The sequence below is a fragment of the Enterococcus sp. AMC2644 genome, assembly GCF_058216475.1.
In genome coordinates, this window is the sequence record NZ_CM177095.1 from 692,059 (window position 1) to 787,500 (window position 95,442).

General features: G+C 34.7%; 94 protein-coding genes, 3 tRNA genes, 1 pseudogene and 2 other annotated features (1 of these 100 only partly in view). Of the genes and pseudogenes, 44 read left to right on the forward strand and 54 right to left on the reverse strand.

The features are described 5' to 3' along the window. From AC4BC5_RS03385 to AC4BC5_RS03420, 8 genes are all read right to left on the reverse strand, one after another. Positions 1-926, reverse strand: the 5' portion of a protein-coding gene (locus AC4BC5_RS03385; RefSeq protein WP_490496765.1) for a WxLIP family cell surface protein. Its footprint begins 184 nt before the window's first position; 926 of the gene's 1,110 nt are visible here — the first part of the coding sequence; it begins with the start codon at positions 924-926; its stop codon lies beyond the left edge, outside the window. Continuing rightward, positions 913-1,599 (reverse strand): WxL domain-containing protein, encoded by a 687-nt coding sequence (locus AC4BC5_RS03390; protein ID WP_490496766.1) that lies wholly within the window; start codon positions 1,597-1,599, stop codon positions 913-915. Before AC4BC5_RS03390 ends, AC4BC5_RS03385 begins: the two co-directional genes overlap by 14 nt. A gap of 438 nt (positions 1,600-2,037) precedes the next feature. Next, entirely contained in the window at positions 2,038-2,235 is a 198-nt protein-coding gene (locus AC4BC5_RS03395) for a hypothetical protein (protein ID WP_490496767.1), read from the reverse strand. Between the two features lie 432 nt (positions 2,236-2,667). After that, positions 2,668-3,156: a hypothetical protein gene (locus tag AC4BC5_RS03400; RefSeq protein WP_490496768.1), complete on the reverse strand. Its 489-nt coding sequence runs from the start codon at positions 3,154-3,156 to the stop codon at positions 2,668-2,670. A gap of 94 nt (positions 3,157-3,250) precedes the next feature. Continuing rightward, positions 3,251-3,571: a hypothetical protein gene (locus tag AC4BC5_RS03405; protein ID WP_490496769.1), complete on the reverse strand. Its 321-nt coding sequence runs from the start codon at positions 3,569-3,571 to the stop codon at positions 3,251-3,253. Further along, positions 3,568-3,774, reverse strand: coding sequence for a pectate lyase-like adhesive domain-containing protein (locus AC4BC5_RS03410; RefSeq protein ID WP_490497494.1), 207 nt, complete (start codon positions 3,772-3,774; stop codon positions 3,568-3,570). Before AC4BC5_RS03410 ends, AC4BC5_RS03405 begins: the two co-directional genes overlap by 4 nt. Before the next feature lie 340 nt (positions 3,775-4,114). Further along, a complete protein-coding gene (locus tag AC4BC5_RS03415; protein ID WP_490496770.1) occupies positions 4,115-4,240 on the reverse strand; it encodes a hypothetical protein in 126 nt (41 codons plus the stop codon). Between the two features lie 6 nt (positions 4,241-4,246). After that, complete coding sequence (locus AC4BC5_RS03420; protein ID WP_490496771.1) at positions 4,247-4,705, reverse strand: WxL domain-containing protein; 459 nt, start codon at positions 4,703-4,705, stop codon at positions 4,247-4,249. Positions 4,706-6,136: 1,431 nt separating this feature from the next. On the opposite strand from AC4BC5_RS03420, the gene AC4BC5_RS03425 reads away from it, so the two are divergent. Next, positions 6,137-6,448 (forward strand): DNA-binding protein, encoded by a 312-nt coding sequence (locus tag AC4BC5_RS03425; RefSeq protein ID WP_490496772.1) that lies wholly within the window; start codon positions 6,137-6,139, stop codon positions 6,446-6,448. Between the two features lie 616 nt (positions 6,449-7,064). Here the strand turns inward: AC4BC5_RS03425 and AC4BC5_RS03430 are convergent. Next, positions 7,065-7,137: transfer RNA gene (locus tag AC4BC5_RS03430), tRNA-Lys, on the reverse strand. A gap of 639 nt (positions 7,138-7,776) precedes the next feature. On the opposite strand from AC4BC5_RS03430, the gene AC4BC5_RS03435 reads away from it, so the two are divergent. Further along, positions 7,777-8,412: a DUF6198 family protein gene (locus AC4BC5_RS03435; RefSeq protein ID WP_490496773.1), complete on the forward strand. Its 636-nt coding sequence runs from the start codon at positions 7,777-7,779 to the stop codon at positions 8,410-8,412. Between the two features lie 29 nt (positions 8,413-8,441). Here the strand turns inward: AC4BC5_RS03435 and AC4BC5_RS03440 are convergent, their stop codons facing one another. Then, positions 8,442-10,103: a peptide ABC transporter substrate-binding protein gene (locus AC4BC5_RS03440; protein ID WP_490496774.1), complete on the reverse strand. Its 1,662-nt coding sequence runs from the start codon at positions 10,101-10,103 to the stop codon at positions 8,442-8,444. Positions 10,104-10,322: 219 nt separating this feature from the next. Beyond that, positions 10,323-10,549, forward strand: a binding site (T-box leader). Between the two features lie 79 nt (positions 10,550-10,628). Between AC4BC5_RS03440 and AC4BC5_RS03445 the strand changes: the two genes are divergently transcribed. From AC4BC5_RS03445 to AC4BC5_RS03465, 5 genes are all read left to right on the forward strand, one after another. Further along, a complete protein-coding gene (locus AC4BC5_RS03445) occupies positions 10,629-11,762 on the forward strand; it encodes a 5-methyltetrahydropteroyltriglutamate--homocysteine S-methyltransferase (protein ID WP_490496775.1) in 1,134 nt (377 codons plus the stop codon). 308 nt (positions 11,763-12,070) lie between these two features. Beyond that, positions 12,071-12,295: a glutaredoxin-like protein NrdH gene (gene nrdH, locus AC4BC5_RS03450; RefSeq protein ID WP_207941390.1), complete on the forward strand. Its 225-nt coding sequence runs from the start codon at positions 12,071-12,073 to the stop codon at positions 12,293-12,295. 110 nt (positions 12,296-12,405) lie between these two features. Further along, positions 12,406-14,565: a class 1b ribonucleoside-diphosphate reductase subunit alpha gene (gene nrdE, locus AC4BC5_RS03455; RefSeq protein ID WP_490496776.1), complete on the forward strand. Its 2,160-nt coding sequence runs from the start codon at positions 12,406-12,408 to the stop codon at positions 14,563-14,565. Positions 14,566-14,585: 20 nt separating this feature from the next. Next, on the forward strand, positions 14,586-15,551 hold the full coding sequence (gene nrdF / locus AC4BC5_RS03460) for a class 1b ribonucleoside-diphosphate reductase subunit beta (protein WP_490496777.1): 966 nt from the start codon (positions 14,586-14,588) through the stop codon (positions 15,549-15,551). A gap of 221 nt (positions 15,552-15,772) precedes the next feature. Beyond that, positions 15,773-15,898 carry a hypothetical protein gene (locus tag AC4BC5_RS03465; protein ID WP_490496778.1) on the forward strand — a complete coding sequence of 42 codons (126 nt, stop codon included), beginning with the start codon at positions 15,773-15,775 and terminating at the stop codon, positions 15,896-15,898. Positions 15,899-15,938: 40 nt separating this feature from the next. On the opposite strand, the gene AC4BC5_RS03470 is transcribed toward AC4BC5_RS03465, so the two are convergent. After that, positions 15,939-16,832, reverse strand: coding sequence for a LysR family transcriptional regulator (locus tag AC4BC5_RS03470; RefSeq protein WP_490496779.1), 894 nt, complete (start codon positions 16,830-16,832; stop codon positions 15,939-15,941). Between the two features lie 124 nt (positions 16,833-16,956). On the opposite strand from AC4BC5_RS03470, the gene AC4BC5_RS03475 reads away from it, so the two are divergent. Next, complete coding sequence (locus AC4BC5_RS03475; protein WP_490496781.1) at positions 16,957-18,126, forward strand: MFS transporter; 1,170 nt, start codon at positions 16,957-16,959, stop codon at positions 18,124-18,126. A gap of 32 nt (positions 18,127-18,158) precedes the next feature. On the opposite strand, the gene AC4BC5_RS03480 is transcribed toward AC4BC5_RS03475, so the two are convergent. Then, the gene (locus tag AC4BC5_RS03480) at positions 18,159-18,815 is read right to left on the reverse strand and encodes an NUDIX hydrolase (RefSeq protein WP_490496783.1); all 657 of its coding nucleotides are present in this window, start codon (positions 18,813-18,815) and stop codon (positions 18,159-18,161) included. 161 nt (positions 18,816-18,976) lie between these two features. Between AC4BC5_RS03480 and AC4BC5_RS03485 the strand changes: the two are divergent. Beyond that, positions 18,977-19,384, forward strand: a pseudogene (locus AC4BC5_RS03485) (EamA family transporter); the annotation flags it as partial. Next, positions 19,379-19,834 (forward strand): EamA family transporter, encoded by a 456-nt coding sequence (locus tag AC4BC5_RS03490; protein WP_490497495.1) that lies wholly within the window; start codon positions 19,379-19,381, stop codon positions 19,832-19,834. The pseudogene AC4BC5_RS03485 and the gene AC4BC5_RS03490, both read left to right, overlap by 6 nt. A 291-nt stretch (positions 19,835-20,125) precedes the next feature. On the opposite strand, the gene AC4BC5_RS03495 is transcribed toward AC4BC5_RS03490, so the two are convergent. Then, on the reverse strand, positions 20,126-21,472 hold the full coding sequence (locus AC4BC5_RS03495; protein WP_490496785.1) for a hypothetical protein: 1,347 nt from the start codon (positions 21,470-21,472) through the stop codon (positions 20,126-20,128). Positions 21,473-22,394: 922 nt separating this feature from the next. On the opposite strand from AC4BC5_RS03495, the gene AC4BC5_RS03500 reads away from it, so the two are divergent. The 8 genes from AC4BC5_RS03500 (at position 22,395) to AC4BC5_RS03535 (ending at position 28,237) form a co-directional block, all read left to right on the forward strand. Then, on the forward strand, positions 22,395-22,529 hold the full coding sequence (locus AC4BC5_RS03500; protein ID WP_490496787.1) for a hypothetical protein: 135 nt from the start codon (positions 22,395-22,397) through the stop codon (positions 22,527-22,529). Positions 22,530-23,064: 535 nt separating this feature from the next. Beyond that, positions 23,065-23,325, forward strand: a complete 261-nt coding sequence (locus tag AC4BC5_RS03505) for an AbrB/MazE/SpoVT family DNA-binding domain-containing protein (protein ID WP_490496788.1) — start codon at positions 23,065-23,067, stop codon at positions 23,323-23,325. Positions 23,326-23,348: 23 nt separating this feature from the next. Further along, positions 23,349-23,666 carry a type II toxin-antitoxin system PemK/MazF family toxin gene (locus AC4BC5_RS03510; protein WP_490497496.1) on the forward strand — a complete coding sequence of 106 codons (318 nt, stop codon included), beginning with the start codon at positions 23,349-23,351 and terminating at the stop codon, positions 23,664-23,666. A gap of 837 nt (positions 23,667-24,503) precedes the next feature. Beyond that, entirely contained in the window at positions 24,504-25,049 is a 546-nt protein-coding gene (locus AC4BC5_RS03515; RefSeq protein ID WP_490496789.1) for an RICIN domain-containing protein, read from the forward strand. Between the two features lie 77 nt (positions 25,050-25,126). Next, positions 25,127-25,774 (forward strand): DUF998 domain-containing protein, encoded by a 648-nt coding sequence (locus tag AC4BC5_RS03520; protein ID WP_490496790.1) that lies wholly within the window; start codon positions 25,127-25,129, stop codon positions 25,772-25,774. A 152-nt stretch (positions 25,775-25,926) separates the two neighbouring features. Beyond that, positions 25,927-26,406 carry a TetR/AcrR family transcriptional regulator gene (locus AC4BC5_RS03525; protein ID WP_490496792.1) on the forward strand — a complete coding sequence of 160 codons (480 nt, stop codon included), beginning with the start codon at positions 25,927-25,929 and terminating at the stop codon, positions 26,404-26,406. A 54-nt stretch (positions 26,407-26,460) separates the two neighbouring features. Beyond that, positions 26,461-27,333, forward strand: coding sequence for an SDR family NAD(P)-dependent oxidoreductase (locus AC4BC5_RS03530; RefSeq protein ID WP_490496793.1), 873 nt, complete (start codon positions 26,461-26,463; stop codon positions 27,331-27,333). A 52-nt stretch (positions 27,334-27,385) separates the two neighbouring features. After that, positions 27,386-28,237 (forward strand): SDR family NAD(P)-dependent oxidoreductase, encoded by an 852-nt coding sequence (locus tag AC4BC5_RS03535; protein WP_490496795.1) that lies wholly within the window; start codon positions 27,386-27,388, stop codon positions 28,235-28,237. A gap of 184 nt (positions 28,238-28,421) precedes the next feature. On the opposite strand, the gene tnpA (AC4BC5_RS03540) is transcribed toward AC4BC5_RS03535, so the two are convergent. Next, a complete protein-coding gene (gene tnpA, locus AC4BC5_RS03540) occupies positions 28,422-28,883 on the reverse strand; it encodes an IS200/IS605 family transposase (protein ID WP_490496797.1) in 462 nt (153 codons plus the stop codon). Between the two features lie 152 nt (positions 28,884-29,035). On the opposite strand from tnpA (AC4BC5_RS03540), the gene AC4BC5_RS03545 reads away from it, so the two are divergent. The 13 genes from AC4BC5_RS03545 to AC4BC5_RS03605 all read left to right on the forward strand — a co-directional run bounded on the left by AC4BC5_RS03545 (position 29,036) and on the right by AC4BC5_RS03605 (position 42,074). After that, positions 29,036-30,055, forward strand: coding sequence for a bifunctional lytic transglycosylase/C40 family peptidase (locus AC4BC5_RS03545; protein WP_490496798.1), 1,020 nt, complete (start codon positions 29,036-29,038; stop codon positions 30,053-30,055). Between the two features lie 16 nt (positions 30,056-30,071). Next, entirely contained in the window at positions 30,072-30,992 is a 921-nt protein-coding gene (locus AC4BC5_RS03550) for a conjugal transfer protein (protein ID WP_490496799.1), read from the forward strand. Positions 30,993-31,142: 150 nt separating this feature from the next. After that, positions 31,143-31,991 carry a MurR/RpiR family transcriptional regulator gene (locus tag AC4BC5_RS03555; protein ID WP_490496801.1) on the forward strand — a complete coding sequence of 283 codons (849 nt, stop codon included), beginning with the start codon at positions 31,143-31,145 and terminating at the stop codon, positions 31,989-31,991. A gap of 218 nt (positions 31,992-32,209) precedes the next feature. Beyond that, a complete protein-coding gene (locus AC4BC5_RS03560) occupies positions 32,210-34,069 on the forward strand; it encodes a beta-glucoside-specific PTS transporter subunit IIABC (protein ID WP_490496802.1) in 1,860 nt (619 codons plus the stop codon). A gap of 14 nt (positions 34,070-34,083) precedes the next feature. After that, entirely contained in the window at positions 34,084-35,508 is a 1,425-nt protein-coding gene (locus tag AC4BC5_RS03565) for a glycoside hydrolase family 1 protein (RefSeq protein WP_490496804.1), read from the forward strand. A gap of 48 nt (positions 35,509-35,556) precedes the next feature. Next, complete coding sequence (locus tag AC4BC5_RS03570) at positions 35,557-36,423, forward strand: arginase family protein (RefSeq protein ID WP_490496805.1); 867 nt, start codon at positions 35,557-35,559, stop codon at positions 36,421-36,423. A gap of 29 nt (positions 36,424-36,452) precedes the next feature. Beyond that, on the forward strand, positions 36,453-37,118 hold the full coding sequence (locus tag AC4BC5_RS03575) for a cyclase family protein (protein WP_490496806.1): 666 nt from the start codon (positions 36,453-36,455) through the stop codon (positions 37,116-37,118). Positions 37,119-37,206: 88 nt separating this feature from the next. Then, positions 37,207-37,806, forward strand: coding sequence for a YczE/YyaS/YitT family protein (locus AC4BC5_RS03580; protein ID WP_490496807.1), 600 nt, complete (start codon positions 37,207-37,209; stop codon positions 37,804-37,806). A gap of 125 nt (positions 37,807-37,931) precedes the next feature. After that, complete coding sequence (locus AC4BC5_RS03585; RefSeq protein ID WP_490496808.1) at positions 37,932-38,768, forward strand: MurR/RpiR family transcriptional regulator; 837 nt, start codon at positions 37,932-37,934, stop codon at positions 38,766-38,768. Positions 38,769-39,007: 239 nt separating this feature from the next. After that, positions 39,008-39,145, forward strand: a complete 138-nt coding sequence (locus AC4BC5_RS03590; RefSeq protein ID WP_490496809.1) for a PTS sugar transporter subunit IIB — start codon at positions 39,008-39,010, stop codon at positions 39,143-39,145. Between the two features lie 125 nt (positions 39,146-39,270). After that, positions 39,271-40,890 carry a glucose PTS transporter subunit IIA gene (locus AC4BC5_RS03595; RefSeq protein ID WP_490496811.1) on the forward strand — a complete coding sequence of 540 codons (1,620 nt, stop codon included), beginning with the start codon at positions 39,271-39,273 and terminating at the stop codon, positions 40,888-40,890. 11 nt (positions 40,891-40,901) lie between these two features. After that, positions 40,902-41,705, forward strand: coding sequence for a tyrosine-protein phosphatase (locus AC4BC5_RS03600; RefSeq protein WP_490496812.1), 804 nt, complete (start codon positions 40,902-40,904; stop codon positions 41,703-41,705). Between the two features lie 138 nt (positions 41,706-41,843). After that, positions 41,844-42,074: a helix-turn-helix domain-containing protein gene (locus AC4BC5_RS03605; RefSeq protein ID WP_490496814.1), complete on the forward strand. Its 231-nt coding sequence runs from the start codon at positions 41,844-41,846 to the stop codon at positions 42,072-42,074. Between the two features lie 402 nt (positions 42,075-42,476). Here the strand turns inward: AC4BC5_RS03605 and AC4BC5_RS03610 are convergent, their stop codons facing one another. Next, the gene (locus AC4BC5_RS03610) at positions 42,477-42,692 is read right to left on the reverse strand and encodes a helix-turn-helix domain-containing protein (RefSeq protein ID WP_490496816.1); all 216 of its coding nucleotides are present in this window, start codon (positions 42,690-42,692) and stop codon (positions 42,477-42,479) included. A gap of 162 nt (positions 42,693-42,854) precedes the next feature. Between AC4BC5_RS03610 and AC4BC5_RS03615 the strand changes: the two genes are divergently transcribed. From AC4BC5_RS03615 to AC4BC5_RS03625, 3 genes are all read left to right on the forward strand, one after another. Then, positions 42,855-43,121 (forward strand): DNA-binding protein, encoded by a 267-nt coding sequence (locus tag AC4BC5_RS03615; RefSeq protein WP_490496817.1) that lies wholly within the window; start codon positions 42,855-42,857, stop codon positions 43,119-43,121. Between the two features lie 108 nt (positions 43,122-43,229). Beyond that, positions 43,230-44,003, forward strand: a complete 774-nt coding sequence (locus AC4BC5_RS03620) for a tyrosine-type recombinase/integrase (protein ID WP_490496818.1) — start codon at positions 43,230-43,232, stop codon at positions 44,001-44,003. Continuing rightward, entirely contained in the window at positions 43,984-44,463 is a 480-nt protein-coding gene (locus tag AC4BC5_RS03625) for a tyrosine-type recombinase/integrase (RefSeq protein WP_490496819.1), read from the forward strand. The genes AC4BC5_RS03620 and AC4BC5_RS03625 overlap by 20 nt, the downstream gene beginning before the upstream one ends. A gap of 16 nt (positions 44,464-44,479) precedes the next feature. Here the strand turns inward: AC4BC5_RS03625 and AC4BC5_RS03630 are convergent, their stop codons facing one another. The 3 genes from AC4BC5_RS03630 to murA all read right to left on the reverse strand — a co-directional run bounded on the left by AC4BC5_RS03630 (position 44,480) and on the right by murA (position 47,395). Beyond that, positions 44,480-44,743 carry a type B 50S ribosomal protein L31 gene (locus tag AC4BC5_RS03630; protein ID WP_490496821.1) on the reverse strand — a complete coding sequence of 88 codons (264 nt, stop codon included), beginning with the start codon at positions 44,741-44,743 and terminating at the stop codon, positions 44,480-44,482. 94 nt (positions 44,744-44,837) lie between these two features. Beyond that, positions 44,838-46,133, reverse strand: coding sequence for a transcription termination factor Rho (rho, locus tag AC4BC5_RS03635; protein ID WP_490496822.1), 1,296 nt, complete (start codon positions 46,131-46,133; stop codon positions 44,838-44,840). A gap of 2 nt (positions 46,134-46,135) precedes the next feature. After that, positions 46,136-47,395, reverse strand: a complete 1,260-nt coding sequence (gene murA, locus AC4BC5_RS03640) for a UDP-N-acetylglucosamine 1-carboxyvinyltransferase (RefSeq protein WP_490496823.1) — start codon at positions 47,393-47,395, stop codon at positions 46,136-46,138. A 168-nt stretch (positions 47,396-47,563) separates the two neighbouring features. On the opposite strand from murA, the gene AC4BC5_RS03645 reads away from it, so the two are divergent. Beyond that, positions 47,564-47,941, forward strand: coding sequence for a hypothetical protein (locus tag AC4BC5_RS03645; RefSeq protein WP_490496824.1), 378 nt, complete (start codon positions 47,564-47,566; stop codon positions 47,939-47,941). Between the two features lie 69 nt (positions 47,942-48,010). On the opposite strand, the gene AC4BC5_RS03650 is transcribed toward AC4BC5_RS03645, so the two are convergent. The 8 genes from AC4BC5_RS03650 to AC4BC5_RS03685 form a co-directional block, all read right to left on the reverse strand. After that, positions 48,011-48,880: a class II fructose-bisphosphate aldolase gene (locus AC4BC5_RS03650; RefSeq protein ID WP_490496825.1), complete on the reverse strand. Its 870-nt coding sequence runs from the start codon at positions 48,878-48,880 to the stop codon at positions 48,011-48,013. 239 nt (positions 48,881-49,119) lie between these two features. Further along, a complete protein-coding gene (gene pyrG / locus AC4BC5_RS03655) occupies positions 49,120-50,721 on the reverse strand; it encodes a CTP synthase (RefSeq protein WP_490496826.1) in 1,602 nt (533 codons plus the stop codon). Between the two features lie 239 nt (positions 50,722-50,960). Next, entirely contained in the window at positions 50,961-52,301 is a 1,341-nt protein-coding gene (gene glnA, locus AC4BC5_RS03660; RefSeq protein ID WP_490496827.1) for a type I glutamate--ammonia ligase, read from the reverse strand. A 51-nt stretch (positions 52,302-52,352) separates the two neighbouring features. Then, entirely contained in the window at positions 52,353-52,730 is a 378-nt protein-coding gene (locus tag AC4BC5_RS03665) for a MerR family transcriptional regulator (protein ID WP_207941417.1), read from the reverse strand. 189 nt (positions 52,731-52,919) lie between these two features. Then, a complete protein-coding gene (hflX, locus tag AC4BC5_RS03670; RefSeq protein WP_490496828.1) occupies positions 52,920-54,152 on the reverse strand; it encodes a GTPase HflX in 1,233 nt (410 codons plus the stop codon). Next, on the reverse strand, positions 54,149-55,072 hold the full coding sequence (miaA, locus tag AC4BC5_RS03675; RefSeq protein ID WP_490496829.1) for a tRNA (adenosine(37)-N6)-dimethylallyltransferase MiaA: 924 nt from the start codon (positions 55,070-55,072) through the stop codon (positions 54,149-54,151). The genes hflX and miaA overlap by 4 nt, the downstream gene beginning before the upstream one ends. Next, positions 55,069-55,803 (reverse strand): glycerophosphodiester phosphodiesterase, encoded by a 735-nt coding sequence (locus AC4BC5_RS03680; protein ID WP_490496830.1) that lies wholly within the window; start codon positions 55,801-55,803, stop codon positions 55,069-55,071. Before AC4BC5_RS03680 ends, miaA begins: the two co-directional genes overlap by 4 nt. Before the next feature lie 95 nt (positions 55,804-55,898). Further along, entirely contained in the window at positions 55,899-56,417 is a 519-nt protein-coding gene (locus AC4BC5_RS03685) for a hypothetical protein (RefSeq protein ID WP_490496831.1), read from the reverse strand. A gap of 181 nt (positions 56,418-56,598) precedes the next feature. On the opposite strand from AC4BC5_RS03685, the gene clpP reads away from it, so the two are divergent. Further along, entirely contained in the window at positions 56,599-57,180 is a 582-nt protein-coding gene (clpP, locus tag AC4BC5_RS03690; protein ID WP_490496832.1) for an ATP-dependent Clp endopeptidase proteolytic subunit ClpP, read from the forward strand. Between the two features lie 39 nt (positions 57,181-57,219). Here clpP and AC4BC5_RS03695 read toward each other — a convergent pair whose 3' ends face one another. The 3 genes from AC4BC5_RS03695 to AC4BC5_RS03705 all read right to left on the reverse strand — a co-directional run bounded on the left by AC4BC5_RS03695 (position 57,220) and on the right by AC4BC5_RS03705 (position 62,260). Then, the gene (locus AC4BC5_RS03695; RefSeq protein ID WP_490496833.1) at positions 57,220-58,644 is read right to left on the reverse strand and encodes a glycoside hydrolase family 73 protein; all 1,425 of its coding nucleotides are present in this window, start codon (positions 58,642-58,644) and stop codon (positions 57,220-57,222) included. Between the two features lie 128 nt (positions 58,645-58,772). Continuing rightward, positions 58,773-60,530: an ABC transporter ATP-binding protein gene (locus tag AC4BC5_RS03700; protein ID WP_490496834.1), complete on the reverse strand. Its 1,758-nt coding sequence runs from the start codon at positions 60,528-60,530 to the stop codon at positions 58,773-58,775. Beyond that, complete coding sequence (locus AC4BC5_RS03705) at positions 60,527-62,260, reverse strand: ABC transporter ATP-binding protein (RefSeq protein WP_490496835.1); 1,734 nt, start codon at positions 62,258-62,260, stop codon at positions 60,527-60,529. Before AC4BC5_RS03705 ends, AC4BC5_RS03700 begins: the two co-directional genes overlap by 4 nt. A gap of 455 nt (positions 62,261-62,715) precedes the next feature. Here AC4BC5_RS03705 and AC4BC5_RS03710 point away from each other — a divergent pair, with 455 nt between their 5' ends. From AC4BC5_RS03710 to AC4BC5_RS03725, 4 genes are all read left to right on the forward strand, one after another. Next, a complete protein-coding gene (locus AC4BC5_RS03710) occupies positions 62,716-62,928 on the forward strand; it encodes a DNA-directed RNA polymerase subunit epsilon (RefSeq protein WP_490496836.1) in 213 nt (70 codons plus the stop codon). 1 nt (position 62,929) lies between these two features. Next, positions 62,930-64,609: a ribonuclease J1 gene (gene rnjA / locus AC4BC5_RS03715; RefSeq protein WP_490496837.1), complete on the forward strand. Its 1,680-nt coding sequence runs from the start codon at positions 62,930-62,932 to the stop codon at positions 64,607-64,609. A gap of 52 nt (positions 64,610-64,661) precedes the next feature. Further along, positions 64,662-65,348, forward strand: a complete 687-nt coding sequence (gene radC / locus AC4BC5_RS03720) for a RadC family protein (RefSeq protein WP_490496838.1) — start codon at positions 64,662-64,664, stop codon at positions 65,346-65,348. Between the two features lie 155 nt (positions 65,349-65,503). Then, the gene (locus AC4BC5_RS03725) at positions 65,504-65,704 is read left to right on the forward strand and encodes a cold-shock protein (protein WP_490496839.1); all 201 of its coding nucleotides are present in this window, start codon (positions 65,504-65,506) and stop codon (positions 65,702-65,704) included. A gap of 43 nt (positions 65,705-65,747) precedes the next feature. Here AC4BC5_RS03725 and AC4BC5_RS03730 read toward each other — a convergent pair whose 3' ends face one another. The 11 genes from AC4BC5_RS03730 to AC4BC5_RS03780 all read right to left on the reverse strand — a co-directional run bounded on the left by AC4BC5_RS03730 (position 65,748) and on the right by AC4BC5_RS03780 (position 78,746). Beyond that, on the reverse strand, positions 65,748-66,410 hold the full coding sequence (locus tag AC4BC5_RS03730; protein ID WP_490496840.1) for an HAD family hydrolase: 663 nt from the start codon (positions 66,408-66,410) through the stop codon (positions 65,748-65,750). Continuing rightward, complete coding sequence (locus AC4BC5_RS03735; protein WP_490496841.1) at positions 66,403-67,722, reverse strand: bifunctional folylpolyglutamate synthase/dihydrofolate synthase; 1,320 nt, start codon at positions 67,720-67,722, stop codon at positions 66,403-66,405. Before AC4BC5_RS03735 ends, AC4BC5_RS03730 begins: the two co-directional genes overlap by 8 nt. Before the next feature lie 38 nt (positions 67,723-67,760). After that, positions 67,761-68,228 (reverse strand): GNAT family N-acetyltransferase, encoded by a 468-nt coding sequence (locus AC4BC5_RS03740; RefSeq protein ID WP_490496842.1) that lies wholly within the window; start codon positions 68,226-68,228, stop codon positions 67,761-67,763. 53 nt (positions 68,229-68,281) lie between these two features. After that, positions 68,282-70,921 (reverse strand): valine--tRNA ligase, encoded by a 2,640-nt coding sequence (locus AC4BC5_RS03745; RefSeq protein ID WP_490496843.1) that lies wholly within the window; start codon positions 70,919-70,921, stop codon positions 68,282-68,284. Between the two features lie 11 nt (positions 70,922-70,932). Continuing rightward, complete coding sequence (locus AC4BC5_RS03750; RefSeq protein WP_490496844.1) at positions 70,933-72,123, reverse strand: aminotransferase-like domain-containing protein; 1,191 nt, start codon at positions 72,121-72,123, stop codon at positions 70,933-70,935. Positions 72,124-72,199: 76 nt separating this feature from the next. Continuing rightward, positions 72,200-72,414, reverse strand: a binding site (T-box leader). Between the two features lie 32 nt (positions 72,415-72,446). Further along, complete coding sequence (gene tpx / locus AC4BC5_RS03755; protein WP_490496845.1) at positions 72,447-72,938, reverse strand: thiol peroxidase; 492 nt, start codon at positions 72,936-72,938, stop codon at positions 72,447-72,449. A gap of 69 nt (positions 72,939-73,007) precedes the next feature. Further along, entirely contained in the window at positions 73,008-73,670 is a 663-nt protein-coding gene (locus tag AC4BC5_RS03760; RefSeq protein ID WP_490496846.1) for a redox-sensing transcriptional repressor Rex, read from the reverse strand. A 222-nt stretch (positions 73,671-73,892) separates the two neighbouring features. Next, positions 73,893-74,366, reverse strand: a complete 474-nt coding sequence (tnpA, locus tag AC4BC5_RS03765) for an IS200/IS605 family transposase (protein ID WP_490495366.1) — start codon at positions 74,364-74,366, stop codon at positions 73,893-73,895. A 176-nt stretch (positions 74,367-74,542) separates the two neighbouring features. Then, positions 74,543-75,748: a tRNA uracil 4-sulfurtransferase ThiI gene (thiI, locus tag AC4BC5_RS03770; protein WP_490496847.1), complete on the reverse strand. Its 1,206-nt coding sequence runs from the start codon at positions 75,746-75,748 to the stop codon at positions 74,543-74,545. A gap of 11 nt (positions 75,749-75,759) precedes the next feature. Then, positions 75,760-76,902 (reverse strand): cysteine desulfurase family protein, encoded by a 1,143-nt coding sequence (locus tag AC4BC5_RS03775; protein ID WP_490496848.1) that lies wholly within the window; start codon positions 76,900-76,902, stop codon positions 75,760-75,762. Between the two features lie 122 nt (positions 76,903-77,024). Further along, positions 77,025-78,746 carry a septation ring formation regulator EzrA gene (locus tag AC4BC5_RS03780; protein ID WP_490496849.1) on the reverse strand — a complete coding sequence of 574 codons (1,722 nt, stop codon included), beginning with the start codon at positions 78,744-78,746 and terminating at the stop codon, positions 77,025-77,027. Between the two features lie 249 nt (positions 78,747-78,995). On the opposite strand from AC4BC5_RS03780, the gene AC4BC5_RS03785 reads away from it, so the two are divergent. Further along, positions 78,996-80,345, forward strand: coding sequence for an aspartate kinase (locus AC4BC5_RS03785; protein ID WP_490496850.1), 1,350 nt, complete (start codon positions 78,996-78,998; stop codon positions 80,343-80,345). A gap of 16 nt (positions 80,346-80,361) precedes the next feature. Here the strand turns inward: AC4BC5_RS03785 and AC4BC5_RS03790 are convergent, their stop codons facing one another. The 3 genes from AC4BC5_RS03790 to AC4BC5_RS03800 are packed head-to-tail and all read right to left on the reverse strand — an operon-like array spanning position 80,362 to position 82,579. Continuing rightward, complete coding sequence (locus AC4BC5_RS03790) at positions 80,362-80,880, reverse strand: pyrophosphohydrolase domain-containing protein (protein WP_490496851.1); 519 nt, start codon at positions 80,878-80,880, stop codon at positions 80,362-80,364. Between the two features lie 8 nt (positions 80,881-80,888). Next, positions 80,889-81,725 (reverse strand): HAD-IIB family hydrolase, encoded by an 837-nt coding sequence (locus tag AC4BC5_RS03795; protein WP_490496852.1) that lies wholly within the window; start codon positions 81,723-81,725, stop codon positions 80,889-80,891. Between the two features lie 23 nt (positions 81,726-81,748). Further along, positions 81,749-82,579, reverse strand: coding sequence for a DUF72 domain-containing protein (locus AC4BC5_RS03800; protein ID WP_490496853.1), 831 nt, complete (start codon positions 82,577-82,579; stop codon positions 81,749-81,751). A 145-nt stretch (positions 82,580-82,724) separates the two neighbouring features. On the opposite strand from AC4BC5_RS03800, the gene AC4BC5_RS03805 reads away from it, so the two are divergent. Beyond that, positions 82,725-83,693 (forward strand): asparaginase, encoded by a 969-nt coding sequence (locus AC4BC5_RS03805; protein WP_490496854.1) that lies wholly within the window; start codon positions 82,725-82,727, stop codon positions 83,691-83,693. Between the two features lie 44 nt (positions 83,694-83,737). On the opposite strand, the gene AC4BC5_RS03810 is transcribed toward AC4BC5_RS03805, so the two are convergent. From AC4BC5_RS03810 to AC4BC5_RS03825, 4 genes are all read right to left on the reverse strand, one after another. Further along, complete coding sequence (locus AC4BC5_RS03810; RefSeq protein WP_490496855.1) at positions 83,738-84,475, reverse strand: acyl-ACP thioesterase domain-containing protein; 738 nt, start codon at positions 84,473-84,475, stop codon at positions 83,738-83,740. A gap of 63 nt (positions 84,476-84,538) precedes the next feature. After that, entirely contained in the window at positions 84,539-85,930 is a 1,392-nt protein-coding gene (locus AC4BC5_RS03815; protein WP_490496856.1) for an L-cystine transporter, read from the reverse strand. Positions 85,931-86,327: 397 nt separating this feature from the next. Further along, entirely contained in the window at positions 86,328-87,656 is a 1,329-nt protein-coding gene (locus AC4BC5_RS03820) for a C1 family peptidase (RefSeq protein ID WP_490496857.1), read from the reverse strand. A 67-nt stretch (positions 87,657-87,723) separates the two neighbouring features. Then, on the reverse strand, positions 87,724-88,725 hold the full coding sequence (locus tag AC4BC5_RS03825) for an acyltransferase family protein (protein WP_490496858.1): 1,002 nt from the start codon (positions 88,723-88,725) through the stop codon (positions 87,724-87,726). A gap of 166 nt (positions 88,726-88,891) precedes the next feature. On the opposite strand from AC4BC5_RS03825, the gene AC4BC5_RS03830 reads away from it, so the two are divergent. Together AC4BC5_RS03830 and AC4BC5_RS03835 are read left to right on the forward strand one after the other, a co-directional pair. Next, positions 88,892-89,281, forward strand: a complete 390-nt coding sequence (locus tag AC4BC5_RS03830; protein WP_490496859.1) for a GntR family transcriptional regulator — start codon at positions 88,892-88,894, stop codon at positions 89,279-89,281. Beyond that, the gene (locus AC4BC5_RS03835) at positions 89,278-90,651 is read left to right on the forward strand and encodes a PH domain-containing protein (RefSeq protein ID WP_490496860.1); all 1,374 of its coding nucleotides are present in this window, start codon (positions 89,278-89,280) and stop codon (positions 90,649-90,651) included. The genes AC4BC5_RS03830 and AC4BC5_RS03835 overlap by 4 nt, the downstream gene beginning before the upstream one ends. A 38-nt stretch (positions 90,652-90,689) precedes the next feature. Here AC4BC5_RS03835 and AC4BC5_RS03840 read toward each other — a convergent pair. The 7 genes from AC4BC5_RS03840 to AC4BC5_RS03870 form a co-directional block, all read right to left on the reverse strand. Continuing rightward, positions 90,690-90,763: transfer RNA gene (locus AC4BC5_RS03840), tRNA-Asn, on the reverse strand. Positions 90,764-91,019: 256 nt separating this feature from the next. Next, positions 91,020-91,655, reverse strand: a complete 636-nt coding sequence (locus AC4BC5_RS03845) for a C39 family peptidase (protein WP_490496861.1) — start codon at positions 91,653-91,655, stop codon at positions 91,020-91,022. A 204-nt stretch (positions 91,656-91,859) separates the two neighbouring features. Next, on the reverse strand, positions 91,860-93,212 hold the full coding sequence (locus tag AC4BC5_RS03850) for a hypothetical protein (RefSeq protein ID WP_490496862.1): 1,353 nt from the start codon (positions 93,210-93,212) through the stop codon (positions 91,860-91,862). After that, positions 93,209-93,754, reverse strand: a complete 546-nt coding sequence (locus AC4BC5_RS03855) for a sigma-70 family RNA polymerase sigma factor (protein ID WP_490496863.1) — start codon at positions 93,752-93,754, stop codon at positions 93,209-93,211. The genes AC4BC5_RS03850 and AC4BC5_RS03855 overlap by 4 nt, the downstream gene beginning before the upstream one ends. A gap of 85 nt (positions 93,755-93,839) precedes the next feature. After that, complete coding sequence (locus tag AC4BC5_RS03860; protein WP_490496864.1) at positions 93,840-94,541, reverse strand: Crp/Fnr family transcriptional regulator; 702 nt, start codon at positions 94,539-94,541, stop codon at positions 93,840-93,842. Between the two features lie 92 nt (positions 94,542-94,633). Then, positions 94,634-95,080 (reverse strand): Ohr family peroxiredoxin, encoded by a 447-nt coding sequence (locus tag AC4BC5_RS03865; protein WP_490496865.1) that lies wholly within the window; start codon positions 95,078-95,080, stop codon positions 94,634-94,636. 137 nt (positions 95,081-95,217) lie between these two features. Then, positions 95,218-95,290, reverse strand: a tRNA-Thr gene (locus tag AC4BC5_RS03870). Between the last annotated feature and the right edge of the window lie 152 nt (positions 95,291-95,442).

Consider the following 95,442-nt stretch of genomic DNA (forward strand, 5'->3'; position numbering starts at 1 on the left):
TGATAGTTTACTACCTCTCCATCCAGTTCTTGTTGAAATTCCCCATTTTCCGCTTTATTTCCCAAAACCGTTATTGAAAGATGATACTCTCCAGGTGCTAATTTTTCTCCATTCAAGGAAATGGGAAATTGAAATCTTGTATTAGGAGCAATTTGTAAATGGTTTTTATTTTCTGAATACAGTACTTGAGAGCTATTATGTTTGACAATGCTCGCTTGTACAGAAACTTGATTAATATAAGTTTTTTGATCATTTTGCAATTCTGCTAAAATAACATTTCTAGAATTAATCTGCCCTGCTTCGACTTTCTCTAAATTTAGATTTGGAATAACTTCATTTAAGTTTTGTCGCATCAATAAAGCCACAGCATAAGAAAACTCATTGACGATGGATAGGTCAGCTTCTTGCACTTCAGTCGTTGCTTGTGAATTTTCTTTTTCTTTAAAAGTAATTCCTCCTGCAAGTACGCCATCAAATGTCTCTGTTGGCATTTTTACTTTAAACCGAACTTTCTTTTCGCTGTTTGCCTCTAACTGAACCGTCTCAGGATATTCTACAAGGTCGGCTATATCAAAGGCCAAACTAGTATCTTTTTCCATTTGATTTGCTCCGTATTCGACCACAAGATTGGAATTGGTTGTTGCACTGTTTACAGATACTTCCACTGAAATTTTATGATCTGTATCATTTCTTAATAGCACATCGACAGCTTCTTCTTCATTAGGAGCTAAAAGTAAATCAAAATACGTTTTTTCTTTATCAATTTGTTTTTCTGAAGCAATTGGCGTAACTGAAAAACTGAACTGGCTGGCGGACACTTGCACTGTATTGACTAATAATAAGGTGGTTATCATTCCTACGATGACGACTAAGCGATTCAATGTTTTCAATAAAAAATCTCCTCTCCCAATCTTAGTCAGGAACATCTGTTAGTACCCATTCCAGTGTAGTTGTATATTTTTCAGCATATTTTGTGGTTGCACCAGGAATTGACAGTTCGATACTTTCCGCACCGGTTGTCGCATCTGTACCCCAACGCCATAAATAAGTGCCGGATCCGTTGCCAGAAGTGGCTGCCATTACACTGGATTCTTGTGAATTATCCGAGATTAAGGTAAAACTACTATTGCCGACTGGAATACCAGAATCGGAGACACTAATCACACTCCCATTATTAAAAGAAAGTTGGGCTCCTGATAATTCTTTCCCACTATCTGTTTGAAATTGCCCCGATTGTTTCACTTTCAATGACCAACCTGATTCTGTTCCACGATTATCTGTTACTTGGATAAAGTTTGGTCCTTCTGTCGGTGTTCCAGCATTTTCATCGCCATTCAAAACAGTATATTTTTGCGGTTTGGCATAATAAACTTCATCTTGTGACGTAATTTTTTGCTTGCCAAAATTTAAATTAGAGGCAAAATCAATGGATAATGGCCCTTTTGTCTCTTGATTTGGAGCACTTGGATTATTCGGTTTTTCAGGCAAAATAGGTTTAGTCGGATCGGTAGGATCTATCGGTTGGGTAAGTTCTGTTCCAGGTTTAAACTTAATGACCCCCTTTGTATCATAACCAGAATCATCATCTGCAAAAGCCACATTAGCTGTTGTTAAACTACTTGAAAGTACTAATATCGTGAGCCATTTTTTTTATTTTTCATCATACGTTCCTCCGTTTTATTCTTATGGATTTGGAATATTTTCTAAAGTCCACGACAACTTTGAATCAACACCATTAAAAAATAGATACGCGGTATTATTGGGTTTTCCCATTCCTCTAAGGGTTCTTTGAGAGGTCGGAATAGTTTCAAGCTTGTCTTTGATCTTCACTGACTATGGCACCACATCAATAACAGCTTGGCTTTCAGGAAATTTATTAGCATTTCTTTGACGTATCCAATTTTCTTCAGAATCTTGTCCTCTATGAACAGCCTTTATTCTTAACCGATACCCTTTTTTAAGAAATTCTCCATCTAGTGTAGGAATTTTGGTTATTCCTGCTCTCGAATCAGAATCATGAATAACTAAATCCGAATTTTAAGTCACACCTTCCACCGTCGACACTACTTTGTCGTCATCATCAATAATTTCAACGATGGCTTTTACTTCATTGAGATAAGCATCTCGAATTTCGCCAATATATTCAGAAACACTTGCATGGACATAAATATATTTGTCAGCGTTGGTTGGTAGAATGATTTCATCAATTTCCGCGAGCAGATTATTTTCGGTCATTCTGGTCCAATCTCGTAATCCATTTGCAGAAAGTTCCTGCCATCTGAGAGTTTGTGATCTTATCCAAGTTAGCATAATTAATTCCGAACATGCTAAAGTCAAAAAATATTCATTGGTTGGCTAGATTCCCGATTATATCTATTCCCTTTTTCCATAAAGAGAGACCCAAGTCTAAACTAGTGAATGTTGAGTCATGATTAGCAGTAAAAATATTCACTCACCTAGAACGTAGATTAGCAAAATCAAAATAATTCAAATAATCACTTTGAAAAACCAGTTTCCACGCTCTAAAAATGCCTTCATTAAATGCGTTCGTTCTGCCTCTAGCAACAAAATAAATCCCTTTAGAAGTATTGACACTTGCTTGATAAGTCAATCCATCTATTGCGGAACCGAAATCAGCTTGTAAATAGATACTGCTATTTTCACCTGTTAAATTAAATTCTTGCCACTCCCACTTGGAAAATAAATAGCTTGATTGCCGATATCTTTCGTATTTCGTGGTATGTAAACTCCATGATTAATCACTGAAAAGTGGGTATCTTCTGTGACATTAATTTTATTATTGTCACCATACATTCGAATTGCGGGTCCAGGAGGGGGTGAATCTTTTAAAATTTGTAATTCGGAATTATCGTCAACATTAAAAGTCATATTGCCTCTTAGCCAAAATCGCAATGTCGATTGATTTTGGGCAGTTAAGCTTGTCTGTGACAACTGTAACTCTGAATGATCTTTGAGATTAAAAACACCCTCCAAACTTGAAAAAACAATAGCAGATGACCGATCTGTTGAAACATCTAACCTAGATTTTTCTTCAACATTAATCGTCACATCCCCCACTTGAGAAACTGCCACAACCAACAAACTTGAACGTTCTTCATCACCCATCGGTGCGTTTCCTGCGATTGTTAAGCTCAATTGATCCTTCACGGTAAAATCAATGTACTGATTTGCTTCCTATAAAATACCATAGGCAATCTTTCTTTAAACTTTTAGTGGTGACTATCGACTGTTATTCGATCCGAACACTTCCATTTTGACCATTCGAATGATTATTCAGATAAACTTTATTAGAATTACTTTCCACCTTAGATTGATTCGTGACAATAAGATTTTCAATTTGGACGAGGACTTGATTATCTACTTCACGACTATAAGTCATGTTCGCTTGATCAAAAATAAGTGTCCCACCCACCATTTGAGCAATTCCGACTGTATTTCCAACTAAAGAATGAATTTCTTCTTGTAAAATAATCCCATTTTGGCTATCAACAGGACTTGTAAATAACTTACCTACAGAATTTCCTAAAAATTTTATATTACGAATCGTCACTTTTCATCATTTATGATATTCATCGTATAGGTTTGACTATTTAATTGGTGCTCAGAAAAAACAATATCAATCTCTCGATTGATTATGGAACTACTCGTTGCAACCAAATCTGAAATAACTACAATACTATTCACGTGCTCGTTTTTAAGAGCTGCAACGAATTCATTCCAATTGGCAACTTCGTAGTCCTTTCGCGAAAATATTTATATTTCAAAATTTTCTGTTAGAGAACTACTCTCAGTAGTATCTTCCTTTAAAAATTCCGAATCTATCGTTATTGACTTCTCTTCATCAAAACATGAATGAAATCAATCCTATTTAAATTGAGAATAATTGGTGAAACCATGACAACTAAAACACTACTCATCAATTTCTTAGTTATTTTTTCATGAGTTCCACCTCGTATAGCTAGTTTTTCTTTACTCACCATTCAATTAGACGCATCCGCAAGTATCCACGTTAAGGTCGTAGAGTACGTCTGAGATAACTTGACAGAACTACCATGTACATCAAGGGCTACAAATTTGAACCAAATTGATAAATCTATGTTCCTAATGCCTCTCCTTTTTCAGCATAAATAACTCGAGCTAAGACACTATTCATACCAAAATGATTTGCTGGTATAGATGGTTGAAAATCAGAATTAACAGTAGAAATAAGTTCTCCCAAAGAAAACTATAATTCCACCCAATTTAATTCATCTCCATCATTCGTTCTAAATTGATCATTTTGTTTGAGAAAGAGATTCCATCCGCTCAAAGTTCCTCTTCTATCAGATATTTGTAGATAGATGGGTCCTTCGACTGTAGTATCAGACACATTTTCCTCTGAACCGACAGCATATAGTTGATCAGGTGAGGCAAAATAAGCTCGATCCACTTTTGTAATCTTTTGATTCCCAAAATTTGTCTTGGAAATATAATCAATTGATAATGGTTGAGACGTTCCTAATTGATTTGAATCCACTGCCTGTAAAATATTTTTAGGATTGTTCGAATCCAAAGGAGGTACTAGATCAGTTGGAGTTGGAAATTCAATTGAACCTTGTGAATTGAGAGTGCTCGCATAAATTGTTGGAATTCCGCTATTTATAATTAAAAAAAGAGCAATCCATCCAATTTTCTTTCTCCTCATTCCACCAACCTACTCGACAAAAATTTACAATTAGACTTATTATTATAATATAAAACAGTAACGGTCCATTTTATTCTTTTTTTGTTCAGTTATAAAAAAAAAAAAATTTTTTTAACTGCCATATTTCAAAAACCACATGCCTACGATCTTTCACTCCAATCTAGTGCGTTTGTACTCAACATTAGGTGTATATCTTTCCAGATATTACATGTAAGTAAGATATTTCCCACTTGGTGACACAAGTTAAACATATCTATATCATAAAAATTAGGAATATCTATAGTATTTATTTTCGGATGGTTGTTGATGATAAATTTCCTTAATTTATCATTGTCAGGTGCATCTCCAGCTATGAGCATCATCAAAGATTTTCCATGCAAATTTTTAAATCTAATCATTTTTTTATGACTTAAATGATGAGCTTTTGATATGAAATAACTAAAATTACCTACCTTAAAAAAGTTCCAATAGTTTAACTTTCTAATTGAATCAGAGACTCCAAAAATGAAATCAATATTCACTCCTAAATTTTTAATTGTATCAAGAATAGTTGCATGGGTATATACGAATGGATTTATTCCAAATCAGCATAAAAAAAACTAACCGGAGTTAAAAATAAATTTCCACTCTAATGATGTTATTCGATTCATCAACACTATTTTCGCTCTATCTATTGCTTTTTCAGAAAAAATCATTAAGTCTTTGGTATCTCTATAAAAAGTAAAACTTCAATCTGATGATTATACATAACCACATTCCTCCTATTAACTTTTAGTTCACAGTTCATTAATTTTTTGCAAATACTTTTTATGTCCGTTTTTTATTATAACGATTATAAAGAAATGAAAATTATAGCTTTTTGATTTATCTGAATATAAAGTAAAATAAGAAAAACCTCAAGTGATTTGTTAAATTTTATGACTATACAACTATAGTATTCTCCGTTTCCTCCCTCATAAGTCCACTTAATTGCTAGTCTTAATTATTTTCAGTCAAACTCACTTTTCTTTTTACGATAAGATTTCTCTTATACATTCTACTGACCCTACTTATAATCAAACAACCACTATATTTATTCATTTCTAATATGAATCAAAACTTCTGTCGACTAAAAAAAGCCCTTATTTCAGCAGTTTTTTTGAATTATAGAAAATAGACACAACGAAAGATGGCTTTGGCCATTTTTTGTTGAATGGCCTTTAATCAAAGGTACATTTGATATAACAAATCTATTGTTCTGGAACTTTATACCATTATTAAAAAACAAATTTACTACAAAGTGTAAGACACATTATCAATGTGTGTTTTTTCACATTATATTCTAGTTTTCAAAAAGTTACAAAAGTTAACAAAATTTGTAGCTTTTATTTTCTTTCAATTATTTTTATCAATTTCCGTCATTTTCTCCTTTCCGAAAGAGGGTGCACAACTATGAAACTCTCTGAATTTCATTTAACAACAGAGAAACAATTTGATTCCTTTTGTAAGAGAGTCATAAAAGATGAATACATTGACTATATGCGACATTTATCTCGTCTGTCAAAAAAAGAAGTTTCATTTTCTGAACTGGGTAAATACACCATTAACCAGTTTTCCATTGAAGATAGTTATTCTATCGATTTTAAGTTTTTTGCCTTACATGGCATCTCTGTTAGCGTGAAAGATGGGTTATTTGGTGAAGCCCTACAAAGATTACCTAAAAAGAAAAATCATTCTCCTTTATCACTTTATGGGGCTGACTGATTTAGAAATTTCTAAGCTATTAAACTTCAGTCGTTCCACTGTTAATAGAGATAGCTTCTCTGGATGTTATGATGAAAAAATATATAGAAGAGCATAAAAATGAAAGCAAATTATCCTAGAATCCATTTTGAAACAATCGTATATGCGACAGAAGGAGATATTAATACCTTTAATCAAGTGAAAGACCATTTCTGACCTTTGACTCCCTTCGTCAAATGATTGATGATGCTAGAAATTCACATACAATTTTAGATGAAGCCTATTAGGTAGACTAGAAACACGATTACTAACGAAAATATTATCTTTTGAAAAATAAAAATATCCTTAGAGAAGTGTCTATCGTTCTCTCACGCTTCTCGAAGGTATTTATTGATCTATGAAAGTTAATTATGTCCTAATTAGATACGTCCAATTTATAACGATCCATGTACACAATACGTCATGATTTCTTTTTGAAGGAGCGATTTTATTTGATCAACAAATTTCAACGTAGGGAATTTTACTATTATCTTTTGAAGATTATCTTTAAACTGAATAATAAAAAAAGAAGCCGCGAGAATCGTTTTCGAAATGCTTTCGCACCAACAATTCTCCGACTTCGTGGGTTTGGCACCCATGGGGGCATAGGGGCTCGAACCCTAGACCCGCAGATTAAGAGTCTGCTGCTCTACCAACTGAGCTATACCCCCGTAAAATGAATGTTGCTTGCTTAAAAGTAAGTAGCACTCATTTAATACTTTATTATCTTACACCTGCTTATTTTAAAATGCAATGTTTTTTTCATTATTTATTTTAGAGAAATAACTTTTATTGAATAAGTTGTTCCCGATAGATACCCCTTCCTTCTCGATTTACTTGATAACAGCCGTGCTTGTTCAATATACTCTAGCTTTCTTAGCCGTTGCATAGCATACAACGTACAATAAGTAGCGATAGCTCACGACGAGATATTCAGTAATTTCAGCTTGTATTTCTTCACAACAATATTTTTAGTATGTTCTTCTGTTTGGATTAGCGTTAATTTGTCAATAAAACTGCTAGAAATTAAACAATCATCAGTTGGCCATTCCTCTGACTTTTCAAAGCTTTTGCTTTATCTTTTAAAATAGAAAAAAGATTGAATTCTGTTTTTTTAGATGAATTCATTTGAGTTAAATTGAAAACTAGAGACGCGTGCTTTAATTATTTCTAGAAAACAGTGGGGATATTTAAATCTGATTGATTCTTATAAAAAATTTCTCAGTTTTTTTCTCCTAAACATGAGATTTCTCCTATACTTCTTCTTCAGTTTAGATATAATAACTACAACACGATAAAGGAGGAATCCGATGAAGTTTAAAACGATTTTTCAGTCTCTTATCTTCTATTTTATTAGTGCTTTAGGTATCAGTATGACCATCAAAGCAATGATTGGCGTGAGCAGTTTTAATTCACTCAATACGGCGTTATCTGGTGTCTTGTCATTAAAAATTGGCACGATCACCTCAATCATCAACATTGGTTTTCTATTGATTTGCTGGGGAATGGATACACAAAAAGATAAAAAACAATATCTTCTCATGCTCTTTTCTTTAATTACTTTTGGAGAAGTGATTAATTTTATCCTGTATTATTTGTTTTCAGATATCATATTAATCTCTTATGGATGGCGTTTGTTTTTCTTTGTTATAGGAACAATTATTGGTGGAATTGGTACAGGACAAGTCTTGCGGCTAGATTTACTAAAGTTTCCAATTGAAAATTTTTGTTTACTTATCTCTGAACGGACAACAAATAGCTTTGCTTTTTATCGCTATAGTATTGATGTGATTTGTGTACTGCTTTCGTTACTACTCTCCTACTTATTTTACTTGCCCTTGTTTGTTCGCGAAGGCACGATTATTAGTTTATTTTTACTTTCTGGTGCTATTGGTTGGTCGCGTAATCTTTCACTAGCCCCGCAAAAAAATCGCCCCCAAGACTAATTATCTAGTCTTGGTGAGCGATTCATTTTTTATTCTTCAATATAAGCCCATTTGTAGTCATGAGAAGCGCCTGCACCGTGAGAAACCACGTTTTTCACTTTTTCAGCGCGTAAGTGTGCTTCTGCTCGTTGATATACTGGAATAGTTCCCATATCTTCAATTATGATGTTTTCTGCATCTAATAATGCTTGCCAACGTTCTGCTGGTTTAGTAGCGTAGGTTGTTGCAGCATCTTTAACTGCTTTATCATAATCTGCATTACTCCAACGACCACGGTTATATGCATTTCCTGTTACAAACAAATCAGTGAAGCTACTTGGATCTGCGTAGTCAGCTCCCCAACCACCAAACACAACTTCAAAATCACCTGCATTTGAGCGGTCTAAGCGAACACTAAATGGCACATTTGTCATAGTAACATCAACACCATCTAACGTATCATTCCAAACACCTTGAACATATTCAGCTGCTTTTTTTATAGAATCGGTATCATCTGATAGTAGTTCAAAACTTAATGAATCAATTCCTAATTCTTGTTTTGCTTTCTCCCAATATTCTTTAGCTTTCTCAGCATCATATTCTGTATTATTCGTTGTTTCCTCAACGAAATCTTTTCCTGTATCTGGATTGAATGACATATTCTGTGGAATCAAGCCTGTTGAAAAGTCCGAACCATCTCCTAAGACTTGTTTAACTAATGCTTCACGATCAATTGCATAAGACAAAGCTTTTCGTAAATTGACGTTGTTAAATGGAGAATCCTTTTCTCTTTGATTCATTTCAATATAACTTGTACGAGATTCTTTTATTGTAACAAATTCTGAACTACTTGCATTTTGTTGCGCTAATTCCCCTGTCAAGATGACATCATCTAATTGTCCATCTTGGAACAAATTCAAACCAGTTGAAGACTCTTTTACTACTGAGACGTTAACCGTTTCTAATTTAACATTTTCTGCATCCCAATATTCTGGATTTTTTTCATATGACCATTCTGTATCTACTCCCGGCCCATCAAAATCACCTAAAGTAAATGGTCCATTGTAAACGGCTGTATCTGTCTTCTTCGCGTACTCAGCTCCGAATTCTTTTACTGTTGCTTCATGTTGTGGGAAAAATGAAGGAAATGCCAAAAGATAATCAAAGTAAGGTGTCGCTACAGCTAATTTGATTTCTAATTCATAATCGCCGACTGCTTTAATTCCCAAATCGGTTACTGGTTTTTTCCCATTAATAATATCAGTCGCATTTTCTACTACTTCATAAAGATAGGCATATTGCGAACCTGTTTCAGGATCTACTGTACGTTGCCAACCATAAACAAAATCTGCCGCTGTCACTGAATCACCGTTTGACCATTTGGCATCTTCTCTTAATTTTAATTTATAAGTTAAACCATCTTCACTCAATTCCGCTAATTCGACAGCAGCTGCTGGTTGTGGTTTATTTTCGCTATCTAAACGGTATAACCCTTCATACACATTGTTTAATGCGGTAAAACTAATCGTATCCGTTGCAATCGATAAATCAGCAGTAGGCATTTCTTGCGCAACAGCTAAATTAAAAACTTGCTCGGTTTCCCCTGCCCCTGTTTTTCCACTATCGTCTGTTTTAGAAGTTCCACCTGTTGTACAAGCTCCTAATAAAATAGTACTTACTAGTAATGTTCCTAATAATTTTTTCTTCTTCATAAATCGTCCCCCTAATCTTTTTTTAACTTAATGTTAATTCTATTAGAATTTACTGAAAATTACAATGTTTTTTTAACATAAAATGCTATTTTTTAATAATTAAATTAAAAAAAACACTATTATATCAACAGTTATCTATTATTTTTAAAATTTTATTTTTTAAAAATAATGAGTTTGACAATTAAATTTTACTCATGTAAGATGAATTTCAATAGAAAATATTCTCCAGTGATAAGGAAAGTAAGCTTTGCGTAATTTTAGAGAAACTCTGGTTTGGTGAAAAGAGTTAATTATTATAAGTTGAAAATGGCCTTTGAGGATTATTTGACGATAGGTAGTCAAATGCGGATGTCCTTCGTTAACAGGACCTTCTGATTTTTTTCAGATTTGAGATAGGAAATTTTTCCTAATTAAAGGTGGTACCGCGTGAATTGTGCGCCCTTTTACTAGTTAAGCTAGTAGAAGGCTTTTTTTATTTTCTCACAAAAGAATTTTTCTAATAATTTATGAAATGAGGGAACATTCATGAGTACATTTATTCCATTTACCGTTGACCATGTTGGAAGTTTTTTAAGACCGAGTCGCCTGAAAGACGCACGTGCCAAACTAGCTGCAGGCACAATCTCAAAAACAGACTTACGTAAGATTGAAGATGAAGAAATTATTCGCTTAGTCGAAGCTCAAAAAAAATTGGGAATTAAAGGGATAACAGACGGAGAATTTCGTCGTGGTTTTTGGCACATTGATTTTTTAGAACATTTAAATGGCATAGAAGGTTATGTTCCAGAAAATGGTTATAATCAGCAGTTTAAAGGAAAAAATGCGCCAGCTTATAATATTCGTGTTGTTAATAAAATTTCCTTCAATACAAAGCATCCGTTTCTAGAGGATTTTATTTTTCTAAAAAATACAGTTGGTGATACAAAGGATGGTACAATTGCCAAAGCAACGATTCCAAGCCCAACAATGATTTTGCGTCAAGAATTACTTGCTAATGACGGCTCATCAAAAATTAAAGAAATTTACTCTAATTTAGAAGACTTCTATTACGACTTAGGTCAAACTTATCAACAAGCTATTCAAGCCTTTTATAATGAAGGCTGTCGTTACCTACAATTTGACGATACTAATTGGGCATTTCTAGCTGATGCAGCAAAACGTGAAGCTTTACTTGAAAAAGAAATTGATCCTTCTGAAATTGCAAAAATTTGTACAACTATCATTAATCATGCACTAGAAAACAAACCCGATGATTTTTTCATTACAACACATATTTGTCGTGGGAATCATGCCTCTTCTTGGTTATTTTCGGGTGGCTATGAACCAATTGCTAAAGAATTATTTGCAACAAATTATGACGGCTTCTTTTTAGAATATGATTCTGACCGTGCTGGAGATTTTGAACCATTACGCTATTGGAAAAATCCAAATAGTAAAGTTGTTTTGGGATTAGTCACCTCTAAATTTCCTGAACTTGAAGATCCTGAAGAAATTAAAGCTCGAATTCAAGAAGCTACTCATTTTGTTCCCTTAGAAAATCTAGCAATTAGTCCTCAATGTGGATTCGCATCCACAGAAGAAGGCAATAAATTATCTGAAGAGGAACAGTGGGCAAAAATTGATTTATTGCAAAAAATTGCTGCAGATATTTGGGCATAATTAAAATCAAAGAAAGATTGAAAATAATCAATCTTTCTTTTTTCATTTCACTTGTGAATTTAAAAACTTTACAGAATTTCTTTTTACTTTTTGACGTTTTTCAGCTACAATATATAAAGTGTGTTTCGCTTTAAACCCCACTATTCATCGCACTCGATTATGAAAAGACTTTTAAAAAACCACAACAAATAGTGTTTCCCTTATTCACAAACACTATATATAGTATTTTTTCATTTGACTTTCTCCGACAGTTCATTATACTATTCATATAAGACAAATGACCTGTGATACATAAGGAGGAACTATATATGAACATCAAATTATTTTCAAAAAACAACTGCATGCAATGTAAAATGGCTAAACGCTTTTTGGCAGATAACAATATTAGCTTTGAAGAAATCAATATCGACAATGAACCCAATGCTATTGATTGGTTAAAAGAGCAAGGTTTCCAAAGTGTTCCTGTTATTACATCTGATGCAACAACCGTTGTCGGCTTCCGCCCAGATCAACTACGCCAATTAGCAAGCTAATTTTCGTTCCAAAGAAAATCAGATTTACCTTGGATTTGTCCGTCACCTGTGACTAGCAAGTCCATTTTTTTATGAAGTATTAAAATATAGAGATAAGGTTGTGTGTACGAATGAGTTTAAAAACGTTAAAAGACGTCACTTACTTCAAGTTAAACAATGAAATCAATCGTCCAGTGAATGGACAGATTCCATTACACAAAGATCAAGAAGCTCTCGTAGCTTTCTTTAAAGAAAATGTCGAACCAAATACTAAAAAATTCGCTTCAGTCACAGATAAAATTGATTATCTAATTGCTAATGATTATTTGGAAGAAGCGTTTATCAATAAGTATACGCCTGATTTCATTGAAAAATTATACGCCTTTTTAGATGATCAAGAATTTCATTTCAAATCGTTTATGGCTGCCTATAAATTCTACTCACAATATGCTTTAAAAACTAATGATGGTACTGAATACCTTGAAAGTTATGAAGATCGTGTAGCATTTAATGCTTTATATTTTGCAGATGGCAATGAAGAATTAGCTTTATCTTTAGCAGATGAAATGATTCATCAACGTTATCAACCTGCTACCCCTTCTTTCTTAAATGCTGGAAGAAAACGCCGTGGTGAACTTGTTTCTTGTTTCTTAATCCAATTAACAGACGATATGAACTCTATTGGTCGTGGAATTAATTCTGCGTTGCAATTATCTCGTATCGGTGGTGGTGTAGGTATTACTTTGTCTAACTTACGTGAAGCAAGTGCTCCTATTAAAGGTTATGAAGGTGCAGCAAGTGGTGTTATGCCTGTTATGAAATTATTTGAAGATAGTTTTAGTTATTCCAATCAATTGGGTCAACGCCAAGGTGCTGGTGTTGTTTATTTGAACGTTTTTCATCCAGATATTATCAGCTTTTTATCTGCAAAAAAAGAAAATGCTGATGAAAAAATCCGTGTAAAAACATTATCATTAGGCGTGCTTGTTCCAGATAAATTTTATGAACTAACACGTAAAAATGAAGAGATGTACTTATTCAGTCCATATAGTGTTGAAAAAGAATATGGTGTTCCCTTCTCTTACGTTGATATTACAGAAGAATATGATAATTTAGTCGCTAACCCACGTATCCGTAAAACAAAAATTCGTGCACGTGATTTAGAAAATGAAATTTCTAAATTACAACAAGAATCTGGTTACCCATATATCATCAATGTAGATACTGCAAATCGTGCAAATCCTGTATATGGTAAAATTATCATGAGTAATTTATGTTCTGAGATTTTACAAGTCCAAGAACCTTCTGTCTTAAATGGCAGACAAGAATATGAAGTATTAGGAACAGATATCAGCTGTAACTTAGGTTCAACAAACATTGTAAACTTAATGGAGAGTCCAGACTTTGGTAAATCAGTTCGGACAATGACGCGTGCATTAACATACGTAACGGATGCTTCTGACATTGATGTTGTTCCTTCTATTCAAAACGGGAATCATTTGAATCATACAATCGGTTTAGGTGCAATGGGATTACACACATATTTTGCTAAAAATCAAATGGAATATGGTTCTCCAGAATCTATTGAATTTACAGATATTTACTTCATGTTGTTAAATTACTGGACATTAATGGAAAGTAACGCAATTGCTAAAGAACGTGGTGAAGTTTTCCATAACTTTGAAAAATCAGACTATGCAAATGGTCATTATTTTGAAAGCTACATTCAAGCTGATTATCAACCAAAATCAGAAAAAATTGCTGCGCTATTTGAAGGAATTAAAATCCCGACAGGTGCGGATTGGCAAGCATTAGCTGATGCAGTTAAAAAAGATGGCTTATATCATCAAAATCGCTTAGCCGTAGCACCAAATGGCTCTATTTCTTACATTAACGATACAAGTGCAAGCCTACATCCAATTACTCGTTTAATTGAAGAGCGTCAAGAAAAGAAAATTGGGAAGATTTATTATCCTGCTGCTCACTTATCAAATGATACTATTAGTTATTATAAATCAGCTTATGACATGGATATGCGAAAAGTTATTGATATCTATGCGACTGCTCAAAGACACATTGATCAAGGCATGAGTTTAACTTTATTTATGCGTTCTGAAATTCCTGAAGGGTTGTATGAATGGAAAGATACAAGTAAACAAACAACTCGTGATTTAAATATTCTACGTCACTACGCTTTCCACAAAGGAATTAAATCTATCTATTATATTCGTACATTTACTGACGATGCAGAAGAAATTGGCAGCAATCAATGTGAAAGTTGTGTAATCTAGTTCAAAGAGGAGGCCTTTTCATGGCAAACACTTATTATAAAGCAATCAACTGGAATGAAATCGAAGACGTTATCGATAAATCCACTTGGGAAAAATTAACCGAGCAATTCTGGTTAGACACTCGTATTCCTCTCTCTAATGATTTAGATGATTGGCGTAGTCTTTCTGAACAAGAAAAAGAAATGGTTGGACATGTTTTTGGTGGTTTAACTTTATTAGATACTATTCAATCAGAAAGTGGTATGGATCAATTAAAAAAAGATGTTCGTACGACTCATGAGGAAGCTGTTTTAAATAATATTCAATTCATGGAATCTGTCCATGCCAAAAGTTACTCATCTATTTTTAGTACATTAAATACGAAAAAAGAAATTGAAGAAATTTTTGAATGGACAAATACGAACGAATTTCTACAAAAAAAAGCTGAAAAGATCAATGAAATCTACAAAAATGGAACTGCTCTTGAGAAAAAAGTTGCTAGCGTTTATCTAGAAACTTTCCTATTCTATTCTGGTTTCTATACACCACTTTATTATCTAGGAAATAATAAACTTCCAAATGTAGCTGAAATTATTAAATTGATTATCCGTGATGAGTCTGTACATGGAACATATATTGGCTACAAATTCCAATTAGGATTCAACCAATTACCTGAAGACGAGCAACAAACGTTAAAAGATTGGATGTATGAATTACTCTTTGAATTATATGAAAATGAAGAAAGATACACTGATCAATTATATGCTGAAATCGGTTGGGCTGAGGAAGTAAAAACGTTCTTACGTTACAATGCTAATAAAGCTCTGATGAATCTAGGGCAAGATCCACTCTTCCCTGATACTGCAAATGACGTAAATCCAATTGTCATGAACGGTATTTCTACAGGTACAAGTAATCATGATTTCTTCTCACAAGTTGGGAATGGTTATCTACTTGGATCTGTTGAAGCTATGCACGATGACGATTATTTAATCGGAATGGATTAAGTCAAACTGTCAAAAGCTAATCGTATGTTTTACAAACCTAAGTGAGAATAAAAAGTCCTGGTTTTCAACTAATTGAAAACCAGGACTTTTTTTAGTCTCCCTCATCGGACTTTAATATTTGCTATCTAACAATTTTGTTCGTTTGTTTTCACTTCTTTCGATGGTTCTTTTTTTCTCCTCACGATAAACTATTGCTAGAATGAATAAAGGAGTGTCGCTTGATGAAAAAAATGACAAAACTCTTCATTGCTGGTTCACTATTCTTAGGTGTCGCTTATTTTGTTTATAATAATGTGCTACATCCAATCAATGAAGAAACCGTACAACAAATTCGCTTGTATAGATAATTACACAATTTTTATTAAGAATCTGAACGAGGCCAATTTTTTATAATTGGTTCTTTTTTTGTTCAAAAAAATGAGTTGCAAATTTTTTAAAGCCTTGTGTAATCGGTGTTTGATAGCGATTTTTCAACCAAGACAACCAAATTGTTCGCTGACAAGTTGGTGAATCAATCTGCAGTAGCGGTAATGATGTTTGATGTTTGTTTTCCGTCCAAGAATGTGGAACAAAGGTTACACCGAAACCCGCATGTACTAACTGAATAATGAAATCAAAGCTTTCAATTTCAAATGCCACATCTGGATTAAAACCTGCTTCGCGACAAAATAGTTTAGTCATTTCTCCAAAAGCATAATCACTTGTCACACTAATAAACGGTTCTTCTGCTACTTCATTTAGATGAACACTTTTCCGATCTGCTAGCGGATGATTCGGCGGAACCGCTAAATAAATTTCTTCAGTTAACAGCGGTTGGCACGCAATTTCAGGATGACGAATTGGAGTATAAAAAATTCCTAAATCAACTTCCCCATCTAATAATTTAGCTTCTAGCTCTTGTTGCTGTGTAATGTGTGCAATTTTGAATCTTCTTGTTGGATGCTGTAAGAAAAACTCTTGAAATAGTTCTTGCAAAAACCTTGAAGAAGATGCGCCAATCGTAACACTGTTTTCTTTGGTTTCAATTAAATGGTTTAGTTGATATTTGCTATACTCTAACTCACGAAAAATACGTTCCACAGAAACTAGAAAAATGGTTCCGTATTCGTTTAATTTAATCCGTTTTCCAATTCGATCAAATAACTTTACTCCTAGGGATTCTTCTAAATGAGCAATTGATTTACTTAATGAAGGTTGTGCAATATGTAGCGCTTCAGCTGCTGCAGTCATATTTTCTAAATGAGCAACTACTTTAAAATAGTGTAACTGTCTTAATTCCATCGTCTCTCCTTATAGCTAAAAAGAATAAATATATAATTTATTATATATTTTAACTAATAAATAGTCGATGCTATAATGAAAAAGCTTTAGAAAATTTATGAAAAATAGTTTAGGAGGTATTTCTTTGGGGAAATCAAAATTATGGACAAAAGATTTTATATTAGTCGCACTTATTAATTTCATTACATATTTAGTTTATTACTTATTAATGATTATTATTGCTGAGTTTTCAATGGCATCATTAGGTGCTTCACCTAGTCAAGCAGGCAGTGCTGTCGGAATTTTCATCTTAGGAGCATTAGTTTCTCGAATCATTACAGGCAGTATTATTGAACGCATTGGTTACCAACAGATGCTATTTATTGGTCTAGGAATTTATTTAGTTTCTTCTTTCTTTTATTACCCTATTAACAATTTATTTCTGTTAATGATTGTCCGGTTTATTCACGGAATTGGATTTGGTACGACTTCAGTTGTTACAAATACCGTTGCCGCACAGATTATTCCAATAGAACGTCGAGGTGAAGGGATTGGCTACTACTCATTAAGTACCACTTTAGCTTCTGCTACAGGCCCTATGTTAGGTATGTTTTTAGTGCGTCAACTATCTTTTAATACAATTATTACACTATCCATTATTTTATTAATATTTGGAATATTTGGTGGATTCATCTTACGCATGCCTAAAACAAAAAAAGCGATGCCTACACATTCACAACAAAAAATTTCAATTCATCATTTCTTAGAAAAAAAAGCTGTACCAATTTCTTTGATTGGTATGCTATTAGGAATTGGTTACTCAAGTATTGTTAGCTTCTTAACTTCTTATACTGCTGAAATTAATTTAGTTGCTGCTGGAAGTTTCTTTTTTATTGCTTATTCCATCGCAATTTTATTTTCTCGACCAATTGCTGGGCGTTGGATAGATACCAAAGGAGAAAATTTTGTCATGTATCCTGCTTTTGCTGCTTTTGCTATTGGCTTGTTTTTAATGGGTACTGCTACAAATAGCTTGATGTTATTACTAGCTGCCATCTTTATTGGTGCTGGTTTTGGTACTTTCTTATCCAGTGGTCAAACAATTGCAATTAAAGTTGCTCCTGAACACCGAATTGGTTTAGCTACTTCGACTTTCTTGGCTATTGTTGACTTTGGCGTTGGCATAGGCCCTTCTATATTAGGAGCATTAGTGCCCCTTATTGCTTATCAGGGTGTTTATATTAGTATGGCCGTTTTATCTTTGATTGCTGGTGCTTTTTATCTAATATTCAATAAAAAAATCTTAAATAGTTAATAAAAACGACTTTCTTTGGCAGGAAAGTCGTTTTATTGTTTGATTTCATGCACAAAATTAGCGATAATTTTCGCAGTGAGTCCCCAAATCAATTCTTCTGTTTGATAAAAAAGTAGTTGATGCTGCCCTGCTCCCCAAGGTTCTTGATAACGTTGGGGCAATCCTAATTCTTCCACTGGTAACAGAATTTCTTTCTCTCCTGTTGTTGAATCAATAATATAAGGATGAACCAATACTTGACATTGGTATTCTGTTGGTTCATTTTCTAGAAAAAAAGATACCGGAACGGTAAATATTTTTTCTACCTCATCAGCTGAAATGATTAATTCCTCTAAAGAAGTATGCAATAATCCAACATACGTATGAACTAACATTCCTGTAGGCATAATTAGCGTGTCCAGATTTCCAAAGATTTCAATTTCTTCTGGTGGACAGCCCAATTCCTCACATGTTTCCCTAATTGCTGTTAATTGAGGTGACTCATCAGTTGGATCAATTTTCCCTCCAGGAAAGCAGATTTCCCCACCTTGTCGAATGGATGCAGCCCTTTTTTCAAACACAAGATGGTAGTCACCATTAATTTTGACTAACGGTACTAATACCGATGATTGAAAATAATCGATTAAATGACTTTGCTTCGTTCGAAATGTTAATTGTCTTTTCAAGCGTTCTTCAGTTAATTTTTCCATGCTACTTCCCTCACTTCATTTGCTCTTTAACTATACCCCGAATGTTTCTGTGAAAAAAGCAAAAAGCATGCTAAAATGAATTCAAGTCAGAGAAAGTAGCGACTCATTGTACGATTACGCCACAATGAGTCTTTTTTTATTTAGAATGGAGGAATTGGTTAATGTGGATTTTGTATGCTTTTTTATCTGCTTTTTTTGCTGGAATCATGTCGATTTTAGCTAAAATTGGCATTGAGGAGGTCGATTCCAATGTAGCAACTGCACTTCGAACCTGTGTAGTTGCCGTACTTTCGTGGGGAATTGTTTTTATCGCTCATTCTCAAAATCTAATTACTACCATCGATCATAGAAGTATGCTGTTTTTAATTTTATCAGGAATAGCGACCGGCGCTTCGTGGCTTTGTTACTTTAAGGCATTACAAATCGGTGATGTCAATAAAGTGGTACCCATTGACAAAAGTAGTGTACTATTAACGATGCTTTTATCAATGGTTTTCTTAGGTGAATCTTTCTCATTACTTAAACTATTGGCAATGATTCTGATTGGCTTAGGAACATATTTCATGATTGAACGCAAAGTTACCATCAAAAAAGACACAGATAGTCGCTGGTTTTTATATGCTAGTTTATCTGCTTTTTTCGCTAGCTTAACGGCTATTTTAAGTAAAATTGGCATTGAGAATGTTGAGTCCAATCTTGGAACAGCTATTCGAACAATTGTCATTTTAGTTATTTCGTGGCTACTTGTTGCTTATCAGAAAAAACAAACTACCATTAAAAATATTTCAAAGCGTAGTTGGTTATTTTTAATTCTGTCTGGACTTGCTACCGGATTATCTTGGCTGTGTTATTACAAAGCGTTACAAATGGGGTCTGCTAGTATCGTAGCACCTATTGATAAATTAAGTATTGTCATTACTGTCCTTTTTAGTGCAACGGTCTTGCATGAAGTAATGCAGAAAAAAGCGTTGTTGGGATTAATAATTTTAACTGTAGGCACCTTGTTACTCCTAATATAAACAAGGTTTTCAATTTCTGTTGGTGATACTTGTCTGCGCTCCTATAACTACTACTAATGACTACGCCTGTCAAAGAATAGTTATCATTTAGTTTTTTGAGTAATAGGTTTATTTTAAAAGAGGTAAAAACACGTGGATTATTAATCCACGTGAGGAAGAGAGTTATTCATGAGGAAATTCTGTAACTGAAACAAGAATCATTCAATGGGTGATGAGTAAATTTTTTAGTTACACATTGATGAGAAGGAAAATTAGCCTATCATTTTAGGTAAGCGTATTTGAAATAGCCATTTATTTCTTTGTTCTATTATGCCATTTTTCAATTACATACATAATAGATACCAAACATACAAAGAAAATAATTTGGCTATACTTGAGTTCCATCAACATAGTATATTTCTCATGCGATACATAATGAACATTCAATAAATTGATTACATACTCTCCTGAAAGGTGTGTAATCAAAAAAATACTAGCGATTAACAAAATTTGTTGGGTTATATTTCCTTTATTTTGTATAACATATTTAGAGACAATTCTTTGTTTTTCTTGAATTATATCGAAGGAATAATAAACTTGATTCAACCAAATGCCTGATAAGGATCGCATAAAACTAAGTCCAAATATGGATAAACTTGTCAAGAAGTCAGGTATAAATAATAAAAAAGACAAGATTATCCCAACTAATAGGTATGAATAAACTTTTTCTGTAGGAATCGCTTTTAAAATTTTTTTAGCATAGATATTTGCAAGTATTATAGCCATTACATAAGGAACATAGAGCTGAATAATTATACTTTGATAGCCATGAGTCCCACTTAAAAAAATCAAACAAAATAAGACTAAAAAATTGGTAAGCATTCCGATTAAAAAAGACAGTGTATGAATTTTTTTAGGTAGTTTTGGACCATTAAACGATTTAAAAATGATGAAAAAACAAAACAAGATAGAAAATAGAATTGTTCCTATAATCAGCATTTGAGCATTAAACAGTAACCGTCCTGCTTGCATGACTATTAATAATAAAAAATACAGGAGAAACAGGTAAGCATCTTGCGTAACTTTAAAAGTTCTGGTGTTCTCTTGTTTATTTTGTTGACAGTTAAAGAATCTAAGTGTTGTGCAATAAGAAATGATATAAAGAACAAAATAAATTATCATAGTAATTAAAACATGTACGTTCCCTTTAATAGATAAAGAATAACTAACGACCATCAATAATAGAATAGTCACTATGTATGTCTGTGCAGTTATTGGCTTCAATCCTTTTTCTCGATTAAGATAAGTAACATGTACATTCAAAGGTCTTATCCAAGATGCCGTTAATCCTAATAGAATTCCTGATACAGCATATAATGGGAAATAAAAAAAGCCCAAAATGCCAAATAGGCTACCTGCTATCCCAAAAAGAAAAGATATATTCAATAACATATGATTATTTAAGTTGCTTCTTACCCCTTTTAATAAAAGCACTCCTGTCATTTTTAAAGTATAATATAAGATTGCTGGTATAAAGCTGCACCATTTTGTTGAATTAGCCAAACTTAAAAATAAGATATACGGAATAAATGTTGCTGTATTGCTAATATAAAAAGAGATTCCACTTACAAAATTATTAATATTTTTCTTGTTAATCATATTTTCTATCCTTCCAATACTTAATGTCTAGTAATCTAATAGCGAATATACCTCTTAGAGAAAAAGATCTTCAAAAATCAGTTAAAACCAACGTAGCTTTTGTCTGTTTACTATTCAATGTTACTAATTGCATAATTGCTTGTTATATTTCATCCACTATTAGCTTTGCTATATATTCTCGTAGTGTCTTCTTTTCAATAAATAACAGATATCTCCAACTGTTATAATGCTCATGGTACAAGAATACTATAGTTAAACAGTCATCGCTAGTTTCAAAAATAAGACCTTCCCCATCTAGAAATTTAGATCGTACTTTTTCGTCTACTTGATTATCTCATCCTTATTTTTTTATATAATCTTTAAAAATTTCTCCACATTTCTATATATAATAACAAAAAAGTGAAATGAAGTCTTTTTCTTATACTTCAAAAAATAACAATTATTAAAAATAGATACGTAGCAATGAGCTATCGAAAAAATTAAACTAAAGCCGACCATAATACGCTATCCCAACTAGCTACTCACTGGACAAAACGTATCCCTCACTTTGAATACGAAATTATTTCTCAGATAGCTTGTCAAAATATAAAAGATTTCATCTCAAAAATGATGCTAGTCACTTCAAAGTTAAATGACTATTTCTGTGTTTTGATTAAATACTACATATAATAACTAGAAACATCTATACTTATTTGACTAATCGGAAGCGTGGAGAAATGATGGAGAAATTTGCTGGTTTCCTGGGTGCATAAAATGTAGATTTTTAAATATGGTAATCAAATAAAAAAGTCTCTCTCATAAATGATACCTTTATCGACTCAAACACAGATGAAGTTTTTCACATTATAAAAGTTAAAAAAAGTTTAGTAAAAATTATTGAACAAAATTAGGCTAATTAAACGAGGTGTTAAACCATGTCATAATGAAACTTAATGCAACCAATCTACATCTAATCAGAATAAATATCGATGAAGATGTTGAAATTAAAGTTGAACATGTTGTCATCGACATTTCTCAAGAGTTAATCAACATTATCAGCCCATCATTGATGATTTAAAAAAAGAAATTCTAACTTTTTTAGCAACCATACTAGCTTCTTTTGCTTTAAAAATAGATTTTAATCAACTACTACTTTTTATTGGTGTTTCATGGTGCTATTCTCTCATATTATTAATTACCAACGTTTTAAAAGGTGTTCGTTTCCATTCAAAATCGATAGAGCAAGAATTTCTAATTTAAAAGAAAATTTAGGTGAAGTTTATAATCGTGAAAAAAAATCTATTGATAAAACAATCGCACAGCGTATAGATAGGTTATTAGATAAGTTAAAGACATTTGAAACACTAAATAAGATTATTATAGCTTGCAACTAAAAATTTAATATTACGGTCTCTTTAACAACCTCTGCACTACAATCAGGATTGGAACAAGTCACCTCTCCTCTTGAACGAGTAAAAATTGAAACGCTGTATAGACTATCAGAAGGTGTTGATGGTTATTGCTTATAATGAACAGTCTATTTAATATAAAACCGCACTCAGATAATTATGTATATATGCTATACTAAACCCAGATTAAAGGGGGCGTTTTCAATGGAAATGATACCAATTAAAAAATGGGGAAACGGTAATGGGATTCGAGTACCTAAAAATATCATGGACTTTTTAGGCGTGCAAACCGAAGATAAAGTAAAAATTACCCAAGAAGAAGTTGAAGGAAAAAGACGACTAATTATTGAATCCATAAATGTAGAACCTGAGTTAACGATTGAACAATTATTTGCAGATTACAACAAAGAAAGAGTTCATGTAGAACTTCAAGATTTAGGTGAACCAGTAGGAAACGAAAAATGATGAGTATTTCCAGATAAGGCGATATTCTTTTATTAGGCACCGCTCCTCGATTAGGACATGAAGAAACAGGAAAAAGATCTTATATTATTCTAAGTCATGATATTGTGGCAGATTATAGCAATATAGTAATCGTCGCACCTATTTCAAGTCCGCAAAGAAACTATCCTCTATATGTTCCGATTGATGCTTCTTATGGCATGAAAACGTCCAGAAAAGTGTTATTAGACCAATTAACAACTATCGATTATGAAGCAAGACCTTGTAAGTTTTTGGAAAGAGCACATAGCGATTTAGTTGAGGAACTATTGATAAAAGTAAAAGCTGTCTTTCAAAAAGTATAAAATTAATAGCTATTTCAAAAGCGAGTTATCAATGCTTGCTTTTTTTGTATCTCAAAATCGAATCAAAATTGAGAGAGGTGATTTTTTCAGAATTGATCTATCCTTCTATTCAAAATAAAGAACAACCATATGTTGTAAAAGTAGCTGTAAAATATTTGTATAGTGCAAAATTGTCTTTCAATATCAGCTTATGCTAGAAAAAAAGATAATTGGAAGATTATGGCGATACTCCTCTAATGTTAGTGCTAGTATAGATTACTTAGAACCTGGGTTTACTTAATACTCAGGTTCTACCTAGTTAGAAATCTTATGATTACGGATGAAGTCATCTTTCTTGAGATAAAAAAGTCACTTTGCGTAGTCTAAAGATTGAATAGTATTTAATGTCAAAATATTATTAACTATTAGAAAGTGAGAATAGTAATAAAATCCCATTTTCAATACTTAGATTGTGTACAAACCTATAGAATCTCTTTTTATTTGTTTATAATTATGATACAATAATACCTTATTTTCAATTCTCCTTAATGTTACTATGGCTGGATCTTTTCAGCTAATTAGTAGGGAGTGAAATTAAAGAAAATCAGGCAGACTAGTAGGAACAAATAACAAAGTATTATCTCCGTTGACAATAACTGACTAATTAGTTATTATTTGTTTGTAAAAAATTATTGTATTTTGAACACTTACTATCGAACGTCTACTAAATATCTTCTGTACTCCTATCTTTGTAGCGGTAATTTTTTAAGTAACTCTTTTATTTGTGTCATTTTAGTAGGTGCCAATAGTAGTGGAATAAATACATGATTAAACAAAAAAAGAAAGGGAAGATGATTGATGAAAGGAACAACTAAAATTTTGTTAGCTGATTTGGGAATTGTGGTAGTATTAACGGCTGTTTTTAGCGGAAGATTGATTAAAAACTATCATAGAAAAAAAGGTACAGCTAATGCTTATATGATTCAAAATTTTGGGACAGGAAATGTTATTCGCCCATTTAATGCAAAAATAGAAGATGGGAATCGTGTGATTCAATATCCTCCTAAAAATTGGGAATGTACAACTTGGCAATTTATTGAATTGGAAGAGAACGAATTCATTTTGAAAAATTTATATACACAAAAATCGTTTCAGCCTCTTTCTGATCCACAAGAAGGTGTAGCTCTTTTTCAAGCGCCAATGAATGCGGTGCAACCACAACGATGGGAATTTTTGAAAGTTGAAGAAGAAACAGCTGATGAAAAATATTTTATACGTTTGAAAGGAACACAGTTGTATATTACTCCTTCATCAAACGAAATAAATGCCTCTTTAGTTCTAAAAGAGAAAACAAATAATGAAAATCAAAAATGGATTCTAGTCGCACAAACACCCATTGTTTAGTGATAGATAATAACTAGATGGAAATAAAAGATGGCTTCATTAATTAAATGATTGTCTATCATTAAAGAGGAAAGTTTATGAATCAAATTAATAAAAAAAATGTGAAAATAGGTGCTATTCTGCTTATCCTTGCTCCAATATTTTTTCTGCTTTTTGAGGCAATTGCAGCTTCTGCATGGAAGGAACCCACGTATAGCTATTCCTATAATTTTATCAGCGATTTAGGTATTCCGGTTGTGACAAAATTCGAAGGACGAACCGTTAGTTCACCATTATTTAGTTGGATGAATTTAGGATTTATTGTATATGCGGATTTATTTGTAGCAGGATTTTGTTCGCTTTCTCATGCTCTTTCAGAGAAACGGCTAGCACTCACTACTACACTCACTATTTTATATGGTGTTGGTTGTACATTGATTGCACTATTTCCCGGTTATGAATGGGAATGGGGATTTATGCATGGCGTTGGTGCAATACCCATATTTTTCGGCGGTAGTGCTGCATTGATGTTGTATGGAACAGTATTTGATAGACTAATTCAAAAAAAATGGTATAAAACCGTTAGTATTCTATTAGGTATTATCGCTCTAACCGGAGCATTAACCTGTATCTTGCTTGTTGTTGATTTTCGGGGCCTTTTGGAAAGAATTGCGCTGTATCCAATGTTGATATGGTCCATATTATGCGGTAGTTTAGTCTTAGATAATTTAAAAAAAATTTCATAAAATGCATAACAAAATTAGTTCAAACACATATTTGATTTGACAATAACTGACTGATTAGTTATTGTTGAATTATGAGAAAAATAGATGTAAACAAGCAAATAGCAATTAAACAATCGGTGTTAGATTTAAGCCAAAATATTGGACTTTTTAACATGACGACTGCCAAAATTGCTAAAAATGCTGGCGTAAGTCCAGCAACAATTTATTTGTATTATCAAGATAAAACAGATTTGTTGAGTCGTTTATATGAGGAGGTTAAAACAAATTTACATGACGGATTAGAAAAAGTAATCAACAAAGAAGATTCTCTTGATGAACAAATTCAACAAATGATTTTTTTTACAGTGGAACAATATCGAACGTATCCTAAAGAAGCATATTTTATGAAAACACTTTGGAATAATCCAGAATTGTTAGATGAAAAAGCATTAGAATTTGGAAATACACTGGAAGATGCCTTGTCTGATTTATTAACACGAATCCAAAATTCAGACGAATATATGGATGTTTCTCGAGATGTATTAGATGTATTTTTATCGGTACCGACCCTTGTTTTAGAAGTAGATACGAAAATGTCGCATGAAAAATTACAGACAATCAGTGAAATGATAATAAAGGCTATTAAAAAATAGCCTTTATTCTTTAAATGGAATTAAACTGACTAATCAGTTATTAAAGAGGAGAAAATGATGAAAAACAAAATTATTTTAATCACAGGTGCAACAGATGGGATTGGGAAAATTACGGCTTTAGAGTTAGCAAAACAAGGACATCATGTGATTATTCATGGACGAAATGAAGCAAAAGCGAAAAAGACAGTCGAAGAAATCAAATCACAATCGAACAACCAACAAGTGGAGTACTTATTGGCAGATTTGTTCTCACTGCAAGCAGTGAAAGACATGGCAGATCAGTTTAAAGAAAAATATGATCACTTAGATGTGTTGATTAATAACGCAGGAGCTGTACTAGATGATACTCACGCAGAAACAGTTGATCGGATTGAAAGAACCATGTCTTTAAATGTGCTTGCGCCATTTTTATTAAACCAACTATTACTATCTAGTTTACAAAAGAGTTCTGATGGGCGAATAATTGATATGTCTTCAGGAACTCATAAACAAGCTAAACCAGATATGAATGATTTAAATTTAAAAAATGAACCTTCTGGGCAAAAACGTTACGGCATTACCAAATTATTTGTTATTTGGAATTCACAACATTTGGCAGCTGAATTACAGAGACAGGGCGTGAACAATGTAACAGTCAATTGTTCACATCCAGGAGCAGTAGGAACGAATTTTGGACAGGATAGTGATAATGGCATCATTAATAATCTAATTTATAAGCTAGCGTTATACGTGATGCCTGCCCCTGAAAAAGGTGCTGTGACCAATATCTATTTAGCTTCATCAAACGAAGTGAAAGGAATCACTGGGAAATTTTACAATAACAAAAAAGAATTAGAAGAACCGGTGATGAAACAGCATACACCTAAAAAAGAACAGCAACTTTGGGATTACTGTATGGAAGTTTGTGCCCAATTCTTGAAAGATTAACTATCTAATTAGAAACTATTTGTCTATCTGAAATATCTAAAGGAGGCGCAATATGGAAAATAAAATTATTTTAGTTACCGGTGCATCAAGTGGAATTGGTAAGGAAACTGCTCTTACCTTAGCAAAACAGGGACATACCGTAATAATTCATGGCAGGGATAAAACCAAGACAACAGCTGTGTTTAAGGAAATTCAAAAAGAAACGGGCAATAAAAATCTTGATATGATGATAGCTGACTTATCTTTAATGTCTGAAGTGGCAAACTTTGCTGACCAAGTAAAAGTAAAATATCGCCGTCTTGATGTATTGATTAACAATGCAGGTGGACAGTTTGGCTTTAAGCGGGAAGTTACGGCAGAGGGACGGGAGAAAACCATGGCAATTAACCTATTTGCACCCTTTTTGTTTACTCACCTTTTGCTTCCTATTCTGAAAAACAGTCCCTCTCCTCGTGTGGTTACTGTCGCATCGGAATCTTATAGGCAAGGTGGCAAGCCTCTTTTGCATGACATCGAGCTTGCAGATAATTACTCTTTTACAAAAGTCTATGGCTTATCTAAGTTGTATGTCTTTTGGGTCATGCGCTATTTTGCAAAAGAATATCCCAATATTGCGTTTAATACCGTAGAACCAGGCTCTGTAGATACCGATTTGGGGAGAATTTCTTCGAAAAGTGGTGTGGGTAAGCTTATATATAATTTATGGAAACCTATGATGCAGTCAGTCCAAAAAGGAGCGGCCACCAGCATTTATATGGCTACTTCAAGTGAAGTTGATGGTGTTACCGGAAAGTTTTATGGAAACTGTAAAGAGAAAAACATTAAATCCAAATGGCTATCCACAGAAGGTGAAAGAACGGTTTGGAACTACTGCATGAAAATCTGTAAGCCGTATATGGAGTGAACATGAAAAATAAATAATGAAAATCCCCTTACATCATTACTCAACTGAGTGGCTACATTTAAAAGTAAATATCCACCCGTGAAAACGGGTGGCTTTTTATCACCTCTAGAAGAGGTCGTCATTCGCTGCCCCTTAAAAGGAGCTTTTTTAAAGACTGCCAACCGCTCATCGTTCGCCTCTTTATTTATTTCTTACTTTTAAATGGATCCACGTACTCTCTTTTACTTATACTATCTCTTATGCGATCCTCTGCTTCTTGTTCTCGAATATATTTTTCAATCGTCTTTTGATTTAATCCCACCGTGCTTACATAGTAGCCTTTGGACCAAAATGACTTATTGCCATATTTATATTTCAGATTTGCATGTTGCTCATGGATTAACGTTGCGCTTCTTCCTTTTAGATAACCCATAAAACTTGAAACACTCATTTTCGGTGGAATTCTCACTAGCATGTGAATATGATCCGGCATAGCATGGGCTTCAATAATTTCCACGTCTTTCATTTCACATAGTCTTCGTAAAATCCTTCCTATATCTTTTCTTAATTGTCCATAAATTACTTTCCGTCGATACTTCGGTGTAAAAACTATAGGATACTTACAATTCCATCTTGTATGTGATAAACTTTTATCATCAGTAGACATAAAAAAACTCCTTTCGATTTGATAAGCGGTTGGTAGCCACTTATTAGTATATCGAAAGGAGTTTTTTATCGCTAAAGCTACTTCGTCCACGCCTATAAGCGCGCGGTTTTTTTGTTTCACACGTCCAATGAAAAGAAAGTAGGTCAATCGTTATGAAATGGAAACTAAAACTACTGGTTGCTTTGACACTCTTTCTATCCTTTTTTGGCTTATTATCCTTTGTGGCAATTTTTGTGGCAGATGAACCACAAGATAATTCTTCTGGATCAATTGCTATTCAAGAAAGTGGCTTGTCTGTTTCGTCAGAGGTTTTGAAGTATCGCTCCTTAGTAGAAAAATACGCAAAACAAGAGGATATTGAGGACTATATCAATATTCTCTTAGCGATTATTCAAGTTGAAAGTGGTGGCACTCTAAAAGATGTCATGCAATCCTCTGAATCAAAAGGCTTGCCACCAAATACGATTACTGATCCAGAAGAATCAATAAAACAAGGTGTTTCTTATTTTGCAGGATTGGTTCGTTCTGCGGAATCGTTAGATGTTGACCAACAAAGCGTGATTCAAGCGTACAATTACGGTGGTGGATTTTTAAATTATGTCGCAAAGAATGGGAAAACTTATTCCTTTGAATTAGCGGAAAGATTTTCGAGTGAACAAGCCAACGGTCAACGAGTCCACTATAGAAATGAACTTTCTATTCTTAAAAATGGTGGCTGGCGGTATAACTACGGCAATATGTTTTATGTGCTTTTAGTTAGCCAATATTTAGAGACAGTTTCACAAAAATTCGATAATCAAACCGTTCAGACAATTATGGACGAAGCCTTGAAATATCAAGGCTATCCCTATGTCTTTGGCGGGTCCAATCCAAATACGTCCTTTGACTGTAGCGGCATTACCCAATGGACTTTTCAAAAGGCAGGCATCACCTTACCTCGTACTGCCCAAGCACAATATGAAGTAATGGATCATTTGCCTTTGTCGCAAGCGGAACCAGGGGATTTAATTTTCTTTCAATCGACCTATACGACTGCCGATTATGTGACACATGTCGGCATTTATGTAGGAGATATGAGAATGTACCATGCGGGCAATCCGATTGGTTACACCGACTTAAATGAAAACTATTGGCAGCAACATTTAATTGGTGCTGGACGAATTAAACAATAAGAAATGAGGATGATTTATGAAAATTCATATTGAACGCAAACCTAAAAAAGAACAAACAACCAAACAAAAGAAAGTGAAAACCATCCACTTGGGCACTCACAAAAAAAGTGTTCTTTTCTTGTGGCTCTTATTGATTGGTAGCTTTAGTTTTGGGCTTTATAAAAATTTTACTGCCATTGATACCCACACGATTCATGAGACAACAATCATTGAACCTGTGTTGATTGATACCCATGCGATTGAGAGTTTTACCCTTAATTTTATTCAAGAATATTATTCTTGGGAAAATAATAAAGCAGCCATTGAACAACGACCCGAACAAATTAATCGTTATCTGACCTCGGAATTACAAGAATTAAATGTAGATACGATTCGAACCGATATTCCAACGAGTTCTTCAGTAAGTGATAGCAAAATTTGGCAGATACAAGCTATCGATGAACAGAACTTTGAAGTGATTTACTCGGTTACTCAACGGATCACAGAAAGCAAAGAAAATAAGTACAGTGTATCATCGTACCGTATCACCGTTCATCAAGATGAAACAGATGATTTAGTTATTACCACCAATCCAACGATTTGGATCATTCCTCAAACATCTGATTTTCAACCAGAATTTTTTGAAAATGACAACAGCATTGAAGAAGGACTTCAACAAGAAATAATCGCCTTTTTGGAAACCTTCTTTAAGTTATATCCAACTGCCAGCAGTAGTGAATTAACTTATTATATGGTCGGAAATACCTTGCCAATGATTAACAAAGAGTTGATTTTTTCAGAATTAATCTACCCTTCTATTCAAAAACAAGAAGGACACTATCTTGTAAGAGTTGCAGTAAGATATTTGGATAGTGAAACCAAAAGTGAAATAGTCTCTCAATATCATTTAGTGTTAGAGAAAGCAGATAATTGGAAGATTGTTGCTATAATATATTAATCGTTAAAAAGATATAGTTGAATCGAACAATTACAGGAGTGTCTTTGATATTTTCAAAATGGTAGAGATATAAAAATACCGTAATTTATCACTTGTTTTAAACAATATATTGAATTAATATAAATAATAATCAGAAAGAGGTGAAATTCGTTGATTATCGAAAAGCTTAAAAAGCAAGAAAACTTTACTATTGTTGAAAAACAAATTGCGACTTATGTACTAGATCATTTAGCGGATATTCCTAATCTTTCTGCTAGAGAGCTAGGTCAATATTCATTTACTAGTAGAGCAAGTATCTTTAGGCTTTGTCAAAAGATGCAATTTTCTGGTTATGATGAGTTTAAGTCAAAACTCGAAGTAGAAGTTAGAGAGTATAATAGAATCAAACTTTTATTAGAAAAAGAACCTGTAAATAAAGAAACTACAATAAAAGATATCTTTACAATAATCCCTTCTATTTATACGAATACAATAAATACTGTTAATTTGGGAATCAGTGAAACCTCTTTTAGACGGATCATTAGTAATATAAGAAAAGCAACCACTGTAGATATTTATGGAGCAGGTGTTACTTATACTTGTGCAACTACTGCAAAGTTCAAATTTAGAACCTTGGGAATTAATTGCCATACTTATTCAGGGTTAAATGAACATTATATTCGCTCCTCAAATAAAGATAGAAACAAAGTAGCTCTCGTTTTATCCTTTACAGGAGCAAATAAATCAATGATTGATATTGCTCATTATTTGAAAAAAAGTGGTTTTTACGTTGTCGGAATTGGTGGTAATGAGTCTACTGATTTAAAAGACATTTGTGATGAGTATATAGAAATTATTTCACAACAATTGATTTTAAGTATGGAAGTAATGAGCCCATTTATTGCAATTACTTATGTATTTGATTTATTATTTACTACTTTACTCGTCGCAGATTTTGAAAAAAATGTAAATGTTGCAGTCGATGTGATTAATTTCAAAAATGAGATAAAAACAACTTAATGACTTTTATTATAGGCAGAAGAGATAGTGTACATCTAACCTCTTCTGTCTTTTTTTGAAACTTAGAGTCTCAATAATAGTTCATTTTTTCTAGTATTTTTGAGACCGCCAGACCTTTCATCCTCTGAATTGATGTAATTATTAAAAACTGATGCTAGTATAAGGCTATCAAAAAAGCGCTTTTATGATAAATTAATTGGAAAATTGGAGGAGTTCTAATGGATAATAAACAACTTGCTACTGAAATTTTAAAGTTAAGTGGTGGAAAAGAAAATATTAGTAATGTTACCCATTGCGTTACTCGTTTGAGACTAACTGTTAATGATACAAAAAAAATCAATAACAGTGAAATCAAAGCCCTAGACGGAGTATTGGGAACAAATATAGTTGGTAGCCAATTACAAGTTATTTTAGGTGGACGAGTGGTTCCAGTTCATGATGAAACAGTTATTTTAGTAGGTGATACTTCAGGAAACAATAATGATACTGCTAATTCAGAAGGGCTTGTAAACAAATTTTTAGATACGTTATCTGGTATTTTTGTTCCCGTTATTCCAGCAATCATTGGCGCTGGGCTGCTAAAAGCAATTTTATTAACTTTAATGTTTCAAGATATTGTTTCTCCTGAAAGTGAACTATTCTCATTTTTAAACATCTTTTCTGATGCTGGATTCTACTTCTTACCTATCTTATTAGCAGTCAGTGCAGCAAATAAATTCAAAGCCAATCCTTATGTGGCGGCAACAATTGCGGGAATTTTAATTCATCCTCAATTGATTGCAATGATGACTGAATCTGATAATTTAAGTTTTATAGGTATTCCTATAGTAAGTGTTAGTTATGCAAGTAGTGTAATTCCGATTATCTTGGGTACTTTATTTATGTCTTATGTAGAAAAAGGCTTGAATAAAATTATTCCTAAAATTCTACAAACTGTTCTATTACCGTTATTAACATTAGTAATTACTGCTCCTGTTGTACTGGCAGTTATTGGACCACTAGGACAATTAGCTGGTGACGCATTAGGTAATGCTTTCATTGCTTTGTATATGTCCCCATTCAGTATTGTAGCAGGCGCAATATTTGGTGCTGCCTTCCCATTCTTAGTGATGATTGGTATGCATAATGGTTTTTCACCAATTATGATGCAAACTTTATCCACATACGGTGTGGATTATATCTTGGGGTTGAATTGTGCATCGAACTCAGCTCAGGCAGGTGCAACTTTTGCAGTATTTTTAAAAACTAAAAACAAAGAATTTAAATCCGTTGCTGGTGCAGCAGCTTTCAATGCGATACTTGGAATTACCGAACCCGCCTTGTTTGGGGTAACTTCTCGACTGAAAAAACCTCTAATTGCAGTTTCAATTGGTGGTGGTATTGGTGGCGCAATTGCTGGATTCTTTAGAGTAGAATCTCTAGGTATGGCTACAGGTCCAATTATTGGTATTCCATTGTTTATTGGGCCAACATTTATTTATTTTGTAATCTCTTGTACAGTAGCTTGTATTGTTGGTTTCGTTTTGACAAATATCATCGGCTTTGAAGATATCCCTGAAAAAGTCCCTGCTTCTACTACATCCGTCACAGTTGAGGAAAATATTGTTACTGAACTTGTAGCAGACGAAAAAATTGATAGCCCTTTAGAAGGAAATATCATTCCTATTGAAAATGTAAAAGACAAAGTTTTTGCCGAAAAAGTTATGGGTGATGGCATTGCTATTGAACCAACAGTAGGTAGAGTTGTAGCTCCTTTTGATGGAGTTATTGAAGTAGCATTTGAAACAAAACACGCTATTGGGTTAAAAAGCTATGATGGATGTGAGCTATTAATCCATGTTGGATTAGATACAGTTGAACTAAATGGTGAAGGTTACACTAGCTACATTAAAAAAAGCGACACTGTTAGTAAAGGCGATTTATTGTTGGAATTTGATATTGAAGCAATAAAAAAAGCCGGATACGAAGTGACCACTCCGATAATCGTAACTAATACACCTATGTATCAAGACATTACTAAAACAACAACAAAAGTTACTAAAACAGGTAATACACTATTAACATTAACTGCCAAGTAGGAGGTTCTAGTCTTATGACGAACATTACAAAAGAGTTTCCCAGAGATTTTCTTTGGGGAGGTGCTCTTGCAGCAAGTCAATGCGAGGGTGCAACATTAGAAGATGGAAAAAAATGGACCACTGGAGATGCTATGCCCTATGGTGTTTTTAGCGATATTGTTATCCCCCCATTAGACGATTATTTGAAAAAAGAAGCAATTGATTTTTACCATCGTTATAAAGAAGATGTAAAGATGTTTGCAGAAATGGGATTTAAAGTTTTAAGAATCTCACTTTCATGGGCTAGAATCTTTCCAGATGGTGATGAAGATCAACCAAATGAAAAAGGTTTGCAATTCTATGATGATCTTATTGACGAAATAGCAAAATATGGAATTGAACCATTAATTACCTTAGTCCATTTTGAGATTCCACTACACTTAGCTTTAGAATATGGTGGATGGACCAATCGTAAAATGATTGATTTCTATGAAAAATTTGTACGAACTGTGTATACAAGATATAAGGATAAAGTACGCTATTGGATTACCTTTAATGAAATTAATGTTGTTCTAGATGCCCCATTTAATGGTGCCGGGATTAATGCCAAACCAGATGAAGTTGATAAACAAGTATTGTATCAAGCAATTCATCACCAATTTGTTGCTAGTGCTTTAGCTACTAAAATCGGTCATGAAATTAATCCAGACTTTATGATTGGTTGTATGGTAGCAAACAGTCCTCATTACCCATTAACACCAAATCCTGATGATATATGGGAAGCCGTACAACGAGATAGAGAAACTTTATTCTTTGCCGATGTACATGCTCGCGGAGAATATCCTGCTTATATGAAACGTTTCTTCAAAGAAAACAATATAAAAATTGAATTTGCTGATGACGACTTAGAACTAATGAAAGAGAATACTGTGGATTATATTTCATTTAGCTATTACATGTCCTATTGTGCCACAGCAGATGAAAGTGTTCTAAAAGAAGTAGGAAATGTGAAAAGTGGTGTTAAAAATCCTTATTTAGAAGCATCTGATTGGGGTTGGCAAATCGATCCTAAAGGGTTGAGATATGGACTAAATATGTTTTACGATCGCTACCAATTGCCTCTATTCATTGTTGAAAATGGATTAGGTGCAAAAGATAAACTGATTCCTGATGGTCAAGGTAGCTTTACAGTTGAGGATGATTATAGAATAGAATATTTGAAAGCCCATCTTCAACAAGTCTATGAAGCAATTCAAGATGGTGTAGAATTACTAGGGTACACTAGCTGGGGCCCGATTGATGTTGTTAGTAATACTTTTTCAGAAATGGCAAAACGTTATGGATATATTTATGTAGACAAACATAACGATGGTACTGGCACCTTAGAAAGATATAAGAAAAAAAGTTTTAATTGGTATAAGGAAGTAATAGAAACACAAGGTGCTAAATTATTTCAGTAGTTTAAAACTTAGAAAAAAATAGAACTATGATTTAAGGAGACGAATTTTATGAGTGAAAATAAAACAATCCGAATATTATTACCACAATGGCAAGGAGGGAATAATCCTGACTATGCTTTTGGAGCAGAGTTATTATCGCACATTATTCCTCAAAATAAGAATAGTAAACTTTTCGAAGTGAATGTAGATCAAGACTTTAATACAGAGCTTCCAATTGAAAATGGTATCGAAGGAGAATCTGCATTATTTAAACAACTTGATGAAACAAATGAAATCTTAGATAGAGAAAAACCTGATAAGGTAATCACTTTAGGTGGCGACTGTTCTATTTCTCAAGCTCCATTTGATTATCTAAAAGGTAAATATAAAGAAAAATTAGGAATTTTATGGTTGGATGCTCATCCTGATGTAGCCACCATTAAAGATTCTTCCAGAGATCATGAAATGATTTTAGGAAACTTACTAGGAAAAGGTGCTCCCCAATTTGCATCTAAAGTAAAGAATAAATTTAAGCCAAATGAAGTAATGCTTGCAGGATTAATTTATGATGAATTACGTCCACGAGATCAAGAAGTGAATCGTCTTAAAATCAATTATACCACTCCAGAAGACTTACAAGAGGATTCATCAAAGATTACTGAATGGCTAAAAGCAAATGATATTGAATATCTTGCTGTACATTTCGATTTAGATGTACTAACACCTGTAGATTATCGATCTATTTACCCAGCAGAACCTTACTTGGAAAGCTTTGGAGCTGCTATTGGGAAAATGACTTTAAATCAAATTGTACGTGTCTTAAATGACGTATCTAATGATTCTGAAATCGTAGGCCTAAGTATCACTGAACATATGCCTTGGGATGCACTTAACTTAAGAAAGAGTTTATCTGAAATTTCAATTTTTAAAGATTAATTCTTGTTTAAGAGTTTTGGAGGAATAAAATGAAATTTATCGAACTTAATCACTATATTGAGCATGGCTCTGTTTCGTATCCAGGAATGCCACCAGTGGAAATTTCAACATTTATGGAACGGAAAGAGAATTCAAATGATTCTGGTTTTCTTGATTTTTTAAAAATGGTAAATATCAGTGGTACTTATATCGATGCTCCCTATCATGCTTTTGCAGGAAGAGAAAAAATTGGTGATATACCATTAGAAAAACTAGTTGATTTAACAACGTTTGTCGTTCACTTAGGGAATAATAAAGATTACTTTAGTTTAAAAGATTTTAGTCATCTCGAAAAGGAAAATTTAACTGATAGTGCAGTCCTCCTTCATACAGGTTATGATAAAAAATACGATACTCCTGCATATGGAGACAATCCACCCTATTTGTCTTTAGAAGCTGCAAAGTGGTTGATAGCTAAAGGAGTAGGATTTATCGGAATTGACACACCACTAATTGATGATTATGTTAATAATTTAGAAAAAGGAAATCCTGTTCATCAAGTTATCTTAGATGCTTCAGCCATTGTGTGTGAAGATATGAAGAATCTTGATTTAGTTCCAGAAAAAGGAGCTTTGCTATCCGCCGTACCTCCTAGAATTGCTATGTCTAGTTTTCCAGTAAGAGCTTATGTAAAAGTAAATGATAACGAAAATTAAATAAATTTTCACAACTGCATATAGAAAAAGGATACTTTGTTAATACATCAAATATCCTTTTTCTTCATTATAATTTGAAAGGATTCATATGAATAGATTACTGATTTTAATATTGGGAAATACGTTAATGGCTCTAGGTACTGCAATGTGTAATTTGACTGGTTTAGGAATAGACCCGTTTAATGCATTTAGCGTTGCATTATCTAATATTTTCAACATATCTCTAGGAACTATTGTATTATTATCCCAATTATTTTTTGGAATTTTTGTATTTGTATTTAAGCGAGAAAATATTGGAATAGGAACAATTATTCCTATGGTAATTTTAGGCTACCTTCTTCAATTCTTTAACTGGTTAGTTCCTAACACTCTAACAGTTAATCTTAATCTCATTACTAGCCCAATTATATTTATAGTAGGAATGTTGATTATGGCTTTTGGTTCCGCACTTTATATAAAATGTAATGTAGGAATGTTACCCTATGATTCTGTTGCTTTTGTTCTAAGTGATAAATTAAAAGGGAATCCTGCAAAATATAGAGTGATTTTAGATTCAGTAATAGCTATTATGGCATTGATTCTGGGTGGACCAATTAATATTGGAACCGCTATTTTTGCAGTATCAGTGGGGCCATTAATTGCTTTCTATCATAAAAAAGTACTGTTTAAACTGTTTAAACCAGATTGATTGCCTTTTTGTTTTATCTTATTGTATCAATTAGAAGTAATACAATAAAAACTAACATATTTCATTAAACATTAGTATACAATTCAAGTGATATTTTCCATATTTTCTAGAAAGATGGTGATTACATGATTTTAAAATTATTGGATGAAAAAAAAGGATTCACAACCAATGAAGCACTGCTTGCGGATTACGTCTTGTCACATCCTTTTGAAATTTCAAATCTTACTGCCAGTGAATTAGGTAAAAAAGCATTTGTCAGTAAAAGTCTTATTTTTCGATTATGTAGAAAAATTGGTATAAATAGTTATGATGAATTTAAACGAAGGATTGAAATAGAAATGATGGAACGTTCTCGTCTTCAAGCATTGCTAGACCGAGAACCTTTTCACAAAGATACTTCACTTACAGAAATTATCAATATTCTACCTTCAATTTATGATAAAGCTATACACGGAACTAAAATATCTCTTAACAACGAAGTATTAGAAGAAGTTATTAGAAAAATTAAAAATTGCAATCAATTGGATATCTATGGAAGTGGCATTACGTATAGTTGTGCACTCACAGCAACATTTAAATTTCAAACAATCGGAATAAATTGTTTTGCACATTCAGGTGTAAATGAACATTATATACAATCAACCCAAAAAAATAACACTGTTGCCCTACTACTTTCCTTTACTGGTAGAAATTCATCTATGCAAAAAATAGCCTCTTACTTGTCAAAAAATAATGGCTATATTGTTGGACTTGGTGGTACTGGATCTCAGAAATTAAAAAAATTATGTAATGAATATATTGATGTACCTCAAAACGAACTTATATTGAGTATGGAGATATTGACTTCATATATTGCATTAAATTATGTTCTTGATGTAATATTTTCTTCGATTTTAACAAAAAATTTCGAACAAAATATTAGTTTTTCACTTGATGTAAAAAAGTCAAAAATGATTGATTAAATTAAAATACAAAGGAAATACTATACGTAAATCCTTTGTATTTTTTGTTTTTAGAACCTCTAGACCTAATTTTTAACATAAAAAAATAGAAATATTGATACTCTGAGATACAAATGATAGCGCTATATTGTAAATGGAAAGTTATATGCTATTCTTTGTTTTAGGTATTAGAAAAATTAAATTGATTTTAAATGCCTAAAAAATATTCTAAGGGTTTATGTAAGCAAGGAGTTAAAAATATGAAAGAGTTAGCAAAAAAAATTGTTGATCTTGTTGGAGGAGTTGGAAATATTCAATCACTAGTTCACTGTATGACCCGGTTACGATTTTCGGTTAATGATATGTCTAAGGTAAACAAAAAAGTCTTGAAAAATTAGATGTTATTGGTGTTCAAACTAAAGGAAATCAATGTCAAATAATCATAGGAGGCGATGTTGGTAAGATTTATAAAGTAATACTAGATATTTACCCATCAATCAATTCTTCTGATAAAGAAACCAATATGCCTATAGACAAGAAAGGGAATTGGTTTAGTAGATTATTAGATTTCCTATCCTCTATTCTATCAGCCATGTTACCGGCAATAATTGGGTGTGGGATTATATTAGGAATTCGAGCACTTCTTGTAAGTTTTGGTATTAGCGAAGAGTCCAATATCGTTGTTATACTAACTACTATGGGAAGTTGTGGAATGTATTTTATTCCATTCATGGTAGCTCTTAGTACTGCTAACAGAATTGATACCAATCCTTATATGGCTCTTGGACTAACTGCAGTTATGCTACACCCCAACATCGTAAACAATGTAGGAGAACCTGCAATGAATTTATTCGGCATTGTGGATTTACCATATATCAATTACAGTTCGTCAATTATTCCTGTCATTGTAGCAGTCTATGTAATGAAGTTTGTTTATAATTTTTTCACAGAAAAATTACCACCAACTATTCGTATTGTTTTTGCACCGTCTCTAACATATATGATTATGATGCCGTTTACATTAGTCGCCATAGCTCCTTTAACCACTTATTTGAGTAACTACTTGGGTAGTGCTATTGAATGGTTGTTTGTAACTGTTCCTTGGTTGGCAGGCGCATTTATTGGAGGTACACGGCCAGTATTAGTGTTAGTTGGAATGCATAACGCTGTTCGACCATTACAAGTTGTACAAATGGAAACTTTCGGTATAAATAAAATATCTCCTATCAATTATATAAGTACCTTATGTCAAGCTACAGCAGCATTTACTGCCATCTTCCTTACTAAAAATAAAAAAAATAAACAAATAGCTGTTTCTGCTGCAATTTCAGGATATATGGGAATTACAGAACCTGCATTGTACGGTGTCATTTTTAAATACAAAGCTGCTTTGATTGGTACAATTCTTGGAGGTGCTATAGGAGGTGCTATTGGTGCAACAATGGGTGCTGCTTCCCTAGCGATGAGTGTTCCAAACAATTTTGTAACAATGCCAGCCTTTATGGAAAATGGACCTGCTAGTATTATGGTGGGACTATTTGTAGGACTAGCAACAACCATAATTTCAACAGTTTTCCTAAGTAATACTTTCTTTAAACTTGAAGATTATGTTGAGTTTACAGATGGAAAAGTGGAAAAAACAACAATGCGAGAAAAAAACAAGAACTATGAAAATACCAATGGCACAATGAAAATTACTAGTCCAACTTCTGGACATATCTATTCATTGAATGATGTAAAAGATGAGACATTTTCAAAAAAAATGTTAGGCGATGGGGTTGCAATAAAACCATCCGATAACAAGATATATTCACCTGTAGATGGGCAAATAGAATCTATTTTCTTTACAAATCACGCAGTTGGTATTCGAGCAATGAATGGATCTTCAGTATTAATCCATGCAGGTATTGATACAGTTGAACTTAAAGGAAAGTTTTTCAAATCATACTGTGAAGTAGGAAGAGTTGTTAAAAACGGAGATTTATTAATAGAAATGAATACTGATGAAATTGTAAAAGCTGGTTACGATCCTAGTATTTTAGTTATTTGTACTGAACTAGGTAATTTTAAAACAGTGTATCATTTGACAGAGGAAAAACTTTCTAGTATTACTCCTGGGCAAGAAATACTAGAAATGAAATAGGAGTTTGATAAATGAGTATAACATCGTTAAATAACTTTAGAGACTATGGTGGATATAAAATAAACGAACAATACTTTGTAAAAAAAGAGGTTCTTTACAGAAGTGATGCACTTTGCAACTTAACTACCTTAGAACAAAAATATCTTTTTGAAAAACTGAATATTAGAGAGATAATAGATTTTAGAACACCTGATGAAATTTTCTTTGAACCAGATAAATTAATTACTGGAGTTAATTTTCACAACTTTTCTCCAAAAGCAAAGATAGCTGAAGTTGCTTCACAAGAAACAAATAGCACTCAAAGAAAAACAACTTTAATAAAAATAATGGACGGAGAAATAGATGATTTATATACTGTAGACCAACAAATGTACGAATTAATGAAATCGTTTGTAAATAGTCCAGTAAATAGAAAAGTTTTTTCAGATATGCTTGAAGTGCATTTAAACGCTCCTGACGTAGCTATTCTCCAACATTGTCGTGGTGGTAAAGACCGTACAGGGTTTGGTTGCGTGGTTATAATGGGAGCTTTGGGAGTACCTAAAGTAAAAATATATGAGGAATACTTATTATCAAATGAGTATAAAAAACAAGAGATTATGAGAAAGATGAATGCGTTTAAAACTGTGACACATGACCAAAAATTGCTAGAACAGTTAAGATGTCTATTGATTGTAAAAGAAGAATGGTTAGATACCGCTTTTCAAGAAATAGAGCGAATATACGGTGATTTTGATAACTACCTTAGAGAAGGATTACTTTTTGATGAACAACAACAGATGAAACTAAAAGAAAAGTTTACTGAACATTATTAAAATCATACTCTCAACTTAAAATGGATTAATAATTTAATTCAAATTACTCAATTTGATGGGATTAAGTCGCTCGACTGTAAACGAACATCGACACAAAGCATTACGTTTGATTCGAAAATTCATGAAGGAGGTTGCACAATGAAGACACCCTATCCCAGAGTACCTTTTGAAGTGATTGTACAGGCAATTGATGGTGATATAGTAGCAATTAATCAGATTAAAGAACATTTTCGTCCGTATGTAATACATCGTTCCTTCCGACTACTAATAGATGAAGTTGGTCAAAAACATCTGGTGGTAGACGAAGTATTATCTGCTCGTCTTGAAACGCGTTTGATTACAAAAATCCTTGCATTTAAGATCCAATAGTTTCGTCCTTCGTGGAGGTGTGGTCAACCTCTCACACTTCCTCGATTGTTTATTATTCCATGAAAGTTTACTGGTTTCAGCAAATTTTCATGGGCTAGTAAGCCTTCTGTTCCTTGACAACTAAATAGCATAATTAGATACGTTCTGTTTTAGAAGAAGCGATGTAAGGAAGTGCGCAATGATTTTCAATTGAAAGGAGCGACCCATACTTTGGTTACAGCTTTCATTTTGGGAAAATGGAAGTGCGAGGATCTCTAAGCTGGATAATGATACACCTACCTTGAACGCCTCACCGCATTGGGTAGCTCTCCACGTATGAGAAGAGATGAGATTTCTGTGTGTCTTCCCAGACCGTCTGATTATGAGTACTACCGATTGTTACAAAGATTTATACACCTGTTACTAAGACCAGATGCTGATTTCTGCCTTTGAATTGTTAGATGCAAAATCTGTCAGTTTAATAGCGTCGCCCAGATTCATTTTTTCAATGGATCGCTCGCCGCTTTTCCATTTTTTGATGGAACTTAAACTGATACCTGTGTGGTCAGAAAGTTCTTTTGCTGTTTTTTCTTTCAAAACTTTACGAATTAAATGAATGTCTGCGATACCCTGTTTCATAAGGGATTAGCCTCCTTTTCATAGAAAATTTTAACATGCCACTGTAGTGGTTTTCAAGCTTATTTCAAGGGTACTATAGTGGTCTGGCGGAATTTTTGATAGGGGAGAGCCAAAAACACAAAAATAGATAGGTTTTTAAACTTTCTTAAACGAGGTGATGAAATGAAAATTGAAATTTCATTAGAAGACAATAGTGAAATAATCGAAGCTTTAACCGAACAGATACTACAGCGAATTGAAGAACAATCAACAAAATTTTCTTCTGTCAGTGACTTACCACCCTATCCGAATCGTAAACAAGTCAAAAAAAGATTACGTATTGGTGATGACCGATTAAACCAGTGGATTGCCTCAGGATTAAAAGTCATCCCTTTTGGAAAAGAAGCTCGTTTTGATCGCGATGATATCAAAGATTTCTTACATCACTGAAAAGTTTAAGTTTGACGATTTACACCAATCCGCCTATGATACCAGTATGGAAGGAGGAAAAACGATTTCCCTTTGATATACTGGCGAATCATTCAAAGGAGAACTCCCATGATTAAAAAATATACAAAAAAGAATGGGTCTACTGCTTATCTGGTTAAAGTCTATTTAGGCGTTGATCCGCTTACTGGAAAGAAGAAAACAACAACCAAGCGAGGATTCAAAACCCAAAAAGCAGCCAAACAAGAAGCAGCACGTTTACAGTTGCTCGCACAAGAAGATGATCTTGTCATCGAGTCTAACCGATTGTTTTCGGATATCGCTTTAGAGTGGTTTGAACAATATAAAAATACGGTCAAAGAAAGTACCTATGTTGTTCAAAGAGTCGCATTAAACAAGCATATTCTTCCACTATTTGGTGAATGGAGAATTTCTAAAATCTCTATTCCGTATTGTCAGAAACAAGTCAATCATTGGTATTCCTATTACAAAAAGTATTCTAATCTGATTGGTATGACAAACTCCATTTTTCAATACGCCAAAAGCTTACGATTGATTCGTAGAAATCCAATGGAAGGCGTTATTCGACCAAAGAGACAAAAACAAATTGATGAAGAAAAATATACGGCTCCCTTCTATACGAAAGCAGAAGTTCTATCCTTCTTGCAAATTGCTAAAGAATATCCTGATCCATTGTACCCAATGTTTCATATTTTAGCTTTTACAGGTTTACGTAAAGGTGAATTACTAGCTTTACGATGGAAAGACATTGATTTCAAACGAGGAACCCTTTCTGTTAGGCAAACATTAACGACTGTTGAAGATTGGAAATTAGCTTTCCAAACCCCAAAAAACAGAAAAAAGTTTGCGAACTATTTCGATTGATAATCAAACTTTATCAATCTTTCGACAATGGATTCTTAAACAAAAAGCCTTCTTTTTAAAAACAGGCAGAAAACCTGTGGAAAATGGCGCACAACTTCTTTTCACGACAGAAGAAAATAAACCGTATTACCTAGATTTCTTAAATCATAATTTAACTAAAATACTGAAAGAAAATAAGTTAAAGTATATGACTGTTCATGGTTTTCGTCATACGCATTGTAGTTTATTGTTTGAATCAGGAGCTTCTATCAAAGAAGTACAAGTTCGTTTGGGTCATACGGATGTTCGAACTACCATGGATATTTACGCCCATGTGAGTGAACAGAAAAAAGAAGAAACGGCAGATCGTTTTGCCGATTATATGAATAAGTTGCACGAGGAAGAAGATGGGATGGTCAAAAGGATGGTCAAAACGAAAAAAGAGCAGACTCCACCTGTAATGAAGTCTGCTAAAAGTTGATAAATCAACGTTTGTCTTATTCCGCAGCGTTTGCGTCTTTGAGACCGTATTTTTTGTTGAAACGGTCCACGCGTCCGTCTGCTTGAGTGAATTTTTGACGTCCAGTGTAGAATGGATGTGAGTCAGAAGTAACTTCGACACGGATTACTGGATAAGTATTGCCGTCTTCCCATTCGATTGTTTCTTGTGAAGATTTAGTTGATCCTGACAAGAATTTAAAACCTGTTGTTGAGTCTAAAAACACTACTGGATGGTAATCTGGATGGATGCTTTCTTTCATTTCGTTTTCTCTCCTTTGCCCTGAATCATTTGCTGAGTCAGAGTTGATTTGTTTACAACGTTACTATCTTAACATGAGTTAAAATCATTTGCAATTATCTTTTTACATTTCTTTTGACTCTTTTTTCATTAAACGTCACATCATGGAATGCTGCAAGGAATTCTTGATTATTTTTAGTTTTTTTCAAGAATTGGATGAATTGGTCTGTGTATTCAAGTGAGTCACCTGTCATATGGTTACGTAGACGCCATGTTTCTTCTAGTTGTTCACTAGACATAAGCAATTCTTCTTTACGCGTACTTGATTTCTTCAAATCAATGGCAGGGAAAATACGGCGCTCAGCTAGATTACGTGACAATTGTAGTTCCATATTGCCGGTTCCTTTAAACTCTTCGTAAATCACATCATCCATTCGACTCCCTGTATCGACTAAAGCAGTCGCTAGAATCGTTAAACTTCCGCCTTCTTCAATATTACGTGCCGCACCAAAAAACTTTTTCGGTTTGTACAAGGCAGCTGGATCAATCCCTCCGCTTAGTGTACGCCCACTTGGCGGTACGACTAAGTTATAAGCACGTGCTAAACGTGTAATACTATCCATCAAAATAACAACATCACGTTTGTCTTCTACTAAACGCATGGCACGTTCTAGAACCAGTTCAGCAACACGTGTATGATTATTTGGTTGCAAATCGAATGTAGACGAAACAACATCACCTTTTACACTACGTTCTAAGTCCGTCACTTCTTCTGGACGTTCATCAATAAGTAACACAATTAATTCAACTTCTGGATAATTTTCTGTAATTCCGTTAGCCATCTCTTTTAAAATACTTGTTTTCCCTGCTTTAGGTGGTGCAACAATTAATCCACGCTGCCCAAACCCGACTGGTGAAAACATGTCAATCATCCGTGTAGAAAGACGACCTTTCGTTGTTTCTAATTTGATTTGTTTTTCTGGATATAATGGGGTTAATGCTGGAAAATGCGGACGTTCTTTGGCTTCTTCTGGGTTTTTCCCATTGACGCTTTCTACATGCATCAAGCCATAATAACGCTCTGATTCTTTTGGAGGTCTTGCTTTTCCAGCAACCTTATCTCCATTTCGTAAGCCAAAACGACGAATTTGCGAACTAGAAATATAAATATCTTCGGCACTTGGGCCATAATTAATCGGGCGTAAAAAGCCGTAACCTTCTTGGCCAACAATATCTAGAATTCCTTCCATGTAGAAAAAGCCTTGCTTTTCGGCTTGCGCACGAATAACTGCTAAAGATAATTCTTTTTTATTCATTTGACTATAATAAGGAATTTTGAATTCTTTTGCGTACGTATAGATTTCTTTTAATGTTTTATGATCTAACTCCGCCATTGTTAAATAGTCGCTCATATTTACTCCTCTACCATCTCGATTTTGGCACCTAAAGCCGTTAATTTCTCAATAATATTGTCATAACCGCGTAAAATATATTCTACCTTGCTAATTTTGGTTGTTCCTTCTGCCATCAAACCAGCAATAACTAAACAAGCACCCGCACGTAAATCAGAAGCAACTACTTCTGCGCCACGTAATTCACTTGGACCTTCCACAAACATCATATTTCCCTCAATTGAAGCTGTTGCGCCCATCCGAACTAACTCAGGGATATGATTGACACGTTGTTGATATATCGTATCTGTGATTTCTGATTTACCTTGAGCTTTTAACAATATTGGTGTGATTGGTTGTTGTAAGTCTGTCGCAAACCCTGGATATGGATAGGTTTTTACGATGGCTGGTTTTAAATTTTTTGAAGGATGGACATAAATACTATCTTCGCTGATATCCATTGCCACACCAATTTCTTCTAACTTGGAAATAAAACTATCTAGGTGCTCATAAATCACATTTTTAACAGTAATTCCCTCACCAACTGCTGCAGCTAATGATAGATATGTGCCTGCTTCAATACGGTCTGGAATAATTGAATGACGACAACCGTGTAATTCTTTTACTCCTTCAATCCGAATTTCATCCGTACCCGCACCACGAATTTTAGCACCCATATTATTTAATAACGTTGCTACATCAATAATTTCTGGTTCTCTCGCTGCATTCTCAATAATTGTACGACCTTCTGCTTTTACAGCAGCTAACATAATATTGATAGTTGCACCAATTGATACCATATCTAAGAAAATACGGTCCCCTTTTAACCCTTCTTCTGGTGCACGTAAATACATCGCACCATGCTCATTTGTTACTTCTGCACCTAAAGCTTCAAAACCTTTCACGTGCAGGTTAATTGGGCGTGGACCTAAGTAACATCCGCCTGGTAGACCAACGACACCTTCCCCAAACTTGCCAAGTAATGCGCCCATAAAGTAATAAGAAGCACGTAAGCTATTAATTTTTCCACTTGGCATTGGAATAGATACAATCCCTGTTGGATCTATTTCTAACTCATTGTTCGCAAAGTTTGTTTTAACACCCATAATTTCTAAAATTTCAATTAATGAATGCACATCTTGAATATCTGGTACGCCTTCCAAAGTTACTGGAGAATCAGCTAAAATCGCTGCTGGAATCAATGCTACTGCACTGTTTTTTGCCCCACTAATTGTTACTTCTCCAGATAATGGTCGATTCCCATGAATGACTATTTTTTTCATATATTTTCACCTATTTGTTTTTCATATTTATAGATACATCATCTTTGATTTTACCATAATTAATAAGAATAAAAAAGACGATACCGCTCTTCTTTACTTGAAGCATAGGCAACGTTTAAAAAATTTGTTACTATAAAATAAATCATTTCACTGTAAAGGAGGAACTTTATGTCACGACGACGTATTCTAAAAGAACAAAATGGTGATATTTATTGTTCCATTTTTATCGAAAACGTGAAGGCGCTGGAACAATTACAAAATGAGCTGAAACGCCAGCATTTTCAGCAGTCACAAACACTACTAGTGGAACCGATCAACTCCCAACTAATTTCACAATTGGGTTCTAGTCTAGTTTTAGAATTTTTATTAGTTATCATTCACGGACAAAAGTTGTTTCAATATACGATTCACACCACTGTTCATCGGTCGCCCACCGACTTTCTTTTTACTGAACAACATAAAATATATGTTCAGCCAGATTATCTTGAAATTTATCTTGCCCCAGATAATTTACCACCGTATTCTTCTTTTCAAGTATTCGCATGATTAATTACACAACACTATCAACAAATAAAAATCCCTTAGAACAGACGTCCTAAGGGATTTAAAGTTTAATTAAGCTTTGTCAGCTGAACCGAACCATTCGATATGTTCGATTGCATCTTTAACGATAGCAGCTTTACCTGGTGCTAATAATTTACGAGGGTCAAAACCTTTTCCTTCTAAATCTTTGCCAGCTTCGATGTATTCACGAGTTGCTTTAGCAAATGATAATTGGAATTCAGTGTTAACGTTAATTTTAGAAACACCCATTGAAATTGCTTTTTCAATTTGTTCTTGAGGGATACCTGATCCACCATGTAATACTAATGGTACATCTTGGCCTACAGCATCAGCGATAGCTTGTAAGTGGTCAAATGCTAAACCAGCCCAGTTTTCTGGGTAAGCACCGTGGATGTTACCAATACCACATGCTAAGAAGTCAATACCAGTGTTAACCATTTGTACACATTCATCGATATCAGCTAATTCGCCAGAACCGATGATTCCATCTTCTTCTCCGCCGATTGAACCAACTTCACATTCTACAGAAACACCTTTAGCATGTGCTTTTTCAACAACGTCTTTAGCTAATTTCAAGTTTTCTTCGAATGGTAAGTGAGAACCATCAAACATAACTGAAGTGTAACCAGCTTCGATACATTCTAATGCATCTTCATATGAACCGTGGTCTAAGTGCAATACTACTGGCACAGTGATGTTCATTGATTCAATTAAATCTTCAACCATGTGAACGATTAATTTGTAACCACCCATGTATTTAGCAGCACCCATAGAAGTTTGGATTAATACTGGAGCGTTTTTAGTTTGAGCAGCCTCAAGAATAGCTTGAGTCCATTCTAAGTTGTTTGTATTGTACGCACCTACAGCATAGCCGCCTTTACGAGCTGCCTTAAAGATTTCAGTACCTGATACTAATGGCATAATAATTTCCTCCTAAGTTTTATAAAAACTTTATTTGTTAAGACTTGCTTAACCAACGCTATCATTTTAGCAAATATTTATAGATTTTTCTACTAAAACTATGCATTTCTCTAGATTTCTCACTTTTTATTTTTTTAAAATAGGTATAAAGCCAGAAAATTTTCTGAAAGAATGTGATTAATACTACAAATTTATCCTTTTTAAATAACTAAAAAAAACAATCTTTCTCACATCATTTTTTATTTATTTTTTAATGAAGCATCAACAAATGCTTGAATTAAACGTTGTGGACGGTTTGGACGAGAAATTAATTCAGGATGGAACTGACATGCCACAAAAAATTTATTTTCTGGAAGTTCAACAATCTCCACTAAACGATTATCAGGTGACACACCTGCGAAAACTAAACCATTTTCTTCAAATTGCTGACGGTAATCATTGTTAAACTCATAACGATGACGATGACGTTCTTGAACGACCGTTTCATTGTTATAAGCTGCGGCTGTTTTAGTTCCTGCTTCTAATCGGCAAGGATATAAACCTAAACGCAAGGTACCACCTAAATTTTCAATATTTTCTTGATCTGCCATTAAATCGATAATATTATGTGGCGTATTTGGATCTGTTTCTGCTGAATGAGCGCCATCTAAACCAACAACATTACGAGCAAATTCGACACAAGCTAGTTGCATACCCAAACAAATCCCTAAGAATGGGACATCATTTTCACGAGCATAACGAATTGCCTCAATTTTACCTTCGATACCACGATCTCCAAAACCACCTGGTACTAGAATACCGTCTGCTTCTTTTAAATAGGTTGACACATTTTCACGAGTAATTTCAGCAGCATTCACCCAATCAATTTCAATGTCTGCATCATCAGCAAAGCCAGCATGTTTTAAGGACTCTACAACAGATAAATAAGCATCTGGCAATTCAACATATTTACCAACTAAAGCAATGCGAACAGACTTCTTCAAATTCAATACTTTGGTTTCTAATGCTTGCCATTCAGTCATATCTGCTTTTGGAGCATCAATTTTCAAGTAGTCGCACACAATTTGATCCATCCCTTGTCTTTGTAAATTCAATGGAATTGAATACAATGTATCGACATCTAATGATTCAATAACGGCTTCTGAAGCAACATCACAAAACTGGGCTAGCTTGTCTTTTGTTCCTTGAGAAACTGGTTGTTCCGTACGGACGACTAAAATGTTTGGTTGAATACCTAAACTACGTAGTTCTTTGACACTATGTTGTGTTGGTTTTGTTTTCATTTCTCCAGCAGCTTTTAAGTAAGGAATCAACGTTGTATGAATATACAATACATTATCACTACCTACATCAGCTTTCATTTGACGTAATGCTTCTAGAAATGGTAAAGACTCAATGTCACCAACCGTTCCACCAACTTCTGTAATGATGATATCTGCATCTGTAGTGGTAGCTGCTCGCATAATTTTATCTTTGATTTCATTGGTAATATGAGGAATAACTTGAACTGTCGCTCCCAGGTATTCACCTTTACGTTCTTTGCGTAATACTTCAGAATAAACTTTTCCTGTAGTCACATTGGAGTATTTATTTAGATTAATGTCAATAAAACGTTCATAATGACCTAAATCCAAATCAGTTTCCGCTCCATCATCTGTTACAAAAACTTCTCCATGCTGGTACGGACTCATAGTTCCTGGATCAACGTTAATATAAGGATCAAACTTTTGAATTGTTACATTCAATCCACGATTTTTCAATAAACGTCCTAGTGATGCTGCAACAATTCCTTTCCCAATCGAAGAAACGACACCGCCAGTTACAAAAATATATTTTGTCATAAATAAAACTCCTTCGCGTTATTTTTTAAAGGGTTGCACTAAAAATATAAAAAGCTCCCTACTCAAGTAATAACTCGAATAGGGAGCATATAAACGAATGAATCGACTCTTCAAAAGAGTGCCCAAACAGTATGATAAACACTTTCGAGCAATTTGTCAATCGTTACATTTGTTTTTTTCAGAAAAATTTCTGAAAAAGCCGAAAGAAGCCAGTAATGACTTCTTTCGACTTCCTGTTATTAATAAAGTTCTAAATATTGTTCTCTTTCCCACTCAGAAACTGATTGACGATACGCAGCCCATTCCATGCGTTTTGCTTCTACAAAGTTTCCATAGATATGTTCTCCTAATGCATCAACAATTGTTTGATCTTTACGTAATTGTTTTAAAGCATTATGAAGCGTTGAAGGCAAATCATAAATTTGCGCTGCTTCACGTTCTTCTTCTGTCATTACATAAATATTACGATCAACTGCTGATGGTGGTGTTAAGCCACGACGAATGCCGTCTAAACCGGCTTCTAACAAGACAGCCATTGCTAAATACGGATTAGCTGATGGGTCGACAGAACGTAATTCTAAACGTGTAGATAAACCACGAGATTCTGGTACACGGATTAATGGCGAACGATTGTGTCCAGACCATGCAACATAGACTGGTGCTTCAAATCCTGGAATCAAGCGTTTATAAGAGTTAACTGTTGGATTACATACTGCTGTATAGGCACGTGCATGTTCAACCAAACCAGCTAAGAATTGATAAGCTGTTTCACTTAGTTGTAACTCAGCATTTTCATCGAAGAAGACATTTTCATCTCCTTTAAATAAAGACATATTACAATGCATTCCTGAACCAGCAATACCAAACAATGGTTTAGGCATAAATGTTGCGTGTAATCCGTGTTTTCTAGCAATTGTTTTTACGACTAGTTTAAACGTTTGAATATTATCACACGCTTCAATAACTTCTGCGTATTTGAAATCAATTTCATGTTGACCAGGAGCTGTCTCATGGTGAGATGCTTCTACTTCAAATCCCATTCTTTCTAACTCTAATACGATATCACGACGACAATTTTCCCCCATATCTGTTGGGGCAAAGTCAAAGTAACCACCTTTGTCATTTAAATCTGTTGTGATTTCACCATTTTCATCTAATTTGAATAAGAAGAATTCTGGTTCTGGACCTAAGTTAAATGAAGTAAAGCCTAGGTCATGCATATTTTTTAATGAACGTTTTAAATTTCCACGTGGATCGCCTGCAAATGGAGTACCATCTGGATTGTATACATCACAAATTAAACGTGCAACTTTCCCATGGTCTGTTTCCCAAGGGAAGATCATCCATGTAGTTGGATCTGGATATAAGTACATATCGCTTTCTTCAATACGGACAAATCCTTCAATTGAAGAACCATCAAACATCATTTTATTATCTAAAACTTTGTCTAATTGACTAATTGGAACTTCTACGTTTTTGATTGTTCCCATGATATCTGTAAACATCAAACGTAAAAAGCGTACATTTTCTTCTTTTGCAATTTGTTTAATTTGTTCTGCAGTGTATTCCACTCTTGGCATAATAATAATCCCGTCCTTTATTTTTGTTTAAGTGTAGCGCTTCAGCAATAATTATAAATGTGGTCCATTCGGAAAATGCTGTGAATGATTTAATCCACCTTGAGATAAAATCTCATCATAGAAAATACGGCGAACATCTTTATCTGTTAGCGGTTGTTTATCTCGAGCTGCTTGTTCTTCCGCTTTTTTCATTTCATAAACTCGTTTGATTCCAGCCATATTCAGTCCGTCAGAGAGATAATCTTTAATTTCTAACAAAATATCAATATCATTTAATGAATACATCCGGCGATTTCCTTCGCTTCGTTCTGGATGAATTAAATTTTGTTCTTCGTAGTAACGAATTTGGCGTGCGGTCAAATCAGTTAGTTTCATAACTGTACCAATTGGAAAAACTGACATGGAACGTCGAAGTTCTTTTTCTCGCATAGCGTCTCCCCTCTCTTCTGTTTAATGAATTGCTGTTGAATCTAGAGTAAATATAGCAAGAGACACATCATATGTCAACCCTCTATGTTACATTTTCTTACATAAAAAGTTAATTTTTATAACTAATCTGTAACCTAGACCAAAATAAAAAGTAAACTAAGAAGACGCTTCCTTCTTAGTTTACTTTTATTAATTCATTTGACGAATAGCATAAGAATCAGGCTGAGCAAAACCCTTTAATAAATACGTTTGCGTCTCTTCTTCATAATCTGAGGACAACAGCAACGTTTCTCGTTTCAAACGATTTAACAGTTTCCCTTCATCTTGTTGTAAAGAGAGTGTATAGGGTTCTAAACTTTCCATAATCGCTAATTTAATGGCTTGAATTAATTGTTCTTTGCCTTTGGAACTTTTTGCAGAAATCAAGACATTAGGGAACAAGGTTGGGACAAATTGGTCGTCATCAATTTTGTCCGCTTTGTTATAGACTGTTAACATTGGCAAACTGCCCAACTCCAATTGATTCATCAAGTGTAAAACTGTTTCTTCTTGTTGTTGACGATTATCAGCGCTAGCATCTACAACGTGTAGCAACAAATCCATCCCTTGACTCTCTTCTAAAGTTGAATGAAATGCATCAATTAATTGCGTTGGCAAATCTTGAATAAATCCAACTGTATCTGTAACAGTCACTTCAAACCCTTCTGGTAAGCGCCATTTTTTTGTTAATGGATCTAAAGTGGCAAATAATTGATCTTGTTCATACGTTTGTGCACTTGTCAAAATATTCAAAATAGTCGATTTACCAGCATTTGTATAACCAATTAAGCCAATTTGAAATGTTTGATTATCTTTCCGTTTTTGACGTGTTCGTTCTCGATGAGCCGCAACTTCTTTTAACTCGCGTTTGATAATCGTAATTTTATTACGAATGTGTCGGCGGTCAGTCTCTAACTTGGTTTCACCAGGACCTCTTGTACCAATCCCACCACCTAATCGCGACATATTTTTTCCTTGGCCAATCAAACGAGGCAATAAATAATCTAATTGGGCCAACTCAACTTGTAGTTTTCCTTCTTTGGAACGGGCGCGCATCGCAAAAATATCTAAAATCAACTGGACGCGATCAATTACGGGAACACCTACTGCATCCCCAATCAACTGACTTTGGCGCGGTGTTAACTCATGATTAAAAATAATCAAGTCTGCTTCATGAGCATCAGCTAATTGTGCTAATTCTTCCAATTTGCCTTTCCCTACAAGCGTCTGGCGATCAACTTGCGGACGACGTTGTGTCAAAGAAAAAACGACTTCTCCATCGGCTGTTTTTGTTAGACTTTTTAATTCAGTCATTGATTCCTGAAAATTTTTATAGTTTTCTTCTGTTTCGACACCAACTAAAATAACTCGTTCTACTGTCATTTTTTCACCTCCAACCATTGAGTGATTTTTTTTTCTAATTCCGATAATGTTTCAGGCTGTTGCACCAAATCAATCCAATAAGGTGCTAAGCGATTACGAAACCAAGTTAGCTGACGTTTGGCATAGCGACGAGAATGTAACTTAATCTCTTCAGCTACCTCTTCTAACGTGGCTTGTCCTTGAAAATATGGAAAAAATTCTTTGTAGCCAATTCCTAAAGCTGCTTGTGTTTCAGGGATATCCTTGATTCGTGTGGCTTCTTCTGGTAAACCAGTAGCCATCATTGTATCAACACGCTGATTGATGCGTTGATACAACAAATCACGATCAGTCGTTAATCCAATTAAAAAATAGTCATACAACCGTTGTGGCTCCTCTTTAGGTGCTGCAATACTCTCTCCTGTTGTTTCAAATACTTCAAGAGCTCGGATGACTTTACGTTGATTATTAAAATGAATTTTTTCAGCAGCTAAAGGATCTGTTTCTTTTAGCAACTGCCATAACGCTTCTTTTCCATAATCGTATGCAAATTGTTCATATTTTACACGAATAGCGGGATTTTCATTTTCTTGCTTGCCACCTAATTGAAAGTCATAAAGCAAAGCTTGAATATATAATCCAGTTCCCCCAACCACAATTGGCAATTTACCACGTGTATGGATATCTTCAATCCATGCACGTGCCTCTTTTTGAAACTCCGAAACAGAATAACTTTCCTCTTTATTACGAATATCAATTAAATAATGTGGAATTCCTTCTTTTTCTGCTTCAGTTACTTTAGCTGTACCGATAGTTAGTTCTCGATAGACTTGCATCGAGTCACCACTAATAATTTCTCCGTTGTACTTTTTAGCTAATTCAATGCTTAATGCTGTTTTACCAACAGCAGTCGGGCCAACAATCACTAATACTTTTCTCATTTTTTTCCTCGATAGCTGCGTTTTATATCCATTGCCATTTCAGGAAAATCGGTAAAAATCCCTGTTACTTGGCAATCCATGCAACGTTGTACTTCTTCTTCTGTATTTACGGTCCAAGGTCGAATGGCTAAAGGAAATTCTGAAACTTCTGTAGCATGTGACCATACCCATTCAATATTGGGATGGACTCCCTGAATAAATGATCGCTCAAGCGCTATTGGAGTAATGTCTGATTTATCCATAATAAAATCAATTCGTGTAGTCGGTTCAAGTACATGAATTCTCTCCAATGTATTTATGTTGAAACTGCTATACCAATAAGTGAATGGCCATTGCTGACTTGTCATTAGTTCAGATACTTTTTCTTCAATGCCTGGATAAGTCTCTTTATCTGTTTTTAATTCAATCCCTAAAATTCCACGATAATTCCGAGCAACTAGCAAGTCAACAACTTCTTTTAACGTCGGTACTTTGGTCGAAGAATAGTGCTCACTAAACCAACTGCCAGCATTTAATTTTTTAATATCTGCTAACGTTTTATCAACAATTGCACCTTTTCCATCAGTGGTACGATCGACTGTCTCATCGTGCATGACAATCAGTTGTTGATCTTTTGTTAATTGCACATCTAATTCAATACCATCTGCACCAATTCGTACGGCTTCAGCAAAAGCTGGCAATGTATTTTCAGGTCGTGTGCCACTGCTTCCACGATGGGCAAAAATTTGCATGATTTATTCACTCCAATCAGTCATATTGTAACATGAATAAAGGGAGATGCAAAAAAAGAAGAGAGACCTTTTTATAGGCTAATCTCTTCCTTTTGTTATAAGGTATTTGAGAAATACGTCATTGGTTTATCTGTCATTTTTTGCAACTGGACTTTACGCTCGTAAACCATTTCTTTTAGCTGGTCTGAGAAATTTTCCATTAAGACACGTCCACCTTTAAAAGTATATCCACCTACTTCAACAACTTGTTCTGGTGAAAGAACCACTCTACGTGTGGCAATTTTTTTGAAAAATTCTTCTAAGAAATAATTTGGTAAATAAAAGCTGTTTTGTGCTGCAAATGACTGCAAATAAATATAATCATCTACCGTAATATGACAATCGTCAAATACATCAAAACTGACATATTTATCCATTGTACCAATTCTTTTCTCTAAAATTTCAATGATTTTTTTATTTAATAAAATCAAAATCTCAATCTCTTTCACTTTATGCTCTAATTGTCGACGACGCTCTTCTTTTCGATCGTCATAACGGCTTTGCAAGTTAAAGGCAATCGCTGTAACAATGGCACCTACAATTACACCAGCCATCCCAACGAAAAATACTTCCATGTCTGTTCCTCCTCTAATTTCTTTAGATGAATCTTAACATATTTTCGATTATTTTACTCAAGTTTTTACATTTGACCTTTATTGACCTTGTATGTATAATATCTAATAGATAAAAGTCTTAGGATGTCGCAAGGATACCCAATATTTTATCAAATAGCCAGAATTAAAGGAGGATTTTTAAATGAATTTAATCCCAACAGTTATTGAACAATCATCTCGTGGAGAAAGAGCCTATGATATTTACTCTCGTTTATTAAAAGATCGTATTATCATGTTGAGCGGTCAGGTAACAGACGATCTTGCCAACTCAATCATCTCTCAATTATTATTCTTGGATGCGCAAGACTCAGAAAAAGATATTTATTTATACATCAACTCTCCTGGAGGCAGCGTAACAGCTGGTCTAGCAATTTACGATACAATGAACTTTGTTAAAGCAGATGTTCAAACAATCGTAATGGGAATGGCTGCATCAATGGGAAGTTTCTTGTTAACAGCAGGTGCTAAAGGTAAACGTTTTGCTTTACCAAACGCTGAGATTATGATTCATCAACCATTAGGTGGGGCTCAAGGACAAGCGACTGAAATTGAAATTGCTGCTCGTCATATCTTAAAAACTCGTGAACGTTTAAATAAAATTTTATCTGAACGTACTGGACAACCAATTGAAATAATTGAAAAAGATACTGACCGAGATAATTTTATGTCAGCCGAAGAAGCAAAAGAATATGGTTTAATTGACGAAGTAATGACAAATCGTTAATCATTAAAAGCGCTGGAGCATATTGTTCCAGCGCTTTTTTTAATCATATTTAGTTAAGTCCCAAGTCGTAATTAATTGGTTTAGTTTCGTATGATATTGTGGATCTGTCGCATACTTTCCAGTTAACGATTGGGTAGCCTCTTGATATGTGTTGGCATTTTTTCGCCAGGTTCCTTGATAGAATTTGGCGTTCCAGCTCAATCCATTAGCTAATAATTTTGCATTATCTAAAAGTGAATCAGAGATTGTTGCATATTTTCTAAAAGATGCTGGCAACGTCACACGTACACCATTAATAAATTCATCAGATGGAATATCATATCTCTCAAATTTTCCTTCATCCCCGTTAGAAAATTTGATTCCAAATAAATTATTCGCATCTTTTGATAATTTACTTGCACCAAAACCTGACTCCAATGTGGCTTGCGCAATCATGACAGATGGATATAAACCATATTGATTGGCTAGTTTTTGAGCAGCTGGCGCAATCGCTTTGATAAATGAGGCATTGTCTACCCAAGTAATAGGTTCAGAAGTTTGTGTAGTAGTCATGCGACGTGTATCATCTTTAACGGTCACATTGTTTGCTTTTTTAATAGGTGAAGTCAATGCAGGTAACACACTTGTTCCTGTAATAAAGTGCTTGTCTGTATTTTTAGCGACACTAGCAATTTCTTCCTCCATTGTTCCCCGATCTTCTGCCGGTGAACGAGTAACACTATCTTCAGTTGTTGAATCGGTTGTTTCTGAACGCTCTGTTTCTGCGCTTATTGTCGTAGTGGTCTCTGATACTTGCGTTGTGTCTTTTGTCTCATTTGATGCAATTGTTGCACTTTTCTGCGTTTTATCAGTCGTTGGTTTTTCCTTGATGTCTTCCACTATAGCTGCATCTTTTTGAAAGGATTCTCGAGTACTTGAAACAGTTGCACTTTGTTCTACATAACCCACCCAGTTATCTGCAGTATCGTACATAGACAAATAGATTTCCCCATTCAAATGATGGTACAAACTTTTAACTTTGTACGTTTTTCCAATTAAAAAACTAGTATCGCTAGTAGTCGTCCAATCAAAATCTTCATAGATAGCGGTATTAACAACAACCTCTACATATTGACGCACAATTTTTTCAATTCCTTCTGGACCAACTGCTGGCGTCACTTGTGAAGCATCAATATAGCCGACAAATTCATCTTCATCATATAATCCTAAATACGTCACAATACCTTTTGTTTCAATTTCTTTGACATGAAATGTTTGATTTGTCGCAACTTTAGCTGCACGAATCGTTTTTCCATAATCACTATAAATCACTACATTATTACCAGTTATACTCACATATTCATAGCCTGACTCATCAGCATATACCCACTTACTTTCTACACATGATGGAATAATCCGCTCAGTAAAAAAGAAAAAAGTTCCCATAGCCATAACTACACCTAATTTCAACACACATTTTTTCACTTTTGTAACCCTTCCCCTGCTCAATCTCTTCCTTACTTTACAGGAAATGATTGTAAAAAGAAACTCCCTTTCGAGAATTATTTACAAACAAAAAAAACCTAGCACCTACGAGATGCTAAGTTCCTTGTTTATTCAGCTTCTTCTGAAAATTGACTATTATATAAGTTTGCGTAAAATCCGCCTTGTGCTAATAACGTTTCATGGTTTCCTTGTTCAATGATTGAACCTTGATCCATCACTAAAATTAAGTCAGCATCACGAATCGTAGACAAACGATGAGCAATGACGAAACTGGTTCGACCTTCCATTACTTTATCCATTGCCTTTTGAATTAAGGCTTCAAGACGTGTATCAACCGAACTAGTAGCCTCATCTAAAATTAAAATTTTCGGATCAGAAATAACCGCTCGAGCAATCGTCATTAATTGTTTTTGACCTAAGGAAATATTATCGCCCTCAGCATTGATCACCATGTCATATCCTTCTGGCATAGTACGGATAAAATGATCGACATTTGCTGTTTTAGCCGCATCAACCACTTCATAATCGGTCGCATCTAATTTACCAAAGCGAATATTATCGGAAATTGTTCCTTCATATAACCAAGCATCTTGTAATACCATACCGAAAAGTGAACGAACGTCACTCCGAGACATTTTTTTCGTATCAATCCCATCAATTTTAATCGATCCAGCATTTACATCATAAAAACGCATCAATAGATTGATTAACGTTGTTTTTCCAGCGCCTGTAGGTCCAACAACTGCAACGGTTTGTCCTGCTTTAACTGAAAAATTCAAATCTTCAATTAATGGCTTTTTCGGAGAATAGGCAAAATCAACATGCTCAAAGGTTACATTACCTTCAATTTTTTCAGGAAGTGGTATATCGGTTTTATTAACTGGTTCTTCTGATTCATCCAAAATTTCAAAGACACGAGTGGAGGCTGCCGAAGCACTTTGAAGCAAAGCAGACAACTGGGTAATATTCCCCATTGGTTGGCTAATTTGCCAGATATATTGGATAAAGGCTTGCAGTTGCCCTACCACAATTACCCCACTCATCACGTAAAAACTTCCCAAAACAGCAATGATAATATACGTTAAATATGCTGTTAACTGAACTAAGGGCATCATTAAACCAGAAATAAATGACGCTTTAAATCCATATTTTTTCAATTGATGGTTTACTTTTTTAAAATCTTCTAACGTTTCTTTTTCGCGTCCATATACTTTTAATACACTAAAACCAGTCATGTTTTCTTGTACATAACCATTCATGTTTCCTAATGCATTTTGCATACTATCAAAATAGCGTTGTGATTTTGATACAATATAACGCGAGATGAATAATGATGCTGGAATCATAATAATCGCGAGTAATGCCATATATGTGTTGATATAAAACATCATGATTACCGCCATAATAATACTTAAAAGAGCGTTAACCATCCCAATTAAGGCTTGTTGCATCGCACCACTAACCACATCGACATCGTTTGTTACCCGTGATAAAACATTTCCTTGTTGATGCGTATCAAAGTATGAAACAGGCAAGCGATTAATTTTTTCGTCAATATCTCGACGTAAGTCTTTCATAGCAGACTGCACCACATTCGTAATCAACAAACCTGCTAACAATTGAGAAATTGTATACCCGATTCCGACTAAAATCAACCAAATTAACGTCTTCCAAATATAATCGAAATTCAATGAATCGCCATTAGCAACATTTCGAGCAATTTCAGTCATTGGTAAACCAGTCACATAAGGCATTGCTGCATTAAAACCAACTGTTGCAACTGTAAAAAATAAAACAAGAATAAAACCAACTTTATATGGTTTGATATAGTAACCTAAACGTTTCAAGGAAGCAAAAGATTTCATTTGGCTAATTCCTCCTCTGATAGTTGCGAAGCTGCGATATCATAATAAATCGAACAGTTTTCTAACAACTCTTTGTGTGTTCCCATGCCCACAACATCACCTTCGTTTAAAACAATGATTTTATCAGCATGCATAATTGTTCCAACACGTTGTGCAACAATCAATGTTGTAGATTCCGTTGTTTCTTTGCGTAGACGTTCACGCAATTTAGCATCCGTTGCATAGTCAAGTGCTGAAAAACTGTCATCAAAAATAAAAATTTCTGGACGACGGATAATCGCACGAGCAATTGCTAGACGTTGTTTTTGTCCACCTGAAAAATTAGAACCTCCTTCAGAAATTGGTGTATCATATCCTTCTGACAAACGGGAAATAAATTCTGTTGCTTGAGCGATTTCAACTGCTCGATTCATTTCTTCCACTGTCGCATCTTCTTTACCATAACGTAGGTTGTCAGCAATTGTTCCAGAAAACAGCAATGCTTTTTGTGGAATATAACCAATTTTCTGACGTAAGGCGGCTAAGTTATATTTGCGAACATCTACACCATCAATTAAGACTTCCCCTTGACTCACATCATAAAATCGAGGAATCAACTGAATCAATGTTGATTTCCCACTTCCAGTACTTCCGATAAAAGCTACTGTTTCACCTGGTTGGGCTGTAAAGTTAATGTTACGAATAACTGGTGTTTGCGATGGACCTGGGTAGGCAAAAGTAACATTTTTAAATTCGATATAACCTTTTGTTGCTGTTTCCTTTATGCCATCAGTTTCTTCCTGAATAATCGGTTCAACATCAAAGGCTTCTTGAATACGATTGGCAGAAACGGCTGCTCGTGGATACATCATAAATACAGTTGCAAATAACATAAAGGAGAATAACGCATGGAAAATATATTCAATAAATGCAATTAAATCCCCCACTTGTAATTGTCCTGCTTCAATTTGTAAACTACCACTCCAAATAATTAAAACCATTACAATATTAAACAAAAAGAAAAAGGCAGGTTGTGCGACTGCCATCAAACGAAACAAACTCTTAGAACTTGATGTATAGGCATCATTGACTTTCTCAAAACGGTCCTCTTCAAATTTCTCGTTAACAAACGCACGAATAACACGCAAACCTGATAAATTTTCTCGTAAGATACCATTAATACGGTCTAGATTTTTTTGCTGTTTTGTTGACAATGGTTCAGAAATTCGTGCAATCAGTATCACACCAATTAAAAGAAATGGTAATGCTCCTAACACATACCAACCTAAGCTACGACTGGTACGCAAAACCATATACAAACTCATCCCAAACATCATCGGTGTCATAAAACCCATACGCAAAATATTTTGCATAAACAGCATAATTTGATACGCATCATTCGTTACCCGAGTAATTAAGGATGACACACCAATTTGCTCGTATTCGTTATGTGAATAGCTTTGAATTTTTTCAAATAAGTCGTCACGAATATCCGCTGTCATATTCGTTGTAATCCGTGTCGTAAAATATCCTAGAAAAATATTCATAATAATTCCCACAATGACAATTCCAATCATCGCAAGTCCGATTTTTTTCACATAATCAAAATCGTTATTAGCAATCCCAACGTCAATCATGCGAGCTAAAAGAGTCGGCAAACCAAGCTCTATTAAAATAAATCCAAATACACAGATGAAATTCATAAGCAATAACTTTTTATTTTTCATCGTGTAACGTAACATTAACCTCAAAATAATTCCCTCCTTAAAATATACCGTTACTTTAAATATAGCACACTCTATTTTTTAAAAAAACTTTGACGTAAAAACTTTCAGTAAAATCCGCTGCCTTTTCATCATCCTTTAATTTTCGATATTTTTATTTTCAAAAAAACTTGTCGAACAATTCAGTCTGCAACCATTTTCAACTCGCTTACTTTCTATACTTATTCGAAGTTGTGTGATAAACTAGGAGAAAAGATCGTACCAACGATAGCATCGGTTGAATTTTTATGTCATACATTCGGAAAGCAAAGACGAGGCTTTCTCTTTTTTTCTCACATTATGTCTGAAAAAAGCATCTTATTTCAAAAGAGTTTCTTTTGCATGCAGGTCTTCTTTTAAGAAGTCCGCGAGTTTGTTGCGCGTAAGAATTCAAGCGTCAAAATAATAACAAACTGCTCTAAGCAGATAAAGGAGATAAACACATGATTTATAAAGTTTTTTATCAAGAAACAAAAGAACGTAACCCAAAAAGAGAACAAACACACGTGTTATATATCGAAGCTGACAGCGCCGTAGATGCACGCCAACTAGTTGAAGACAATACCCCATACAATATCGAACTTGTCTACGAATTAGATGGAAATCACTTAGATTACGAAAAAGAGAATGCTGATTTCCAACTAACGGAGTTTTAAGATGAAAGTATCTCTTAAAAACAATGAGACCGGCGTTTTCGGTATTGGAGGATTAGGAGAAATCGGAAAAAACTGTTATGGGGTGCAATTTCAAGACGAGATTATCTTGATTGATGCGGGAATTAAATTCCCCGAAGATGAGCTCCTTGGAATTGACTACGTGATTTCTGATTACAGCTATATCGTCCAAAACTTGCAAAAAGTCAAAGGATTAATCGTCACACATGGACATGAAGACCATATTGGCGGTATTCCTTACCTGTTAAGACAAGCAAATATTCCTATTTATGCAGGACCATTAGCTTTGGCACTAATTACCAACAAACTAGACGAACATGGCCTATTACGTGATGCAGTCTTGCATGAAATTCATGAAGATACAGTTATTCGTTTTAGAAAAACCTCTGTGAGTTTCTTCCGTACAACTCATAGTATTCCCGATGCGTTAGGTGTAGTTGTTAAAACACCTTGTGGTAATATCGTCGCAACTGGGGATTTCAAATTTGATTTTACGCCAGTTGGTGAGCCTGCAAACTTGCATAAAATGGCAAAAATTGGTGAAGAAGGCGTTCTATGTTTACTATCTGATAGTACAAATGCTGAAATTCCAACTTTCACTAAATCAGAGAAAACCATTGGTGCTTCAATTATCAAAATTTTCGAGAAGATTGAAGGACGTATTATCTTTGCCAGTTTTGCTTCTAATATTTTCCGTTTACAACAAGCAGCTGATGCCGCTGTAGCAACTGGAAGAAAAATTGCTGTCTTTGGTCGTAGTATGGAAAATGCCATTGTCAATGGACAAAAATTAGGCTATATCAAAGTTCCTAAGGGCACTTTTGTTGATGCCAGCGAAATCAATCGTTTACCTGCAAATGAAACGATGATTTTATGTACTGGTTCTCAAGGTGAGCCTATGGCTGCATTAAGCCGAATTGCGAATGGTACACATCGCCAAATTCAAGTTCATCCGGATGATACAGTCATTTTTTCAAGCTCTCCTATTCCTGGAAATACGACAAGTGTTAATCATTTGATTAACTTGCTACTTGAAGCTGGGGCAAAAGTTATTCATGGAAAATTAAACAATATTCATACTTCTGGTCACGGTGGCCAAGAAGAACAAAAGTTAATGTTGCGTTTAATGAAACCAAAATTCTTTATGCCAGTTCATGGTGAGTTTCGTATGTTAAAAATTCATACTCAACTAGCCCAAGATACTGGTGTTCCTAAAGAAAATTGTTTCATCATGGAAAATGGTGATATGTTAGCTTTAACACCTGATACTGCACGGCTTGCAGGACATTTTAATGCCGGCGATGTCTATGTCGATGGTAGCGGAATTGGGGATATTGGTAATGTTGTTTTACGTGATCGTCGCATTCTTTCTGAAGAAGGTTTAGTTTTAGCTGTTGCAACGGTCGATATTGAGAAAAAAGAAATCTTGGCAGGTCCAGACATCTTATCTCGTGGATTTGTTTATATGCGTGAATCAGGTGAAATGATTAGCGAAGGGCAAAGTATTTTATTCCATGCTTTACGTGAAGCACTAAGCCAACCTGATTGTAACGAATACAAATTACGTGAAGCCATGTCCGCTGCTTTACAACCCTTTTTATTTGAAAAAACCGAACGTCATCCAATGATTTTATCAATGATTATGACGTTAGATGAAGAATAAAATAAGCACTCCTTTGCGTATTTATCAATGATAATACACAAAGGAGTTTTTTATGGAGAAGCATACGATGGTTCCTCAAAGTTCACGACCGCGTGAACGACTACTTGATTTTGGAGAAAAAGCATTATCCGATCAAGAATTATTGGCAATTTTATTACGCACAGGCTCTAAACCATACAATGTGTTAGAGTTGGCTGGTTTAATTTTGGCAGCTTTCCCCAATCTGTATGAGTTAAAGTCAGCAAGTCTTAACGAGTTACAGCAAATACGAGGTGTTGGGCAAATCCGGGCGATTGAGTTAAAAGCGATGATGGAATTAGGCAGTCGAATCCATCAAACCAGACAACCTAAATACGGAAAAATACAATCGAGTTATGGATTGGCACAACAATTAATCGAAGAGTTTAAAGACTACCACCAAGAACATTTAGTATGTTTGTATTTGAATACAAAAAATGAAATTACTCACCGCAAAACTTTATTTATTGGTTCTTTGAATCAAAGTATTGCCCATCCCCGTGAAATTTATCGAGAAGCTGTTCGTTGTAGTGCCGCTCGAATTATTTGTGCTCACAATCATCCCAGTGGCGCACCACAGCCTTCTGAAAACGACCGACTATTTACTAAACGTCTCAAAAATTGTGGTGAGCTGATGGGAATTGAATTATTAGATCACTTGGTTATCGGAAATCAAAGTTACGTTAGTTTACGTGAAGAGGGTTTTTGGAATGAATTTTAGTAACATCGCTTGCAAAAAAATAACTGCAAGTGTAGAATAAATTTGTAATCTTGTTTGGTAGTAGAAGTTGAAACAAAATGTTACACCTCTATCGTACACGAGCAATGTTACAACTATTTATTTAAGAGTGCTTATGCACGAGGAGGTTACTAGAAATGGAACAAGGAACAGTAAAATGGTTTAACGCAGAAAAAGGGTTTGGTTTTATCACTCGCGAAGACGGAAATGACGTATTTGTCCACTTTTCAGCAATTCAAGGTGACGGCTTCAAAACTTTAGAAGAAGGTCAAGCTGTAACATTTGATGTTGAAGAATCAGATCGTGGCCCACAAGCTACTAACGTTGTTAAAGCATAATCTTTCAAAAACGCCGAATGTGAATTTCACATTCGGCGTTTTTTTATTTTTCTAAAAACTTAGGAACATCTGCAAGTGTATCTAGGACAGCAAGTGATTTTTCTACTAAGTCAGGTGTTGGTTCTAGTAAATCGGGAATCATAATTACATTAATTCCGGCCTCATGAGCCGCAAGAATTCCATTTTTTGAGTCTTCTAAAATGAGTAAATTTTCTTTTGGTGTATCAAAAAATTGGTGCGCTTTTTCAAAAATTTCTGGATCTGGTTTAGCACGAGTCACATCTTCAAAAGAAACGATATGTTCGAACGCATCTTGCAGCTCATTTTTTTCTAGCAAAATATCAATAATCCGACGTTGGTTACTAGAAGCGATAATACGTGGAATTTTTTTCTCTGCTAAATAATTGAGTATTTCAGCTAGTCCAGGTTTTAAATCGGCAGCTCCAGCTTCAAATAATTCAATCGTCCGATTAAATGAACGTTCGATAAATTCTACGATAACTTCTTTGCCATGAAGGTCATCATACATTTCATGATACGCTGCCCATACTTCGTCATCGCCAACTCCAATGTATCGTTTGTAGACATTCATATCATAATCAATAGCTAATTCATCTGCGATTTCTTTTGTTGCTCGATAATACAAATGCTCCGTGTCAAAAATCAATCCGTCCATATCAAAAATAACACCTTGTAAATTACGCATTTTTTCCTCCTTGAATTTCTTGTAATAGTTGTCGTACTTGAGAAACAAAATAAAGAGAACCGGTTACTAAAACTAAGGAATCCTCATCTGCTTTTTCCAAAATTTCAGCTAAACCAAATTGCCACAACGAAGCAACCTGCAGACGTTTCTCATCTAGTCGTTGATAATTTTTCTCCAACCTTAAAGCTTTAGGATAATCAAAAGATGTAATATAAATATCCGCATTTGGTAACTCCAACAACTGATGCAGCATTGTTTTAATTTCTTTTGTTTCCAATGCGGAAAATAAAACATGGGTTTTATAACCACTAAATTCTTGTTTCATGTTTTCAATTAAACGTTTCATCGCATGTTCATTATGAGCACCGTCTAAAATAACAAGTGGTTGTGTACTAATTCTTTCCATTCGGGCTGGCCAAAATGTCTTTTTCAAACCTTCACGGATATATTTTTCTTGAAAAGGTAATTGGACTTGCTGACAATACAAATAAAACAGTTGAATGGCCAAACTTGCATTTTCTACTTGATGCTTGCCTAACAAGGGGGTCTTCAATTCGGTTAGTTTTCCATTTTCATTATAAAAATCAAAAACTTCGCCCCATTGAACATCGGGATGACGATATTCAGCACAATAATCTTGCTTAAAATGATAAATTTTTGCTTGCTTTTCAGAAGCAATCTTTTCAATAACTGCTAACGCTTCTGGTTGGATATTTCCGGTAACAACAGATACATTCGGTTTAATGATTCCTGCTTTTTGCTCAGCAATTTCTGGTAAAGTATCTCCCAGAATATCTGTATGATCCATACCGATTGTTGTGATTGCAGTCAATATAGGCGAAACTACATTGGTACTATCCAATAATCCTCCAAGTCCCACTTCAATAATCGCAATATCAACTTCTTGCTGCACATAATATTCAAACGCCATCGCCGTTAACACTTCAAATTCAGTAATACCTGCGACAGCTTCCTTGCCATCTAACTGGGCAACAAGAGGCTTAATTTTTTCTACTAGGGAGATTAATTCCTCATCGGAAATTGCCACCCCATTTTTTGCTATCCGCTCATTAAAGCTTTCGATATATGGAGAAGTAAATGTTCCTACGGTTAAGCCCGTTTCTTGAATCATTGCTCGTAAATAACTAACCGTTGAACCTTTACCGTTAGTTCCAGCGACATGAATGACAGGAACTTTCTTTTCTGGATGATCTAATAAAGCTAGAAGTGCTTCCACTCGCTCTAACCCTGGTCGTGAACCAAATGGTAATCGACTATGAATCCACTCAATTGCTTCTTCTACTGTTCTCACACTACTCACCTCTGTAATTATTATAGCAAATAAATCCTTTATTCTGCCAATTTCTTTAAGTGCTCACCTGTTAATCGATAAGACGTCCATTCATTCATTGGTTCGGCATCTAGAGAAAGATAAAAATCAATACTCGTTTGATTCCAATCCAAACACCACCATTCTAACCGACCACAATCGCGTTCCAAAGCAATTTGCGCTAATTTTTTAAGTAACTTCTTCCCAATGCCATTTCCACGAGTTTCTGGTTTAACATAAAGATCTTCCAAATATAAACCTGCTTTACCTAAAAAAGTGGAATAGTTATGGAAAAACAAGGCAAAACCAACTTCTGTACCCTCAACAACTGCAAATAAAACTTCAGCATGTTTTTTTTCAAACAATGATTCTCTTATATCCGCTTCTGTTGCAACAACTTCGTCTAATAAATTTTCATAGTTCGCCAACTCTTTAATAAAACTTAAAATTAGTGCTGCATCTTCTTTAGTTGCAAATCTAAACTCCATGGTCTCCTCCTTGTTGCAAAAAAGAGTGGAATAACTATTCCACTCTTTTGCGATTAAATTGTACGCAATTGCGCAATACGTTCTTCTACAGCTTTTTGTTTTTCTAAATAATCCGCTTCTTTTTCACGCTCTTGTGCTACTACTTCATCAGGCGCATTCGCTACAAAACGTTCATTCGCTAATTTTCCTTGAACACGTTTTACTTCTTTGTTCCATTTATCTAATTCTTTTTCTAAACGAGTGATTTCTTCCTCAATGTTAATCAAACCTGCCAGTGGCAAATAAATTGTTGCCCCAGTCAAGACTGCTGACATGGCTAATTCAGGAGCTTCTAAGTCACTAGCAATTGTTAATTCTTCTGGATTACAGAAACGGTCAATATAGTTTTGATTGGCTTTTAAGAAAGTATCCACTGCTACATCGCTTGTTTGAATTAATAACGTGATTGGTTTTGATAATGGCGTATTCACTTCTGATCGAATATTACGAACAGAACGAATTAACTCTTTCAAAACTTCCATGCCTTTAGCTGCTGTATCATCTGTTAATTCTGGGCGAACAATTGGGTACGCTGCAACTACTAATGAATCACCCTCATGCGGAATTTGACTCCAAATTTCTTCTGTAACAAATGGCATAATCGGATGCAATAACCGTAAAATTTGATCTAATGTATAAACTAAGACGCTCTTATTCACTTGTTTTGCAGCTTCGTTTTCACCATACAATGTTTCTTTACTCATTTCAATATACCAGTCACAGAAATCATCCCAGATAAAGTTATATAATTGACGGCCTGCTTCACCAAATTCAAAACGATCAAATAGCTCTGTTACTTTTTCAATTGTTTCATTTAATCGCGTTAAAATCCAACGATCAGCAACTGACTTTTCACCAGAAAAATCAATATCAGCAACGGTCATTCCTTCAACATTCATTAATACAAAACGTGACGCATTCCAAATTTTATTAATAAAGTTCCATGCCGCATCCATTTTTTCATAGCTAAAACGCATATCTTGGCCTGGAGCTGAACCATTTGATAAGAACCAACGTAAGGCATCTGCCCCGTATTGATCAATCACTTCCATTGGATCGATTCCATTCCCTAGTGATTTACTCATTTTGCGTCCATCTTCTGCACGTATTAATCCATGAATTAACACATTATTAAAGGGACGTTGTTCTGTAAACTCAAGTCCTTGGAAAATCATACGACTTACCCAAAAAGCGATAATGTCATAACCTGTAACTAATGTATTGTTAGGATAGTAGCGTTGATAATCTTCGCTATTCTCATCAGGCCAACCTAATGTTGAGAACGGCCATAAAGCTGAACTAAACCATGTATCCAAGACATCTTCATCTTGTATCCAATTTTCACTGTCTTTTGGAGCATCCATACCAACATACATTTCGCCTGTTTCTTTGTGATACCATGCTGGAATTTGATGTCCCCACCATAATTGACGAGAAATAACCCAATCATGAATATTTTCCATCCAACGTAAAAAGGTTTGATTGAAACGTGGTGGATAGAATTCTACCGCATCCGCTGTTCCTTGGTTTTTAATTGCTTGTTCTGCCAAAGGTTGCATTTTTACAAACCATTGCGTAGATAAACGTGGTTCTACAACCACACCTGTACGTTCAGAATGACCGACACTGTGGACCATTTTTTCAATTTTTACTAGACGACCTAATTCTTCTAAATCTTTAACAATTTGCTTACGTGCTGCAAAACGATCCATTCCAGCATAGTTACCTGCTAATTCATTCATTGAACCATCATCATTCATCACATTCACACGTGGTAAGTCATGACGATTACCAACTTCAAAGTCATTCGGATCATGAGCAGGTGTAATTTTTACAACCCCAGTTCCAAAATCCATTTCTACGTATTCGTCAGCAATAATTGGGATTTCTTTATCCACTAGCGGTAAAACAACTTTTTTACCAATCAACGCTTGATAGCGTTCATCGTCTGGGTGAACCGCAACAGCTGTATCGCCTAACATTGTCTCTGGACGAGTTGTCGCAATTTCAACGACACCCGAACCATCAGCTAATGGATACGTCATATGATAAAAGGCGCCTTCTACATCTTTATGAATAACTTCAATGTCTGATAAAGCTGTTCGTGCTTGTGGATCCCAGTTGATGATATATTCACCACGATAGATTAACTCTTTTTCATATAACGTGACAAATACTTTACGTACTGCATCTGATAAGCCACTATCCAAAGTAAAACGTTCACGACTGTAATCAAGTGATAATCCTAGTTTTGCCCACTGTTCACGAATATGTCCTGCATATTCTTCTTTCCAATCCCAAACTTGCTCAACAAATTTTTCACGGCCTAAATCATAACGAGAAATTCCTTGCTCACGCAATTTTTCTTCTACTTTAGCTTGAGTAGCAATTCCCGCATGGTCCATTCCTGGTAACCATAATGTGTCGAAGCCTTGCATCCGCTTTTGACGAATAATCATATCTTGTAAAGTAGTATCCCAAGCGTGACCTAAATGTAGTTTTCCCGTTACGTTTGGTGGGGGGATTACAATCGAATACGGTTGGGCTTTTTTATCACCACTTGGTTTAAATAAGTCTTTTTCTAGCCATTCTTCATAACGACCAGCTTCAACTTCTTGTGGTTGATATTTTGTCGATAAATTTTTTTCTGACATGGATGTTCCTCCTAGTTTTCTAGATAATTTCGTAAGACGCGTCCCATTTTTTCAAGACCAATTTCAATTTTATCTTCCGGCATATTTGAAAAATTCAATCTGAAGGTATTACGTTTTTTACTGTTTGGATAAAATGTTTCACCACTGACAAAAGCAACTTTTTCTGCTAAACAATCTTGTAAAATTGGTGTGACATCTAACTGTTCGGGTAAAGTTACCCAAACAAATAACCCACCTTCGGGACGCGTGAATTGGACTTCTTTTGGAAATACTTCATCTAATTTTCTTAGCATCGTATTAAGACGCTGACGATATAACTCGCGAATTTTGTTAATATGCGTGTCTATTTCATAGTGTTCTAAATATGTGGCAATTTCACGTTGTGCTTTGGTATTACTATGCAAGTCTGTTCCTTGTTTCATAATCGTGTAACGCTGTAAAAATTCTTCGTCTGCTGCTAACCAACCAATCCGATATCCTGGACAGAAAATTTTTGAAAATGTCCCCGTACAAATAACTGTTCCTGCTTGATCAAAGTGACGAATTGATGGTAAAGTTTCTCCTTCAAAACGTAGTTCACCATAAGGATTGTCTTCCAAAACAGGAATTTGATACTCTGCAGAGAGTTTTGCTAATTGTTGACGGCGTTCTAAGCCCCAACTTAACCCCGTTGGATTTTGAAATTCAGGAATCACATAAATCAATTTGGCTTGTGGATATTGTTTTATTTTTGCTTCTAAATCTTCCATCACCATTCCTTGTTCATCTGTTGCGATTTCAACAAACTCACAACCATACGCACGAAAGGCATTTAAAGCAGCAAGGTACGTAGGGCTTTCACAAAAAACCACATCGCCTTCATCAAGAAAAATTTTTCCCGTTAAATCAATCGCTTGTTGCGAACCACTCGTAATTAAGATATTGTCTTTGTTAAAATTAGTTTGCAAACGTTGGTTCATCCGATGGGCAATCCATTCACGTAAAGGTTCAAAACCTTCTGTGGTACTGTATTGCAAGGCAGCTTGACCATCTTTTTCTAGCAACAATTCATTCACTTTTTTAATTTCATCCACAGGGAATAGTTCAGGTGCTGGTAAGCCACCCGCAAATGAAATAAAATCTGGTTGTTCAGTTAATTTTAATAATTCACGGACTTCTGAAGATTGGATATCCGCTACACGTTTCGCAAATTTCAATACCATAATATTCACACTCATTTCTGTGGATTGAATAAACTCGATTTTTTTCCAAAATAAAAACGTCCTAAGATGTCTCACATCTTAGGACGTAAAATTTACGCGGTACCACCTAAATTGTAGAATTTTTTCTACCTCTCAAAAGTGAGTTAACGGTCACTAATCGTTTGATTTTACTAAGACTTCAAATCAAAAACTCCCAAGCTACCTTCACTAGTTGCTGTTGAAAATCTTTCACCATACAATTTTCTCTCTAAAAACAGTCTGCTAGTTACTCCTCTTGTTCTTCGTCTGGACTCATTCTACAATGAAGTTTTTTGAAAGTCAACTTACACTAATGCTTTTGCTGCAGCAAGTGCTTTTTCATAATCTGGTTCTTGTGCCATTTCAGGAACGATTTCTTCATAACGGATGATACCTTCTTGGTCAAGCACATAAATCACACGCGCATAACGATTTAGTTCTGGAATTAAAATACTATAGCTTTCACCAAACGTATTTTCAGGGTCATGTAACATAACCATCTCTACGCCTTCTTGGCCACACCAGTTTGCTTGCTCTTCTTTTGTGTTGTTTGAAATTGTCGCAAAATTGATATCTTCAATTTGACTTGCTTCAACGTTGAAACGTTTTGTTTGGATTGCACATACACGTGTATCGATATCTGGAACAACCGACAAAATAGTTGGCTTACCAGCAAAATTTTCTAATGTGTAGAAATTATCGTTTAAATCTTTCAATGAAAAATCGGCAGCCTTATCACCAGTCTTTAATTGTGTACCAGGTACTTCCAATACTTCACCTTTACGGGTAATATTCATTCTTCCCACTCCTTTAATAACTTTCTAATTCAGTATAAAGGAGTATAGAATTTTTACAAAAACATCTGCCTATGAAGTTGCAACTAACGGGCGATTTTGATAATGGCTATCAAAGAAAATCAATGTTAATAACTCAGTAGTCAAATCAATGTAACGCATGTTCACATTCTTAGGTACAGTCACACGATCAGGGGCAAAGTTTAAAATTGCTGTAATACCGGATTCAACAATCGTATCAATGGCTGCTTGTGAATGTTGACTTGGTACCGTCGAAATGGCCACAGTCACTCCATTTTTTTCAGTAATAGCCTTAAATTCATCCATTCCATAGATATAGAAACCATCAATTGTTTTACCAATCAATTCAGAATTGTTATCAAATACACATGTGATTTCAAGATTCTCATTACGACGAAAGTTATTCTTAGCCAAAGCCTTTCCTAAATTTCCAAAACCAACTAAAGCAATTCGTTTTTCATCATCTGCTGCTAAAATATCACTAAAAACATCAATTAGATAAGAAACATCGTACCCATAGCCACTTCTTCCTAATTCTCCTAAATAAGAAAAATCACGACGAATTGTCGCTGCGGGAACTTGTGTAATTTCCGAAAAATCTTTTGATTTAATGCGAGTAACTCCAGTTGTCTCAAGTATTTTTAAATTACGTAAATACAAGGGTAAACGCTTAGCTGTGGCGCGCGGTAATTTTTTATTTTTATACTCTTTCACTATGCCAACTCCTTTTTTGTTAAGATATTCACATAAAAAGTTTACCATGCAATGTATTGTTGTGCAAGCATTAGTCAGTCGCCTCTATAATCAAAACCTCCAGTGTGAACTGGAGGTTTGTTCTTCGGCTGAAAGCCTCTTTTACCGGCCACAGCCTAAAAGGCTTTCTGAAGGGTTTCCCGCTTGCACCACTTTTACTCACCGATTCTTAATGAATCTCTTTTACTTCTTCTTATTTTGCTTTCCCGTGAATGGATCATACTCTTCAAACAACGTTAATTGATCTGCTGCATAATCCTCTTGTACTTGATTTCGAATATATTCTTCTATCTGTTTTTTATTTCGTCCTACCGTATCAACATAATAGCCTCTACACCAAAACTTTCGATTACCGTATCGATATTTCAGATTCGCATGTCTATCGAAAATCATTAAGCTACTCTTTCCTTTTAGATATCCCACAAATCCTGATACGCTATATTTCGGTGGAATACTTACGAGTAGGTGAATATGGTCTCTACAGGCATTCGCTTCGATAATTTCCACACCTTTTCTCTCACATAACGTGCGGATGATTTCTCCAATACTTTTCTTATATTTCCCATAAATAATTTGTCGTCTATACTTTGGTGCAAATACAATATGGTACTTACATTTCCATGTAGTGTGTGATAAACTTTCATTAGCCTTTTTCATAGAAGGCACCTCCTAAGTTGATTGATGTGGTGGTCGGGAAACCAATTTCATCTTATCATCTTTGGGAGGCTTTTTTAATACCTCGCTAGAAGCTCTTTAGAACCCCCGGCATAGCCAGGGGTTTTCAAGACACATAAAAAAACAAGAGACTTCGTGAAAAGTCTCTTGTAGTTATTTTATAAGAAATCGGCAAATTCATCTGCTTGCTCAGATTCAGGAGTAATCTCTTCCATCTTCAAACCAGCTAGGGCGCGATCCATCATTCCTTCAATATCCAAGCGTTCTTCATAATGATGAACTTTATCTAAACGAGGGCGCGTTTTAGGTTGTGGAGGGGCAAAAATCGTACAGCAGTCTTCAAATGGTTGAATCGCTAATTCGAACGTATCGATTTGTTGGGCCACTTCAATAATCTCTAACTTATCCATGGTAGCGACTGGACGAATGATCGGTGTATTCGATACTTCATTAATGGCAACCATACTTTGAAGTGTTTGTGAGGCAACTTGCCCTAACGATTCGCCATTCAAAATGATTAGTCCTTTACGTAATTCACGGACAGCATCTGTTAAACGTAACATCATTCGACGAGTAATTGTCATCCAATAACCTTGTGGAATATTTTTCTTAATTTCTTCTTGAATTTCTGTAAAGGGAACTTCAATAAATTGGATACTACCAACATACGGCGCTAGTTTAGCAGTTAAGTCTTTGGCTTTTTTTAATGCTTGTTCACTAGTGTACGGTGGACTCGCAAAATGGACTGCTTCAATTTCCACGCCACGTTTCATTGCAAAATATCCAGCAACTGGCGAATCAATTCCTCCAGATAGCATTAACATGCCTTTACCACCAGTTCCAACAGGTAAACCACCTGCACCTTGAATTGTTTCATAGGATAAGTATGCTCCATCCCGACGAATTTCTACCCGTAAATTAATATCCGGATTTTTCATCTGAGCTTTAATCTCTGGAAAAATGTCAATAACTGCATTTCCTAAAGTCAAGTTCAGTTCGCCACTTGTTTGCACAAAATCATGATCACTGCGCTTCGCAGTAATTTTAAATGTTTCGTTTCCTGTATACACTTCACGCATCATTTCTTGTGCCATTGCTTTAATTACTTCTACGTCTTTTTCTACACGAATACTTGGAGAAAAATTTTGAATACCAAATACTTTTTGTAATCTAGGAATGATAATATCGCTATCTTCTCCGTTTAAGATTAAATGCATCCGATCACGATCTGCATGAACACGAACATGTTGAAAATCAATTAATGCTTTCTTCACATTAGATGCTAAACGTGCAATAAAAACATGACGGTTTTTCCCTTTAGTTGAAAGTTCGCCATAACGAACCATAATTTCTGTATATTTCACATTAAAACTCCTTAATTAATTTTTGAAAATTTTTGATACAGTTGGTTAAATACAATTAAAAACTGCTCGACTTCTGCCATCGTATTGCTTTCATCTAAGCTAATACGAATCGCTGAAGTTGCTAACGAACTAGGTACATTCATTGCGTGGAGCGTACTTGAAGCAAGGTGTTTTTTACTCGAACATGCGCTAGTTGTTGACGTATAAATTTGTTTCTCCTCTAAGGCATGGACTAAGACTTCTCCACGGATATCTTTCAATGCAAAGCAAAGAATATGCGGGGCAAAAGCTGTTTCTTTTGAAAAAACTGTGACTTTATCATATGAGTGGAGCGCCTCTAATAAGTAATTTTTTAAGCGAATGACATGCTCTGGTTTTTCAGCCTTTTTCTCAAATGCTAAACGCAATGCTCGAGCCATTGCAACAATTGCAGGTACATTTTCAGTCCCACTGCGATGATTACTTTCTTGTCCGCCTCCATTCATCAAGGGCGCCAACTTACGGCCTTCGCGCCAATAAATAAAGCCGATACCACGCGGTCCATGAAATTTATGCGCAGAAAAAGTCGCAAAATCAACTCGTGGCGTAAACCACTGACTTTGCTCAACTTTCGTAATTGCTTGTACAGCATCAACATGGAAATGAATTTTAGGATATTTTTCTAAAATCTTACTGATTTCTTGGATTGGTTGAATAGAACCAACTTCATTATTGACTGCCATAACAGATACTAAAATAGTTTCTTTACGAATTAATTTCTCTAATTTTAAAACATCGACAAAACCTTCAGGCGTAACTGGAGCAATGCTCACTTCAAAGCCCAATTCTTTCAATTGAGCAGCTGTTTCACTAACTGCTGGATGTTCAATACTTGAAATAATTAAATGGTTACCAAAAGCTATTTTCTCAATGGCAGTCCCTTTTAAAACCCAATTATCGCCTTCTGTTCCACCACTTGTAAAAAAAATTTCTTTTGGTGAAACAGCTAACTGATCAGCAATTTGTTTGCGTGCCTGTTGAAGCAAACGATTGGCTTGGTTACCTAAGTCATGCAAGCTCGATGGGTTGCCTATAATTCGCTGACTTGTTTTTAAATATGTATCCAATGCTTGAGGAAAAATCGGAGTAGTGGCGCTATTATCAAAATAAATCATATTCAATGATCCTCTCTGTTTGTTAAAATTCTTTCCTATTATAACGGCTACTATCTCTGCTTTCAAGTTGAAAAGATTGTAAAAGAAAAACAGCATCTGATTTTCATCAAATGCTGTTTTGATTAAACTAAATCTCGATTGTTGAAATAAAAGTCTTCGATTCGTTTGAAAGCACCTGGTTCAACACGTTCTAAAGCCGTGCCAATTTCATCCAAGGCATCTTGATAACGATATTCATTCGTAAATAATTCTAAAGAACGATCGATAGAAGCTTTTACTTCAGGATGTGAATGACGATAACGATTTGCGTATTGCATCATTTGTTCCGTTAAGGCTGCAGCATCGACTAAGTCATGCGTGCGTTCATCAAGCAATTCTAAGTCTTCTTCACAGATAGCAACTAATTTATTAACTTCTTCCATATCCACACGAATTTTGTTCAACGCTTTTGATAGTTCTTCGATACGATCTGTTGCCATAAAGAAAAATTCTAAGTACTCTCCTGGCAAACCTGGCAAACGTTGTTTTTCAACAAAACGTTTTAAATTGCGCAATTTAAATTCGAACGTATCAATTTTATCTTGTGCAATTTTTTCACCTTTTCGTAATTCACGAAGAGCATCATCAATTTCAACTTGCTGACTCTCAACGTCATCTAAGATCTTAAACGCATCTTTGTAGAAGTGTTGTAGTTCTGAATAAGGAATTTCGTTTTTTTCCAGTTTTGGTGCAATGTTTTCGTTGCGTCGTGCAATTTCCTCGATTTCAGTTTGGAAACCACGAACACGCCCCAATTCATTATGATTTAACGCATAGCTTTGAGAAGTATGATCTAATTCAATTAATAATTGACGGTTATTACGAGTAGCATGTTCAATATAATCTGTAAGAACTTTGACATTCTTCATTACATATCTTCTTGCTTCGATTTCACGCTCTAATACATCATATAGACCATCGATTTCTTCTGCTGTTGTACGATTGGCAATTTCAACAACTTCTACTTCTACTTTTGCTAAATCTTCCAATGAATTTTCTACACGTCTTTCAACACGTTGAATATCCGCTTGAAAGTTTTCTTCTGGGAAAACGTAGTGGTCATTAATCATTTTCTTGTAGCTGTCTGAGATTTCCTTCAATTGTGAAGGGAATACTTTATTCAGCTCCTCAAAGATGACTGGCACCCGATTCATTAAGTCTTCTACTTCATACGTATTTTTTTCGGCTGACGCCAATACTTCACGAGCCTCTACTGGGTCTCCTGACGTATTTAATGTCACAAATTGTGTGAACTCACTTTCGATGCTTTTGATTTGTTTTTGAACTTCCGGATAAGCAGGACCAAAAGCTTCGCCGTTCTCACGAAGTTTTTGTTTTAACTCTTCGTATACATCTAGAGCTTTTTGAACTTGTAAAGAGTTTCGTTCTTCACTCTCACGTAATTCTTTTAGCCCCTCACGGATACGTTGGACTTCCTGTTCCATAATGTTCATAGTTGCTTCTGCTTCTGACACGGCCGCTTGTGCTTTAAAAAATCGGAAGGTTTCGTTCAAGTTCTCAACTTCAAAGATTTGACCCTCTAATTCTGAAAATGAACGTGTTGAAATATCTGCCCATTTTTGGTTCCAATCTCTAAAAGTATTTTGACTTTGGCCGACTAAATGCATTTTTTTGATTTCATCAATTTCTTCAATAATCGGTAAATCGAATAAAGACTCTTTCCGCTTTTCTAACTGATCGAGTTTTTCTTGATTCTTTTTCCGCATGTAGAAACCGACTCCATACAAGCCTGCTGCGACAACGATGATGGCAATGACGATTCCAATGATTAAATTACTTCCCATTTAAGGTTCCTCCAATTTCCCAAGTTCCACTTTTGCCAATTCGTGATGACTCACAAAATTTATAAACGATATTAAGAACCACCCATTTTCTTTTGCCAAAAGACATCTAAGTTGAATTATAGCATAAAGACCAACAGCAATCACTAAGAACCCCTAAAAAAATCGCAACTTTTTTTCAGAAACAAAAAAGCTTGATTTCTTTTCTTTGAAACTGTAATCTATATAAAACATGAATTTAGGAGTAATGCCATGAAAGTAGCAAAATTTGGAGGAAGTTCCCTTGCATCATCGGAACAATTAAAAAAGGTTATTAATATCATTAAAGCTGATTCTGCACGTCGATTTATCGTCGTTTCAGCACCAGGTAAACGTTACACCGAAGACATTAAGGTCACTGACTTGTTGGTTAAGTTATATCAAAAACGTCTAGCAAAAGAAAATACAGATGCAGTCATTCAAGCTATTTTTGAACGATATCAAGAAATTGGAACTGCCTTTGGTATTAATGAAGAAACATTAAAACAAATCCGCAAAGACTTAGATAGTTTAGTTGATATGCCGGTTGAAAATAACCCGCACTTTTATGATACGGTCTTAGCTAGTGGAGAAGATAATAATGCAAAATTAATTGCTGGTATTTTACAAGCTGAAGGATTATCAGCTCGTTATGTCAATCCTAAAGAATTGGGAATGATTGTGTCTGATGAACCTCAAAATGCCCGGATTTTGACAAAATCTTATACGGCCATTTATCAATGGCGCAATAGTGAAGAAATTTTAGTTGTTCCTGGTTTCTTTGGCTATACAGAAGACGGTGACGTTTGTACCTTCTCTCGTGGAGGCTCAGATATTTCTGGTGCGATTGTAGCCGCAGGTTTAAAAGTTGATTTATATGAAAACTTTACTGATGTAGACGGTATTTTTGCTGCTCATCCGGGATATATCCATCAACCAGAATCAATCACTCAATTAACTTATCGCGAAATGCGTGAATTAGCATACGCTGGATTTAGCGTTTTCCATGAAGAAGCTTTAATGCCTTCTTATCGTGCAAAAATTCCAGTGGTCATCAAAAATACAAATAACCCGTCACATCCAGGAACTTTAATCACCAACGAACGCTCAGATTTAGAAAATCCTGTCGTAGGTATTGCCAGTGACGAAGGTTTTAGTATGATTTATATTAGTAAATATTTAATGAACCGTGAAGTTGGTTTTACTTTGCGTGTTCTACAAATTTTCAAAGAATTTGGCTTAAATTATGAACACATGCCTTCTGGAATTGATGACATTTCAATTATTTTACGTGCAAATCAACTAAATCCTTATTTAGAAGAAGAATTATTACGAAAAATTGCTTATGAAATTGATCCGGATGAGTTACGAATCACACACGACTTATCAATGGTTGTAGTTGTTGGTGAAGGCATGAAACATCGTGTTGGGACAATGGCTGAAAGTGCAGCGGCTCTAGCCAGAAAGAAAATTAGTATTGATATGATTAACCAAGGCTCATCAGAAGTAAGCATTATGTTCGGTATCCATAAAGATCGCGAGCAAGATGCAATTCGTACCTTGTACTACACATTTTTTGAATAAAAAAATCAGCGTCTTCTTATTGAGGACGCTGATTTTCTTTTAAGGCCTGCTGACGTTCGATTTCTGTCTTAATTTTAGCTTCAGGTGCATATTCTGATTCCCAATTAGCTGGTTTTAACACCTTATTGGTTATTGGGTCGTAATGAGGTTTACCATCAGGAAACAATTTCCCCATATTGGCTTGATGAACAATGGCCATAATTGGTTCTGGGTCCACTCCTAACAATGAGAATGAGCCATACGTAAAATACAATACATCGATTAAAGCATCAACTTGATCCACTAAAGGATCAATCGTTTTTTCTTTTTTTAAAACCTTCTCTTTTGCTTGATCAACAGCTTGATGTAATCCATCCACTAGTTTTGAGAAAGTCTGCGGATTATTTTCACTAGCCGCATATAAAAATTCAACTAATTCTTCTGCTTTGAAGCCTGCCCTATACAACGCATCTTCTTGACTAAATGCTGTAGGAACATTAGGTTGTCTTGCATCAAATGTCTGGTGAAACTCTTCTGTCATTTCAAATGGTTTCATAGTTCCTCCTATATTAACTGAAAATGTCGCAAAGCTTTTTCAATGCCATCTTCATTATTGCTTGCCGTTACAAAATCAGCAGCTTGTTTCGTTTCTTCCATTCCATTCCCCATAGAAACACCGATGCCTACCCCTTTAATCATTTCAATATCATTCCAATGATCGCCAAAAACCATTGCTTCTGCTAAGGCAATTTCTTTATGTGCTAAGAAAAATTGAATCCCGCGTAATTTCGAGCCACCTTTAGGTACGATGTCTACAGTATAAGGATTGGAACGTTGTAAGTCACAATCAGGAAAAGCTTGTTGAAATTTTTCTGCTTCATACTCCCCGCTTAACATCACACATTGATAAATCGGTTCTCTCAAAATAGCAAGCTTCGAATAGCGATTTGAGCGACGGTTAGGGCTATAACGCTGCAAAGCTAATTTCATTCCTCGAATTGGAAACCAATGTGGAACAAAACGAATCATGCGACGGACAAAGCCTGATTGACCAATTCGCATCGTCAAGCTTCCTTCCATATGATGACGACCACCTAACATTAACTGACGGGAATTTTTATCAGCATACTCAATAATTTCATCTAATACAGCTTTTTCAAAAGGGCGCGCATAGATTGTTTGATCTTTCGTATAGACTACTTGACCATTATATGTAACAAACATATCTAAATTTAATTTACGAACAATTCGCTCCACACTTTCTGGACCACGCCCAGTAGAGACACCACACAGAATACCATTTTTTTGAGCTTGAGCGATTGCTCTTTTCGTACTTTCTAATATCGTTCCATTAGTAGCAATCAACGTCCCATCAATATCAAAAAATATCGCTTTAATCATCTATTCACCTACCTATTTTCCCGTCAGAACAACTCTAACTGACTAGGGTTCAATTTGTCATAATCTAAAGCTAAACGACGTTTAAATTCCATGGCATTTTCTGCTGCATCACCACCTGCATTATTATTAAATATCACCGCTATTTCTTTACTTTTTTCTTTAGCTGCTTCTACTGATTGCTGTAATTCAGCCAATTCTTCAGTATTGTAACGGTAATTCGTACGGATTTTTTGGGCATCAGGTCCAGTTGCAGTCCATCCCATATCATTACGACCATGAAAACGGAAAAAAGTAAAGTCTTCATTGGTTACATATGGATCTAGAGGAACGGTTGTTGATAATTTTTTAGGTTCATCTACAATAACTAAAGAAAATTGATGGGTTTTCATAAAAGTTCGTGTACCTTCAATATATTTTTCTTCATACCAACTACGATCCCGAAATTCAATTGCCACTGGCCACTCTTGAAACAATTGACGTAAAATCCGTAAGTAATCTACATTTTCTCTAGTACATTTGAACGTTGCTGGAAATTGTGCCAATAAACAAAACAGACGGCCTGATTCAATCATCGGTGCCATATTCTTCTTTAATTGCTCAGCTAACTCTACTAGTGTCTGTCCTTCTTCCAACTCTTGATGTTTGGTGAAAACCTTTTGTACTTTCACAATAAAACGAAATTGTTCAGGTACTTGTTTGAGCCACCCTTCAATATTTGAACGCGAAGGAATAAAATAAAAACCTGTATCCATTTCAACTAAAGGAAAATAACCAGCGTATTCATAGAGTGTTGTTTCTTTTTTTCCTGTTAAATATGTATGTTCTTTAAAACTCGTACAACCAATGCGAATCATCCTCTCACCTACTTTTTGAAAGTTAAAGTAATTATAAAGAGAATTTATTTATTTCGCAACACTTCTCTGCTTTGATGATTTTAATTTCCTTTTTTTCAGCTTTAGGATAAACTAAGACTGCATGTCAAAAAAGCGAGGTTTTTATATGAAAAAGATACTTGTTCTTCATACTGGTGGGACGATTGCCATGAAAGAAGATGTCTTAACTGGCGGCGTCAGTCCAGATGTAGCAAATCCTTTAATGGACGCAACCATTAATATTCCCAAAGATGTTGAATTAATCGTCGAAGATATTTTCAATCTTCCTAGCCCACATATTACACCAAGACACATGTTAAAAATTAAAGAACGAATTCAAGCTGCTAAATCAGCAGGTGTTGATAGTGTCGTTATTACACATGGAACAGATACCCTAGAAGAGACAGCTTTCTTTTTAGATACTACCATCGGCAATCAACTACCAATCGTCATTACTGGCGCAATGCGTTCAAGTAATGAACTAGGAAGTGATGGTCTTTATAATTTTGAAAGTGCAATTCGGGTAGCAGCCTGTCCGGAAGCTATTCATCAAGGTGTCCTAGTCGTAATGAATGATGAAATTCACTCGGCACGATATGTCACAAAAACACATACGACCAACGTTGCAACTTTTCGAACGCCAACGTTAGGTCCCATCGGGCTAGTGAGTAAAAACCGGATTTTATTTATGCAAAAACTCCTAGCAACACCGCACTTGGATGTTGCTACTGTTGATGGCTTAATTCCAATTGTCAAAGCCTACGCTGGAATGCACGGTGAATTGTTTGAAGGGCTAGTCCAAACAGATATCGACGGTTTAGTAATCGAAGCGTTAGGGGCTGGAAATTTACCACCGGAAACTCTTCCGCCACTCCAAAAAATGCTAAATAAAAAAATCCCTGTCGTCTTGGTTTCACGTTGCTTTAACGGTATTGCCGAACCTGTCTATGATTATCAAGGCGGGGGTAGTGAATTGCAAAAGATGGGGGTTATCTTTTGTAATAGCATTAATAGTCAAAAAGCACGTATTAAATTACTAATTGCTAAAAATTGTCAACTTTCTCCAGAAGAACTCAGTTATTTTATGGAACATTAAAACGACACGACACAAAATTTAAACTTGTGTCGTGTCGTTGTTTTTTAAGCTTTTTCCTGCCATTCAATAAACGCTTCGCAATAAGTTTGACTACCAATTCGAATTTCATGACGACTCTGGATGTGTTCTGCTTGTAGGATTTCATAATGGCTCTCAATTTCATTGCCATACTCTACTTCCTTATCAAAGCGAATATTCATATAGGTTGGGATATGTGACGTTAAAAAATCATAGCCTAAAACATCCATCATCCAATTAAAATAAATTGAATTATTCACATGCTGATTCCCATCAATATCGTAAAAACGTACGCGGAACGGTAAACTAATACCTTTTTCAACTTTTTCAATTTTAGGATAACGTTTAATTTTTGTGATTTTCTCACTTTCATAAGGTTCGATAATTTCAATAGGTACACTACTCATTTTTCTCGTCTCAAGATTCATTAACGCAAAAATTGTCTCTATTCGCACTAGCTCTTCACCGGTTTGTGTCGTAATCCAAAAATGGCGATAACAAAAATATTTATTATATTCTTGTGCTTGTGTTGTTACGTTGATCTTTTCGCCTGCTTTTGGCAATCGAGTAATGAATAGTTGGTAATTTGTAACAATCCACGTCAGCCCAAACTGTTGGACAAAGTCTGCTCCTCGATTCAATTGATTGCTTTGTTCTTCTGAAACTTTAATCGCTACAGCAATCATTGTCGATAATTTCATAGTCCCATTGACATCACATTCATAAGCAACGACTTCATGGGGAGTGGTATATTTGCTTGCCAAATCAATTCCTCCTTGTTTGTTTATAAATATAGAAAAAAAAGAAGAGCACACGCACTCTTCTGATTATTCGTTTCCGCTAATTACAGCAGCTGGATCATTTAATACGTCTCGATCTAATTCGTTAATTCGAGAACTTGTTACAACGCCCGCTACCATACTATCACTTACATTTACCAATGTACGCGCCATATCAATTAATGGTTCAACAGAGATAACTAAGCCAACAATTGCTACTGGTAAGTTCATTGATCCTAGCACAATTAATGAAGCAAATGTTGCTCCACCACCAACGCCAGCTACACCAAAAGAACTAATTGTTACAACTGCAATTAACATGATAATAAATTGCCAATCAAAAATGTTGATTCCTACAGTTGGAGCTACCATTGTCGCTAGCATTGCTGGGTAAACACCCGCACAACCATTTTGACCAATTGAGATACCGAAACTTCCAGCAAAGTTAGCTGTTGCTTCATCTACGCCTAATGCACGACGTTGTGTTTCAATATTCATCGGTAAGGTACCCGCACTTGAACGTGAGGTAAAAGCAAAACTTAACGCAGGAAAAGCTTTTTTGAAATATGTGATTGGGCTGACTTTCACCCCTGCTAAAATAATTGAATGGACAAGCAATACTACTATCAAGGCAGCATACGAAGCAATGATAAAGACCCCTAAATTAACGATTGCTTTAAAATCACTTGTTGCCAATACATTAGTCATTAACGCAAAAACCCCATATGGTGTTAAACGTAAAACTAATGTTACAATACGCATCACAATTTTATACAAACTTTCCATTAAGTTAAAGAAGAACTCTGCTTCTTTTGGTGATTTACGTTTAATGCCAAGATAAGCTACTCCTACAAATGCAGAAAAAATAACAACACCAATCGTACTTGTGGCACGTGTTCCTGCTAAATCTGCAAATACGTTACGTGGAATAAACGATAAAATTTGTTGGGGAATCGATAAATTTTGAACCTCAGCTTGACGTTGCGTAATCTCCGCAATCCGAGCTGTTTCAGCTGCTCCTTCTGTAAAAGTCGCTCCATCTAATTGGAAAATCATTACCATAACAATTCCAATTAAAGCCGAAATAGCTGTAGTTCCTAATAATGTTGCAAGTACAGTAAAACTAATTTTACCAATTTTGCCGCTTTCTTTCATCCGTGTAAATGCACTGACGATGGAAACAAAAACTAACGGCATAATTAACATTTGTAGTAAAGCAACATATCCATTACCAATTAACTTAATCCAATCCAATGATTGCGTTACAATCGGGTTTTCCGTGCCCCAAATTAATTGTAAAGCACCCCCAAAAATAATTCCGGCAAATAAGCCAGTAAATACTCGAGTCGAGAATTTGACATGTTTCTTTTGCATTCGATAAAAGACATATAAAATAGCAGCAAAAATAAGAATAATTAATACTGTGAGCAGAGTTGTCATTTGTGTTCCTCCTTTGTTTTTCACGCGAAAATGACAAGTCCGTCAACGGAAGTAAAGGTTCCTAGTGACCATTCTTCAACAGTTCACTCTAATGAAAATGCGTGTGAAAGAATCATTAGTGACGTTATTATTATATCTAAGCGAGAAACGATTGTCTAATACATGAACTTGTATTCATATTATTTTCAAATAATTTTCTAGAAAAAATGAAATTAAAAAAAACAGTTTCTATATTTACCAAAGCAATATTTAAATAAATAGACTTTTCTATTCCTTATTCCTAGAGAGATTCGCAAAAAAAAATGATAAAAAGCCACCAAAGGACAGCTTTTTATCACTAAAATAGATTAGCTTCGATTAATCTGATCGTTTTATTGATTGAGCCCTACTATTTTGATTATGCTAGTGCTCCCATTGGGTCCCATGGCGCTAAAACAGTTGGTTCGGCTTCAAATGCTGCTAATTGATCGGCAGTTAATAAGTCTTTGCGTACAACGATTTGATACGTGTATTCATCCATCCATGCATCGCTTGCGACAAAGAAACCTTTATCGCCAACTTTTTCACCCCAACTATTTTCAACTTTCCATTTTGTTGAATGACCATCTACTAAATCGACACCAGTTAAAACCATTGCATGCGTCATCAAACTTTCACCATAGTCAAGACGTTCAGCTTTAGTCATGTCAAAATCAATATCAAATAAGTCATTTACATCATAGGCATCTAAAGACATAATACCTGTATCACGTGTTGATGATTGACCAACATCGCAACCAAACCAAACAGATTCTCCTTGTTCTAATTGGGCGATAGCTAACTTTTTAAATGTTTCCATATCAACATTTAAATATTTCACTTCTTTACCGCCAACAACATTCCCTAACATTTCTACTGTATAGGATTGATTATAAGGTTTATCGGCTGTAGGAGCATTAATAATACTTACATAGTCGTCTAAATTAACACCAACATATTTTTCATAGAATGTTTTAGGCGTTAAGTCACGATCTAAGTGGTATTCTTGTTCTTCATCGCGGTATTCAAAATCAAACACTTCAGGAGGTGTTCCAAGCGACATGGCTAAAAAGTTATAAACTTCCTGTAACATCGTTGCTTTTGCTGCTTGAATTTCTTCAGATGTCTTTCCTTCAGAGACCAAGCGACGTAAAACAGAGGCATCTTTGCGTAGTTTTTTATTTAAATACGTATTTAGTTCACGTGAACTAGAAGAACTATTACTTTCTGGCATGACTGTTTTTGGCACAACGCCATATTTTTGGAAGATAGAAACAATCATATCCCATTGACCGCCATCTTGCTGAGGTGTTTGTAATAGGAAAGCTACTTTTCGACTAGTTAACTCTTGATTAGCAGTTGCCAAAATATTTTCGTAAAAATAGTTGGCTTTCTCATATTTATCCCAGAAGAAAGTATAGTTTTGAGATAATTCAAATTCTTTCAAGTTAAACTGATTCAACATTCTATGACGGAATGTATTTAATGCTGCAAACATCCAGCAACGGCCCGATTGTTTTTGATTAGCTACTTTTCCTGTTTTTACATCTACCGAAAATACAGGTACATTATTGATTTGTGCACTGACATTTTCAGCTGACGCTCGAATGCCATTTTTGACTACCCCACGTTGTAAGGCGTTTTGCTTATTGTTGTCTTTAAAGTCTAACGCAAATTTTTGAGTTAGCTCTTTCTTAATTTCAGACATAATAACATCTCCTTTACTCTAGTATTTATTCTACTCCTCCTGTTTTAGAAAAACAACTGATGTCATTCTATCTATTTTTTCGATGCGTTCCTAACAATCGTTGTTCAACTCCAGCATAAGCTTCTCCTACAGGTTTACTAGCTAAAACATAGGTTAAACCGATACTTGCCAAGAAAATTAAAACCAACGTTCCCCCATTTAATGGAATTAAATCTCCTGAAATTTCACGTACCGCCTTAACAACGAAGCCATGTAAGAGATAGGCAACCATTGTGTATTTTCCACAAGAAGTATAAAACTTTTCTTTGGTAGGTACACAGGCAAAAAATGCCAAAATACCTATACAGCCTAATATTAGTGTGACAATACGAACCATCGCTCCCCACTCAGGAAAGTTTAAAAAATCCTCATAAGGTTTTGAACCAAAGAAAATATATTTGTTAACTGGCCCAATCCAATGAATGAATCCGTAAACACCTGCAAAAGCTAACATAAACCACCTGCGATGTTTCATTAATTCGAATCGTTCGACACGCTCTTTTTGTAAATAATACCCCATCACAAAAAAAGGTAAAAAAACTACGGTACGCTGTAATGTTAGTTCTCGACCAATAAATGGTAAATAGCCCACTAAAAGGCTCAGTAGCACGCTGACAGTGATTCCAATTTTTGGCGAAACTTTTTGAAAAAAATACAATGAGAGTTGCCAAAAAAAAGAACTTATTAAAAACCACAGCGACCAATTCGGTATATGTAATTGGAAAGAAAAAGAATCATTTGTCCCAATAATCCAATAAAATAAAGAATACAGCCATTGAAAAATAATATAGGGCAAAATAAACTTTTGAAAACTAATACGTACCTGTTGCCCTTTTTTGTAATCAAATGATTTCGCAAAATATCCTGAAATAAAAATAAAAGCTGGCATATGGAACGTATAGATTGTAAAGTACAAATCATTGCTCCACTGTGCATCAGCAATAAATGGTTGTAACAAATGTCCAAAAACAACTAAAATCATTAATAAAAATTTAGCATTATCAAAAAAAGGATCTCTTCTTTTTAGCACACACTTCACCTATCTTTATAAAATTCTTTTCTTTATTTTTAGTATACAGGATAAATGTTGCAATTTTATTGCAATTATCCAAAAGAACTTAACAATTTTTTTCGATAATTAACAGTTGATTTTATATCATTTGTATTATAACGTATAATACAAAGAGGTGGAAAATATGATTTTAGAAATCGACCCATTCGGAGACGAACCGATTTACAAACAATTACGAGATCAAATCATTTTAGGGATTGCCCAGCAGCAACTAACATCTGGCGACTTACTTCCTTCTGTAAGAATGTTAGCTGATGAGTTAGGTGTCAATCCAATGACTATTTCAAAAGCTTACAATCTTTTAAAAGAAGAGGGCTATTTAATCACTGACCGTCGTAACGGTACGGTTGTCACTGAAAGACGTGGTTTTGATGAACGTGCGAAAAAAGCATATGAGCACAAATTAGCATTATTGCTAGCAGAAGGTTATCTTCATCAGCAATCAAAAGAAAACATTTTACATGATGTCGAAACTTATCTTAATACTTATTCAAAAGGATGTGATAAATCATGAGTTATCTATTTGGTATATTCATTTTGGTTAATATTATCCAAGCATGTACCCTTCGATTGTCTGGTACACCACACAATCAAGTGATTTTAGAAAATACAATGCTTACAGAACACTTAACAGCTCCACAAGTTCGTGCCTTAGCACAAGAATACAAAAATCGATTGATGCAAATTGCTGCTATTTTTAGCGTATTAAGTGTTGGTTTTCTCTTTATTTCTTATGAATCAATTTTATTAACCTTTTTCTGGATTCTTTTATTCAGCAGTATGACGGCGCTGCTTTTTTGCAAGATTCATTATGTGCGAAAAATGCAAGAACTATTGATTGCGAATGGTTGGCTAATGCCCGTAAAACCTATTTTAATTGATACACAGCTCGTTTTAGCTAAAAATCAAAAAATGGTATCAGGCTGGTGGTTATTGCCTTCACTGATTCTTTGGATTTTAGGAAGTAGCTATAGTTTACATTCTCAATTTGAAGGCAGTTGGTTGATGATTATTCTGAGCGGAATTATATTATTGCTTTCATTTATCAGTTGGGTAGCTGTTGGAAAATTACCTGTTCGTGCATTAACGGATACCCCCTCAATTAATCAACAATACAATGATTTGACAAAGCACCATTGGTCACTGATGATGCTTTCAATCAGTTGGGTGATGGTTCCATTACTCTTTATTCCAGCAATTAGCCTAACTGCATCCTCTTGGCTTGAAATGATTTCATTCGTTTTCTTTTTGTTGTTACTTATTAGTTGGACTATTTTTTCTTTTTGGTTTCTCTACTCTTTACGAAAAAAACAAGATCAATTACTGGCACATGTTTCAAGCTATCGCTATCTAGGAGACGATCAATACTGGCGTTTTGGCGTCTATTACAATCCCAATGATGCACGCTTATTTATCCCTAGTCGAATGGGAATGAAGATGGGAATCAATTTGGGACGTCCAATTGGAAAACTATTGATGGGATTAACAGGTATAATAATTGTTGGTGCTTTTGTGGTTACGCTAGTTCCAGCTTACTTGTATGATTTCACTACAAATCCATTTCAATATGAACAAAGCTCTACTAAAGTTGAGTTAAAAGCTCCTTTTGTTCCTACTTCAGAGATACTCCTAAATAACATTGAAAAAGTGGAACTAATAGAAAAATTGCCTAATAAAATTACAAAACTATATGGTAGTGCGACAGACAATTACGCAACAGGTAACTTCAAGGTGGACGGTAAAGCTGCCACCCTTTATATCGATCATAAAACAAAACAAATTTTACACATCGTAACACCTACTAGAGATTATTATTACACAAATAAACAACCACAAAAAACAGTGGCTGCTTATCAACATTTACAACAAGTTATTGAAAAATAAAAAAGAACAAAAGTCGAAATGACTTTTGTTCTTTTTAACTCCGGCAGTAGGACTCGAACCTACGACATCATGATTAACAGTCATGCGCTACTACCAACTGAGCTATGCCGGAATGACTATGAATGTATAATAGCAATTTTTTTTCAATTAATCAAGTCCTCTTTTGCATTTTGTTTAAAAAACTAGCGATTATTAAATAACTTATCCAATAAAAGGAGAACTTCTTTAAAATAAAATGCTTTACAGGTTTATAAAACGAATGATTTTAACTAAAAATAACAATCAAATTATTTACTGACAATTAAGGACTGCAAGCTAAATTTAAAAGGGACTGTGACAAACAATCGTAGTTATTTGTCACAGCCGCCTTATTCAAGATACAAAGATTGCTTGCCCATCTTTTCATAAATTATTTGAAAGTCATTGCGATTGACTTCTCGATGACGATAACCGTATGGATCATTAACATAGATTGTATCTCCTTCAATACCAGTAATAACAACTGCATGACATAAAGGACTAACGGTTACAATCCCCTCTTCTGTCTGCCACTCCCATAAATCATCCTCTGTTGGCACTTCAAAGTCGACTGTCGTAATCACTAAAACAGGAACCCCTGCACGTACCTTTTCTTCCAGTTTAGAAAAATCTTTTGTTGTACTTACTTCTACTTGATATTTACTCCCCACAACTTCTTTTGCTACTTTTGCCAAAGGTTCTACACCAACTCCCATTGACTCATATCCTTCTTCAATATTTCCAACAAAGCCTTTATGTGGGTTTCCATAAAAACCATTTTCAGATATGAGGGGAACATAATTCAGCATTTTAGCTAATTGATTCTTATTTGTATCAAAATGATAATAACGTAGCAACATAGATAGACTCGTAATTTCACAGCCGTTCTCTAATGGTGTCTTCGTCAATTGATTTTCTAAAGGAACATCAATCAGATTTAACGAATCCTCAGCTGCTGGATGAATCAACTCAGAATAAGTTTGCATAAGTATAGAATCCTCACGAAAACTATGCGTCAGCCACATTGTACCCGCTCCAGTCAAGACGCCCACTGAAAGAACTGTGAAATAAAATTGTTTCTTTTTAATCCTCATCAGCCCTTTAATTTATTGTTTATTAAACTGCTTACTCGATAGTATGCCTTGTTTTCTTTCTATTTGTCAATCTAAGTAGATTGGTTTGCCTAAATCTTACTTATTTTTTGGAAGTTGAATCCATTGTATCTCTGGTGAATTGAAATTTTCGACATACGTTCCACTCAGATTAATTTTAATGAACTCTTCATCTTCTTCAGGATAAGCATCTAAATAACCTATACGAATTATTTTCTTTTCGCCAGGCATAAAGGTTCCTATATTATAAAAAGCTTTCCCATCTTCTACTCCTTCAACATATATCGGTTCATTTCTAATCAAAAAAGGCTCTGTATACGTCGTTTCTTCTTTCGGTTGATAACGTGATTTTTTTATTTGTAATTGTTCGAATGTTGGTGAAAAATAGAACTCTTCCAATGGTTGCTTCGAAAGATTTTGGATAGTAAATGTCACTTCTTTATATAACGGCTGAACTTCTATTGTATTTATTTGTTCATCAAGAAAGGCGATACCATCTCCTGGTCGATAAATTTTTGCAGTATAAGGCAACAAGGTGCCTTCTGGCGTAAGAATCAGTTGATCGTCTTGTGATAAATGATAAGACGATGGCTTTGCTTGGAAATCAGGTAGCATTAGCCCTTCAGAATAATCACTGATGTTCATCTCTAACTTAAGATCTGAATCATTGATTCTAATTGGCTCATCTAATTGGTAAATATTTTGACTATCTTTACGCAAGCCAGTTATATGGGGAGTGTCTCCACTTTCTTGTACTACTTCATTAATAATAGTTGATTGTTCCTTTGTTGTTTGCTCTAATGTAATACCTGCCAAAATTTTTTCTTGCTCCTGTTTGGTTAAACTACTATCAAAATAAAGTTCAACAATTAAATTTTCTTTTTCGCAAATCATAAAAGCAACTGTATCAAAGCTGTTCTGTACTATAGAACGTTTAACAAAAAAAGTTGGACGTTCGTTAATTGTCATTTCTTGAACATCCGTTGAAAACGGAACTTTGTACTCCTCAATATTTTTAGGACGTAAGAGCAAACTTGAAAAACCGCCACTCTGTGTTTCTGGATGCCAGTATTTCATTCCATCCGAATGTGGTTGCAAGTTTTCAGGTACGTACGTAAAATTTAGTTTATACGCTTGCTGATTATTTGTATCTTTTTGAACCGTTAAAGTCGTTAAAAAGTTGTCTTGTTGAGTAAGAATAGACCAAACCTTACTTACTGAATAGACACTAGTAGGTATTAGCAATAATGTTGCAGCAATTCCTAAAATTATTTTAGTCGAATGATGTTTTAATCTTCTTTTTTTCTGGATTCTTTTTTGGATGGCGCGTTGATTCTTTTCTGAAAAAACTTGTCCATTTTCTATTAATAATAAGTCTAATTGCTCGTCAGTCAATTCGGTTAAATTAGATATTGGGTACGCTCTTTTCATGATTGCTCTCCTTCCATCAGTTGCTTAGCCATCAAGCAACGCAATTTCCTTTTTCCTTTGTACAAGCGATTATTTACCTCCATTTTACTTAATCCCATAAGTTGGCTAATTGTCTCAGGTTTTTGTTCATAAACAAATCGTTGAATACAGATTTCTTTTGTTGGATCTTTTAGTTCTTGAATACTTAATAAAAACGCTGTCCAAATTTCTGTATTTGCAATTGGCGTTTGTAGTTCTTCTTCTAAACTTACGTCTTCAAATTCAAATTTTGTTTTTTGGCGTAATTTATTTAATGCGAAGCTTCTTGTAATAAGTGCTAAATAATTTTTTAATGAACCTCGCTCTGGATTGTATTTTTCAGGAGTTTTCCATAAACGAAGAAAGACGTCACTGACTAACTCTTCAACATCGTGTGTTGGATAATTTTTACCTAAAATAGAATAAGCAACCGCCCATAGTAGCTTACTGTATTGTTTAACAACTAGATTAAAAACAGCTTCATCTTTTGCTATAAGACCCTTCAAAATTTCTTCATCTCTCACTTTTCTCCCTCCTCACTTATATATACACAAAGAATTGTTAAAATCCTTCCATATATTAAAACTCGTTGTAACTTCACTTAAGAAATTACAACGAGTCTTCATGAGCTAATTTTTCTAATTCATGGATAGCTAACAGTTCAATAATATTGGGTGTAGGTTGAGAAACAATCTTTTTTCTTGTTAATTTGGTTAGACCTCGACTGAAAGATTCTGCAGACATCCCCAAATACGAAGCAATATTTTTCTTTGTTGTTTCTAAATGAATTTGTGTTGTTTGCTGCTTTTGATAGGCTGCTAATAAATAATTACTTAAACGAGTAAGCACACTAGTAGTTGTAATCAGGGTCATTTGTTGTTCAGAATCAGTTAAACGATTCGCTAACTCGATCAAAATTTCCCAAGCAATTTGTGGGTTCGTTAATAATACCTCTTTAAAATCATGACGATTAATAACGCAAACTTTGGTAGGTGTCATTGCTTGAACATAGTTATCATAGACACGATCATCAAACAACGACATTTCTCCTACAAAATCACCTTGTTCCAAAACCCGAATCACTTGTTCTTTTCCTGAAGGAGCGACACGATAAATTTTCACTTGCCCTTCTTGAATTAAATACAATGCTTCTGATTTTTCTCCTGCTTGATATAAAAATTCATCGATTGAAAATAGTTTTTCTCTAATATGATTTTGAATTACTTCGATTTGTTGTAACCACAAATTTTGAAATAATGGCATCGTACTAATACAGTGATGATATTTTGTAAAATCAATTTTTGTGGACATTTTAGTACCTCTCTTTCTTTTTTCTTCCAGTATACCTCATAAAAAAAATATGTTGTTTAAAATGTAGATCATTTCAAACAACATCTCTCTCTTTATTTTTCCTTACTGGCATCATAATCTATCGCACGAACAAAAATTTCAATATTTCCTTGTAGTGCTTTAGAGTACGGACAAATTGCATGTGCTTTATCTGCCAGTTGTTGAGTTTCTTCTAAAGAGTAATCTTGAATACCAACTTGAATAGCTACCTCCAATTTAAAATCAGCAGCATCAGGTTTCTTAAATAATGAAACAGTGTGTAAAACTTGAGATTTATTACTTACTTTATATTGTCCTTTAGCCAACTCTAATGCACCATGAAAACACGCGGCATAACCTAATGCAAATAATTGCTCTGGGTTTTGGCCCTCTCCAGTCCCTCCCATGCTTTTTGGTGTCGTAATTTTCACTTCATAAGAAGCATCCGTTAAATAACTTACACCATCTCGTCCTCCGGTATTAATTGCACTGGTTTCATAAATTTTTGTATATACAGCCATGAAAAACACTCCCTTAGTTTTAATAAACTTAGTATAAGGAGTTTTGGCTTGTCGTTCCTTGACCTATGTCAAGACTTGAAAATTTTCCAAAAAAAAACTCAAATCCTTTAATAGAAAGAATTTGAGTTTTTTTTGAAAGCCACCTGTCGGATTCGAACCGACGACCCCCACCTTACCATGGTGGTGCTCTACCAACTGAGCTAAGGCGGCACATATTTAACACAAGTATTAGCATAACCAAAATAACAAAACTTGTCAATATTTTTTGAAGAAAATACTAGTAAAAAAAAGACTTCTCCATCCAGCTTTTTGATTGTTTTAGTAATTTGATTATCTTCTTTTATCATAATTTGACTATTGGC

Excerpts from the sequence above, each read along its gene's own strand:
- AC4BC5_RS03685 (WP_490496831.1), bottom strand. The coding sequence starts at position 56,417 with ATGGAAGTATTTTTCGTTGGGATGGCTGGTGTAATTGTAGGTGCCATT.
- AC4BC5_RS03570 (WP_490496805.1), top strand. The coding sequence starts at position 35,557 with ATGAGTGAAAATAAAACAATCCGAATATTATTACCACAATGGCAAGGA.
- AC4BC5_RS03790 (WP_490496851.1), bottom strand. The coding sequence starts at position 80,880 with ATGAAACCATTTGAAATGACAGAAGAGTTTCACCAGACATTTGATGCA.
- AC4BC5_RS03545 (WP_490496798.1), top strand. The coding sequence starts at position 29,036 with ATGAAATGGAAACTAAAACTACTGGTTGCTTTGACACTCTTTCTATCC.
- AC4BC5_RS03850 (WP_490496862.1), bottom strand. The coding sequence starts at position 93,212 with ATGAAAAGAGCGTACCCAATATCTAATTTAACCGAATTGACTGACGAG.
- nrdE (WP_490496776.1), top strand. The coding sequence starts at position 12,406 with ATGAGTTTAAAAACGTTAAAAGACGTCACTTACTTCAAGTTAAACAAT.
- AC4BC5_RS03495 (WP_490496785.1), bottom strand. The coding sequence starts at position 21,472 with ATGATTAACAAGAAAAATATTAATAATTTTGTAAGTGGAATCTCTTTT.
- AC4BC5_RS03465 (WP_490496778.1), top strand. The coding sequence starts at position 15,773 with ATGAAAAAAATGACAAAACTCTTCATTGCTGGTTCACTATTCTTAGGT.
- AC4BC5_RS03530 (WP_490496793.1), top strand. The coding sequence starts at position 26,461 with ATGATGAAAAACAAAATTATTTTAATCACAGGTGCAACAGATGGGATT.
- AC4BC5_RS03525 (WP_490496792.1), top strand. The coding sequence starts at position 25,927 with ATGACGACTGCCAAAATTGCTAAAAATGCTGGCGTAAGTCCAGCAACA.
- AC4BC5_RS03700 (WP_490496834.1), bottom strand. The coding sequence starts at position 60,530 with ATGAAATCTTTTGCTTCCTTGAAACGTTTAGGTTACTATATCAAACCA.
- AC4BC5_RS03480 (WP_490496783.1), bottom strand. The coding sequence starts at position 18,815 with ATGGAAAAATTAACTGAAGAACGCTTGAAAAGACAATTAACATTTCGA.
- AC4BC5_RS03820 (WP_490496857.1), bottom strand. The coding sequence starts at position 87,656 with ATGTCTGAAATTAAGAAAGAGCTAACTCAAAAATTTGCGTTAGACTTT.
- AC4BC5_RS03440 (WP_490496774.1), bottom strand. The coding sequence starts at position 10,103 with ATGAAGAAGAAAAAATTATTAGGAACATTACTAGTAAGTACTATTTTA.
- AC4BC5_RS03620 (WP_490496818.1), top strand. The coding sequence starts at position 43,230 with ATGATTAAAAAATATACAAAAAAGAATGGGTCTACTGCTTATCTGGTT.
- AC4BC5_RS03800 (WP_490496853.1), bottom strand. The coding sequence starts at position 82,579 with ATGATTCGCATTGGTTGTACGAGTTTTAAAGAACATACATATTTAACA.
- AC4BC5_RS03595 (WP_490496811.1), top strand. The coding sequence starts at position 39,271 with ATGCCTATAGACAAGAAAGGGAATTGGTTTAGTAGATTATTAGATTTC.
- AC4BC5_RS03785 (WP_490496850.1), top strand. The coding sequence starts at position 78,996 with ATGAAAGTAGCAAAATTTGGAGGAAGTTCCCTTGCATCATCGGAACAA.
- AC4BC5_RS03745 (WP_490496843.1), bottom strand. The coding sequence starts at position 70,921 with ATGTCAGAAAAAAATTTATCGACAAAATATCAACCACAAGAAGTTGAA.
- AC4BC5_RS03650 (WP_490496825.1), bottom strand. The coding sequence starts at position 48,880 with ATGCCATTAGTATCAGGTACTGAAATCTTTAAGGCAGCTCGTAAAGGC.
- rnjA (WP_490496837.1), top strand. The coding sequence starts at position 62,930 with ATGAAAGTATCTCTTAAAAACAATGAGACCGGCGTTTTCGGTATTGGA.
- AC4BC5_RS03740 (WP_490496842.1), bottom strand. The coding sequence starts at position 68,228 with ATGGAGTTTAGATTTGCAACTAAAGAAGATGCAGCACTAATTTTAAGT.
- AC4BC5_RS03845 (WP_490496861.1), bottom strand. The coding sequence starts at position 91,655 with ATGCAAACTTATTCTGAGTTGATTCATCCAGCAGCTGAGGATTCGTTA.
- AC4BC5_RS03725 (WP_490496839.1), top strand. The coding sequence starts at position 65,504 with ATGGAACAAGGAACAGTAAAATGGTTTAACGCAGAAAAAGGGTTTGGT.
- AC4BC5_RS03630 (WP_490496821.1), bottom strand. The coding sequence starts at position 44,743 with ATGAAAGAAAGCATCCATCCAGATTACCATCCAGTAGTGTTTTTAGAC.
- AC4BC5_RS03605 (WP_490496814.1), top strand. The coding sequence starts at position 41,844 with ATGAAGACACCCTATCCCAGAGTACCTTTTGAAGTGATTGTACAGGCA.
- murA (WP_490496823.1), bottom strand. The coding sequence starts at position 47,395 with ATGAAAAAAATAGTCATTCATGGGAATCGACCATTATCTGGAGAAGTA.
- AC4BC5_RS03500 (WP_490496787.1), top strand. The coding sequence starts at position 22,395 with ATGAAACTTAATGCAACCAATCTACATCTAATCAGAATAAATATCGAT.
- AC4BC5_RS03395 (WP_490496767.1), bottom strand. The coding sequence starts at position 2,235 with ATGACCGAAAATAATCTGCTCGCGGAAATTGATGAAATCATTCTACCA.
- AC4BC5_RS03780 (WP_490496849.1), bottom strand. The coding sequence starts at position 78,746 with ATGGGAAGTAATTTAATCATTGGAATCGTCATTGCCATCATCGTTGTC.
- AC4BC5_RS03835 (WP_490496860.1), top strand. The coding sequence starts at position 89,278 with ATGAGTTATCTATTTGGTATATTCATTTTGGTTAATATTATCCAAGCA.
- AC4BC5_RS03470 (WP_490496779.1), bottom strand. The coding sequence starts at position 16,832 with ATGGAATTAAGACAGTTACACTATTTTAAAGTAGTTGCTCATTTAGAA.
- hflX (WP_490496828.1), bottom strand. The coding sequence starts at position 54,152 with ATGACAGTAGAACGAGTTATTTTAGTTGGTGTCGAAACAGAAGAAAAC.
- pyrG (WP_490496826.1), bottom strand. The coding sequence starts at position 50,721 with ATGACAAAATATATTTTTGTAACTGGCGGTGTCGTTTCTTCGATTGGG.
- AC4BC5_RS03550 (WP_490496799.1), top strand. The coding sequence starts at position 30,072 with ATGAAAATTCATATTGAACGCAAACCTAAAAAAGAACAAACAACCAAA.
- AC4BC5_RS03805 (WP_490496854.1), top strand. The coding sequence starts at position 82,725 with ATGAAAAAGATACTTGTTCTTCATACTGGTGGGACGATTGCCATGAAA.
- AC4BC5_RS03490 (WP_490497495.1), top strand. The coding sequence starts at position 19,379 with ATGATTGAACGCAAAGTTACCATCAAAAAAGACACAGATAGTCGCTGG.
- rho (WP_490496822.1), bottom strand. The coding sequence starts at position 46,133 with ATGAGCGACTATTTAACAATGGCGGAGTTAGATCATAAAACATTAAAA.
- AC4BC5_RS03425 (WP_490496772.1), top strand. The coding sequence starts at position 6,137 with ATGAAACTCTCTGAATTTCATTTAACAACAGAGAAACAATTTGATTCC.
- AC4BC5_RS03580 (WP_490496807.1), top strand. The coding sequence starts at position 37,207 with ATGAATAGATTACTGATTTTAATATTGGGAAATACGTTAATGGCTCTA.
- AC4BC5_RS03665 (WP_207941417.1), bottom strand. The coding sequence starts at position 52,730 with ATGCGAGAAAAAGAACTTCGACGTTCCATGTCAGTTTTTCCAATTGGT.
- AC4BC5_RS03505 (WP_490496788.1), top strand. The coding sequence starts at position 23,065 with ATGGAAATGATACCAATTAAAAAATGGGGAAACGGTAATGGGATTCGA.
- AC4BC5_RS03865 (WP_490496865.1), bottom strand. The coding sequence starts at position 95,080 with ATGGCTGTATATACAAAAATTTATGAAACCAGTGCAATTAATACCGGA.
- tnpA (WP_490496797.1), bottom strand. The coding sequence starts at position 28,883 with ATGTCTACTGATGATAAAAGTTTATCACATACAAGATGGAATTGTAAG.
- AC4BC5_RS03645 (WP_490496824.1), top strand. The coding sequence starts at position 47,564 with ATGTCACGACGACGTATTCTAAAAGAACAAAATGGTGATATTTATTGT.
- AC4BC5_RS03535 (WP_490496795.1), top strand. The coding sequence starts at position 27,386 with ATGGAAAATAAAATTATTTTAGTTACCGGTGCATCAAGTGGAATTGGT.
- nrdH (WP_207941390.1), top strand. The coding sequence starts at position 12,071 with ATGAACATCAAATTATTTTCAAAAAACAACTGCATGCAATGTAAAATG.
- AC4BC5_RS03585 (WP_490496808.1), top strand. The coding sequence starts at position 37,932 with ATGATTTTAAAATTATTGGATGAAAAAAAAGGATTCACAACCAATGAA.
- AC4BC5_RS03600 (WP_490496812.1), top strand. The coding sequence starts at position 40,902 with ATGAGTATAACATCGTTAAATAACTTTAGAGACTATGGTGGATATAAA.
- miaA (WP_490496829.1), bottom strand. The coding sequence starts at position 55,072 with ATGAGAAAAGTATTAGTGATTGTTGGCCCGACTGCTGTTGGTAAAACA.
- nrdF (WP_490496777.1), top strand. The coding sequence starts at position 14,586 with ATGGCAAACACTTATTATAAAGCAATCAACTGGAATGAAATCGAAGAC.
- AC4BC5_RS03775 (WP_490496848.1), bottom strand. The coding sequence starts at position 76,902 with ATGATTTATTTTGATAATAGCGCCACTACTCCGATTTTTCCTCAAGCA.
- AC4BC5_RS03560 (WP_490496802.1), top strand. The coding sequence starts at position 32,210 with ATGGATAATAAACAACTTGCTACTGAAATTTTAAAGTTAAGTGGTGGA.
- AC4BC5_RS03445 (WP_490496775.1), top strand. The coding sequence starts at position 10,629 with ATGAGTACATTTATTCCATTTACCGTTGACCATGTTGGAAGTTTTTTA.
- AC4BC5_RS03420 (WP_490496771.1), bottom strand. The coding sequence starts at position 4,705 with ATGAGGAGAAAGAAAATTGGATGGATTGCTCTTTTTTTAATTATAAAT.
- AC4BC5_RS03710 (WP_490496836.1), top strand. The coding sequence starts at position 62,716 with ATGATTTATAAAGTTTTTTATCAAGAAACAAAAGAACGTAACCCAAAA.
- radC (WP_490496838.1), top strand. The coding sequence starts at position 64,662 with ATGGAGAAGCATACGATGGTTCCTCAAAGTTCACGACCGCGTGAACGA.
- AC4BC5_RS03795 (WP_490496852.1), bottom strand. The coding sequence starts at position 81,725 with ATGATTAAAGCGATATTTTTTGATATTGATGGGACGTTGATTGCTACT.
- AC4BC5_RS03435 (WP_490496773.1), top strand. The coding sequence starts at position 7,777 with ATGAAGTTTAAAACGATTTTTCAGTCTCTTATCTTCTATTTTATTAGT.
- AC4BC5_RS03750 (WP_490496844.1), bottom strand. The coding sequence starts at position 72,123 with ATGGTATTGAAATTTGCGAAACGTGTAGCGGATATCCAATCTTCAGAA.
- AC4BC5_RS03730 (WP_490496840.1), bottom strand. The coding sequence starts at position 66,410 with ATGCGTAATTTACAAGGTGTTATTTTTGATATGGACGGATTGATTTTT.
- AC4BC5_RS03565 (WP_490496804.1), top strand. The coding sequence starts at position 34,084 with ATGACGAACATTACAAAAGAGTTTCCCAGAGATTTTCTTTGGGGAGGT.
- AC4BC5_RS03515 (WP_490496789.1), top strand. The coding sequence starts at position 24,504 with ATGAAAGGAACAACTAAAATTTTGTTAGCTGATTTGGGAATTGTGGTA.
- glnA (WP_490496827.1), bottom strand. The coding sequence starts at position 52,301 with ATGCCAAGAGTGGAATACACTGCAGAACAAATTAAACAAATTGCAAAA.
- tnpA (WP_490495366.1), bottom strand. The coding sequence starts at position 74,366 with ATGAAAAAGGCTAATGAAAGTTTATCACACACTACATGGAAATGTAAG.
- AC4BC5_RS03860 (WP_490496864.1), bottom strand. The coding sequence starts at position 94,541 with ATGTCCACAAAAATTGATTTTACAAAATATCATCACTGTATTAGTACG.
- AC4BC5_RS03610 (WP_490496816.1), bottom strand. The coding sequence starts at position 42,692 with ATGAAACAGGGTATCGCAGACATTCATTTAATTCGTAAAGTTTTGAAA.
- AC4BC5_RS03615 (WP_490496817.1), top strand. The coding sequence starts at position 42,855 with ATGAAAATTGAAATTTCATTAGAAGACAATAGTGAAATAATCGAAGCT.
- clpP (WP_490496832.1), top strand. The coding sequence starts at position 56,599 with ATGAATTTAATCCCAACAGTTATTGAACAATCATCTCGTGGAGAAAGA.
- AC4BC5_RS03815 (WP_490496856.1), bottom strand. The coding sequence starts at position 85,930 with ATGACAACTCTGCTCACAGTATTAATTATTCTTATTTTTGCTGCTATT.
- AC4BC5_RS03830 (WP_490496859.1), top strand. The coding sequence starts at position 88,892 with ATGATTTTAGAAATCGACCCATTCGGAGACGAACCGATTTACAAACAA.
- AC4BC5_RS03575 (WP_490496806.1), top strand. The coding sequence starts at position 36,453 with ATGAAATTTATCGAACTTAATCACTATATTGAGCATGGCTCTGTTTCG.
- AC4BC5_RS03680 (WP_490496830.1), bottom strand. The coding sequence starts at position 55,803 with ATGCAAATTTTTGCCCATCGTGGAAGCAGTGGCACACGACCTGAAAAT.
- tpx (WP_490496845.1), bottom strand. The coding sequence starts at position 72,938 with ATGAATATTACCCGTAAAGGTGAAGTATTGGAAGTACCTGGTACACAA.
- AC4BC5_RS03520 (WP_490496790.1), top strand. The coding sequence starts at position 25,127 with ATGAATCAAATTAATAAAAAAAATGTGAAAATAGGTGCTATTCTGCTT.
- AC4BC5_RS03590 (WP_490496809.1), top strand. The coding sequence starts at position 39,008 with ATGAAAGAGTTAGCAAAAAAAATTGTTGATCTTGTTGGAGGAGTTGGA.